Source organism: Psychrobacter sp. WY6 (assembly GCF_018448495.1).
GTDB lineage: Bacteria > Pseudomonadota > Gammaproteobacteria > Pseudomonadales > Moraxellaceae > Psychrobacter.
Genome location: NZ_CP049902.1, coordinates 2,768,227 through 2,883,569 on the forward strand (window position 1 = coordinate 2,768,227; position 115,343 = coordinate 2,883,569).

The following is a 115,343-nucleotide window of genomic DNA, read 5'->3' on the forward strand; positions in this document are numbered from 1 at the left end:
GCAAGACCATCAAAACAAGCAAGAAATCGCGATTGAATATGACGAATTGCTTTGTGCCGTTGGACGTCGTGCTCGCTTAGAAGGTTATGGTCTTGAAGATTTGGGCATCGAAACGGAGCGTACCATCGACACGGATGACTATCTAGAAACCCTCTACCCCAATATATACGCCGCAGGTGATGTCGTCGGCCCTTATCAATTTACTCATGTGGCTTCCCATCAGGCATGGTACGCTGCCGTAAACGGTTTATTTGGACATTTAAAGAAGTTTAAAGTAGATTATCGCGTGATTCCTTGGACGACCTTTATCGATCCAGAAGTCGCACGCGTGGGCTTAAATGAGCAAGAGGCTATTGAAAAGGCATCGACTTTGAAATTACCCGCTACGACTTTAAAGATTTAGATCGCGCGGTGACGGAAAGTGCCAATAATGGTTTTATCAAAGTCATTACCCCTAAAGGCAAAGATAAAATACTTGGCGTGACCATCGTCGCTGAACATGCTGGGGATTTAATGCCAGAATTTATACTAGCGATGAAACATGGCTTAGGACTGAATAAAATACTTGGCACTATCCATATGTATCCAACGTGGGCAGAGGCTAATAAATACGCGGCTGGTGAATGGAAACGTAATCATGCGCCCGAAACGGTATTAAACTGGCTTGAGAAATATCATACATGGCGGCGAGGTTAGGTGGGTTTTTATTCACTGCGCTAAAAACATATCATCATAACGGAAACTTAAATGTACGTTATCAAATCTCTGCCCGCTTTGACCACGTTAAAAAACCTAAGCCGCTATAGCGCCTATGCTATGGTGCTTAGCGTTTGCATTGGCATATCAGCAAGCACTGCCTCACCCACTACCGATGACCTTAATCAAACTTTATCATCTTGGCAGCAGATAGAAGCCCAAGGTAAAAACCAAGACGTTTACTTCTATGCATGGGGCGGTGACCCGCAAATAAATGCCTATCTACAGTGGGCCGCTGAAGAAGTGGATGACAAACATAATATTAATTTGGTTCATGTCAAATTGAGCGACACCAGTGAAGCCGTTAGTCGCGTACTCGCGGAAAAGTCTGCCAACAACAATGATAAAGGCAGCGTTGATCTCATCTGGATAAATGGCGCAAACTTTGCCACCATGAGTGAGAACTCATTATTACTGAAACAATGGGCGAACAAGCTGCCTAACTTTGCCTTGACCGATCCCAGAATAATCCTGCCGTTAACTTTGATTTTGGTGTGCCAACCAATGGTATGGAAGCGCCATGGGGACAAGCTTCACTAACCTTTTATTACGACAGTTTATCAACTGGCAAGCCGCCAACCACTTTAAATGAGCTGGTCAATTGGACAGCGCAAAACCCCGGGCGTTTTAGCTATCCAAAGCCACCTGACTTTTAGGCATGAGCTTTTTAAAATACGCTTTAGTCATGCTGCACGAAAAGCAAGATGGCAAAACAGGCGAAAATATCAAAGCACAGCTCAACCTGCCAGCCACTGAGCAAAATACAGATATTATATTAGCCCCTTTGTGGACGTTTTTAGATGATTTGCATCCAACTCTATGGCGTAAGGGTGAGCAATTTGTGCAAACGGGCGCGCACATGCGCCGTTTGGTCGATGATACCGAGCTTAGCTTAGCCTTTAGCTTTTCCGCGCCTGAAATTCCTGCGGCCGTGCAGCGTTATGACTTACCCCAGAGCATTCGTAGCTATGCCATGAGCGATGGCAGCTTAAGTAACACCCATTTTGTGGCGATTCCTTATAACGCCAGCCACCCACAAGCCGCGCAGCTAGTGTCAAACTTCTTGCTAAGCCCAGAAGCACAGGCTAGAAAGCAAACGCCTGCTATATGGGGTGATAAAACCGTACTCGTCCAATCGACGCTCGACCCTGAGCAACAAGCATTATTCAAGACTAACAGACCGCATCCGAGCGCCCTACCGGTTGACGCTATAAAACGTACCGTAAATGAACCACATCCGAGCTGGGTTGATGCCATTATGCAAGGCTGGCAGACACGTTATGGAGTCAGCCCATGAGTAAAGATTCTAATAATAAAACGGCTGATGCAAGCACTAGAACCATAGATCCTTATAAAACAGACCTATTTACGCACATTGTATCCTTGAGTCCGAAATTTTTACTGCTACTGTTGATATTACCCGTACTCGGTGGTTTACTCAGCGTGCTGTTACCTGCCTTTAGCTGGGTACCGGCACTTGAAAAAACGACCGTTAGTCTACAAGGCTTTAACGATCTTTGGCAGACGCCGGGTCTTATCCAAATGGTCGCATTAAGCATCGCTACTGGATTAATCAGCACGCTACTCGCTTTTGTCATGACCTTAATGATATTGGCGGCATTTTTTAATAGCGTTTGGCTGACTCGTATTGAGCGTTTACTGAGTCCAATCTTAGTCATTCCTCATGCAGCGGCAGCCATAGCCGTTGGCTTTTTAATTGCGCCTTCTGGTATGTTTTCACGCCTCATCTCACCATGGCTAAGCGGTTGGGAATTGGCACCAGCCGGTATGTTTCCCCATGACCCGTACGGCATTAGCATCATTTTGGGCTTAACCTTAAAAGAGCTGCCGTTTTTATTACTCATGGCGCTAGGCGCTTTGGCACAGCCTGAGCTTGGTAAAAAGCTACGTCAACAATATAAAGTCGCGCTAAATCTCGGCTATTACCCCATTACTGCCTTTTTTAAAGCCGTGCTCCCTATCCTCTATCCTTTTTTACGTTTGCCTATCTTAGCCGTGCTTGCCTACGCCAGTGCCAGTGTAGAGATGCCATTGATATTGGGTCCAAACACGCCGCCAACGCTGGCGGTTACTATCATGCAATGGTTTAACGATGTGGATTTAAACTTACGCATAAAAGCCTCGGCGGGCGCGTTATTACAATTGGCGTTGACGGGTGGCTTAATCGCCTTGTGGCTTGGTGCTGAGAGAATCATAAAAAATTGTTTTAATGGTACGTTGGTCAATGGCAAGCGCAGCTATGCCGATGCACTATGGCAAAAAATCACCGCAGCGTTGACCGCTGTGGTGATTGGCTTTATCTTGCTAGCGCTCATTGGGCTGGTAATGTGGTCAGTGGCTGGTTTTTGGCGTTTCCCAGCTGTATTGCCAGAGCAGTTAGTGTTATTACATTTTCAAAGCGCCTTTACGCAAATGGGTACGCCGCTATTTAATACCATTACAATCGGTATCGTGAGTACTATATTTGCCATTGTACTGACTTTATTGTGTTTAGAAGCTGAGCAATTAAGTAAAAAGCCACTTTCAAAATTTACCAGTTTAATTATCTATTTGCCGCTGTTAGTGCCGAGCATTGCTTTTTTATTTGGCTTAGTATGGCTACAGCAACTGGTGAATAATCAAACGGCGTTTTTTAATGTGGCTTTTACCCATCTACTTTTTGTGCTGCCCTATGTGTTTTTATCGCTTGCCAGTAGTTATCGGCGTCTAGACCCTCGTTTTGCTTATGTAGCCGCGAGCCTTGGTGCAACTCCTGCTAAAGTGTTTTTGCAGGTCAAATTACCACAACTGTTTGCGCCACTGTTAATTGCTATCGCCCTTGGTTTAGCCATTAGCTTTGGCCAATACTTGCCGACATTATTGGCAGGTGGCGGACGTATCGCCACCATCACCACAGAAGCCGTAACCCTCGCCAATGGTGCCAGTAGACGCACCAGTGCGGTGTATGCCATCATCCAAATGGCGCTACCATTAATTGGTTTTATATTGGCGTGGGTATTGCCCAAGTACTTCTTTAAAAGTGGTAAAAATAGCAGCTGTTAAAACGTTTTTTGAAATACATTCGTTTTGAAAAGCACTGACTTTAAATAGCACTGATTTTGAAAACAACTCACTATAAAAACGCAGATAAAGGGCTCTTGATGCAATCCTCTTTACAGATAAAAACTTGCAGTTTATCGACAAGGCGAGCTACTACTCAGCCTAGATGAGCAGATTGCTGGTGGTGAAATATTGACTGTCATGGGCCCATCTGGTAGTGGCAAATCAAGCTTATTGAACTGGCTGACAGGCACTTTACCAAATGGTTTTACCGCTATTGGTGAGGTCTGGTTAAATGATGAAAATGTAAGCCATCTGCCGACGCATCTGCGGCATATTGGGGTACTGTATCAAGATGCCCTACTGTTTTCGCATTTATCAGTCGCGGGTAATATTGCGTTTGCGATGCCTAAAAGTAATAAAAACAGCAATAAAACACAGCGCCGTGAAAAAATAGAACAAGCGCTGGCACAAGTGGGGCTAGCAGGCATGGGAGATCGCCATCCTGATAATTTATCGGGCGGACAACAAGCACGAGTGGCGCTACTGCGCACCTTGCTCAGCGCACCAAAAGCGATACTACTTGATGAGCCTTTTAGCAAGCTTGATACCCAACTTCGAGTAGATACGCGGCAACTGATGTTTGAGCAAATCCGCACTCATAAACTTCCCGCCATCATGGTCACGCACGATTATAGCGATGCTGAGGCCGCAAACGGTAAAGTTATTCATTTAGACCTGTAGTTTTAGGCTTATACTTTTAGACTTGTAGATCTAAATTCTAACATCAAAGCGAAATACAAAAGGCAAGCGCATGCTAGATAAATTTCTTACGCCCATGATTAAGCCGATACTAAGCCCTGTCGTCGTTGTCTTGCACAAACGCGGTATTACGGCTGATCAACTCACGGTGGCAGGCTTTTTAATCGGTATGTTAGCGGTGCCATTACTGGCGTTTGAGCTTTGGTATGGCGCACTGGCAGCCATTGCATTAAATCGTATTTTTGATGGTCTTGATGGCGCGCTAGCTCGTCATGCACAGCAAAGCTCAAGCGCAGGCGGCTACTTAGACATTACGCTCGACTTTTTATTTTATGCAGCAGTTCCGCTAGGCTTTATCTTGGCAAATCCTGAACAAAACGCCATTGCTGGCGCTTTATTACTCGCGACCTTTATTGGCACAGGCTCTAGCTTCTTAGCGTTTGCCATTGCTGCGGAAAAGTTTACACTGGATAAACCGCAGTTTAAATAAAAGCTTTTATTATTTAAACGGTTTGACGGAAGGCACCGAAACCATCGCACTGTTTGTCGCTTTTTGCCTGTGGCCACAGCACTTTGTATTACTTGCCAGCATTTTTGCCACAGCCTGCGCGATTACGATTTTTACCCGTATCCATGGCGGCTACCATACCCTTAAGCAGCTAGAAATAGATAAAAACAGTATATAAATAGACTAAGTTAAGAGGCAGCTAATGACTAACGAAGTATGGTGGCGGCTTGGGTTCTTTTTAAGCATTTTAGTGATTATGATGCTGATAGAATGGCGCATGCCTGCACGTCAAGCACCAATCAAAAGTAGCAAACGCTGGTTCGCTAACTTTGGCTTGGTTTTTATCTCGTCAGTTATTGCTCGTCTAGCGGTGCCTGTCGGTCTAACGGCTGTGGCGCTGTATAATCAGCAGCATGGGATTGGTCTATTTAATATCATCAATTTGCCAAGTATAGTCATCATACTAAGCTTGATATTGCTCGACATCATCATTTACTGGCAGCATCGATTATTTCACCGCGTACCTATGCTATGGCGTTTGCATAAAGTCCATCACGCTGATGCACATGTCGATGCCAGTACAGGGCTTAGATTTCATCCCATTGAAATCATTTTAAGCATTCTAGTAAAGCTCGTTGCCGTCAGCTTGTTGGGCGTTCCTGCCATCGCCGTATTGATATTTGAGATTGCGTTAAATGGCTTAGCAATATTTAACCATGCCAATATTCGCCTGCCACCTGCGCTTGAAAAACCGCTACGCTTAATATTCATGACCCAGATTTTGCACCGTATTCACCATAGCCAACGCGTCAGTGAGACCAACTCAAACTATGGCTTAGTATCATCTGGTGGGATTGGATTTTTGGTAGTTATAAGGGTAAAGCAAAGCAGTCTGATAATGAGCTAGATATTGGACTAAAAGAATACCCAGCAGCCAAACAAAATGCCTCGCTATGGGGATTGTTAACAATGCCATTTAGCAATAACTTGGTTAAGAAAAACAAATAACTGTCGTGATGTCGCCTAGCTTCGAATGTAAGTCAAAGTTACAAACAACTTGAGCATTCACTCAAATATTATTTGAACGATTGCTCAAAATGAATTATAGTGGCTGCAGTTGTTGAGCGACTCACGAAAATCTCACTTATAAAACTGAGTATTCACTCAACTATATAATAGGTTCTCAAGTCGTTTCTACACACTTACTTTTACAACAATTCACTAATAATTATCCGAAGGACTTTCACATGACTGAATTTACTCTACACGACAAAGACACAGCCCCAGCAGCAAGCAAAGACTTGCTTGATGTTTCTATCAAAGCGTTTGGCATGGTACCTAACCTACATGCCGTCATGGCTGAAGCACCTGGGCTATTAGAAGGCTATCAACGCCTGCATCAGTTGTTTTTAGACAGCAGTTTCGATGATGAGGAAGTCACGGTCGTATGGCAAACCATCAACGTCGAGCATGAGTGCCATTACTGTGTACCCGCTCATACTGGCATCGCCAAAAGCATGAAAGTAGATGACGCCATTACTGATGCATTACGTAATGAGACACCACTACCAACTGAAAAACTAGAAGCATTACGCGACTTTACGCTATCGGTCGTTCGTGATCGTGGTAATGTAAATGATGACGCAGTGCAAGCGTTCTTAGATGCAGGCTTTACTAAACGTCAGATTTTAGAAGTGGTTCTTGCAGCGGCTCAAAAAGTGATGAGCAACTACACCAACCATTTGGCCAACACGCCAATCGACAAGCCTTTCCAAAAGTTTGAATGGCATAAAGCTGTCTAATTATATAAGAACCAAATAAGGAGCCACCATGAGTAATTTAAAAAAGCCATTACGAATAGATATCGTGTCAGACGTGGTCTGCCCTTGGTGCGCTATCGGCTATTCAACTAGCCGAGGCATTAAAACAAACCAACACTCCACACGAGATTCACTGGCATCCATTTGAGTTAAATCCTAATACACACGCACGAAGGACGAAACTATCGTGAGCATATCATGGAGAAGTACGGTACGACTGCTGAGGACGTTCAAGAGAACCGAGCTAGAATGACAGAAGTAGGTGCTGAAGCTGGATTTAATTTTCAGTTTACCGATGACTTTCGTACTTACAATACTTTTAATGCGCATCAGTTGCTGCATTGGGCCGATCAACAAGGGCGTATGCACGAGCTAAAGCAAGCATTGTTGGTCGCACATTTCGTCGATAATCAAAATGTATCAGATCATAGTGTGCTTGCCGATGTTGCGGCCGATGTTGGACTGGATCGTAGCGAAGCACTAGCGGTCTTAAAAGATCAGCGATTTGCTGCAGCGGTAGAAAAAGAAAAGCAGCATTGGCAGCAACAAGGCATTCAAAGTGTGCCTTCTATGGTTTTCAATGAGCGTCATTTAATTAGCGGCGCACAAGGTATTGAAAATTATAAAAGCATTTTGCAGCAGTTAGCTGACATGCCAGACTAAACCATGAAGTCATGGTTTAGTCTTCAAAGCTGAGAGTTTTAGAAAAGCTAAGGGTTTTAGAGTTACTGTATAGCCCGAGACTATACAGTAACTCTAAAACCCTTTTTTCATACCAAAAATATCTTAGCAATCAGCCTTACTTAATCGGCAATAACCCTTTAGCAGTGCTTATTTGCAAATAGTCAACATGAACTACACGCCAACAGGCTTATCAATACGCAGCCCTTCTATAGAGAGTGCCATATCTTCAGCCAACGCTTGCACCGCTGCACTCTCGACATCACGCTGCGCAAAAGCACGCAATCCCATCACTTCAGCCTGCAAGCGACGACCTAACCTAGTCGGATCCAACTTACTATCAAGCTCACCCAGCCGCTGTGCTTCGGTAAAGTAATTTATAAAACGCAGCTCCATACCTGCCAGCAGCATTTCAACTTTTTGTAGCGCTGTCTGCTCACGAGCACCAAGCTCCAGTAAGCTTTTGACCAACATGCAAGCCTGACTCGGCAGCCCTTTATCACGAATACCGCCCAGCTGACGCACGAAAGCGGCTAACCCCAACAGCGGCGATTGATAAGCGCCCATTACCCGCTCAAGCTCACTCAAAACCTAGGCGAGCATAGTAGTCTAACGCTTCTTGAAATAATCCATCTTTACTGCCAAACGCAGATAAATGCTTCCTGGACGCATATCGAGCGCCTCTTCTATGTCTTTTAACGAAGTAGCATGAAAGCCTTTTTGCCAAAAAAGCTGTAGTAACGCGCGTTCTAAGGCATCCTGACGGTTATAAAGTGCGGTACGTGACATAGTTTTTCCATCTCAAAAGCGTAATCTCATATAAAAATAAGCACAGCGATAAAATTTGAATGATTGCTCAATTTTATATCGAATGGCATTCTTAGTCCAGTAAAGTTAATTTACAAAGCAAATATCTTATTTAGCCATTGGTAGCAATATTAATGGCTAAATAATATGAAAGCGCCCAACGTTTAATGACTCAACAGCACGTGCTTGCTTTTTTGATACGCAGACAAGCCGTCTACGCCCAGCTCACGACCGATACCGCTTTGCTTAAATCCGCCCAACCACCCTGATTCTGGCAGTACAATTTGCTGTTCATTGATCCAGATATGACCCGCTTGAATCTGTAGCGCCATCTCTACGGCCGCCGTTTCATCAGCGCTGACAATGCTCGCGGCCAAAGCAAACTGGCTATCATTGGCTAAAGCAATCGCCTCGGCATGGTCGGTAAACGTTTGACTCACTAGTATCGGCCCAAAAACCTCTTCTGTCCATAACTGACTGGTCACTAGAACATTGGTATAAATCGTCGGCATCGCAAAATACCCTTGCCGATTTAAGATCTCACCACCTGTGAGACAAGTCAGGTTTTCGGCAGCAGCAAGGTCGAAATATTTTTTTACTTGATTTAGTTGCTGCTCACTAACCAGTGGACCCATTTGCGTGTCAGTGTCAAAGCCATCACCAATTTGCAAACTTTCTGTCTTAACTTTTAATGTGTCGAACAACGACTGAGCAATGCTTTCATGAACGAGCAGTCTTGAGGTGGCTGAACAGATCTGACCGGCATTGGTAAATATGCCACCGATGATTAAATCACAAGCGTGGTCGATATCAGCATCTGCACATACGACGATGGCTGACTTACCGCCCAGCTCTAAACTGATATCCTTGATACCTTTTGCCGCTTGGCTCATTACCTTTTCACCAACGGTGTTGCTACCAGTAAAAGAAATTTTGTCGATTAATGGATGGCAGGTCATGGCAGCGCCCACTTCAGCTGCACCCGGTAAAATATTAACGACTCCTTTCGGTAGTTTAATAGCAGACAATATATTGCCCAACATCAACTCTGGCAATAATGTCACCTCGGAGGGCTTTAATAGTACCGTACAGCCTGCAGCCAATGCAGGGGCTAACTTCCAAGCAGTGGTCACCATTGGGAAATTCCATGGGACAATAAGGGCGCAAATACCAACAGGCGCATACGTTTTTAGCAAGCGTATGCCTGACTCGCTGGTGGATACCTCCGACCAAGTCGCTTGTTCTGTGATGAGATTGGCATAATAGCGATAGCAGGCAATGGCATCGCTCACGTCTATTTTTGCCTCTTCAATGGGCTTACCATTATTTAACACAGACAATCCCACCAATTTGTCAAACTGCTGCTCCATCTTCTCGGCAATGGCATTGAGATACGATGCACGCGTGCTTACGGTGGTTTGCGACCAAGATGGATACGCCGCAGCAGCCGCATTGACTGCCATTTCTACCTGTACCTTGGTACACAATCGAGTGGTAGCGATGATTGTTCCCGAATTTGAATCATATAAGTCATAACTTGAATCATGATTCGAATCATAGCTATCTGCGTCAGCAATATCGGTAGCAGGCGCTTCAATAGTCATCCATTCGCCATCTATATAGGCTGCATTTAACATCACTTCATCTTGAACCGTTTGTATGGCGCGTTCTCTCGTTAAAATGTTAGCATTCGTCATTTCCATGATGGTCAATCACCTTATATGGTTTGATATAATTGTTTTTATGCTTATTGTATTTATAAGTGTCTCTGTCAATCATTGGCTAAGTAATCGGTTTATCTAACTAAAGAATAAACCAATTATTTGGCACATTATCGTGATGCTAGAGGCTGGGTTGATATTGGCTACATGGCTAATAAAGTAAATGCGCCACGGAGGTAATCACCACCAAACTGATCAGAGTACGAAGAATAAAAATCATAAATAGCTCTAACACATTAAGCTTGATGTTTGATTTCAAAATCAGCGCGCCCACTTCAGACATGTAAATAATCTGAGTAATAGAACATGCACCAACGATGAATCTTGTCATCTCACTCTCAATACTTTTGCCGACCAAGGCTGGTAAATACATATCCGCAAAGCCCATAATCATCGCTGGAGCCGCCTCTGCTGCCTCTGGAATCTGTAACAAATCCAGCAATGGCACTAACGGTGTAGACAACCATTTAAACACAGGCGTATATTCGGCTAAGCCCAGACCAATCGTACCAATTGCGAAAATCACGGGGATTAGCCCAAAATAGATATCGAATAAATTCTTTACACTACGTTTGAACACTTGACCCAGACTTGGCATTGAGTGCGCGCGCGTCACAGCACGATTGACCGCCCATTGGTAGGTCGTGTACTGAGCAGGAATCCCTTCATCAAGCATGCTTTTGCCAGAATGATAGGTGTCAGGCTTTAAGGAGAGTGGCGGTATACGCGGCATAATAATCGCGGCGATAAAGCCTGTTAAAGCAATGGTCAGATAAAAATAAACAAAGTTATCGTCCACGCCGATGGTTTTGGCGACGACATAAGTAAAAGCGATCGAAGTCACCGAAAAAGTCGTCGCGATAATCGCCGCTTCACGCTGGCTATAGTAGCTTTTATCATACTCCTGCATGGTCACGAGTAAACCGATAGAAGCTGCGCCAAACCAAGAGGACATGGCATCTACCGCTGAGCATCCTGGCAACTTAAACAGCTTGACAAATATTTTGCTCGCCAGTGTGCCCAAAAACTCCATCAAACCAAAATCTGTCAAAAACGGTAACGATAAAATGGCGAAGAAAAACAAAGGAATCAAAATTGGAATCAAATCTTCGAAAATGACGCCGCCGGTATTACGATTAATAATAAACTCAGGGCCGACTTGCAGATAAATCATCCAGACAAACACCATCCCTAACAATCGGGCAGTGAGCCAAAACCAATCAACATCGAAGAGTTTTTTGACCATAGAGTCTTCATGCAGGTTGGGTTTTAACACCTTCACAGCCAATGCCCCAAGAAAGGATGTCGTCACGATTGCCATTGCCACATAAACGACAGAACCGCCCAACAAAGCTTGCAAAGCGTCCGTTAACACACCCAATAAAATCGTAACCTTTCCGTCCCATTGAAACGGAATAATAAATAGTGCAATGCCCAATGCTGAAAACAATAAAAACTTCCACATTGACGCACGCCACTGCTCTCCTTGCGGCGTTTCTGAATCGACAACATCATTTCCTAATATCGGTTGCTGCGACTTATCGAGATAATTCGTCATTTAATTCCTCCTTGATGGGCGACGATCGCCAATTTTTCCATTTTGCTGTCTGACCAATGCCTGGGTTCAGTGAATTGGTCGGATCTAATTTTTTATAAAAAGTATGTAGTGCAGGCTTTGCGGTATAGACATGACCCACGTTGTGTTCAGCAGGGTACTCTATACGACGTCGATCATAAAACGCCAATAGCTCATCCTTGAATTTTTTTGCATCCACTTCAGGGTATAACAGATAATCTTGATGCATGACATGGCAGAAAAAATGTCCCAAATAAAAGGTTTTACTGACTTGCTTTTGTAAGTTAATAGGTAGCACTTCATCCCAATCTACGGCATTCCTTGGTAAGGCAATGTCGGTAGATAATAGCTCGCCAAACGTTGTGTGGTTAAGATTGTGATAACGAAACATGGCAGCGGTTGCTGCACTGCGAAACACCAATAATGCTTGGGATTCTGCTGCTGTACAGAGATGTACGACGCCTTTATGTTGCTGCATATGGGACTGTAGAAATGCTTGAGCGGCGGCAATATGACCATGACTGCCGTTATCATCGCTATTATCATCGTACGTATTATTGCCATCCGCGACTTTAATGATTAAATGATAACGATAGGAACACGCCTGCTCAGCCAAAGAATTGGGTAATGACGGCGGCATGAAAATACCAGTCATTTGTAGCAGCCGATCTGGTAAAGTCTGAGGCAATCGCCATTTATTTAAATAATAGCCAATTTTAGCTTGTAGCCGATACAATCCACCTATCTTACCAGCAGGCAATTTTCGCATACTCAAACAAGTATCACGGCCATAGCGCATGGTAATATCGTTGTAATTTTTGTGCATATATTCTGCCAAAATAGGCAGGTTTAGCTCGCTTTTTAACCACTGTTGCCTGAGTGTGGTCAAAGTATCGGCGTCATTGGTCGAGATATAGAATGTTTGCTCTTGAGTCGGTTTGGCAAATGTCGCGACTCGAACCGCAAAGACGATGACTTTGCCTGCTGAACCCGAAGCTTCATATAATCCGTTAGGATCATTATTGAATCTGGCAGGCGTGTCTGCTTCGCAATCGCGAACTTTATGTTGATAATGGTGGTTTGTACAGGATTTACTGCTGATACTATTTGGATTTTTATTAAATGTGCCAGTTTGTAAGTTTCTAAGCATCTCTTCTGGATCCGCACCTAAATCAATGCCCAAGTGATTGATTAATTCAAACTCACCCATGGCATTACGTTTGGCAAATAGCGACATCTCGGTATACGCCGGACCACGCTGCACCAACATACCGCCAGAGCTGTTGCAAATACCGCCAATCACTGAAGCACCAACACAACTAGAGCCCAGCACTGAATGCGGCTCACGCCCTAATGGCGCAAGCTGAGACTCCAACTGCTGGAGGCTAGCCGCTGGCAAAGCAACTAGCTCTGCTGCGTCATTGAGCAGATGAACACCGCCCAATCGTTGCATAGAAATCACAACGACTGCTCGATCGTACTCTCCGTACGGTGTCGAGCCTCCGGTCAACCCTGTGTTAGCAGCCTGTGCAATAATAATCACATCAACCGCCGCACAGAGATTAATGACGCGCCATAGTGCCACAAGAGAGTCTGGTATCACAACTGCCGCGACAGCATCCGTGATAGAAGCAATAGCCCCTTGTGTATACGACTGCTGCTGGCTTGACTTGGTCAATACATTGGTCGCGCCAACAACGGCGGATAAATCCGTTAATAAGCTTGCCAGCGAGGTGCTCAAGCGACCAGACGAGCGGTTAGCATGTGGCATCATAGACGTTCTTCCTTGAGCGACCAGCCTTTATTATATTTGACGTATTAACATTAGCTAAAGCAGATGAACGTTTTACCCATTTCAATCAAAAAGTCATCGGCTTCATCAACTTCATAAATGAAAGGCTGCTTGCCGTTGATATCCTTTTGCAAGGCGTCTAGTAATTGCTGCTTATCGGTAATTCTGCGATAACCTGCACCAAATCCTGCTGCCAGCGGCTCAAAGTTTGGCGTCTTAATATTAACCCCGATTAGTGGCAATCCGCCCTCTTCCATATAACGACGAATCTCGCCATAGCCTTGATTGTTCCACAGCAGCACAATCAATGGCAGCTCAAGCTCGGCGGCGCAGATAAGTTCTGCAATCGTAAACTGAATACCGCCGTCGCCAATCAAGCTGACCACTGGACTGTTGGAACCAATCATGGCGCCAATGGCAGCAGGCAAACCATAACCTAACGTGCCAAATCCAGTCGATGAATTAAACCATCGACGCGTCGCCAATGCCTCAAAACCAAGATTGCCGCTATAGACAGGCTGCGTTGAATCACCAACGAAGATGACGTCTTTCACTTCATCTCGAATCAATTGAAGTAGCGCATTTTGACCCGCAAAGTCTGGTGTCATTCCTGCTAATAGTGCTTGTTTTGCCTCATTTACTCGTGATACCGCTTGATGATTTAACACCTGACCCTTTAAACGACTACATAGACCACTTACCGCCATTTGCGCATCGGACAATACCGCGATATCGGCTCTAAAAGGACGCTGTAATTGCTGGGCATCGCAGTCGATACGAATCAGCGTGCCATTGATTTTGAACTGGCCGAAGAAAGAACACATCATAATCAGTTTCACCCAGCTCAGTACCAATCGCCAACACCCAATCAGCCTCAGCAATAACGGCGCGACCTGCCTCTAATGACTGATTGCTACCCAAACTTAATGGGTGGCTAGGTGGCAGCAAACCTTTGGCATTGATGGTCAAAAACGTCGGTGCATCGATAATCTCTGCTAGAGTCTGCGCGTCATGATCGACATCGACGCAGCCACCACCATAAAGTATCACTGGATTTTTTGCCGCTTTTAGAGATTCAACGATCAAATCTAATTGCGCAGGATTGGGCAGCGGTCTCATTACTTGAGGTGACGTTAAACCATGTGCATCAGTCGAATTTTTTGCAAAGTTATTTAAATAAGGAGTTAAATCAGGGGCTTTGCGACATGACTGGCATCGGCGGTAATCACATCAATGGGCAGCTGGATATGCACTGGCCCTGGACGTGCGCCATTAAATAATGCAAACGCTTCAGCGATGACCTTGGGTAACGATTCAGGCTGCCAAATAGTTTTGCTCGTGAGCGCTACCTTGCTGACCATACCTTGCTGATCGTGCAATTCATGCAAGTGCCCTTCACCGCTGCCCGTATCTGCCACTTTATTAACACTAGAAATCACTAACATCGGGATGGAGTCAGCCAACGCCTGCGCCATGGCCGTCATGATATTCGTCATACCCGGACCTGTGATGAAAACACACGCCAACTTTGGCAGACGCGCGGTAATAGCCATCAGCCATAAACCCCGCACCTTGTTCATGACGCGGTGTCACGTGGCGAATGTTGGTGTTTGGCAGACCACGATATAGCTCGACCGTATGCACACCCGGAATACCAAATACGGTCTCTACCCCATAATACTCTAGCCACTGTACGAGCAGCTCACCACATGTCAGAGACGGCGTGGCGGGCGCTGAAGAAGATGTTTGAAGCGTTTGCGTCATGAGTTAATCATCCTAAAAAGTTCAATCGCGTTTAAATAAGTTGTTCAGTGTCAAAACCCAAGCTGCCCTTTAATCCATTATAAAAAGCAGCTTGATAAAAGCAGTTTGCGATTACAAATCATTCTTAATACACCGCCTTTACCTTATCGTCATAGCGCACACCCGGTAAGATACATAACATCTCAAACAGTAAGTTTGCCGCCAATACTGAGGTGTTACCAAAGGGGTCATAAGGAGGAGACACTTCTACTAAATCGCCACCCACCACATCAAGTCCGCGCATACCGCGAATGATTTCTATCGCTTGCGTTGAGGTCAAGCCACCGATTTCAGCAGTGCCCGTACCCGGTGCAAACGCAGGATCAATACCATCGATATCGAAACTTAAATAGACGGGGCCATCACCGAGCTTTTCGCGTACTTCTGCCATCAATGGCGTCAGAGACTTGTACCAGCATTCCTCGGCAGGGACAACACGAAAGCCTTGTTGGGTTGACCAATCAAACTCTTCGGCGCTATAGCCTGTACCACGTAAGCCAATCTGTACCACGCGGTTGCCATCGATTAAGTTCTCTTCGACAGCACGGCGGAACGGTGTACCATGAGCGATTTTTTCGCCAAACATCTCATCGTTGATATCTGCATGCGCATCGATATGCACCATGCCGACAGGGCCGTGTTTTTTGGCAAGCGCACGCAAGATAGGCAAGGCAATGGTATGATCGCCGCCCAAAGTCAATGGAATAGCACCATGATTCACGATTTTATCGGTATAGAATTTTTCGATGATATCAATACTTTTAAGAGATTAAAGGTATTGATAGGCACGTCGCCGATATCAGCAACTTGTAAAGACTCAAAAGGCGCTGCACGAGTGGCGACATTATAAGGACGAATCATGCGTGATTCATCACGAATTTGTCGTGGGCCCAATCTCGCACCACTACGGTTTGACGCACCGATATCTAAAGGCACACCCACAAACGCCACATCTAACCCTTCTGCATCGGCCTGAGTCGGCAAGCGCATCATAGAAGCAAAGCCGCCAAATCTTGGCATATCGTTGCCGCTTAATGGTTGATTGAATTTCATAAATCACATCCTGTTTCAGTTTGTTTAAAATAGGCAATTTTTTATATGCTTTGACAATACCTAAATATTTGAAGTCAGACCATGGTAAAATTTAGAAGTAAACTTCTGATTTTCGTAGTAATTTAGATTTAACCGTTATTATCAGAAGTTTGATATAAATTTGATGTTAGAAAAGTGATAAATAGAAGATGCATTTTGATGGACATCAGAGGTACTGAGGAATAATGACCGATGCTAGATGAATTGATAAAAATAGACATCAAAACCTTGCGTAGCTTTATGGCAATCGTAGATTAGAATGTCAGGGCGTGACAGCCGCACAGTCTCGCTTAAATGTGACGACCTCTGTCATTAGTGGTCATTTGACCCATTTAGAAGATCGCTTAGGCATGACGCTTTGTCATCGCGGACGCGCGGGTTTTAAGCTCACAGAAGATGGTGCAGCAGTATATGAAGCTTGCTTGAGTTTTTACCGAAGGGTTGCCAGTTTTCAGCATCAACTGCACTATATTCGCCAATTGGATTCGGTGCGTGGCGGTCATATCCGACTGTGTCTCATTGACCAGATGCCGACGTTTTTTTATGACGCCTTGCGCCAATGCTTGGCTGCTAGCTATCGTGCAATCCCCTTATTCACTTTCTATCGATGTGCAAAGCCCTGAAAGCATGCTAGAGAAGCTGCTAAGCAACGAGTGATATTGTGTGGGATATTTTTGGCAGTTTTCCACCACTACCACTTTTCAACCAGCGTTTATTAAAAAACAAGAGGTGTGTGTGGGCGCGAGCATCGATTGTTTTATGAATCAGAAGGGTTAACATTTGAGGATTTGGAACAAAACTATCCATGGATAAAACGAGGCTATATTACCGATTTGAGTATCAATCATGTCCGCCCAAAAACTTTGAGTGCCACCACTTATCACATGGAGGAAACTGCGCCAGCTCATTCTGGCGGGTCATCATGTTGGTTACTTGCCCATGATTTAGCCAAGCGTTATGAAGAAATGGGGCTGATGAAAATACTACTGCCCAATGAGGCCAGTTACGAGGTCAAGCATCATTGGGCTTATCGAGAAAACTTACACAAACAAGTCGCCGAATTCTTAAGTCAAATGACGCGTCTTTTGTGAATAATGACGGCAAATAGCTACATAGCTACCCTACTGTTAATCACTTTAGATGCTTTAAACCAATCGTTCTAAGCTTTCCTTTATCATCCACTTCTTTTATGACCAACGACCATTCGTCATTGATCGACCGTATCACCCGATACTGGCTTTATCTCTAAGCTATCATTGATATATTCAGCGACTGTTTGATCCCACATGCTTTTGGCGCTGTCTTCAGATTTGGATTTGAGTTTATCGACAAGCGACTCAGACGCCATAATACTGGTAAAAAACGGTAAATCTCCAAGCTTCACACTTGGGGATAGCAGCCAATCGCCATAAAAATCATCCATGGCTTTATGGTCAAGGGTCGTGTCATTGAAAATCTTAGCAATTTGGGTGGCGTGGTTCCCTGTCATCGCATACCACACCCTATCACCGCATTTGAGCTTGGTATTTTCATCAACAACGATAATATGCTGCCTGCGTACCAAGGCAAAGACACTTATTTCATTAGGGCTTATGCGCTTAGAGATGGCCATTGGATGACGATCAATCGCAAATGCCCCTGACTTTACTTCAAACTCATATAAAGTAATGCTTGCTTTGTCAGATACCCAAACCTCATGCTCTTCTGGGTCTTATTACTAGGAATACGCACTTTGAATAAATTTGCCATAAAAGGAATGGTTGTGCCTTGTAAAACCAAAGACAAAACCACCACGCCAAAAGCAATATCAAACAACATAAAGCGCCATCTATTCCCGCCATCACCGGTAATATGGCAAGCGTAATAGGAACCGCACCGCGCAAGCCAACCCAAGAAATAAAGCCAATTTCTCTATCTTTAAATTTAAAGGGTTTCACACTGATATAGACCGCAATAGGGCGAGCAATAAAATCATAAAAGCGGCAATCGCGACGGAGTAATACCAAACATCAATCACATGCGATGGCGTCACCAATAACCCTAGTACCACAAACAATACCGCTTGTGACAACCACGCAAAGCTATCCATCACCCGCATCACATGCTCAGTTGAGCGCACTTTATGGTTGCCAATTAGCACACCAGTGAGATAAATTGCCAGAAATCCGCTACCGCCAATCAGATTAGTCGCGGCAAAAACTGCCAGGCCCGCAGACATGATCAAAATGGCATACATACCCTCTGCCAAGTGTATTTTTGGTAATAGCCTTGCCAATAAATAACCAAACAGTAAGCCCATGCCCAAACCAAAGCCAAGCTGCTGTAATAACAACCCTAAAAAGCCCAGTATTGTCTGTCCAGCGGGATCAACATTTAAAGCGATTAATCCTGTCACCAGCAAAATAGCCAAAGGATCGTTCGCGCCCGATTCTAGCTCCAATGTGGCTTGCACACGATCGTTAAGTTTGACGCCGCCATTACGCAATAGCGAAAACACCGCTGCTGCATCGGTTGAACCAACAATGGCCGCCATCAACAAACCAAGACGCCAATCAACATCGAGTAGCCAAGTGACGAATATACCCAGTATTATTACCGTCGCAAGTACGCCCCAAGTGGCTAAGGTAATAGCAGGCTTGAGACCCACTCGAAATGACTTAAAAGACGTGCGTAGCCCACCATCCAACAAGATACAAGCAAGAGCCGCCTGCCCAACGAAATTAGCAAGCCCGTATTGGGCAAACTCGATACCTAAAATACCATCTTCGCCTGCCAACATCCCTACGATCAAAAACAACAGCAATAGCGGAACGCCCAAGCGCGCCGATAACGTACTTGCCATAATACTGGCGAAAATTAACAATGCCCCTACGAGATAGATGATATTTAAGGTATCCATTTTTTTTAAGCCCTATTTTTATAAATTGTAATGAATGGAGTTATCGCGATAATTTTAGTTTTAGTTTGCTACAGGTCACACCATAAAATCGCTCTTAAGAAAACATCTACGACCGAATCTATAAAAATTATCTGTAGAAATATGTACTGAATTTCATATATACCTTTGATAATTGCCTTTGACAGAGTTTACGTTTTTTTAACCACAACTAAGCCTGAATGTACTGCCATGTAGGACCAAAATCGCTGCGGCTATTGTCCAAGCGACAACGCCGAACAGTAATGCCTTATAATAAGCTGACGTAACGATGCTAAAAAACACCACAAAGGTATAAATAAGATGCGGTATGACACCGAGCATACTAAATATTAATGCGACTTTTAAATCAGCGGGGCTACGCTCAGTACCAACAATAAAGTGACTGATTAACGTAAATGTGGGGAACAGTGGCGCGAGTGCTGCCAAATAAAAAAATCTGGTTTGCGCGAATAATTGAATCGCCAATACCATTAGAGCACCAATAAGCATTTTTAACCAAATCACGACGGGGTCATCTCCTATGGAATGATAAGGGCTGGAAATAGCCCAATCCACCATGATACTAAAGTCTGCAAACCGACATAAGAGCAATAGCTGATTAATTAATCTATATGATAAAAAAGTGCAAAAAACCCCATCTAGCAATGGTGCTAAATGGGGCTATTCATTTTGATGAAGCGAGTTTTTTATTACTCACTCAATCGTTTTTGGCTTCAGTGCGGCACTGATATCGGCGAGTAGTGGCGGGATATCATGCTTATCAGCGATGACCTCCAACATAACCAACTTGTCTTTTACAGCTGCCGCTTGCGTAAGAGCCGCTTTTAACTCGCCTGCTGTTTCTGCTTTTAGCAGCAGACTATTATCATCGGTAGCACCAAAAGCTTTTGGCATCATCTGCCAGTTACACTTAGGAATGTCATTATAGCGCTGGTTTTCACCATGAATCGCCCGCTCCACGGTATAGCCATCATTATTAATCAGTACAATCACTGGATTGATATGCTCTTGAATCATCACCGCGATTTCTTGAATGGTCAATAATGCTGAGCCATCACCAATTAATAAAACACTGCGCTTGTTTGGCGATGCAATAGCCGCACCCAAACTTGCCGGTAGCGTATAACCAATCGAACCCCACATTGGTTGTCCATAACAAGTCACGCCTTCTGGTAAACGCACATCACTGATGCCAAAATACGCCGTTCCCTGTTCTGCAAACACCAAATTATTATGGTCTAGATGATCGGCAATGATATGCCATAGATCATCTTGAAGAATAGCCTCGCTGTCCTTACCCTGCTGCTCATGCGGCTTGACTTCTTTACAGAACTGCTTTGGCACAATATTAATATCTGAGGTCAAGACTTCATGTAGCGTTTTTAGGGCGTCTTTTAGGGCAATGGGCGCAAAGTTTTTGCCAGCAATGCTCGCGCGCTCATAATGCAAATCAACCACTGTACTTTCATCAATATCTTGGCTAAAACCTGCCGTCGTAGTATCGGTATATTGCACACCGATTTTTATTAAGCACTCACAGTTTTCGACTGCATCCTTGACCACGGGACGTGATGCCACGCCAGCATAAGTCCCTGCCCAGCGCTCACTATTTTCGTCAAGCAAAGTTTTGCCCCACGATAACGTCGTATAAGGAATATCTGTATCGGCAATCAATGCCTTAAGCTGATTTTGCAGCCCTAAACGATGCACCATCAAATCTGCCATCAGCGTCGTGGTTTTGTTTGGCAGAAACTCTATGAGCGCTTGTTTAAAATCTGCCAATGCTGCTTGACTGGTGATGTCTTCTTGGCTATCAACAAGCTTTGTAGTCGGCGGATAAATAGGTTGACGAGCAACGTCAGGCGATAGTAACAGATAGCCTGGACGATGTTTTTTAAGAATTAAGCGAATCACACGGTCGATTTCTGAGGCAGCATTTTCAGGGGTAAGCTGTGCTCGTGCTACCGTGACTGGCTCTACCATTTTAATAAAATGATTGAATACGCCATCACCAAGTGAGTGATGGATGCGGCGCTTTGAATCTTGTAGAGCCGTACTTGGCGCGCCCACGATATGTAGCACTGGTGCATACTCAGCAAAAGAGCCTGCGGTCGCGTTAATCGCTGACAATTCTCCCACCCCAAAGGTCGTCACCATCGCCGCAAAGCCGCGCTCACGCGCATAGCCGTCCGCTGCGTAACCTGCATTTAACTCGTTGGTGTTACCCACCCAGCGCAGCTTATCAGAGGCGATAATGTTGTCTAAAAACGTTAAGTTGAAATCACCAGGTACGCCAAATATCTCTGATGCGCCTGCTTCTGCGACACGATCAAACAAATAATCAGCGATGGTATATTGTTGACTCATAGTACTTATCCTTAAGCGTTATCTTTATAAATCATAAAAATGATTAATATGGTTAAAGTCATTATAAAACTGTATTCCAGCCTATTTATAGAAAGCAAAGCTTTTGGAATATAGATTACAACAATCTGTTATATCACAGATGAAGGCTAGGATAATATGCCAATTTACTATCTTTTACTTTTTTCATACTAACTGTTGACACGTTCAAAAAACTGCGTATAATACGCCTTCATCAACTGACGATAGTTAATTGATAATTAGCGGGAATAGCTCAGTGGTAGAGCATAACCTTGCCAAGGTTGGGGTCGAGAGTTCGAATCTCTTTTCCCGCTCCAAATACTTAAAAAGCCTCACTTAACAGTGAGGCTTTTTTTTGTCCAATTTTCGGGGCTTGTAGAAGATATTTTGAAAAATCTTTTCCAATCTAGTTAAGTTTAGCTACTCAATCAAAAAGCTCATTTTCAGTGCGGTGCCCATTTGGTGCCTAAACCGTGCCCTGCCCTGAAATTGCATATACGAATCTGACCACAACCTAGCTATTTTTAGTTCAAAAACCATCATGACACCTAACCTAGTGAATTTGGCACTATGCTGATTTTTGAACCCAACCTCAATTCAGCAAAAAACGTGTTTCTCAGATGCTTAGTTTTTGGAAATACGTTTCAAATTTATAGTATTTTTACTGGTCTTCACTTAAAAAGCGATGACTACAACCTAACAATAAAAAATTTATTAAGCCTCGTAAGCATCTTTTGGCTCTAGTAAACCTTTAGCTAGAAATTTCCTATCACCTATAGCGACAGTTAATTTACTCTTCTAAAGAGTCGTCCTCACCAAGTTCATCTGGAACGTATTTCAAAATATCCCCTGGCGTTACTTCTAATACATTACATAGCTTGCTCAAAGTATCGAACTCAATTCTAGTCGTATCATCGTTATAGATCCTATGCAGCGTCGATTTACTGATATCTGTCATTCTCACTAAATCTGCCACACGCAACCTTCTTTCTGCCAAAAGAACAGGTAAGTTACATGAAATCACAATAAATTCCTTATTGGTAAGTAAAAAGTACTTGCCAATGACTACTTTTCTGATAATATAGTACTCGTTGGCAACAACAAAGTGTTTATTAAAAACTATTTAACTGACTGGAGAACTATTATGTCACAGACTTATCTCACTACTCAAGAATTAGCCGATCGTATCAAATACGATGCACGTACTATCCGTAACCAACTTAAGGACACTGTTTTGATTGAGAATATTCATTACATACGCCCTTTTGGTGGTCGTAAGATTCTGTATGTATGGGAGCGTATCGAAGAGGATATGTGTAAGCCGGTGATGAGCGCTATTAACGGTATGGCACTTCAATAATAGAAGGAGGTTTATTATGGCTACTATACAAGGACGGTTTGGCAAACTAATTGCCGACTTCTACTACCTAGGTATACGTTGTCGAGAAAAGACTAGCTTGGAAGACAACCCAGCTAACAGAAAAAAATTAGCGACTGTTTTGAAAAAAATGGAAGCAGAAATAACCCTAGGCATCTTTGACTATGGCACCTACTTTCCGAAGAGTACGCGTTTAAAAGAGATGACAGCACTGGTTGATAGAGCGGAAGCTTGTATCAGTCGCAACCCTACCTTTAGGCAGTTTGTCGATATTTGGTATGAGGAGAAGAAGATTGAGTGGCGGCCGAGCTATCGGCAAAAGACGCAGATTATTTTGAGCAAGTACTTATTACCTGAGTTTGGTGGTAAAGCGGTACATGCGATAAAAAAACCAGACTTGCTGACCTTCCGTAGCTCCCTCGCCAAAGTTCGTTACGGTAAAGATAGTCAGTCAAGTCTGTCAGTAGCACGAATCAATCAGATCATGATACTTCTTCGTATGATACTAGAAGAAGCATCAGATCGCCATGAGTTTGAGATGCCTTATAAAAATATTAAGAACCTCAAGCAAGCGCGTCCTGATGTAAATCCTTTTACATTGAGTGAGGTGTGGCTGATATTAAAGCATGTCCGTGCTGATTATAGGCCCTACTACACCATCCGCTTCTTTACAGGGATGCGTACCAGTGAGATTGATGGGCTGAAGTGGGACTGCATTAACTTTGATCGGCGTGAGATCAGTATTCGCGGTGCATTAGTGAATGGGGAGATGGGTCCAACGAAGACGTTAGGCTCACAACGTGATATTGCGATGTCGCAGTTGGTCTATGACGCACTACAAGAGCAGAAGGCACGCACCTTTGGTAAGTCTGAGTTTGTGTTTTGCAACTTACAAGGTAATCCCATGGAGTACCGTAATGTGAACAGGCGGGTATGGAAACCCACCCTTGCCCTACTCGGCCTCAAACACCGGCGTGCTTATCAAACTCGACACACGGCAGCGACGCTTTGGCTCGCTGCTGGTGAGAATCCTGAGTGGATTGCTCGGCAGATGGGTCACAGTAGTACGGAGATGCTGTTTCGGGTGTATAGCCGCTATGTACCTGACATTACCCGTCAGGATGGCTCTGCGATGGATAATTTGCTACTAGCTAGCAAGGAGAAGCTGACCAGCGCATCGAATAGCTCTGAGGCTGAAGCACTCATCAGGAATAAACAGACTGACAAGGAGACGTCACAATGACAATCATCAATTATGAAGAGCTGTTTGCTGAACTTAAACCTGACGGTGCAATCAGTGAGGATGCGAATAAGATTGCTAATGCATTGATGCGTGAGTTTATATTTCATCGGGTCATAACCTCGCACGCTTCTTAGGAGTAAAGCACTGTTTTGCTAATGATATGGCGATGCGTGTGTGGGTTCAGAAGCGCTTGGAGGTGGATCTTGACTATGTTGATTGAGGATATGCGTTGTCAGCTTCAAAGCGAGCTTTATGAGCTACTACCGCACTCTGACTATGTCGGCTACTAAGGAGAATGTAATGAGTGTAAAACTTCAGCCGAATATGACGCAGAACGCACGAGATCTAAAAATCTGTGAGGATTACTGGGCATATGATAATCAAAGCGACTACGTTAAGCACGTAAAAGCGCTTTGTCAGACGTATGAGATTAGCCCTCAAGTACTATTCAAGACAATCGGTGAGTGTTTTGCTTATTTAGATGATGTGCTTTGTGAGTACTGCGGCTATGTGTGCCCTTTACAGATACCAGCAGACATTCCGTATATGCGCTCAAAAGAGCGTTGGTGCTGTGAGGTATGTGAGCATGCTGTGTGGCGCGAACCTAATCATAGATAAGTCGTTCAAATTTTAAAGCCAGACAGCTTAGGTTGTCTGGCTTTTTTGTGGGCAGCAGATCTTCTCTTAAATACAGCTTAAATTTAGTGTGCCACTACAACGTCGAGATGGTTTATTTTTTGGTCAAGATAGCCCAAGCTAAGACTTCTAAAAAAGGTAGAGGGTAGTATGAGCCCAGTTTAGGCTAAAAACTTGGCTTTAAAAGATAAATACAGGAAAAAGTTAGTTTAAAATTGACTGTAGTCCACTTTAACGAGTTTAGATTCCTGAACCTTTTTTAGTTTGAATGTCTTAGTCTTTTCATCCCAAATGTTGACATAATAGGTGATAAGTTGTTTACCGATGGTTTCGTTGACTTGCTCGCCTTCACAATTGCGGCTGATAAATAAGCGGCTATTGGGATAGAAAGCCAAACGCTCGTTGTCATCAAGTTCTGCGCCGTCTGCGAAGCATTCTGCGCCACTTTCATAAGGGGTTACACTATCCTCAGTTTCACCCAGTGGGATACCGTATACTTTGCCAGTACGTTTATCAATCATAGCCCCTGATACACAGCTTGTACCACAGCCCCAGGTTGTTACGATATAGTTACCCGCGAAGTTAATTTCACCATCTTTATGAGCTGCTTTCAGTCGAGTACGAAAAGAGCTCCAGTCACCTAATTTTAAGGGTGCTTGTTTAGCGTTATAGATTTTAGCAGGGTATTTTTCAAAGCTGTAACCAGCGATGGTTTCAGCATGAGAAGTAGAGATACAAGCCAAGGCAAAACAAAGATAAGCCGCAAGATTTTTCATAAGAATTCCTTTTTTAATAGCGGTCAGTACAGAAAACGGAAATTATAGTACGGTAATTACATTTGTTTAATTCTACATAAATTAAGTTAAATAATTTTTCTAAAATTACTTATTAAAATAATAACCTGATAAGGTTTGGTCAAGTCTTACAAGCTCTATATTGAGCTTAAATACAATCAAACTATAATTCAAAAGGATTTGGGGATAAAATCACCTAGACAGGTTTATCATGAGTTTTATTGCAACGCCGCTTGATTAAAATCTCCCAAGTTTGGTTCTAGGGACTTAATAGCATACCCCAGTTATCTTTTTTCAAATACAGGCTTAACAAGATCACCAAATAGTATTTGAATAATTAATTCTCATTGTTTACGCATTGATATAGATATGACTAGCTTTCAAAATGAGAAACAGACTTAGCACTACTTGTCGACGTACTTTCTATGGTATTTAAATTGCCAGCTATGCTAGCTTTAACGTTACTTGAATTGGTAGATGAGGGCGTGAGCCACAGCACCATGATCATGCCTAGTAGAACAAAAGTAACACCTACTAAACGGCCAGCATTTATCTCTTTCACCGGTAAATTCATAAGACCGTACTGGTCTAATATTAATGAAATAAGCATTTGACCTGCTATCACGCAAACAATAAAGCGAGTTGCGCCTAAGCGAGGGACTAGAATTAATGCGGATGTAATATAGATGACGCCAGCTATGCCACCAAACCAGACCCACATTGGTAATTGTCTGATTTCACTCAATATGGGCGTAGGGACACGCATAGAAAGAATGACAGGTATCGCTATAAGTACACTCACCAATAACGACACTACCGTTGCCCAAAGAGGATGTCCAAGAGCACGGCCTAGCTCAGCGTTACTTGCAGCTTGGAGAGGGACTAAAGCGCCAGCAACTAAGGCGATAAAGGCAAAAGAGATGCCAGTAAGCGATATATTCATACGTTTGCTCCAGATTTATTTAATTTTCTGGAATAATTATTTCATATTAAAAATTTGAATTGAAATTATTGTTTTTTTACTTCACTATTCGTTATATGAATAACTTAAGACGTATTGACCTTAATTTGCTCGTGACGTTGCACGCATTATTAGTAGAAAAGCACGTATCACGAGCCGCTCTCCGGTTACATAAAAGTCAGCCGGCAGTTAGCCACGCACTGGCCCATTTACGTACCCTATTTGATGACCCTCTATTGGTTCGACGTTCAGGAAAATTGGAATTGACTTCGCGAGCGAGCGAGTTAATCCTGCCGTTGACTGATGTTCTAGAGCAGCTCGGTGCGTTGATTGAGACCCCAGAATTTAATCCTCTCAGTGCGAAGCGAGTATTTCGTCTGGCTATGTCTGACTATGGCGCGCGTGTATTTATGCCGAGTTTGGTGCGCTCATTAAGAGTGCTTGCGCCTGGCATTGAGCTTGAGGTGAGTCAAGGAAGCCGCGAAGCGATGATGGCGGATGTGTTCGATGGTGAAACTGACATGGCTTTCGGTGTATTCCCAGATAAAGTGCCAGAAGCGCTTCGTATGCACACCTTGTTTGTTGAGTCTTTTGCTTGTTTAGCAGACAAAAAAACTTTGCCAGAGACTGGTATTCTCGATAAAGATAGTTGGTTAGCTCGACCGCATATCCTCGTTGCCATGCAATCAGGTGCTAATAATGAGATTGAACGTGCACTTAGTGGCGCAGGATTAAGTCGCGATGTTGTAATGACTTTGCCACATTGGGGAATTGCCAATCAATTAGTGGCTGGTACTGACCTGATTTTGACAGCGGCGCGGCGTAGCTTTGATATGACTGATAGCAACTCACAGGTTAAAATATTTGAACCGCCTTTTCCAATTGAATCATTCGATTTTAAATTACTATGGCATCAACGCCGTGAGGGTGATGCGGCGCATAACTGGCTGAGGCAATTAATTATTAGTCTGCTCAATTCAGAACTTAACGAAAGAAGTTAGCAGAGCCACCTAAAATAATGACTCAATCTAACAACGTATACTTATTAGCAATCATAGCCTGCTGATCATAAATGTGTTCATAGCGCTTTCTGACCTATGCTGTTAAATATGTAGAAAATAACATTAATATTTCGATGACTGTACATTCCACTTGATCAATTTAATGAGCTGATAATTGCTGAACTGATTTAATCAGTTCGGTACCTTAGTGAGGACTTGTATATTAGGCTGTAGGCTACTGATATCTTCCGTAAGGTATGGAATTACGGCTTACTTGTAATGCACATTAATTAAGCTTTTCGAGGATAAGTTCAATTGTTTTCGATTACCTACTATTTATCTCTACATAAAGATATTTTTTATATCTAAACAATAGGCAGGTTATTCTCAATTTTCTTTAATAATAAATTGAGAATAAGTAGCTCTTCCTCACTCATATCACTCATCAAGTCATTCTCCAATTGCACGTGTGATGCGACGGCTCTATCAATCAATTCAAGACCTTTTGGGGTTAGTTTGACTAATAAGCTTCGTTTGTCCTCTGGGTTATCAATGCGCTCAATAAGTTCCTTCTTTTCTAAATGCTGTAAGCGATTGGTCATCGTACCAGAACTCACCATCATGCTATCAAATAAAACGGTTGGGCTCATTAGATATGGGGTGCCTGTGCGTCGTAATGTCGCCAACACATCAAATTCCCAATGTGATATTTTATAATTTATCTTATAGTTAGCAGATAGCTTTCGCATTAATATTACTTCTAACCGCTTTATACGCCCTATGGTCTCCATTGCTAACAAGCTATCAGTAGCAAATCCTTGGTTTTGCCACTGACTAATAATCTTCTGTACTGCATCTTCTTGTGTACACCCTTCAGTTTGCATTGATTTACTCCTCGGTATGATCAGAATATTTATGATTTTGGAGATATTAAAACTTCTATTTCTACTGAAAATTCCTCATAAGCAGTAATAATAGCAATATTATTATCTTGACATCAAGATATATAATGATATTCTGATATCAAGGCCATTTTAGGCCGTTAGGATATTATATGACTAAATTTACAGAGCGAAATGGCTCTGCTTGTAAAAGTGTATGGCTAGTTCCTTTAACTTGTCTTCTAGTTGGAGGTGCGTTACTTGGTATCTCTACCAACGTTGCAAAATATGCGGGTGAAATAGGTTTGTCTCCGCTTGCCTTTTTATTGTGGTCAATTGCTGGTGCTGCCACAATCTTGTTAGTTATTGCGTTACTACTCCATGAACTTCCACCCCTCAATAAACGCAGCTTTGAATATTACTTTATCTCTGCTTTGGTCAGCGTTGCAGGCTCTAACTTACTTTTCTTTTCCGCTATTCCCCATGTCGGTGCCGGTTTTGTAGCCCTAATCATTTCCTTACCACCGCTTCTCACCTATCTTGGGGCACTAGCATTAGGGATGGAGCGATTTCAGACTGTTCGAGCTCTTGGGGTTGCAGCTGCACTTGCCGGTGCAGGTGTCCTAGCTGCCCGTAAATTTTCTGCACCAGATGCCAGTGTGTTTTGGATTTTGATAGCACTCTGTGGCCCTGTTTTGCTCGCTATTGGTAACCTCTATCGTACATTGCGTTGGCCGGAAGGAGCGTCTCCCAATGCGCTTGCTCCAGGCATGCTTATTGCGGCTGTAGTCTTACTTGGCGCAACAAGCCTCCTACCGAACTTCTCACTGACTGTTCCACTGGGAGGTTTCCTGCCACTTGGTTTAATTACCTTACAGGCCTTCATATTCGCCGGTCAGTTTCAATTAGTTTCTACTCAAAAACGGGTGGCCCGGTTTTTATTAAGCTTATTAGGATCTGTTGGAGCAATTGTAGGTGTCCCTGTCGCTGTTTTTTTACAAGGTGAATCTCCACCGGACGGGCTCATTCTAGGCGCCTCTTTGATTGCACTCGGTGTAGCACTTGTTACATGGGGTGGTATGAAAATGATGACACTATCGAAACAAAAACTTGAAGTGCCTGATAAGACCTGAATTTAAAAAGTTTGATTTCCTTTGTAAGTTTATTCAATAAGCTTGACCAACCTTAATCACACGATATAAATAACATTCTATTTAACAAAATTTAAAAGGATAAAATATGCCGCAATCCAATTCAGCCAACCTACAACAAGCCTTCACTAAACGTCGGTCCATTTATGCTTTAGGTGGCAACTTACCAGTAAAACCACAAGCAATTATTGATATTGCTGAGCGCACAATACTAAATACCCCTTCAGCCTTCAACTCACAGACGACACGTCTGGTAGTGTTGTTTGGTAAGCAGCATAAGCAGCTATGGGATATCACCGAAACCCATTTACGTAAGGCGGTTGGCAGTAACGACTTTTCAGGTAGTAAACAAAAAATGGATGTTTTTCGTGCGGCTGTGGGTACAGTTATGTTTTACGAAGATAAGGAGGTTATACAATCGTTGCAAGATAAGTTTGAGCTATATGCTGATAGATTTCCTATTTGGGCGCAGCAAACCTCAGCAATGCATCAATATGCTATGTGGCTAGAATTAAGTGCTTTAAATATTGGTGCAAATCTTCAGCATTATAATCCACTAATCAATAATGATATTGCATCAGCTTTTTCAATTCCTAAGCAGTGGGAACTGGTTGCTCAAATGCCATTTGGTAACATCGTTGAGCCAGCTGGCGAAAAAATCTATCAGTCAGCCAGTGAACGTATCAGAGTGTTTGGACTGTAGTAACAAGGCCTTAATGCTAATGTCAGTATGTTTGGACATCCTAAAGTCAGATTTTCTCGAATATATACAGTAGACAGAGCCATTAAATTTTACGATGTTTTAGATCTAAAGTGCTAGCGTATATTTGATTATTGCTTGGTACTACTGCAAAAGATAACCAATTAAAATCGTGATAATGCATCGACTCATAACTAAAAAAGACACATAACCAAGAGTGTGAGGTAGGAAATGAGTAAGTTTAGCTATAACCAATGGATATTAGCCATCATAACAATAATCGTAGGTCTTAATCTTAGGCCTATTATGGCCTCGATATCTCCGATCGTACCCGTTTTAGCAGATGCTATAGGAATCAATAATCAAACTGCTGGATTATTGACTACTTTGCCAGTTGCAATGATGGGCTGCTTTGCACTTTTAGGTCCCAGAATTCAATCTAGAGTAAGCGAGTATATAGGTATATTAGCTGGATTGTTGGCGATAGCACTTTCTTGTGGCTACCGATTTTTTGCTGACTCTACATTACTTCTACTACTGACTTCTCTCATTGGAGGTATTGGTATAGCAATCATCCAAACTCTAATGCCCGCCTATTTAAAAAGAATTGCGCCAGACAATGCTAGCGTTTTTATGGGGTTATTTACAACAGGTATTATGGCGGGGGCTGCAATATCAGCTGCTACAACCTCTCCTTTAGAAGGAGTATTTGGCTGGAATATCGCTTTATCGATTATGGCTATCCCTGCCATATTGGCAATTATACTGTTTTTCTCTGGTATGCCACATATCAAGAGCAGTAGAAACGGTTATTTACCTCTACCTATAAAATCTAAAAATGCATGGCTGTTAATGCTTTTTTTGGCATAGGAACAGGTGCATACACATTGGTTCTAGCTTGGTTGCCACTAAGTTACACCCAGCTTGGGTGGAGTAGAGATGCTTCTGGCGCTTTACTAAGTATTTTAACGGTAGCAGAAGTAGTTTCTGGCATCTTAATTTCTATATTTATCAAAAAATACACCGATCGCCGAAAGCCATTATTTGTCACTTTATCGCTCATATTAGTTGGTTTAATATTGCTTATCTATATCCCCTCAAAGCTTGCATTTTTAACCGTTATAATTTTAGGTTTAGGGATTGGTGCTATTTCCTTATCTTTTCTAGCGCTTGATTACGCCTCTAACGCCAAGCAAGCAGTGACTTTATTAGCTGCAAGGTGGGATACTTAATTGCTTCAGTATTCCGTTCATGGCAGGTGTTTGATTGATGCTTCAAGTGAGTTAACGGGAGCATGGATTGGAATGATTATGGGGTTTTACTGTTATTCACTATTTGTAATAAATTCTCTCCACAAGATTTTGTGGTTCGTATTAGGGCGTGTCTTCAATTCATCTTACAATGAACGATAGTACACGCCAGATAAAGCATTGACTTAAAATTACGAGCTAACTTTTCATAGCGAGTGGCGATACTACGAAAGTGTTTGAGCCTTGCGAACATATTCTCAACAAGATGGCGCAGTTTGTATAAGTAGCTATCAAATTCTGGATTAGGTGCTTTAGTATTGCTTCTTTTGGGAATTATAGGAATCATGTCATGCATGCAAGCTTTATCCCTGATCGCTTGTGAATCATAGCCTTTATCAGCGATGAAGTAATCTGCATGCCTAATCATGTCAATCAATTCACCTGCAACTTGACTGTCGTGGACGTCACCCCCAGTGATTTTAAAATGGAGCGGATATCCATCGGCATCACAGGATAGGTGTATCTTTGTAGTTGCGCCGCCACGGCTTCGCCCAATCGCTCGATCTTCACCACGCCGAGCTCCACTTGCATGCTGGTGACAGCGAACATAGCTTCCGTCTGTGAATACCCATTCCGTATCAGTTTCTTTTCGTAAGCTAAAAAAAATTCGCCCATAAGCCAGTTTTCGACCAGCGATTAAAGCGACTATAAGCTGTTTTCCAAGAACACAGTTCTTTAGGTATGTCACGCCAAGGCGCACCTGTGCGTACCTTCCACAGTATGGCTTCCATGACCTCTCGACTGTTTTGAGTTTGATAGCAGGCATGCTGTGTCATCGTTGATTGAAGTTGATCCCAAAGCGTATCTGTTAGTGCTGTTCTTGCCATGACTTGTACTTCTCGCAGCGTCTCAATAGATGCGGTATTGTAACTATTATTTATGGCTTAACCAATTGAAGACACGCCCTAGTATACTTTAAGATAAAAGTAGGAACTAAAAGAAAGGATATATTCTAATTATGGACACCAATTTATTTGAGCTATGCTCAAGGTATTATATCTAGCCAAACCTTCATAGTAATCATCTAACCAGTTGAATTTAAAAGGCACTACGGTCTTACCCGTTTGACCCCTGCTGTCAATCCCGTAGAACTAAACTTGGGAGATTTTAGTTACGCAGCCTGACGATAATAATCAAACCACACCTGTCTTGGCGATTTATAACCCAAACCCTTTTGAATTCTAGTCTGATTGTAGTACAGCTCGATGTATCTAATAATATCGTTGATCGCTGCAAATCTAGTCTTATAATCCTGATGATATACCAGCTCGTTCTTTAAAGTGCCCCAGAAGCTTTCTATGGGTGCATTGTCGAAGCAATTACCTTTAGCGCTCATTGAGCCTGTAAATTGATGCTGTTTAATGATCTTATGATACGCATGGCTACAGTATTGACTACCTCTGTCTGAATGCACAATTAATCCTTTATTAGGCCGTTTGTTTTTGATTGCCATACTTAGTGCTTTGCAAACTAAGTCAGCAGTCATGCGTTTGTTGATAGCGTAACCGACCAGCTCTTTGGTATAAATCTTTGACTCCTGCTAAGTACAGCCAGCCCTCATTTGTCCAGATATAAGTAATATCGCTCACCCAAGACTCATTAGGGCGCTTAGCATCAAACTGCTGATCCAGCACATTCGGATAAACTAGCTTGTTGTGATTAGAGTCGGTGGTCACTTTAAAGCGCTTATGACGACGACATTTAATGCCGTGTTGCTCTTTGATGCTTCTTACCATATACACTAATGTTATGGCCTTGCTCGCTTAGATGAGCATGCAGTCGATCTACGCCATAACATTCTTTCGTTTCACTGTGAGCCGCTTTAACCAGTAATTCAGACTGGTTGCGGTGTATCTGTTGGTCACTGATGTCACGACTAATCCAGTCGTAATAGCTTGAGGGCTTAACGCTCAATACACGGCACATAGTGGTGATGCTAAATATCTGCTGATTGGCTTTAATAAAGGCGTACTTCACTAACTGTGCTTGGCAAAGTACGCCGTCGCCTTTTTTAAGATCTCGCGCTCCTCTTCAGCCACTTTAAGCTGCCGCTTGAGCTGCTTTATTTCTTGAAGAGCACTCATAAGATCAGGATCATATTGCTCTGTGCCGACAAGCTTGCCTTGATTGGCTTTGTTATGCCAATTTGATAGCGTTTGCATGGCAATGCCAAGCTGCTTTGCAGTCGCTGAAATATTGCCGTTGTTGTCTGCTATCTTCTTGACAGCTTCGGCTTTAAATTCATCACTGTAGGTTCTTACTTTCTTGGTCATGGTAAACTCCAGTTAATACGCTTAGTTTACCAAGTTTAGTTGTACGGTTTCTTCAGCATAGCTCAAGGCGCATGATTCACTCAATCGCCTGATCCATTAATATTGTGTGATAACAATACTTTTAACTATGGTTCAAACTAGAACTTATAAGACAGCGACGCTTTTACTTCACGCTCATCACCTGGCATATTAGAGGTATTGAGTGAGCCGACGCGGACATAACGGTCTTTATTTAACAGGTTATAAACGTTTAATTGACCGGTATTGAGGTCTGTTTGATATCACTATCTAGATAGCTATAACCACCAGATACCTGCAACTTAGGCATAATGATAATCAGCCTCTCTATCAGAATAGCGAATACCGACACTTATGACACCAGCACTAGCCAGACGATGCTCAAAATCAGCAAACACATCATGGCTCTGACTGTTAAAGTCGTTCCACTTAGCCCCATAAAAATCATTATTAGGTAGGGAGATTAAAGATTTATCAGCAAAGGTAGGCAGACCATTATTGGGGGTGATTTGTCGATCTTACATCAAATAACCCAGACCAAATTTACTGGTATCATTCAATTGCTTATCAACACTGACGTAGGTCGTACCGTTTTGATTGTATTTACCACAGATGTCATCAACTACTGAATTGGAGCGCTGATTGTATTGCAGCACCGTGCGACCAATGAGACTGTCATCGGCGCTCAAGCTGCCCTGAAGACCAGCAGATACGCCATAGCATTCTGGATTGCTAATATTGGCTTTACCACGCTTTCGAACCAAATTCACCACACCGCCCACAATACTATATTGATCATATTCATAACCACGAGAGTAAATAGATGAGCGCCCATCATCATCTTTCAGAACTCGTAAACCGGTCGTGCGCTTAGCAATTTGGTCTAACGTATCAAGATTTAAGTCATCAATTTTTGCTTGGGTGATCAAACTGATAGACTGGGGAATATTTTCTAGATAATCTGTTATCTTGGTACCGACCGTCGCGACATTGGCATTATATAAGTCATTATCTTCACTTGGATCAATGGCATATAAAGGGTTCACGGTTACCACAATCGTATCTAAAGTGGTACTAGGCAATGCATCAGCACTATCTTCTGATTCAGCCGCTATCGCTGGTGACATAAAGAGTAAAGATAATATAGAATAGCACAGCGGTGACAGTCTAAAATGCGAGGATTGATTTGAGGTATTATGAACCACGTTAGTATTCCTTAAAGCCATAGTAGATAACCCATTGGGTTTGTTAATGGCATTAAAAACAGATAGCTATTAAATAAAAACAACTCTAACTTCATCTAGTGAAGTCAGAGCCTGCTCTTACCGGTTAGCACTCAACAACTAAAATCCTCTAGCATTATCACTAGTAGCGGTATAAAAGATATTGAAGGCACTATTAGCGCCAGTTTTGACAACTTTACCGTCTACCGTTGCACTGGCTTCGAAATTAACACCACCACCTGCACTTTCACCGCTAGCAATGTTCGGCAAGGTCAGTGAATGCACGACCACTTTCTTATTGGTAATGGGTGTCTCTGCTTTGGTTAATTTTGTACCCCGTGGTTTGACCACTTCGCCCTCTGCAACGACTTTCGTTAAATCATCATAAATAATATCGAAATCTAATAATTGTGCCTGATCAAGTTTTGCTTGTCCGTTGACAACAGGAATACCAACAAGAGACTTGCTGCCACGGTGAATCATGCGATTATCGATAACTTTACCATTATCTAGCTTTCTGGCTTCTACAGCGACTGAATTGGTTCGAGCCATCAACATCACTTTATAACCTGGTACCGCAACTTTACCTTTTCCATCAAAAATATCTGCGACCAATTCTGGTGCATTTTTCGCTTTTATTGATGACTACTCGAGCAGAGTTTTCAGAAACGGGATAGTCTTTGCCGTCAATCGTCAAATAACGACTATCGGCATAGTTGCTTTGCGTTTTCATGAGACCGTTGATCACAGAATGAGAGGTAGATACAGGCGTTACGCTCGATGGTGACATCGTATTTTGACATCCTATAACCCCTAAAGATAACAGCGCAATAGATAAAACTGAAAATTTAGATAATAGATTTTTGCTGAAACATGACTGAGTTGAACGTGACATAATTTAATCTCATAAGAAGGATTTTTGTGAAATGCAGAACTACTAGAAAAAAATTGTAATTGATAACGATTATCATATGCATTATTATTACGATAATGCAACTAGTTGTCAATCCTTATCAAGGATATAAAATACATTTGTTAATTCTCTTACAGTTTTCATATAAGCAATACTATGCTCAAGGCTTTTTGAATATGATAAAGGATAGGTATGTCAAAATTTCAGACAAAATTTGCAATTATAACGATAACCATAGCAGGAGTAATGATGTCACCAAGCTATGCTAAACCTGACTTGACCAAGACAGTAGATATGAGCTTATTGCATGCCAAAGATACCGGATATCGTTTCGTATATCATACCTTCATTAAACCTGCACCAGAACTACCCTCCTCTAGCGTAACAGATTCACAATTGAAAACGCTGAAAGCCTATGCAAAACCTCGTCATTATCAAGTATGGTTAGCTATTCCTGAGCAAACAACCGATCATCAACTCTCTAACAATTCTGTAAAAACTCCTAGTAAATTACTTTATATACTGGATGGTAATGCGGCTATTGATGATTTAGATACAGAAACGCTGCGCGCCTTATCCAAGTCTACGCCAAAAAAATCAGCGCCTGCTTTAGTCTTTATAGGTTACCAAACACCTTATCGCTTCGATGTCGATGCCCGCGCCTACGACTATACCCCACCATTATTAGCCAACACTATAGATAACAGTGCGTTTACAGAAGAAGGTAAAGAGCGATTAAATGGTGGTGCAGAGCATTTTTATGGGCTGATAGAAAAAGAAATTAAGCCGTGGGTATATGAGCAGCTAGGCGAAAAACCAAAGCAAGAGCGATTTGGGGACACTCTTACGGTGGTTTGTTTGTATTGTATAATTTGTTCAAGCACCCTGAAGCTTATCAGCAGTACTTCAGTGCTGATCCTTCGCTATGGTGGCAAGATGGAGAGATGATTAACTATTGGCAAGCGTATCAAAACCTTCCTAAAGCGCAACTTGCAGATATATCCAATAATAAACACAAACAAATACGACTCACTTTTAGTCACTCTGCAGAGCAAACCACTATCCCAGTAGTAGTGCCCACTCTGATGAGTAAAAAAGAATTCGCCAAGGAAATCTGTGACCACTTTGAGAAGAGTTGTAGTTATCAGTTTTACAATCAATCACACGGAGAAGTATTTACAACCTCTCTATTGGAGAGCTTAAAACGTTTCTAAGACTGACTTTTAATGGGAGTTTCCCAAAATTTGTGTAACTGCTTATAATCCACTAACCGGAGAATAAGCAATGACTACCCAATCTGACATTAAAAAACTGGCTGAGCTAATGGCTGGTAACATGAATAGCTTTGATGACATCCTTCATCGACACTGCCCTTGAAGCTGAGATGGAAGATCATCTTGGCTACCCCAAGCATGAAAAGGCAGATAAGCCCAATAAGCGTAATGGTCACACTAAAAAGACAGTCCGCAGTGACATCGGCGATCTTGAGGTCTCAACTCCAAGAGACCGTGATAGCAGCTTTGAGCCTGTGCTGGTCAGTAAGCATCAAAGTCGTATTACTGGTCTTGATAATAAAATCATATTTCACTACAGGCACAGTCTTGCGCTTCGGGCAACTGTCCCCCGGACACTTGCTTCTCCTCGCTCATACGCCAAAGGTCAAAGGTCAAACCACCACTCAGATCTTCGAAACCATTAAAGAGCTATACAATGTAGATATCTCAAATAGCTTAGTTTCAAGAGTCACTGACAACATCTTGGAGGACATCACTGCGTGGCAGAATAGACCACTTAACAGCATCTATCCTATTGTCTATCTAGACTGCATTGTCATTAAAGTACGTCAAGACAAGCAGATCATCAACAATGCTATTTACTTAGCTCTAGGCGTTAATCTTGACGGTAAAAAAGAGTTACTTGGTATGTGGCTGTCAGAGAACGAGGGCGCTAATTTCTGGGGGGCGTTCTCACTGAACTACAAAACCGTGGAGTACAAGACATCTTAATCGCCTGTGTCGATGATCTAAAGGGCTTCCCTGATGCCATTAACACCGTCTACCCCAAAGCACAGGGGCAGCTGTGTATCGTGCATATGGTGCGCTATTCAATGAATTTTGTACCCTGGACGGATAAAAAGGCCGTAGCGGCTGACTTAAAGGTCATCTATGGGCTGATACGCTTGAGATGGCAGAGGCCAACGTTGAGCATTTCGATGAGATATGGGGCAAAGAATACCCACATGTCATCAAGTCTTGGCGCAATAACTGGGAAGGCTTAACGGTATTGTTTAATTACCCTAAAGACATCAGAAAAGTCATATATACCACCAATACTATCGAGTCGCTAAACAGTGTGATTCGGGCAGCGGTGAATAAGCGTCAGGTGTCCCCGTCTGATCAAGCTGCTTTCAAAGTGGTGTACCTAGTAACCCAGCAGGCATCCAAAAAATGGTCGATGCCTATTCGTAACTGAACGTCTGCTCTTAATCGTTTTATGATTATGTTTGACGATCGTATCAGCAAGCATTTAATCTAAACGGCAGTTACACAGAATCTGGGATGGGCTCCTTTTAATAGAAAAACTGTAGGCTTATTTTTATTGATCTATAGCAGATATTTTAAGACCTATACTTTAAGACTCTTCAACTCCCTCCCATATCAATTGGAATGATACCTATTTCTTAAAAAATCATTACCTTAATAATTATGGTTTAGACCTCCTAGCGATGAGTGATTTTAAGATTGAGTATGTTCAAGATACATTTAGCACTCAGACCTTATCTACTAGATAAGAAAAACCTCGCTAGGTTACCCAAGCAAGGCGGGAGAGAAAGGTTGTTATGATATTTATGTTTATTATTATCTTATTTGTATTTAATAATAGCGGGATTGATTATATTGAAAGCCAACTCTGCTAAATAGCTCCTAGTTTTCATTACTATTCATTTACAAAGGCTATTTTGCTCAGCCCTGCTTGACTGGCTACCGCTAGTACCTGTGCCACCGTCTCATATCTACTTTCTTTATCTGCTCTTAATAGCACGGAAGGGTCTTTACCAGCTCCACTTTGCTGTTGTAGACGCACCCCTAGTTCTTCCATACTAATAGGATCGCTATCCCAGAAAATACCAGCATCTTTATCTATACTAATTTGGATTGCTTCAGGTGGCTGCTCATTGATTAGCGCACTGGTTTTGGGTAAATCGAGCGGTACTGTTGGATTCAAAACAGTCGCTGTCAATAAAAAGATAATCATCAATACCAACATGATATCAATCAGTGGAATGAGGTTCATCTCATTCATACTTTGGATGTTATCATCACTTAACTGAAATGCCATAATATTCTCTATCGTGTGTCAGTCTTATACAAAATCATAAACTTTTGCTTTAAAAAAGCCATCCAGCGCTGGCATTTACAACAACTTTATATAGTCAAGGAATTTTAGAAACGCTACAAGGCGACCGACCGCAGATAGTACACTGAGTACATTTAGGGCGGGCAACACCGTATCGGTTCAAAAGTGCTCTGACTATAAATAAAATCTAGCAATGCTACTGTTGGTAAGCCTCTTGTGTATCAGTATGAATACTACTATTGCTATGAGCACTCTTACTAAAAGTGACATTAGTGGTTATGCCTTGCTTTTCAGCTACATTATGAGGCTCCATTGAAGGTTGCATTGCTGCTAAATCAACAGACTGCGCCAATAAATCATGGGCTCTATCATTGGCATGGTACATTACCCGTCGATTGATACGTACGGCAAGGTTATAAACACCACTGCTGGAATTGCGACGGCAATACCGAGACCTGTCATAATGAGCGCCTCGCCAACTGGTCCTGCCACTTGTCCAAGTCCTGCTTGCCCACTGGTACCGATATTATGTAACGCGTGAAAAATACCCCACACTGTACCAAATAACCCAATAAATGGCGCGATCGCTGCAGTGGTACCTAAAATAGGTAGGCCGCGTTCGCTAGCAAAACGGTAACGCCCGATATGCTTTAATAATGCTTGCTCAATGACTAATCGATGCATAGCAGCATCAGAGTTAATCACAGCTGAACGCTTCATCTCAACCTGCTGACTCAAATCATCAGCAACACAGGCGGCCAATTTTCGGCTTTGTAATATACGAATAATACCAGTTACCCAAGAGAGCACCGATAAGACCAATAGCAAGAAAAACAAGCTTTTGGTCACCAAATCGCTGTATTGCCAGTAGCTTGTAAAATTCATATCAGACTCCTTAATATGTTATGCAATCATATGAGTTTTTTGCGAGTACCGCATATCCACTTATCATGAAAAATCATCAGTAATGATGCTCTAAAAATAATAGGCTCGTTAAATAACTAAATTTTATGGTGCTGCATAACTGATAGGTAAAGTTACATTACCCACCACTGGTACGCCATTTTTCGTAAAGGGTTTAAATTTACCAGAAAGTACTTGTTGTTGAGCATCCCTATCGAGTGCGGCGTTGCCAGAAGATTGCGCTAAGCTCACATTATCTATGCTGCCTTGCTTATTAACTTGTAGTACCAAGACAACTCTAAAGGTTTCCCCTGATCTAGCACCTCGTCTGGCACGAGCAGGAAAACTAAAACTCGGTGCTGATGCCCAGTTAGCGTTGGTCGCAGTGAAATTGACTGGTGTATTACTTGCAGCAGCAGCTTGTTGATTAGCTTTCTCACGAGTCGCGGCTTCAGCTTTTGCACGGGCGGCTTGTGCAGCTTTGGCATCGGATACGGCTTGCGCTTCACGATCTGCCTTTGCTTTGGTATCCGCTGCAGCCTGAGCCTCGCGCATAGCTTTAGCATGCGTTTGTTGATTAGCCTTTTCAGTCTGTGCTGCCAATATTTTACGTTCGTTATCGGCTGCTAAAGCGCTTGCTTGAGCTGCTGCGTCTGATTCTTGTGATTTTATTGGTTGTTTGATGACAGGCTTGCTCTCTACTATTTTTGTTGTCGTAGTATCTGGCTTAGTATCAACCTGAGGCTTTGGTTTCTCCTTCCTCACAACTGGTTGCACTGCTTTTTTTGGCTCTGGTTTTGCCTCAGGTACGCTAACAGATTGTGGTTTAGGCGCTTTAATAGGTTCGACTTCTGCGACTGCCATCACTGGCTCTGCAATTGTCGTAACTTCTGACACCAACTGTATTTCTATAGGCGGTGTTATTTCAAGTGGCTTAATAGTAATCACAGGGGTTTTGACCATCACCAATACGATTGCTGTCAGCAAATGTAATGCGACAACACAACCCATAACTGTGGATGTTAATTTAACTGATGGCATATTGAAACTTGTTGAACCCATAACAGCCTAATAATTTTATTAAACAAAATGTAATAGCAATGTTAATGCAAATGATAACTATTATCAATAAATTTAATAACTATCTTTTAAATATTTATTCCCGCTTACAAAGCACCCTCTCTCATCTTCATGTACTCAAGAAGAATTCTTCCTACCACTAAGTCACTACTGAAAATTCTCGCTAGAGCTAAATACCTCAGCCTATGAAGCTAAAATCAAAAATGATAATAATTCTCATTATCATTGATAAATACTGTTAACTACTTTATGATAATCGCTGTTTACTCTTTTGAACTTTAAAAAAGTTCAAGTAAGCATTAATCCTGAAGTAGTCAATAGCCTTAAAGACAAATTAAATGGCGAAGAGCGCCGTTATGAATACTGCTATGCAGCCTCTTTACTAACCATCCCATATTTTGCAGTCATTTGATTAATCAACTTTCTATAACTTGTAAATAATGAGTTACCTATGTTTACTAATTTACTCTCTATACCAGTGCCCGTATTCAAACGTCCTTTATTAACAACTATGATGGCAACATTAATAGCTACCGCCAGCTTGACAGGCTGTACCTCACCCGACTCTAGCGATTCTGAAACTGCAACGATTACAACAGAGAATGAAACGGCAGATACCGTATCGAATGCTACGAATAATGGCGAATCTACCACTAGTATAAAAATTGATACTGCAAAAGGTGAGATAAGCTTACCAGTTAATCCGTCACCCATTGCAGTATATGACATGACGTTAATGCAAGATTTAGCGGCTCTTGAAGTACCTATTCAAGGTATGCCAAGCAATATGTTGTTAGACAATCTGCAAGCAAAAAATCAACCGGAGCCAAAAGAAGTAGGTACATTGTTTGAACCGAATCTTGAAGCCTTGAATGCACTACAACCACAGGCAATATTGATTGGGAGTCGCACTGCTAAAAAATATGATGAATTAGCAAGTATTGCTCCTACTCTTGATATGAGTGTCGATACTGCCGATATTTATGAATCGAGCAAACGTCGCTTGTCTGACTTAGGCGCTTTATTCGGTAAAAGCGAGCAAGCGGCAAAACTACAAGGTGACATCGATGGTCTGTTAGCAGAAACCAAAGCTGCCACCAAAGATAAAGGTAAAGGCTTAGTGGTCATGGTCAATGGCAATAAAATGTCCGTATATGGTACTGAGTCACGCTATGGTTTTATTCATACCGTACTTAATATCCCAATAGCAGATAATCAAATTAAAGATGGTAATCACGGTCAGCCAATCTCGTTTGAATACATACAAAAAACCAATCCAGACTGGTTATTCGTCGTCGATCGCAGTGCCGCCATTGGTGAAGATGGTGCTGGTGCCAAAGCCGTATTGGACAATCCATTGGTCGCGCAAACCAACGCATGGAGTAAGAATCAAGTGGTTTACCTTAGCCCAGACTCATATCTTGCCTTTGGCGGTTATTATCAATGGATGCAGGATTTGACGACCATTAAAGAGGCTTTTGCTAACGCTAAATAAATGATGCGTTAAATAAGCAATATGCTAAACAAGCAATATGCTAAACAAGCAATATGCTAAACAAGCAACATGTTAAATAAGCGTCATTCGTTTTTAGGCAACTGTCATCACTGTCAGTTGCCAACCCTCACTTTAAGCCAGTAGCTGATATGCCATTATTTTCCTCTCGTGCGCAGACCAGCGTCAAAGCCCGCCCTACTTTACCAGCCGCATCAACGAGTTGGCAAAAAAGCGCAAGCCGTGGTCTAAGTTCTAAAAATCGCCGTGCTTCTATACCGCCGTGGTTAATCAACACGGGCAGCCTCATTATTATGGGGTCTTGTTTCGTAGCTTATCAGCCCTGATTGCCAGATTGATCAATCCTGATGATTTCGTCGTCGTGCAATCTGCCAGTTACGCACAATTCAATACAGTCAATCCTCAGCTGCTTGGTATCAGCATTGTTATCTGTGCCATTAGCGCACTGTTTATCTGGCGCTGGCGTTATCAATGTGACGTATTGATGCTTGGCAAATCACAAGCCATTAACCTCGGTATCAACTATCAACGCTTGGCATTTGGGCTATTAACGGTCATTGCGGTATTGGTCGCCACGGCAACCTCATTGGTCGGTCCAGTGACCTTCTTTGGGCTGTTGGTTTGTGCGCTAACCAATCGTATCGCTCGGCATATGTATCACAGCGAGCGTCTGATATTGGTCTGTTTGGTGGCGATGATTTGCTTGGTACTCGGTCAGACGATATTTGAGCAACTATTGGGCATGGCGGGTGTGCTATCGGTCGTCATTGAATTGGCTGGTGGCTTGGTATTCTTAATATTGATTTTTATGACTCAGCGTCGTTAATACCGCGCTGATTTAATAGTCATTGACCTAATAGCCAATCATCTAAAAATCATTGAAATATTGGTAAGAAAATCAGATCCTTTGTAAAAATAAGAATTATTATGATTAAACTCAATAACATCTCGCACCATATTGGCAAACAGCAAATTCTTCATAACATCACGTTGTCGTACAAGCGCACAAGTGATTGCTCTGATTGGCCCCAATGGGGCGGGTAAATCTACCTTATTTTCGGTGATGGCACGCTTGCAACCGTTACAGTCGGGACAAGTCAGTTTCGCTGTAGATAATGAGGAACGTGATATTGCTAGCTGTCATGCGCGAACTTTGTCCAAAACTGTTGCGATGCTTGGGCAAGATAACCACGTACAAGGGCGACTACGCGTGCATGAGCTGCTGATGTTTGGGCGCTACCCTTATCATCAAGGGCAACCAACGGCTGATGATCAGCAAAAAGTGCAAGAAATTATCGAACGTTTTGAGCTTGCGCCATTAGCCGAGCGTTTTTTATCGACACTATCAGGTGGTCAGCGTCAGCGAGTATTGATTGCGATGATTGTTTGCCAAGATACGCCTTACTTATTGCTCGATGAGCCGCTCAATAATTTAGATATGTATCATGCTGGTCGCCTGATGCGTGAGCTGCGCGAATTGAGTCATAGCCAGCAAAAAACCGTGGTCATTGTGCTGCACGATATCAATCAAGCTGCGCAGTTCGCCGATACCGTGGTCACTATGAAAGAGGGTCAGGTAATGGCTGTCGGTCAACCTGCAGAGGTCATCACCCAAACAACCATGAAGGATCTGTATAACGTCGATGTTACCGTACTCAATCATCAAAGTCGCCCAGTGATTGTCGATAGCTTATAACCTGCTGTCTAATAAATTAAAAAGATGAATCCATATAAGAAATGCTGTTCATAAAATATAGGTAATATTTTAATAGAAATGACTGTTAACTATTTTTTCAACCAAATTCAATTAAGAACTACAAGATGATGGCTATGTGTTATCTGTTTTAATGATTGTTTGTAAGATCATAAGTAAGATTGGTTGTACAAATCAAAAGGTCTGAACAATTAGTTCAGACCTTTTTGCGTCCTAAAGAAAATACTATATCTAAAGATTAGAAATCAAAACTAACATCAAACACATAAGCACGGCCTGGCTCATTAAAGGTTCGAGCACCCGCATTGGTACCCGTGCCTTCGCGCTTAATTTGCTTATCAAATAGGTTTTTGATCCCTGCTCCAACGGTAACACTGTCGGTTAGATTATAGCGAGTGCTGATATTTGCCAGCGCATAAGGCTTACGGTCTAACTTTAAGGTACTCAGTTCATCACCAGTAGTAACCGAAATTTCAGGTGCATCAATGGTGCCATAATAGCTGACGCCTAAGTCGGCATTCCAGCGAGAGGTAATGTCCCAGTTAACATTGGAATTTACAGTAAATTTAGGAATTAGCGATAGCGGCTCACCCGTATCTTTACGTTCTGAACGCAGATTTCCCGTAACGTTGGTGTACCAAGAGAGTGCGTCAGTCACTGGAACTGTGACAAAGCCTTCAAGACCTTCAATGATGGCTTCACCTTGGTTCTCCCACTGGAAGATAGAACGGTTAGTCGCCGAATCTACTGCTACGCTGGTCTACACCCGCACCAATACGGTTATCATAGGCATTATGATAATACGTCAAGCCCGCATTCAGCCCTGTGCCATCATCATAGGTAAAAGTCAGCTCTTTGTTCCAAGAAGTTTCATGCTCAAGATCAGGGTTGCCCAGCACTTGACAGCCCCGTTGATCTTCAGGCACCCAAGAAGGACAGCCATTACCCTTGGTGTAATAGATGTAGTTAGGATCTAATAAGTAGAGCTCAGGCGCCTTAAAAGCGCGACTAATGCCGGTTTTAACTGACCAGTTAGGGCTAAAATCCCACGTGGTATTGATACTTGGTGACCAATTACTCCCTGCTTCACTGTGATAATCAAAACGTAACCCTGGCGTTACATACCAGTCTGGAGTGATTTGGTAGTTATCTTCTACATAAGCACCGACGAGGTAAGCATCTGATTTTGGATCACGCTTAGCAGGGTCAGTTTCGACATCGCCGAAGTCAAAACCATCATCAAAGGTTAAGTCAGACACTAAAGGATTGGTCAGTTTTTCACCACGGAACTCAGCGCCTGCAGTCAACGTATGACGATCAAAGAATATATCCCACTCTGACTTGGCGTTTAGTGTGTCATAGGTCGCCTCGTTCCAGTTATAGTCCTCGCCTGCGGCTGGTGGTTTAATTTGACCTTCACCTCCACCAGCCGTGCCTTCAGCCAAACGCTCATTATTGGTACGGCTAAACTCTAAATAGCTATTGCTACGGGTATTGTCATAATCACCACGGTGCGTGATGGCAGCACCATAGCGTCGCATCTTATTGGTAGATTCTCCAGCTAAGGTTTCGACCAAATCATTATTGACATTTTGAAATTGTGAGTCGCCCGCCCAGCGATTATCCTGGGTACTATAGTTGACTTCAAAACCTACCGTGTTCATCGCATCCATAGCGTATTCAAAGAGCTGGCGGACATCTATATTCTCTACGCCTTCAACCCCAGCTGCAATAGAAGCGACTGGTCCGTCACGCCCATCTACAATTTGGGCGTCTTCGGCATTGATATAAGGGTCATCGCCTTCACTGTCGTGGTAACCAAGCGTAGTACGGAAGGACAGCTTGTCGCTTAAAGAACCAGCCATATTGATATTGGTGCGCCAGTCTTTACCTTCCAAGTCACTCTCTGGGGACTCGTAGTGACCAGTGACCGAAAATTCTTTTTTAGTAGGCGCTTTAGTAATGATGTTGACTACCCCGCCCATACTACCAGAACCATAGCGAGCCGCGGCTGGACCACGCAATACTTCGATTCGTTCAATAGCGCTCGGCGGCACCCATTGCGAGTCTCCACGGGTATCTTGCTCGCTAGCCCTACCAGGGCGAACGGCATTACGAGAAGTAACAGGACGGCCGTCGATTAAAATCAGCGTGTTATTCGGGCCCATACCACGTAGGTCAATCTGGCGCTGATTACCGCGCTGACCAGAAGTAGACGAGCCAGATAGGTTAACCCCAGGCATTTTGCGCACGATCTCTGCAATATCATTGGAAATAGAAGCTTTTTTGATAGCCTCTTCACTAATCACTGAAAGCCCAGCTGCTTGTTCAAGCTCCTCTCTTGCCGCCTTAACAACAATGGTATCTAGCTCAACAGAAGGCATTGTCTGCTGTTCATCAATTTCTTGCGCTGCTATTTGTGGTACGTTACGGCTATCTATCTCAGCTGCGAATGCAGTTGTACTCAAAATAGAAGCGATAGCAATGCCAAGCAAAGCTTTGCCAGTCGCTAAGCGTAACGGCTTTGGTAGGTAAAGAGCATTTATAGAAGCAGAAGAAATTGGTAATGTTGGCATAGATGAAAATCCTAGAAATATTTAGTGTTTACCAATACTTTGCAAATTTTCTGATAGAGCAGATTCGCTATAACATTATGGGTAAGCACTAGAAAAGCATGCAAAAGTGGTTATTTTTTAATGTTATAACAACAGAATAAATGAAGCATTGATATCGATAAGACCTTGAAAATAGAGCACGCAAAGAACTGATCGATGCTTATTAATAAAGAGTGCACACTTTAGCAACATTATAAAAATAATGCAAATACTAATGATAATAGTTATCATTAGTATTTGCATTATTTTTATGTATACTAAGTCAGTTAACCACTACACCTATCTTCATATCATGTAGCTAAAGTTTCCCAAATTGAGGTCTACGGATTTGACGGGATAGGTCACTTGTCGCGCCTCTTCTATATTTCTAAAACGCGTATTTCTTAAATAATAAGTGGGGATTTTTTTTCTAATTTTCTAGAGTTATAGTCATATTTAGGGCGTGTCCTCAATTCAATCGATAGTTATCTAAATGGGTTAAAAATGGCTAAACTTTGCCAAACGGCGTCAAATAGCTTCTTAATATCTCGATATTATCTGCGCTATTTTCCTTGTTTGACTGCAATTTATCTCATTTTTATCGCCATTTTTAAAATGAGGACATGCCCTAGTATTCGTAAGTTTACATCGCATCTACATAATTAAGAGTAATAAGCGTTCTGTTGAAATATATAACGCTAAAATCAACCAGACTAAGGTGCTTGATTTTTTAGGTATGAAAATTTTTAGGCATGAAAAAGCCAAGACAAGCTTGGCTATTCTCATATATCATAAAGTCACTTGGTTAGCATAAGTTTATCTTGATAATTTTTACTACATAAATTACCGCTTTAACGATCAAACCCAACCCGCTTCCAAAAGCTGCTCAGTATTACTTATTTTGAATTCATGATATAAATTAAAAAATACTGCGGGGTCTTCAATGTTATCGAGCAACTCGCGTTTATTGAGCGCTACAAACATTGCCAGTGCATAAGCCGCACAATGGATAGACTTTTTAGGATTAAACTCACGATCCGTAAAGGCTTGATACTGCATAACTTCTTCATGCAAATGCGGGTTTTGCTTTAAGGCATTCACATAGAGCCAGTCATAAAATGTGGTTAATGGCTCTACGCTCCACTCCATGCCAAAATAATTATAGCCAATCAGTTCACCCGAGGTTATTAAGCGCTCGTCCTTTCTGGCTTGTCTTGGCGGCGCACTTAACAAGTCAGTATAGGGACCACCATCCTCAAAAACCATACTGCTTTGAAAGGCATTTTCGACACTGTACTGCTGCCCATCTTGTTCATTTGTTAGCTTCAAGCTCAATGGACTCAGCGGAAAACTCAATTTATTGCCAGACTTGCTCGATAGCTCAAGGACATGACTAAAGCCATACTTTTTGCGAATGACTTGATGCATATCATTGATGGATTTTTTCTTTTGGCGACTGGCAAATCCCACATGCCGCTCAAACCTAACCATGTCTGTTTTTACCAGATTATCACTGTTGGTTCTCGGCATAAATACGGGTCTGTGTTCTACAATATCTTGTCTTTGATCCACAGAATTCTGTGTTTGTTGCATAGCAATGTGCCTTATATCAATAGTCTTTTATAGCTGATCTTATATAAATATTCTTTTACAACGGCTCTCATAAAAACTGACGTTAAAACGTGTTGTCCTGACATCAATTTTACGGATAGCTACCTACTCAGCCGCATCTAATAACTTGTTAAGCGCCTCTACCATGGCATCATCTATGATACTGTCTTCCACATAGCTTATTACTTCGTCTATGGTGGTCAAATCCATTTCCCGAATACCCAAACTGGCTAGCTGCTCATTGATCGAGTCTAAACTGTCATTATCTTCAGTGTCGTCTAATAGATTTTCTTCAAATCTTCCTCTAACGAACCAGTACATTTTTTCTAGCACGGTTTCTTTTTTGGTTAAAGTAGAATAACCGTCACCATAAATAAACAAGTTGAAATGATAAGGTATCTCTACCTCATTAATGAAAAAAGTGCGCTTACATTCTAGTGTATAGGCTTGAATGTCTTTGTCTTCAGTGGCTTGGTCATCTTTATTGTTTTCATCACTGTCTTCATCGTATTCAATTGCTTCCTCTATCAATCCACCTAATATTTGATAGTCGCCCACTTTGACCTTATGGTTGTAAATGATAGCGGACTCTGCGATTGCGTCAAAAATAATGGCACTGACGTCTAACGTATGATTGTCAATATCATAAAAACTCTTTAGCGCGGGTAAAAACTCGGTCAGCTTTTCTTCAGGTACTGGTATCAAAAACTGCTGCTCATATATTTTAATCATGTCTTCAGGCGCATAAGTGTTGGCAGTATCGGTCTCGTTTCTACCAGTTGGTTGCAAAGGTGCAAAATTATACGGATTAGTATCGGTCATTTGGGACGGCCTTTTTATTTGGGTATGCTGTGTTAAATGTTAATGCTACCAATTGATGAGTGATGTATCACATCTTACTCACACTGCGGTAGATCATACGCGATGCTATCAACCATCTCATGACGCTGTTCAATGATAAGTTGATAACCGTTAATCACGCCATTATACGGCAAGTGACCGTTATATTCTGCATAATGCGCAGCCAGACATTGTTGAATCACCAACTCACGCTTTGCCGCATTCATTTTGGCAATATTTTGCGGTAAATACGCAACAGCCTTACTGCTAGCCACGCCGCGCGACATCCAATTTGCCCCGCCGCTCCACTTAAAATCAATCTTGGCTTGCAAGCTGTATTTCGGTAGCGGATAAGGATAATGCGCCAAGTCATATTGAATTTGAGCAATATCCTCTGCAAAGGTGTCGTACTTTATATCGAGCACGGATAATAGTGCTTTTAAGAATTCATGAGCAGTGAAATATGTATCAATCTCTGTCGCATTAAGTCCTAGTATGTCGCTAGACAATACATGACGCAAACGATCACAGGCGGATATGATGTGTTTTGGCGGATAACCCATGGCTTGGACAATATCTTGCGAACGTCGTTCACATTTCTCTATTTGGCTAACCGCCTCTTTTGCCAAAAGATGCCGCGGCGTATAACGATGAGTATATTTGGAAGGCGTGAGATTTTGGCTATTGATATGAGACATCAGTGACTCCTGAACTCCGACAATAAGAACAAGCCCAAATAGGCAAGTCAAATCAGGCATGGATAGCCTTGTCGGAGTACAGGCTCATGCGCTTTACCAGAGTGGTTTTATATCGTGCTGGAAGTTGCAATGTTTGCTAAGTGATTTTTGAAAAACTTGGCAAACCGTTAAACCCACGATAGTTTTTTAGTTCTTTATAATAGTAATTAATAAGGCCTTACTGCAAGGCTGATGGTATTTAATCTTCACCATGATATGTCGCGTCATCCATCCAGACAATGGGGTCTTCGCACAGATGAACCAAGTGATACCAAATATCTTCGCTACGGGCGATACGGTGATGACCACGCTCAAAATACTCTACTTCCCAGCTATCAGGTAAGTTGACGAGCGTGCGTCTGGCGACGGCTACATCTAAGCATTCATCATCAACCTCAACCATGACTCTTACCATCTCAGTATTCGAGGTCGGAAATGACAGTTTCATATCAGCCACGTCTTGTATGCGATCGACTAAAACCTCATTGGGATAAATGCAAGGCGCTATTAATAGCACACGCAAATTGTATTTGTGGGCGAAATGATTGGCAAACCAGCCACCAAGTGAGTGCCCTGCCAAGACGACTCGCGGATACTGCTTCATTTTTTCTAAAATTAACGCCTCATAAATATCGAAAATCTCGTTGAAATTTTCTCGATAATTGACGGTTTGGCAGGTTTTGGGCTTACGGCTAATACAAGTATATTTGGTGGTTTCATTGCTTGAATCAAGACCGTGAAAGAATAGTAAAAACGTGTCATTATTTTCAATAGGAAACATCATAGTGCTCTCCTTTTAAGGCTTATTTTTATTTATTAGCATTACTTTTATGATTCAACCATAGACCATAAATGCGCTCAGCGACATCCATAGGAATCCTCGTATATCCAGCACCAAATGACACGTCATAGACCGCAGTCATCATCGCGAGAACCTCATCGGCGCTATCGGCATCACCTTGAATCAGACGATTAGCAATCTGCTCCGCCTCACTGCTGTACTCATCCCAAGTATCATTGTAATAACATCCCACAATACCAAAGTCATAACGATAGATCATATCGGTGATAGACCTCATCAAGCTTGCACTCGCGTGGTCATAATGTTCCGCCCATTGCTGGTATAACTGCTGACGTATGGGCAATACGCAAGGCAAAATAGGACGATCTTTAGGATCATTTCGTTTGTCTGCACTCACAACAGATAAGGGTTTGGCGCCACCTTCCCATAGCAAGGGACAAGACGAAAACATGCCTTTTTCGCACACATTCAAACGCCATATTCCCCACATCTCCTTGCTAGCACGACTCATGGTATAGACAATAATCTGATTGAGATAATCACTATCATAGATGATATGTTGACGATCAATTCTCACGCCTTGCTTTGGCAAGACATCGGTATAAGTGAGGGATATGTCACGTTCACTTGGTTCGGCAGCAACCACTACCTCAGAGCAATCTGGATCTCTCTTCATCAGCTCATAGGGAGCAACAAAGCTCAATGTCTCATCGCTATTCACAAAGTAGATATCATCTTCATAGTTATTGATAGACTCGTTATGCAGATAAAACAACGGTATCTTTGGTTTAGTTTGTACCTTATCTTGAATGGATTTAGGCAGTTTTGATCCACTTGACCAATTTAAATTATCGATACGTTTTTGCTCAAAAGTGTTGGTTATATTTGTCATAATATTGTCCTTATTTTTTAATTTATTTTGAATATCAGTAGCTTGTAGTAGTTTTAATTTTTTTTGATTCTCAGAGCAAATTTAAGTCAGCCGAGCTTGTCCGCCGCTTTTAGAGCAACGTTAAAAAGTAAAGTGAGTGAATGATAGTTTTTTAATGATTAACTAGGGCATGTTCTCATTTTGAAAATGGTGATAAGAATGAGATAGAGGTTAACCAAACAAGGAAAATAGCGTAGATAACATCGAGATATCCACCAGATACTTGATATCGTTTGCAAGCTTTTGCCATTTTTAACCTAGTTAGGCGCTTTCGTTCAGATTGAGGTCATGCCCTAGACTTATTTTGACAATAAGAAGTCTGTTAGCCTCACTTTTATTATGGCTATGATTTATTAGTAGCTTGGATTTAGTTGATTATAAGAATAATGAGTGATACAAGTCAGAGTTTTTGATATTTAACAGCAATAGCAGATTTATAAGGTGAAGCGTTGCGCCTCGAGGGTTCACTCTACATTGCTTTGTTTTCTGACTACATAACCTCCTCACTCAATAACTAATATAAAAATTGAAGAAAATGAAGCGCCTAATTAAAGCATACGACAACTGTTGTCGCCCTGCTGTATCGTGTATTTACGTTAGCAATATGCGTTGGATCGAACCATCTATAGCTTTATGGACGACCATTTCAACAGTCCCTATTCACAGCTTAAGATCACTTATTTAGCGCAATCGCTGCCGACTTTAACCAAGCAGCAGCCTTCCCTAATGGGCGCTGCTTATGCCAAATAAGCTCCAATGCCACTGGCCAATATGATCGTCAAAATCCAATATAGGTGCGACTAAATAACCATTCTCCAAGGCGCTTGCGACCACGTGTTCAGGCACGAATGCCCAGCCTAAATTGCGCTGTACCAGCTCAACAATGACCCACTGGCTCTCGACCCACCAGACATCAGATGCTATTCGCAACCGTGCTTTTTCTTCGCTATGATTGCGTGTTGCCACCATCAATTGCCGATAGCGTTTCAACTCCTCCCACCCCACTGGCTGACGAGCTAGCTCATGGTTCGGCGCGCACACCATTTTCATCGACACCCAACCAAGCCCATGAAAATTCAGCGCTGAAGGTAGTATCTCTTGACGCCACATAATGCCTAAATCGGCGCGATCTTCTAACACCAAGCGGCTGACATCTTCCATCAGCGGAAACAATAGTTCCAGCTCCACACTAGGAAATCGGCGCGAAAACTCTTCCATCAATCCGCCCAACGTTGCTTCGGGATACAGCTCATCAACCGCCAGTACCAATCGGCTCTCTACTCCTTCGCCCAGACTTTTAGCCACCCCGCGAAAATGTTCACAACGCTCTAATATCACTCGCGCCTCTACCAGTAAGCGCTCTCCAGCTGGCGTTAGGACTGGATAGCGGCCACTGCGGACAAATAAGCTGTTGTCCAAATCAATTTCTAAATTTGACACCGCCGTGCTAATAGCAGACTGCGCCTTGCCTAGATAACGGGCGGCGGCTGAGAAAGAACCGGTCTCTACCGTGGCGACAAAGGCTTGCAATTGCTCTAATGAAAGGCTCATCTATCTAAAAATCCTATAGGTTCTAACTTGGTTATAATAGTTTAACAGATATAATAGGCGCGAAAATAACTGATTCAACTAGGAAGCTTCATGCGCACCGTGAAAGATCGTATTCGTCATACTTTGGGTTTTGAGATAATAGGTTTAATTATATTTGTACCGTTGGCAAGCTGGTTATTTGGCTTTGATATTCAGTCGATAGGTCTTATCGCCGTGGCTGCTTCGATTATCGCGACGTTGTGGAACTATTTTTATAACCTGTTATTTGACCACAGCATGCTGAAGCTACGCGGCAATGTACATAAGACGGTTCCACTACGGATGTTGCATGCCTTTTTATTTGAAGGTGGTTTGCTGTTATTATTCCTACCAATAATTGCGTGGCACTTAGGCATCAGCCTTTGGCAAGCCTTTCTCATGGATATTACAATGGCTACTTTCTACTTGGTACATGCTTTTGTTTATAACTGGATTTATGACAATGTGTTTCCTATTCCAGCAAACCATCTGCTATCTCAACGTAATGATGTGGTCGCCTAATAGCAATATGGCGTGCTAAAGATTTATAGTCAATCTTATATAAATCAGATACGGTGTCAGGCTCGCTTAGTCTACTATTTGTAGTACTTTCGCTTGCCTTCCTTGTATCCAAATTATATTGAACCGACTATATCAACATAAAAACAACTTGGTATTTGAATGGTTACTGGCGCTTGTATCGCTATCATTGCTTTGTAATAATGCCTGCATCTGCTAGTGTCTCATGTCATCAGTTATTGGAGCAGCGAGCACAATAATTTTGAGATAAATGTCTCTATATAATAATTGAAGCAATAAAGGACTTTATATGAAAAATATGACCAAGGTAATGATGGTAAGCGTTTTAGCAGTGGGAACATTGGCAGCAGGTTGTCAAACCACATCTACGCCAAGTGCACCCGTTACCCAGCCTATTACCTCGGATGCCTTGCAAGCCTATCATTGGCAACTCGTGGATGCCAAAAACACCAAGGGCGAAACCATTACTCCATTATTCTTTAATCCAACCGAACCATTAACCCTCGATTTTATGACGGCGAATGGAAGCAACATCGTTACTTTGATGAATACTTGTAATAATATGAGTGCTGAGTATAAGGTAGCAAATGGCGAGGTAACCTTGGGTCCAGTAAGAAGCACAAGAATGGCTTGCCCTGCCCCACAAGCCAGCTTTGATAGCGCCGCACTAGCAACCGTAAATGGTAAATATAGCATGAGCAAAAATGCCAATAACGTGCCTGTCTTGACCATTACCAATGCAAACCAAATAGCGAACTTTAAAGCGGTTGCCAAATAATCATTGCCGTATAGAGTGCTAAACGAGCCACTCAACAAAAAAGCCTCACTTATTAATAGTGAGGCTTTTTTTTGTCTATATTTATCGTCTGGATACTGAATTTAGGCTTAGTGCAGAACTAAATTCTCAGTAAATAATCCGATTCTTTAGAAAATATAAGGTGCCCATAATAAATACGGGATTAATGAGCATGCGATGAAAAGTTAAAAAATACTACTTAAACCTATTGCAAACCAGATGACCAGCTCACGAGCTGGCGCATCATCCAACGCTTGGGGGATTTGGACATACGTCATAACGCAGTCATTCAGATCCGTCAGCATATGCAACAGTAAGCCCAAACCTATGACTCTATATGGCTTAGGCAGCACTAACATAGCCACATATACTGCCATTGCATAATAACTGTGCAGCGGGTGAAAGTTAATACTACAGCGATTGGGCGAGAAGATAGGCGTTGCTAGCAGATGATCCAAATCAACCAACATAGTGGCGAGCAGTATCAGATAAACCCTTTTATAATCATTGCGGAAAAACACATAGGCAACTATTAAAGGCATGCCGAAGTGAAAAAAGTAGTGAATTAAGGTTTGCGTCATTGACCTTTTGCCTGTCTCATCGTGACCGTTCGTTTTCTAAGTTTATTCTATTTGAAAAACAGTGCCTTGGATTCAACCGTGTTCGAACAGACCTCATGTGCCAACGCAACAAATGCCTTGGTCGCCGCACTCTGATACGCGCCTTTTCGTTGTAGTAATACCGCTGTACGCTGGAGCAAAGACGGCGCTAAGGTAATCGCCACCAGCTCATCATAATTATGAGCGATGTTGGAAGGTAATAAGGTGGTCAGTTGGGTATGGCGAACCATTTCGATCACTGCGCTTAGCGAGTTTGCCTCCATCAGTACGTTTGGCGCAATGTCATGCTGGCGACAATAATGCTCAATCTGTTCGCGCGTGGCAAATTCGCGGCTCGCTCAGCAATACCAGCGACTGCGCGTTAGCGTTGGCAAATCAATCGCCGCTTGCTTGGCAAGAGGGTGATGTTTACTAACAACCAGTGCAAGCGTCTCTATCAGCAAGGTTTGTGTATCGATATCGGCAGACTGTACATCTTCAAAAGCAATACCCACATCAAACTCATCATCGAGTAGTTTGCTTTTCCATCTGCTCCTGTGACATCTCCTTCACGCTTAGCGTGAGGCTCGGATAACGAGTATGAAACGCTTTGATTAAAGGTCCAAGCAAATACGTGGTAAAGGTAGGCGTAATCGCAATCCGCAACGCAGCGACTGAGATCCTGCACGTCGTGGATGGCGCGCCGTCCTTCCTCCAAATCCTGCAAGGCTCTATGGGCATAGCGCGCATAGACGTCACCGGCATCGGTCAATGTGACACGGCGACCAGAGCGATCAAATAAAGTCGCGCCTAGACCCTCCTCCAACTTTTAATCTGCTGTGATAACGCTGGCTGTGACACGTATAAAGACGCTGCTGCTTGGGTAAAGCTTTGGTACTCTGCACTGCCAAAAAATACTTAATGTGCCGAAGAATCATGGTCATCTCGTGTGGATAAGGATTGATCAAGGTTTGGTCATAAGCAATTTTATCAACATAATATACCAGTATTTTACCTTATAACGATAGCGGCGTATCTTCCTTTCATCAACTACACAGAGGCCAACGCGATGAAAGGTATTATTGAAGGTTTTCTAAAATTTCACAGTGACGCTATCCTAAGCGCGCCGATTATTCAAAAATTTGGCGACCAAACAAAACCCGCGCACGCTGTTATTTCTTGTTCAGACAGCGCTTAGTGCCCGAGCTTGTTACTCAACACGAACCCGGTGGTCTGTTTGTGATTCGCAATGCGGGTAATATCGTCCCATCTTATGGTCCTGAGCCTGGCGGTGTATCGGCGTCAGTTGAGTACGCTATTACCGCTTTAAAAGTCACGGATGTGGTCATTTGCGGGCACTCAGACTGCGGCGCGATGACTGCAATTGCCAACTGCACCTGCATGGATCATATGCCAGCGGTAGGCAGCTGGCTACGCTACGCTGACTCAGCACGGGTGGTCAATGAAGCCCATAAACATGCCAGTGATAGCGAGCGAGTCGCCTCTATGGTTCGTGAAAATGTCATCGCCCAAATCGAAAATATCAAAACCCATCCGTCTATACGTTTGGCGCTAAGTGAAAATCGTTTGGCACTACATGGCTGGGTTTACGATATCGAGTCCGGTGACATCGATGCCTTAGATGGCGTGACCAATGAATTTGTCTCATTGGCCACGCACACTGAGGTTCGCGCTTATCCGATATCGCCACTGGCAGTCGCCGTTTAGCGTTACATAACTGTCATTATCAATGACTATGCATAATCAGAAAATCAATTAACCCAAGTGATTCATAAGCATCATTAACCCAATAACGACTACCAACCTCAAAAGGTATTATTATGATTCAGTCTCAAGTAAGCAACACCGCACGTCAAACATTAACGGACACCATCATTGCTGCCAAAGCGGCAAAGAACCTATCATTCGAGCAAATCGCTTCAGGAACAGGCTTGAGTGATGTCTTTGTCACTGCCGCTTTGCTAGGTCAGCATCCGCTACCTGCTGATGCCGCCCAAAAAGTTGGTGAAACTTTAGGACTTGATGAGGACGCCATCGCGTTACTACGATGCATTCCATCACGAGGCAGCGTTGGTAGTGAGATTCCTACTGACCCGACAATCTACCGTTTTTATGAGATGATGCAGGTATATGGCACCACGCTAAAAGCCTTGGTTCATGAGCAATTTGGTGATGGTATCATCAGTGCCATTAATTTCAAAATGGATATCAAAAAAGTAGCTGACCCAGAAGGTGGTGATCGCGCAGTGATCACTCTAGATGGTAAGTTCCTACCGTTCAAACCTTTTTAAATGATGCTTTAAATAGCAGTTTAATCAGCGGTTTGTAAAAGTAGTACTTATTGAAAAAGTCGACGTTCGGCATATAGTGACGTCGGCTTTTTTGGCGACTCAGGCGGTGATTTTTTGGTACTGCCTTTCTTAATACGGATTTTATATTATTCATGAGTACCGATCATATCTCCTCCACGGCGCCTTCGTCGATACTGACCTTGTTGTCTCCTATGCTGGTGATTGCTGGGTTGGCGATAACGCTGCGCCCAACGATCACTTCTACTGGTCCGTTGCTGACAGAAATTCGCCTAAGCACAGCGATAGGTTTACAAGCCGCCTCTTTATTGGTGGTGCTGCCGATGCTGTGTATGGGTATATTTCCGCTACTGTTGCCTTGGATTGGGCGACGATTTAGTGAAAGCGCGTGGATCACAGGCGGACTGTTTGCAATTGCCTTCGCGGGTTTATGGCGCTTGTGGTTAGATACTGGAGGTACGCTGATAGCCAGTGCCTTAGTAGGCGGTACGGGTATCGCCATCGTGCAAGCAATGGCACCTGGTGTGGTCAAGCGTTGGTATCCTGCACGCGTACCACTTGCTATGGGCGTTTACTCTGCCGCACTGATGACTGGTGGCGGGGTTGCCGCTATCTTGAGTCCAGTGGTCGCTCAACATTACGGCAGTTGGCAATCCGGTTTGGGTATCTGGCTGGTAGTGCCAGTTTTTGCCCTCGTGCTGTGGTGGCGGCGCCCCTCCGAGCAGATGGAAAATCGAGACGACGGGGTAAAAATCAACTTTTTTGGCAATCGCCGTGCTTGGCTGCTGGCAAGTTATTTTGGTCTGGCAAACGCTGGATATGCTTGTATGATTGCATGGTTGCCAAGCTATGCGCAGACTTTGGGCTGGAGCGCGCAAAGTAGTGGCGAGCTGATCGGTATCATGACGATTTTTCAGGTCATTGGTGCGCTGGTTATTCCAATGTTGTCCGCCCATCGTCTCGACCGCCGACCTTGGTTGTTTTTTGCCGTAGGCATACAAATCGCTGGATTTATAGGTTTGATTACCATGCCGACAGCTTTGCTCATCTTGTGGATTGCCTTGATTGGCTGTGGTCTTGGTGCCTGCTTTTCATTGACATTGACCGTCGCGTTAGATCATTTGTCAAAACCCAAACTCGCTGGGGCACTAGCAGCATTTGTCCAAGGCATCGGCTTTATTATTACCGCCATCGCGCCTTATGTCGCAGGTGTGCTTCGCGAGTCGACTGGCAGTTTTCAGGCGGTTTGGTGGATGCTATTGATCAGCCTTATCGGTATGCTGTTTGTCACCATCAAGTTTGCCCCAGCAAGTTATCATCAGGCAATTAACTTGTCTAAGCTTTGATTCAGGCGTATTGAGTCACGTCATGCAATATTCAAAACAACCTCAAGGATTAACTATAAAAGGACTGATTATGAAAAAACTCGTTATCTATGCCGCGCTTGCAACCTCGCTGTTGTCCATCTCCGCGTGTGCCAACACCTCACAGTATCAAGTACAAGTGATCAAACCAAACATAATAACCCAAGGAGCAGAGATGGCAACCATTCCATTATTGACTGGCGAGATGGCACAAAACATGGTGAATGCCGCCGCATTAGAAGCCAAAAAAACAATTTGATGGTATCTGTGACCGTCGTTGACGCCTCTGGACAAACCTTAGCAGTGCTCAGAGATCACCGCGCAGGCGTGCATACCGTGCGTGCCAGTTACAAAAAAGCCTATACCGCAAACTCACAAAAAAGAGAAACGGCGGTCATCGCCAAAGGCATCAAAGACGGCACGATTCCTGAAGACCTACGCTATCTGGATGAAAACATCCTTATCTTAGATGGCGGCGTGCCCATTTATATCGATGGTATCGTAGTTGGTGGTATCGGGGTGGGCGGCGCACATGGTAGCGAAGATGTACACATCGCCAAAGCAGGTCTAAAAGCATTAGAGCAGCAGTAGAGCGCGCTAAAATTTTAAGATAAATATTCCACATATTAGGCTGTTCAACAATCGATAAGCCTGCCTGTTCTTATGTTTATCGTTACTTCTATAAAATAAGAAGGAGAGAAACCATGTAATGATTTCTCTCCTTCTAAAATGCGCCATTAAAGTAGTCCATGCAGATGCCTCAATTAAATTGAGGACATACTCTAGATCAATGCCGCTAGATCCGTGAGCTGCTCAAGCACAATATCTGGTGAATATTTTTCCAGTTGCACATGGGTTTGAGCACCAGTCAGCACCCCAACACATAGACCACAATGGGCATTTTTGCCTTCTTCGATATCGATGCCGCTGTCCCCTGCTTTCAATACCTGTTGCGAATGCTCAATCCCAAACTTTTCCATAGCAAGGGTAATCATATCTGGCGCAGGACGACCATTATGCACATCATCCGCTGTAATCAAAGCGTCAATATCACGACCCACTGACCATCCTAAAAGAGTCAATATCTTATTGGCAGTCTGAATATCGTAGCCCGTATTTAGCACGACTTTTCTACCTGACTGCTTTAACTGAGTGAAAAAATCTAGCATGCCATCGAAGGTTGCTACCGTGTCCTTGGTATAGGCTGATGCCAACGCTGATTTAAAGGTATTAAAGGCAGCATCCGTCCATTTTTCACTATCAGCGGTCGCGGTATTGTCATTTTTGCATACTTCATTGAGTATATCGCTAATGGCTAAATGAGCCCTTACAGAAATAGCTGGCGAATCGATCATTTACATTTTCAGACGGAACAAACTAACCGTGAGCGTCATTGATTGGAGGCGGTAAATTGTATCAAGAGCTTTTACTCTCATTGAATATCGGTATAAATAATGGTTATTGGTGATTAATTATTGCGACTGATGATGGTCATGCTGTAGTGGTAAAATGGCCATGCAATGTTTCTCTTGAATAGTTGTTACGCTTCCTGAGCCAATTTTCTCAGCTTGTGACGCAGTATTTTTCCGACAGTTGATTTGGGTAACTCGTCTATGAATTCGATATGACGCGGGCATTTATAGGCGGCCAAATTTGCTTGGCACAGCGCTCTAATATCATCCTCATTTAAGCTATCATCAGATTTTACAACATAGGCTTTGACCGACTGACCCTGCAACTTATCATCGATACCCACCACTGAACATTCGGCAACCTTAGGGTGCTCCTCAATGATGTTTTCTACTTCGTTAGGATAAACGTTGAAACCACTGACGATAATCATGTCTTTTTTACGGTCATATATCTTAATAGCACCCTGCTCGTTCATAGACGCAATATCACCTGTTTTTAAGTAACCATCAGCGGTAAAAAACGTCGTATTGTCAATATTATGATAATGAGTAATGACGTTGTCACCTTTGATACACATCTCACCAACTTCATTTATGGCGAGAATATTTTCATCATCATCACGGATACTGATATCGACACTAGGCAGTGGCAGCCCTACATTGCCACTATATTCAGTGCCATTAAATGGATTAGCGGTACCCACGCCTAGCGTCTCAGACATACCCCAGCCTTCGAGGATAGGCAGACCTGTGACTTCACGCCAGCGCTTAGCAGTTTCAGGGGTCGCTGCCATACCACCGACTAGGGTTAACTTGCATGCGGAAAAATCCAGCTCCTTAAATTTGGGATTCATCAGCAGGGCTTGGAACAAAGTATTGACACCAGGCAATAGATGAAAAGGACGCTTGCGCAATATCTTGATAAACCCTTCAATATCACGTGGATTGGTAACCAGTGTGAGATGCTGACCCACACTCAACCCAACTATTGAGCAGATAAACGCATAAATATGATACAGCGGTAAAGCGACAATGGTATTTATTTGAGTACTATCAGACATGGCGTCATAGACTGGCTTGAACCATTCGACAAACTGGTAAGTGGCGGTCACAACATTTTGATTGGTAATCAAAATACCTTTGGCAACGCCTGTCGTACCGCCAGTATATTGCAGCATTAATAAGTCGTCCGCTTGAATGGTAGGACGAGAATAACTTAATTTTTTGGCGCGTTTTAAAACCGCTTTATAGCGAGTCACGGTATAACGAGAATTGGATTTCAACTGATAACGGGGAATGGCTTTTTTGACATATTTGGCAGCGATATTAACAAGCGCACCTTTCACTACTCCTAACATATCGCCAATCTTGCTGATGACCACGGTTTTGACAGGCGTGTCTTTGATAATTTTCTCTAACGTTTTGCAAAATGGTTCTAATATAAATAATACAGCAGTATCTGAATCAGCCAATTGATGCCTCAATTCACGAGGACTATACAGTGGATTGATGAGCGTTGTGACCATACCAGCGCGAATTATCCCTATGACAATAGGCAGGTACTGGTTGACATTGGGCATCATGATGCCTATGACCGAACCCTTTGCTAGACCCAGACTTTGAATCCAAGCCGCAATAGCCAATGACAGGCTATCCACTTGCCCATAAGTATAAGTAACACCCATGTTGGTGATAAATTCATGGCTGGCATATTCTGTTAATTTGTCATCAAACATGTCAATCAATGTATTATGTGGCGGCGCTATCTGTGCATTTATCCCTTTAGGATAATGCTGCGTCCAAAACTGATCCATAACTTACCTTCCTTGGTAATCAACTTATGAAAAACTCAATGGCTTTGAAGCATTTCTCATAAAAAACATAACTACTGAACCTGCTGCCATCCTGACGTTGCATCATACTCATCTTGATGGGCAAATAAGGGATGTGCTTTTGCTTCACTGAGGCTAAGCACAGGGGTGACACAGACATCAACAGACGCAAAAACTTGCTGCCAATGCTCAAGCGTTTGACTGGCAAATTTATCGCTTATCGCCTTAGCCGCCGCTTGGCTTTCAGAGGTATTTGGCATAACCCCAAGTTGCCAATGGCTATTTTTGAGCGCAGACAAATCCAATGCCTCACACAAGCCCTGCCAGAATTTCAGCTCTAGCGAACCAACGGCCATATAGCGCGCGTCCGAAGTTTTGTATAGGCGATAACAAGGTAATAATCCACCCAAAAAATCATGATGCGGTGCTGGTTGTTGCCCTGAGAAACTTTTCACTAGCGCTCCCGTTGCCTTTGGCATGACCATATGCTGGTACAAGCTGTGCGTCATACTAACGGCAACATGACGACCTTTGCCCGTCCGCTGGGCGGCGAATACAGCAGCAAGCAGTGCAATCACAGCGGTATCACTGCCGCCTGCCAAATCTGCAAATTGAACGTTAGGCATTGCCTGCTCGCCATCCGCCGTCTTTAATTGGTCTAAAACACCGCTCATCGCCATAAAGTTAATATCATGACCGGCTTTATCAGCCCAGTCATGATTAATATCAATTTTCGAATCGCTAGATGCCAAACCGTAACCAGTAATCGATACCATGACCAATTTTGGATTAATCGCATGCAGCGTTGTAGCATCTAGTCCCATGCCTTTTAGGACGCCAGGGCGAAAGCTATCCAACATAACATCAGCATCTTTGAGGTGCGCTTTGATAGCAGCAATACCTTGAGGATCAAGAAAGTCGTGTTTCTCGGTGGTTTTGCCATGATTTAGTGCTTTAAACAATTCGCCAAAGGCTCTGGCAGGATCACCATTTTTAGGTTCAATCTTAATGATTTCTGCGCCCAAATCTGCAAGCAAACGCGTCGCAAAGGGTCCCGGTAAATTACGAGTCAAATCAATGACGCGCAGCCCTTGTAAGCAATCTGCCATTAAATCTATCATTGAACCAGTGCTCGTATTAATCGCAGAATCAAGCATAGAATTAACCATCAGCTCAGTCATCAGCAAACACCTCACCTTTATCTGCCATGTCTAGCAGAATTTGTGCTGGCTCAAAACGCTCACCGTATTGAGTCACGAGTTCACGGCTACGGGTGATGAACGCCTCTAACCCCATCGCATTAATAAACTGTAGCGTACCGCCTTGATGCGGCGCAAAGCCCCAACCAAAAATGGAGCCGATATTGGTATCAGCGACAGAGCGCACGACGTTTTCTTGATAACATTTAGCAGATTCGTTGGCTTGGATAAACATCAAACGATCGATTAAATCTTGCTGTGATGGCTGCTCTGCTTTTGCTGGGTATAAATCCATCAGCTCAGGCCACAAGTATTTGTCACCATTATCGGCATACTCATAAAAGCCTTTACCATTTTTTTTGCCCTCGCGATTGTGTTCTTTGACCAGCGTTTTCAGTATCTCGTACGAGGGACGAACAGCAATGGGTTTACCTTCAGCCTTCATATCCAGCTGCTGCTGTTCGCTCACATGCAACGCCAAACTTAATGACACCTCATCTTGCAATGCCAGTGGCGGCATGGGCATGCCCGTTTTCATGCCAGCAACTTCGATGCTGCGCGGATGGACGCCCTCGCCTAACATCGCAACCCCTTCTGACACGTAAGTGCCAAATACCCGTGAGGTGTAAAACCCCCGACTGTCATTAACGACGATAGGTGTTTTACCGATTTGTAGCACATAATCAAAGGCTTTTGCTAAAGTGGCGTCATCCGTTTGCTCGCCCATGATAATCTCAACCAACGGCATCTTATCGACTGGCGAGAAGAAATGCAGCCCGATAAATTGATTGGGTCGGGTGCTGGCTTTTGCCAATCCAGTGATAGGAAGTGTCGAAGTATTAGATGCATAGACAGCCGTGTTAGGAATCACCGCCTCAGATTGCTGAGTACACTTGGCTTTAATCTCACGATTTTCAAACACCGCTTCGATAATCAGATCACATTCTGCCAAATCCTCATAAAACACTGTTGGCTTGATGCGATTGAGTAACGCTTGCTTTTTCTCTTCAGTGGAGCGTTTACGGCTAATGGCTTTGTCCAAAATGGTGGCAGAATATGATTTGCCTTTTTCAGCGCCTGCCATTTCAGTGTCGAGGAGTACAACGTCGATCCCCGCCTTTGCGGTGACATAAGCAATGCCCGCACCCATCATGCCTGCACCTAAAATACCAACTTTTTTGGTTTTATAGCGCTCAAAACCATCAGGACGAGATTGACCTTTTTTAATACTATTCAGCTGAGTCCATAGCGTATTAATCATATTTCTAGATTCAGCAGACAGCACACAAGCGGCGAAGTAACGCGACTCAAGCTCAAGTCCCGTATCGATATCCACTAAGCAGCCCTCGAAAACGCAAGACATGATGTGAGTAATGGCTGGATAATTGCCGTGTGACTTTTGGTTGGCCATGGCAGGCGCGATAGAAAATATCGGCACAATACTAGGATGCTTACTATCACCGCCGGGAATTTTAAAACCTTTTTTATCCCATGGTTGCTGGGCACTGGGATTGGCGTTAATCCAGTCTTTCGCCTGCTTGAACATATCTGCTTTGTCAGTAGCAACAGCATCAATCAAACCCATGTCTTTAGCAGCAGCTGGACGCAGCTCTTTACCTTGGGTCATCAGCTCGAGTGCTGATTGAATGCCAACCAATCGAGGTAAACGCTGAGTACCTCCTCCGCCCCGGTAGCAAGCCCAATTTGACTTCAGGTAGACCCAGTTCGGTTTTAGGCGAATCAATCGCGATACGATAATGACAGGCCAATGCCAACTCCAAACCACCGCCAAGTGCCGTTCCAGTCATAGCAGCAACGACAGGTTTACCAGATTTCTCTAGTTTGCGTAAGCTAGCTTTCAGGTCTTCGACCAGCTCAAAGGCTTGTTCAGCAGTTTTAATATTAGCCAACTGATCAATATCAGCACCGACCACAAAGGTCTCTTTGCCAGAGGTTAAAATCAAACCTTTGGCGGACGCATCGTTAATAAAGTTGTCAGTCATCACTGCAAAACTATCGGTGAAACCGTCGCCGATGACATTCATTTTGCGACTACTTTGGTCAATCGTAACGGTGATAATGCCATTATCAGATTCGGCAGAAAAGTGGTTCAATGCATTGATGGCGTCTACGCTGTTTATGCTCATTTCAAGTCCTTTTTATTTATTCTATGTCGATATCAGTCACTAGAAACTAATGACAATCACTAAAATCTATTAGCACTATCAGCACTACACGCGCTCAATGATAGTGGCGATGCCCATACCGCCGCCCACACACAGCGTAATCATCGCGGTTTTTAGATCGCGACGTTCTAACTCGTCAAGCACAGTCGTCATGAGCATCGCGCCCGTGGCGCCAAGTGGATGACCCATAGCAATAGCGCCGCCATTGACGTTGACGATATCAAGAGAGAGTCCGAAGTCATCGGCAGTATTTAACGGAACGGCAGCAAAGGCTTCATTGATTTCCCATAGATCTATATCTGAAGCTTGCATGCCCGCTTTTTTGAGCGCTTTTTGGCAGGCAGGCGTTGGCCCTGTCAGCATAATGGCAGGTTCTGAGCCAATGACTGAGGCCATGGTGATTTTGGCGCGTGGTTTTAGACCTGCTTTTTGACCAGCAGCAGCACTACCCACTAAGCAAATTGCGGCACACGATGCCTGATGAATTGCCCGCATGATGTACGTGATTCACTTTTTCAATGGTGGTATATCTGTCCAAGATAACGCTATCAAAGCCCATCTTGCCCGGCATAATAAAGGAGGGATTGAGACCAGCTAAGGTTTCGACATTGGTGTTAGGACGAATGGTTTCGTCTTTATCCAATAATGTCATGCCATTGATATCGGTGACGGGAACGACCGATTTGTCATAATAGCCCTGCTCCCAAGCATACGCAGCGCGGCGATGCGACTCGGTAGCAAACGCATCGACATCGGTGCGACTAAAGCCTTTTAGCGTCGCTATAGTGTCTGCACCAACGCCTTGCGGGACAAAATGCGTCGCTTCATTAACCCGTGGATCCATATACCATGCCCCGCCGTCAGAGCCCATCGGTACGCGGCTCATCGATTCTACGCCGCCTGCAACCACATGTCCTCCATACCTGACATGATTTTGGCAGCGGCCAGATTGATAGACTCCAGACCTGAGGCACAAAATCGAGATAAAGTGACACCCGCCACACTTTGCGCCCAGCCAGCATCAATGACGGCTATACGGGCAATATCAGAACCCTGCTCACCAACGGGCGTCACGCAACCAAGCACCACATCATCGACCAAACTGGTATCCAAATGATGGCGCTGTTGCATTTCCTTTAATAAGGTACGGGCAAGCCAAATTGGTGACGCCTGATACAAGGAGCCATCCTTTTTGCCTTTACCACGTGGGGTACGGATAGCATCATAAATGTAAGCAGTCTCAGTCATAAAAATCCCTTTTTCTTTTTTGAATAAATAACCATGATGGATGATGGCAATATAATCTATTTCTTAGAATCAGAAGTAGAACCAAAAAGCAAATCAGCCGCTTACATAAAGCGTGACGCCAGCTCTTTCATGATTTCATTGGTGCCGCCGTAGATTTTTTGTACTCGCGCATCAGCATATAGGCGAGCAATCGGGTATTCTGTCATGTAGCCATAACCGCCAAACAGCTGGACGCATTCGTCTATCACATCACACTGCTTTTGCGTCACCCAGTATTTAATCAAAGATGCCTGCGGTACGGTTAATTTGCCCTCTAACATGGCATCGACAGCGGCATCACACATCGTGCTGGCAGCGAGATAATCAGCGTAGCATTCTGCCATTTTGAAGCGCGTATTTTGAAACTTCCAAATAGGCTTACCAAAGGCTTCCCGACCTTTGACATAATCTAGGGTCAAATTAATCGCGAGCTTCATCGCACCAACGCCCGTTAAGGCAATAATTAAACGCTCACGTGGCAGCTCTTGCATCATTTGAATAAAACCCATGCCCTCTACTGTGCCAAGCAAATTCTTTTGCGGCACACGTACATTGCTGAAAATAACTCCGAAGTATCTTGTGAGGTCAGACCAATCTTATCGAGATTACGACCACGCTCAAACCCTTCTACTTTGTCCGTTTCTACCACGATAAGCGAAACACCTTGCGCCCCTTTTTCACGATCGGTTTTGCAGGCGAGCAAAATCAGGTTGGCATGCTGACCATTGGTAATAAAGGTTTTTGAACCATTGATAATGTAATCATCGCCATCTTTTACCGCATAGGTTTTGATGTTCTGCAAGTCTGAGCCTGTACCCGGTTCGGTCATAGCAATCGCAGCCACATACTCACCCGTCGCCATCTTAGGTAGCCATTCTTTTTTCTGCGCTTCCGTACCATGACTCAAGATATAAGGCGCGACAATACCTGAATGCACCATGCCGCCGAATCCGGATTGATTAGCCTCAGCTTGCGCATAAAGAAGCGCCGCTTCATGACCAAAGTCACCGCCGCCGCCGCCATATTCTTCTGGTATCGATGCACATAAGAATCCCATCGCGCCAGCCTCTTCCCACGCAGCGCGGTCAATCATGCCGTTTTTACGCCACTGCTCGTCCTTTGGCTCCCACGATTGAAACATTTTAAGCGCGCTGTCATGCACCATCTGGTGCTCTTCGGTCATCCAGTTCGGGGTGAATTTTTCAATACTCATATTGTCTGTCCTTGACGATGGGAAGTTGATAATGGCTAGGGCGTGTCCTCAATTCAAACGAGGACACGCCCTAATATAAAATACTATTGAGTGTAAACATATTACTTATGGTAATTTTAATTACCGTTATATACAATCTTAGTATTCTTTATATTTAATATCATGCAAGACTTATACTAGGACAGTAAAAGACAATGCGCAACCTATTAACAAACAATAGTTTATATTACCTATTTCAACTCTAGCTTATCAAGCCGATAAATAAGACGCTGTAGCACAGTATAAAAATTCTCACCGCACAGGAATCATCAAGCATGCAATCTACGAGTCAGATATCTAGTATGAATACAGCCCGAGCTTTGGCACCCTTATCCGATATGCGCCCTGCTACTTTAGAAAAAATTGAAAAAGCCGTTCGTAAAGTGTTTGCAGGTTTTGACTCTAATGAGGTGACCATGGCACAAATTGCAAAGTCTGCCAATGTCTCACTACAGACGCTGTATAAATATTTTGGTGAAGCAAACACTTTTATACCATCATGGATATTGTATTGAAGGTTGGCAGCGCGCATCATGGATCATTTGCGGCTTGATAGCGTGCAAGATAGGCTACGCAAGACATTATGGGTTTGTTTTGACTTTGTAGATTCACATCCCGATGCGGTCATGGTGCTGTCTTCGGGTATCGGCATCGCGTATACGTAACATTGCGATTTATGAAAATAAAGAGCTGATTGGGGCATTTTTGAATGTGTGGGAAGATGGTCAAAAACGTGGCGTACTAAATGACACCGTGCCCCTTTATATACTTTTTGATGTGTTTATGGGATTCATTAGTCGCCTTGGCTTGATGCACATTATTCGTCAGACCGATACACCCATTAATGCAGAGTTTGATGCGTTATTCGTGATTTTATGGCGAGCCATATCAAAGCCTGACATATAATCAGTTTGATATACAATCACTTGTACGATATTATGAAATATTCATACCAGCCAATTTTCAATTTCATCATTAAAGATCACAACGAAAAAAGCCTCACTTTGTAGTGAGGCTTTACTTAATGCTTAAAAACTAATGCTTAAAAATCAACATTCCTTAGATTTTTTTAGCTTATATTCTTCTACTCTATCAACCATTTCATAATCTTGTTCACTCATCTGTTGATAGCCATTGCTCACACTACCATAGCATGAATTTTTATTATCATGCTGAGCGTGCACAGCAGCATCTTTGATCTGGGCAATGTCTTCTGCAAACGGCGTATGAGGGATATCCAGCACAGAAAATAGCGTGGCTAAAAATTCATCAGCGGTAAAATATTTATCCATATAGCTGCCATCAAGCCCAAGGTATTTGTTTGATAATACGTGACGCAGGCGCTCACAAGCAGGCATAGTGTGTTTCAAAGGATAGCCCATGGCTTTGACAATATCTTGCGAACGCAGCTCAAGCGTCGCTATCTGATTGATCGCATACTGGGCGAGAAAGACGTGGGTGGTAATGACGGGTATATTTGGATTGGTTAGCAATGTGGCTCATGATATTGAACACCTTAGACTCCTGTAACTCCGACGAAAAAGGGTGAAATACGCCCAAATAGGCAAATAAAATCAGGCACAAATGAGGATGTCGGAGTACAGGCTCATGCGCTTTACCAGAATTATTTTATATCGTGCTGGAAGTTGCAAGGTTTGTACGCCACCATTTATAACGATAATGGCTGGCAATGACAAAACTGTTAAACCCACGATAATGACTTAAAGATGATAGCATATCAGATAATAAAATAAATACTGATATTAATATGCTTTGGTAATCACACGATTGTTACGGTCTCTTTATCGCCGTTAAAGTCTGAATACCTTTATATTTAAAAACGGTAGAAAAAATCAGACGATGACTCAGCAAAGCTATCTAATTATTTTTAGACATTGTCCTGCATGATATAAAGTCAGTCCTAGCTCAGTAAAGCCAGATTTCATCCCGCCAAAAGAAACTTTTGCCTCTTCTAAGGTCTTAAATGGTAAGGGAATACTGTCTCTATTACCCGTCATTATATAGTCTGCGAAGCACTTACCCATTAGCGTGCCTGTGGTAATGCCGCGACCATTATAAGCCGTTGCTGTCAGCAAGCCCTCGTCGGGCTCCATGACTCGAAAAATATGATCTTGCGTGAAGCCAAAACTACCAGTCCACTCATACTGCCACTTAAATGCTGGCAAATCTGGATAATAGCTCTTTTGCACCGCATTGGCCCATGATTGATAAAAGGATTTTGGTTTAAGCTGTGTACCACCCACCGTTCCCAATAATAGGCGATCGTCGTCATCACGGCGAAAGCTAGACAAGGCCAAGCGTGTATCCCATGCCCCTGTTTTGTAAGGTAAGATACGATCTGCCGCCTCGCCGCTAAGCGGCTCAGATGCAATCTGATAGTAATAAACCAAATAAAAGGTCTTTTTAATTTCTGTCCATTCGCCTTCGGTATAAGCGTTGGTTGCAATAATGACGCGCTCGGACTTGACGCGCGCTTTAGAAGTCCTTGCATACCAATCGCCATCTACCTTTTCTAAGGCTTCAACAGCGGAATGCTCATAAATAGTGACACCAAGACTGGTTGCTACTTTTGCGAGTCCTCTAACATAAGCCAGTGGGTTTATCGTACCAGCCCGATGATCTAGTAATGCTTTATTGATACTTTTGGTACCGCAATATTCATGGCATTTGCTGCCGGTTAGTACTTCAACGTTCGCGCCGCGGCGGATAAGTTGCTCGTATCTAATATCGACATCGACTTCACCTTTGGCGTTATGTGCCATGTGGATATTACCGGCTTGAGTGGCTTGGGCGTCGATATTATAACGTTTGATTAAGTCGAATACTAAGCTTGGCGCTTGTCCGAGGACTTCAGTTAGACGCTCACCTGCCGCTTCACCTAGCGCAATATTCAAATCATCAGGGCGCGCCCAAGTACCTGCATTGACGAGCCCTACGCTTTTACCGGAGCCGCCACTGCCTATCGTATGACTCTCAAGCAAAATAACCTTGACGCCTTTTTCTGCCAAATGAATCGCCGCAGATAATCCTGTATAACCGCCGCCTATGATACAAATAGTCGCTTCAGTATCGCTATTCATCTGGCTGTAGGTATCAATAATAGGTGCAGTCGTATTCCACAAACATTGCTCTTGCAACATCTCATATTCCTTCTAAATTACACGTTGTCTATAGTGGAGAGCGTGCTTGTGTCGTTATTAACAATAGGTTCTTCACGGGGAATAAATTTGTCTAAGAATACCCATAACAAACCAAATAGCGGTGATAACCAACAGGCAAAGGCGAATGGTGCATAAGTAAGGGTTGCAATACCTAATGTTGCCGCGACGAAACTACCGCCCATGTTCCAAGGAATAAGTGGAGATAACAGGGTTCCGGTATCTTCAATAGAGCGTGTGAGTGTCGTGCGTTTGTAGCCCATTTCTTGATATTTGTCTTTTAATAAACGGCCTGGCAATACCAGTGTGGTATAGACGTCACCGATGAGCGTACCGACACCAAGCGTGCTGGCATAAGTGGTCATTACTAAACCAAATCTCGATTTCACCATCTTATTAATTTTTGCCATGATGGCTTTTAGCGTACCGTAATGCTCAATTGAGCCGACGAATGCTAAAGCAAAGATGGTCAAAGTCACGACCCACGTCATTGACATAATGCCGCCTTTAGACAGCAGTTGATCCACGACAGCAAAGCCCGTTTCACTGACAAAGCCATTTTGTAAGACCGTAAAAATGTCATGCACACCCACGCCTTGCATAAAAAACGCAACCAATCCTGCAACCACCACACCTGATAATACCGTTGGAATAGCAGGCATTTTCATTACCGCTGCGATGACAACGACAACAGCCGGTAATAACGTAATAATACTGAGGTTATAATTGGCCGCTAGCGAAGTTTGAATTTCTTTAATTGAGGTTAAATCGACATTTTCTGCGCCGTAACCCATACCAATCCACGCATAGATAATCAATGCAGTTACCATGGCAGGTACCGTGGTGGGCAACATACCGCGGATGTGCTCCCAAAGATCAACACCAGCCGCTGCTGGCGTTAAGTTGGTGGTGTCAGATAATGGAGACATTTTGTCACCGAAAAAAGCGCCAGAAACAATAGCACCGCCCGTTAGTGACGGCGGAATACCCAATCCTAGCCCAATACCCATCATGGCAAGACCGACCGTACCAACCGTGCCCCACGAAGTGCCTGTAGCGACAGAAATAATGGCACAGATGATACAGACAGAGACTAGGAATGATGAAGGAGAGAAAACGCTAAAACCATAGTAAAATCGTGGGAACCGTACCAGCGATAATCCAAGCGCCGATGAGCATACCAACGCCCATCAAGATAATCATGGCCGGTAGACCAATTTTGACAACCTTTAAAAAGCGTTGTTCCATGCCATCCCAGTCACGGCCACGCAGCTTCATAAACAAGCCAGTGATTAAAATACCGCAAGCTAAGGGAATGTGAGGGGTAAAATCTTTGAATACGAAAAACTGCACCATCAGAATAATGGCAGTCAACACCAGAGGTGCAATATCTATAAAAAACTAGAAGACGGACCGTAGCCATCTTTAGCTTCGTCATAAGGTTTATCATCCATCATAAGACACCTACCTTCCTTAGTAGTGGATACTGCTGTCATAGATATAACAGTAGTAGAAACAACCAATCCATGGCTGCTGATAATGCTGAAAAAAGTGCGAAAAGGTTACGGCAAAGGGTGTAAAAAGCCTGTTTTGAAATCATGAATAGTTATTCATCACTTCCGCAGGCTTTCATACTAAAACAATAAATACTTAATAATTGGCGACCAAAATAGCGAATAATTGGCTTGCTAAATAAGCGCTGAGCCTACTTAACAAGCATCACGTCACGTCATATTGTTATTAGCCAAAGTTGATGCCTTGCGCTAGTGGTAGCTCGGTTGAATAGTTGACTGTATTGGTCTGACGGCGCATATAAGCTTTCCATGCGTCTGAACCTGATTCACGACCACCGCCGGTTTCTTTTTCGCCGCCAAATGCGCCGCCAATCTCAGCGCCACTGGTGCCGATGTTGACGTTGGCGATACCGCAATCACTGCCGCGGTCGCTGAGGAAAGTTTCAGCTTCACGTAAGTCATTGGTAAAGATACAAGATGACAGCCCTTGTGGCACATCGTTTTGCATCGCTAGCGCATCGTCAAATTCTTTATAAGGCATGACGTATAAAATCGGCGCAAACGTCTCACTACGTGCCACGTCATTTTGCTCATCAAGCTCAACAATCGCCGGAATCACATAATAAGCATCGGGGAATTTATCCATCAGAACTCGGTCGCCGCCTGTGACTTTACCGCCAGTATTGCGAGCCTTTTCTAACGCCGCTTGCATGTTATTAAAGCTGTCTTCATCAATCAGTGGACCGACCAAATTACCTTCAAGCGGATGACCGATGCTCACCGTCTCGTAAGCAGACTTAACGCGCGGTAAGATATCGTCTTTGACCGACTCATGAACGAACAGACGGCGTAAGGTGGTGCAGCGCTGACCTGCCGTTCCTACTGCTGAGAATAGAATGCCACGTAGCGCCAAATCCAAATCGGCGGTGGGTGCCAAAATCATGGCGTTATTACCGCCAAGCTCAAGCAAGCATTTACCAAAACGCTCAGCGACTTTGGGTCCTACTTCTCGGCCCATGCGCGTACTGCCGGTGGCACTGACTAAAGCGATGTCTTTATTTTCAACCAGCGCATTACCGATATCGGTTTTGCCCAATATGATTTGCGATAAATGTGCTGGTGCTTCACCAAATTTTGCCAAGGCTTTTTCAAATAACGCTTGGCAAGCTAAGGCGACGAGCGGGGTTTTTCTGAAGGTTTCCAGATGACAGGGTTGCCACAGACGATGGCCAGTGCCGTATTCCAAGACCAAACGGCGACTGGGAAGTTAAAGGCAGAGATGACGCCGATGACACCAAGTGGATGCCATGTCTCACGCATGTGGTGACCCGGGCGTTCTGAGGCGATGGTTAGACCATAAAGCTGACGTGATACGCCCACGGCAAAGTCACAGATATCAATCATTTCTTGGACTTCGCCAAGGCCTTCTTCTTTAATTTTTCCGGCTTCTAATGATACTAAGATACCTAGGTCTTCTTTGTGCTCACGCAGGACTTCACCCAACAGACGAATCAACTCACCACGTTTAGGGGCAGGAACGACACGCCATTCTTGAAAGGCTTGTTTGGCATTTTGAATTTTAGTATCGACGTCAGCCACTGTATCTAACGTGACTTTACCGATGACTGAGCCATCAATTGGGGTGGTGACTTCAAAGTCGCCATTTTGATAGTGTGCTTCTTCTACGCCCATTGCAGACATATATTGCTTAATCATAATCAATCCCTTGCATATTGGTATAATGGTTTACTACGTCCTTGACTGACTTATAAAATTACCCTGCTACCTACTAAGTTGCAAAATAATAAATTTCTTGCAGGCATTCCTTTTTGGAATGACGTGCTAATAAGTCGGCTATAAGCTGGCTATTTTTAGCCTAAATCTTACTAAACACTGACACTAGACAGGCACTGCTCAAGGCTTTGCGCCTGCATCGCTTCATACAATGCCATTTCATCATAAATGGCTGCCCCCAAATCACGCTCAAAATTTTGTTGGCTTGAGTAACCGTCATATTGGCTTGGCTGCGCCTCTTGCAGATTTGATTGAAAGATACCGGCGGCACTGACGGGCAAAAATCCTCATAAACGATGGGTTCAATGCGAAGCACCTCGTCATTAATCAGAGCAGTCAGCTTCGCATTAGGCAGTTTATTCAAATCATCGCGTGTTAAGATCGCGGCCAACAACGCTTGACCGTCCTCAGAATCAAGGGTGCTATCCGTCAACTGGTAATAAAAATACGCTAGCTCCTCTTCGTGTAGAGTTTGATAATCATCAGGAAAAGCGGTAAATACTTCGGCTAAAATTTGATTGTATTGAGCCGCATTGTCCTCATTTGGGGTAACACCAAGCTGGCGACGAGCTGCGGCCAATAATTCATCATAAAGCGCGCGGCCCTTTTGCGTTAACGCCACACCGCGTTGCTCAATCTCTCCAAAGCGCGCGGTATGATGTCCTTGCTCATACTCTTCAGGGCTAGCGTCTGAGTTATTAGCAACTTTAAAGCCAACCGCTTCTTGTAGCGCTTTAAAACTGGTTTGCCTTAATAATATAGGACACGCTCTACGCGGTGGCCCTTCGATGATGGCTTTTGAAGGTATGCCGCGGGCTTGCATGCCTTGTTGTACGGCATCAATATCCAAGGTTCGAGGCGTTAAATGATTGATATGTGGACCCTTAAAGCCCACCACATCAGCGACCAGCGGATGCTGATTTAATAGACGCTGATAGAGCGCTTTTGCCACCGGCGTTTTATCATGCCAGCGAAATGTCTCTAGCGCTTCTTGGACAAACTGCTCTGCTTGCTCAGTGGTCAAGCCACCTTGCACCTCAAAAATCCCAATAAGCTCAATAACCCCAGTAGTGAAGATCTGACGCTGCGACAATGTGGCCGTGGCTTCTTGTCGTAAAGTTTCATTAGCAATCAAATCTAAACGCAATAACGAGGTAAATACGCGAAAGGGGCTTTTTATGCATGCATGCGAGTCAAGCGCGCGAAAGGCAGTTGAATGTACGGGCACACCAGCAGGCGCTAAATCATAATAGCCGACAGGGTGCATACCCATCACGGCAAAAAGTCTACGCATCATGCTCAGCTCTGCTGCGGTACCCAGTCGAATCGCCCCGTGCCGCTCCATGCTTAGACGCTCAATCTCTCCCGTATGCAGCAGTTGTGATTTAATATCGGGATGTGTGGTTAATACCTCGGCATTCACATCACTGACCAAATCAACCAAGTCTCCGTATAGCGGCACCTCGTTCTGATACATGGCTGACATCGCCATAGAAAAATGATGACGGATATCATCGCTGCAGATAAAATCCTTATCTGGACTGACGCTAGTATTGTTCACAAATAAACATCCTTGTAATAGGGTTAAGAAATTTTTAAGTAATCGATATTTGGTTTTGAGCATTTGCTTATGACGATGCGCTATCTATCCTAAGCACTCCTAAACATTAAGCGGCAGGCAATCCATCAGGAAGCGCGATGAGCACCTCTTTTAGAATATCTAGCCCTTCTTTTAGGGTGTCAGGTTCTATGGTTAGTGGCGGCAATAACCGAATGATATGGCGATATTGGCCACTTGGCATAAGCAATAGACCACGCTCACGTGCTTTGGTTAATACTTGCGCCATCACACTCAGATGCACATCATGCTCAGGATGACGCAGCTCAATACCGCGCATCGCACCGATACCCGTAAGACCAAATAACCAAGGCGAGATACCTTCTTGCTGCCATTGGCTGATGGTCGTCTCAATCGTCTGGGCATAATGCTTGGCTGACTGCCAAACGTCATTAGCTTGCATGATATCGAGCGTGGCATTGGCAGCGGCGCAAGCAACTGGGTTACCAGAATAAGTACCGCCCAAACTGCCTTTAGGCAAACCATTGACCACACTAGCCTTGCCGATGACTGCACCTAATGGCAAGCCGCCCGCGATACTCTTGCCAAGTAAAATAAGATCAGGCTCAACTTCTAAATGGGTAAAAGCAAACGGTGTACCAGTACGGCCGTAGCCAGATTGGATTTCGTCCATGATAAGTAACATGCCATGCTCATCACAAAACTGGCGCAGATACTGCGCAAAGGTGGGCGACATCAATTGAAAACCGCCTTCCCCTTGTACAGGTTCGACGATGATGGCACCGATATTGTCGATATCGGTTTCTACCATAAATAAACGCTGGAGCGCGTCAATCGCTTGCTGATCGCTCACGTCGTTATCTGGGCTAGGAAAAGGAATGTGATAAACGCTACCTGCCAAGGGTCCGAGCCCGCGCTTATAAGGCGCAACTTTACCGTTTAGATTGACAGCAGCCAATGTGCGCCCATGAAATCCACCATCAAAAGCGATAACCCCAGTGCGACCCGTTTTAAGGCGTGCTATCTTGATGGCGTTTTCGGTTGCTTCTGCGCCGCAGTTGGTGAGCATCCCTGCCAGCTCGCCGCTAATAGGCACAAGCTCACACAATCGCGGCATAAAGCTTTGATACGGCTGATGCGCTGCCGCATTGTAGGCATAGTGAATCAGCGCCTGGGCTTGCTGGATGATGGCGTCAACGATGTGAGGGTGGCAGTGACCAAAGTTTAAAACACCAATTCCGCCGACAAAATCGATATAGCTTTGGTCATTGTCGTCCCAAACTCTGGCGTTTTTGCCTTTGACGAGCGTGAGCGGATGCACCATCGTAAAGGCATCGGTCACGTTATAAAGCTTGTCCATGATGAATCTCTATCTCTTCCTTGAGTTAGACTCATTTCAACAAAACATCATTCCGGCAGCAAACGAATAATAGTTGTGGTGGCATTCCTTTTTGTCATTACCAGTAAATTAGCTCCCTAAACGAATCCTTTAAAAACAAAAAAACTGCGTATCAAGGCAGTTTTTTTGTTTAGCTTGTTAAATTCTTACGGCAGATAACTTTGTAGAATAAAATAATAAAATATAAATTATAAAGCAAGCCCTAACGCTTTTTCACGCTGATCTGAGATTGTTAAATAATCCGTAATCCATTCTAAAACTGCTTTTACCTTATGCGATTGTCCCGAAGAAACAGGATAAGTCACATAATAGCTGCCGCGACCCTTTGCCGCATAATCCCACGCCATCACTAAAGCGCCTGATTGTAGCTCAGGCTCGACCAAACGTAACGGCACCAAAGCAATGCCATAACCCAGTAAGGCGGCAGAAATGCAGGCATGAAAAGTCTCAAAACGTGGACCTACAAAGGTGCCATCAACGCTGATATCTTGTTGCTTAAAGTACTCATACCACGCACTTAAGCGTGAACTTATTTGCAATAACACATAGTCATCCAAACAATCAGTACTCAGTGTTTTATCTCGCAAATACTGCGGCTGACAGACCGCAACGCAATATTCATCGAACAATTTTATGGCCTCCATATTGCCCCACATGCCATCGCCATATAAAAAAGCAATATCAACATTTTGGTCTTCAGAAAAAAACGGCCCCACCAGCTCTTTAATATCCAAGTTAATAAGGGAATATTCTTGACAAAAGCCACTGAGTGCTGGAATCAACCAACGGGCACAAAATGTCGGATGCGAGACGATTTTTAGCAGCTCAGTATTACTGCTATGCGACATCAAATTGGTGGTCGCCACCTCAATATGTTTTAAAATCTCTAATACTTCAAGATAATATGACTTGCCAGCAGGGGTCAATGAAATCCGGTGCGGCGTCCTATAAAACAAAGACAGGTTTAGCATCTCCTCCAACTGCGCCACTTGCTTACTTATGGCGCTTTGGGTCATGTGCATCTCTTGCGCGGCATTGGTAAAACTCAAATGACGAGCAGCGGTCTCAAAACATTGCAGCGCCGTCGTTGAAGGATATCGTCTAAAGGCTAATGGTTTATTGGTGTCTGTTTTCATAGATTTTTTTCTTTTATCCCATATTAGGGCGTGTCCTTAATTCACTCGATAGTCATCTAAATGGGTTAAAAATGGCTAAATCTTGCCAAACATCGTCAAATAGCTTGTTAATATCTCGATATTATCTACGCTATTTTTCTTGTTTGACGGCAATTTATCTCATTTTTATCGCCATTTTTGAAATGAAGACACGCCCTAGTAAAATATCAATGATTATTTAAAATCACGTTATCAGGCATTCCTAGCCTATGGCGTCATCATACCTATATTCAAGCGTAAATAGCGATACCTCACTATAATCACTGTGTAACTGACACTGATGTCATTATCGGATTACTTAACCATTCAACCAATTATTCGGTTGCTAATTTTAAAGACTCTCCTACAAAAAACACCGTCGATTCCTGATAAAATAGCAAGGTCTGATGATAGGCTCTGACATACCGCAACCGATTTGCTATCTTGCCCTCCTCTTTTTCATCATTACGACCTATGCCGCCGTTATTCTTAAACTCATGAATTATTTTTCAGCTAATTTGCACTATTAGCGCCTTCTTTATTTGTATTGGATCATATGAAACATAACCTTGAGGTGAGCGCAAATGCTCGCCGAACTCAGTATTTCCAAGTATTCTTAATGGGCGTCAGCGCCTTTATTATGAATACCACCGAATTTGTCCCCGTTGCCCTATTAAGTGACATTGCCCAAGATTTTTCCATCACTACAGCAGAAACTGGCTGGATGTTGACGCTGTATGCGTGGATTGTCGCGGCGATGTCATTGCCATTGATGCTACTTACCAGCCGTTTTGAGCGTAAAAGCTTACTCTTGGGCTTGTTTGTGGTTTTTATTGCCAGCCATGTGTTGTCAGTATTTGCTTGGAGCTTTGATGTATTGCTGATTAGCCGAGTGGGTATTGCGCTATCACACGCGATATTTTGGTCAATCACCGCGGCGATTGCGATACGCGTAGCACCAGAAGGCAAAAAAGCACTGGCACTTAGTGTGCTTGCGACCGGCACTTCATTGGCGATGGTACTTGGCGTGCCATTAGGGCGCTTGGTCGGTCAATGGTTTGGCTGGCGGGCAACATTTGGTGGTATTGGCGTGATTGCTTTCATCGTATTTATTCTACAAGCAAGGCTATTGCCAACGCTACCAAGTATGTTTGAAGGCTCGTTTAGAAAGATTCCAGAATTGCTTAGAAACCCCTTATTGGTCTGTTTGTATCTACTCATTTTACTGGTCTTTACCGCCCACTATACCGCTTATTCTTATATCGAACCTTTTATGCGTCAAGTCGGCGCTATCAGTGAAAACGCCGCAACTGTTGTCTTGCTATTGTTTGGGGTGGCAGGAATTGCGGGCAGTGTGATATTCAGCCGCTGGGGCGATCGTTTTAATACCAGATTGATGCTGATATCGATCATATTAATGCTGCTATCTATGCTGGTGCTATTGTTTGCCGTGACCTCTATCTGGGCACTAAGTTTCATTGCATTACTGTGGGGCGCCGCGCTGATGCTGCTGATTATCTCTATGCAAGCCAAAGTCATCATGGTTGATGTCACAGCCCAAGACATGCTGATGTCAATGTTCTCAGGGATTATTAACTTAGGCATTGGCGCCGGTGCGCTGTTTGGTGGTTATGCAGTGACGCATATTTCCATATCGAGTGTGGGCTATGTTGGCGCGGCTATCGCCAGTGTGGCACTGCTCTTGATGTTATTTATGATAAAGCGCTTTCCCGAGTTAAGTAGAAGACTTGGTTAAGCAAAAGACTTGGATAGCTAAAGACCTAATAGTAAATAAGACTATAAAAATGCCAGCCTCTTAAATGGGCTGGCATCTGGCTTTCTCGTTCATTTAAAAATAGGAAATAAGCCACCCATTAGAAATCCACCTTACCGCGCAACACTTTTGTTTTACCGCGCTGGGTTTTGATCCACCCGTTTGCGCTTAGCATTTCTGCTAGGTTTAGTTGGCTTTCTGGTTTGATTGACATAAGTGGCTTTTATAATAAAGCTTTGCAGCCGCTCAAAGGCATCTATCTTATTGCGCTCTTGCGTACGAAACTGCTGCGCTTTGAGCACAAACACGCCTTCTTTGGTGATTCGGCTGTCTTTACTGTCTAATAAACGCTGCTTATGCACATCACTCAGGCTTGAGGCATGGATATCAAAACGCAAATGAATCGCAGACGAGACTTTATTGACGTTTTGCCCGCCTGCCCCTTGCGCGCGTATGGCGCTAATATCTACTTCACTGTCATTCAGGCTAATGGTATTACTAATAAAAATCATAGAGCTCTTTTTAAATCATAAATAAGTATGATGAATAATAAACCATTATTTGCTTCCCTGCTACTTCGTCAATAACTAATCTAATAGCTGAAGACTACGCTCAATCACTGGCGCGTCTACCATTTGACCATCTATCTCAAACACTGCCTGCCCGCTTCGCTCATATTCTTCGACCACACGCTTAGCAAATGATAGCTCACTCTCTGTCGGCTTAAGGGCGTGCTGCACAACAGCCACTTGTTTGGGATGAATACACAGCATTCCTAACATACCCATTTGTGACCATAGTTGCACTCGGGCATTTAGCCCTACTTCATCATTGAAATCAGGATAAACGGTATCTATGGGCGCTGCTAGCTCATGTACTTTAGAGGTCAACACCAACTGATAGCGGATTTGATTGGCGATGACATCCGCAGCAGGCGTACCTACTTGTACCCGCAAATCATTGCACAAATCTAGAAAACCATAACTGAATCCGACCAAGCCTGACACTTTAGCCATCGCATCAATGTTATACAACCCAACCGCACTTTCTATGAGTGCAATAATAGGTAAGCCAGTACCTTGATAGGCTTGATCAACATCTGATGCTTGTTCAGCCTTGGCCAGTACGATTCCTGCAAGATTAGGCATCTGCTGGCAAAGCGCGATATCTTTTATAAATGCCTCACTGCCTGCTCTATTAATACGTAGCCAAATCGGCTGATAACTTGCACTGTCATGATATTGTTGCAATGCTTTGCGGGCGTCTGCTTTATCTTCTGGTGCAACGGCATCTTCTAAATCGACAATGACCGCATCTGCGCCACTAGCAAAGGCTTTCGCTACTCTGTCGATGCGAGTCGCTGGCACGAATAGCCATGTTTTATTTTTAGAGATTATATTTATTTTATGATTGGTCACTGAATCCATGCGTAACTCCCATATTATTCAAGTAGCTGTTAATACCTTTATTATGCCATTGCACAGCCTATTTTTACTTTAAATTAATAATCTATCAATGCAATGACACTAAGAAAATTTAGACACTCGATCAAAAATAAAATCAAAAAAAACCGCATGGAAATAAATCTCATGCAGCTCTTCATAGTAAATTGTTCTTGAACTTGTATTATAAGTCTTCTGACTGGCTGGCTACCTAAGCCAACATACCACCATCGACAACGATAGTCGCCCCCGTAGTATAACTTGAGGCATCAGACACCAGATATAATACCGTGCCAGCCATCTCATCAGGATTCGCAACACGTCCTAGTGGAATAGCATGTAGCGCCATTTTTAACACTTTATCATTGGTGGTTAAGGCCGAGGCAAACTTGGTATCAGTTAGACCTGGCAGTAAAGCATTGACGCGGATATTAAGTGGGCCACACTCTTTGGCGAAAGCTTTAGTCATACTAATGACCGCCGCTTTGGTGATCGAGTAGATACCTTGCTTGTCGCCTGCAACCAAGCCATTGACCGATGCGGTATTTAAAATCACGCCGCCGCCCTGCTCGCGCATCATTTTGCCAGCTGCCGTCGACATAAAGAAGTAACCACGAATGTTTACCTCAACCGTCTTATCGAAAGCGGCTAAATCCGTATCTAAGATATGGCCGTGTAGTATGGGTTGGCTGCGGCGTTATTGACCAAGATATCGATTTGACCAAACTCGCTTTTGATATGCTCAAAAATTGCTGCAATCTGCTCCATGTCTCCCACATGACAAGCAAAGGCACTGGCTTTATGACCGTCAGCTTTGATGCTATCAGCCACTGCTTGGCAAGCATCGATTTTGCGGCTAGAGACAATCACGTGCGCGCCTCTTGATGCCAATAAACGAGCAATAGATTCGCCAATACCGCGGCTTGCGCCAGTAACCAAAGCGACCTTACCGGTTAAATCAAATAAATCTTTCATCATGATTCCTTATATTTTTATCAACTTTATATTTTCTATCATTCTTGAGCGCTGAATTCATGTATCTAGAACATGTATCTAAAACAGGCGTCTAAAATTGGATAACTAAACGCAGATAATCGCTGTCATGTCTAACAGCGATTATCGAGCACTAATAAATTGCATAATGAGCGCTCAACAGTCGCAGTTACGCTAGCATACCACCATCTAAGGTAAAGGCATGACCGTTCATAAAACTGCTTTCATCACTAGCCAGCCAAGCAATCGCGCCTGACACTTCATCAACTTCACCCAAACGCCGCATTGGGCTGGCTTTGATGGTTGCTTGCTGGACACGCTCGTTCATATTTGCCATGGTATTTCGTACCATTGGCGTATCAATAAAACTTGGACATACTGCATTAAAGCGAATATTGACACGGGCATATTCATGAGCAGCAGATTTGGTCAGCCCCATGACGCCATGCTTGGCAGCGCTATAAGCTGTCAGCAGTGGTGCTGAACGCAAACCAGCAATGGAGGCTACATTAATCACATGACCGCCGCCATTGGGCGCCATACAAGTAACAGCAGCGCGCATACAATGCCAGACGCCTTTTAGATTAACGGCGATATTACGATCAAAATCATCATCGCTTAGCTCATGCATCGGTGCCGGTTTATGGTCGATACCCGCATTATTTATCACCACATCAAGGCCGCCAAGCGTCTCTACTGCGAAGTCAAACAAAGCACGTACTTCATCACCACTGGTCACGTCTACTTTTTTGAAGACGATACTGTTGCCAGCGTCTTGACCTTGCTTAGCAACCGCAGCACCCATCTCTTCTGCTAAATCGCCTATGACGACTTTCGCACCGCGACTTGCCAGTAATAGCGCGCTAGCCGCACCGATGCCAGAGGCGCCGCCCGTGATTAAAATTCGTTTACCAGCCACATTACTAGCTACATCTGATGCAATTCCGTTTGTATTCAGTGTCATGATCTATCCCTCTACCTTAAGTACCAGTTTGCCGAAGTTTTCACCTTTGAAGAGCATCATCAAAGTATCAGGGAACGTCTCGATGCCCTCAACAATATGATCTTTCACTTTCATCTCACCTGACTGAATCCAGCCAGCGATATCTTTCATGGCGACTGGATATTCTTTGATATTATCAAATACCACAATGCCTTCCATACGAGCACGATTGACCAATAATGATAAATAGTTCGATGGGCCTTTGACTTCTGTGGTGTTGTTATATTGACTAATAGCTCCGCAAATAACGATACGCGCATGCAGATTTATTTGTGTGAGCACGTCATTTAAAATATCGCCGCCTACGTTGTCAAAGAATACATCAACCCCATTTTGACAAGCTTGCTTTAAGCCTTTTTTGACATCTTCATTTTTATAATCTACAGCGGCATCAAAGCCCAGCTCATCGACTAAGAATTTGCATTTCTCAGCACCGCCTGCAATACCAACGACGCGGCAGCCTTTGATCTTGGCAATTTGACCAACCAAGCTACCAACGGCACCAGCAGCGCCAGAGACAACCACAGTCTCGCCGGCTTTTGGCTGACCTGTTTTTAACAGACCGAAATACCCTGTCATACCCGGCATACCGAGTACGCCCAAGTAATAAGACAATGGTGCCAGTTTTGGATCAACTTTATACAGATTAGCACCATCACTGACGGCATAAGACTGCACGCCATCATGACCTGCTACATAGTCACCAACGGCAAACTTCTTATGCTTGCTTTCTATCACTTCGCCCACAGTACCGGCGCGCATGACATCACCAATCTGTACTGGTGCGATATAAGATTTGGCATCGTTGAGCCAGCCACGCATCGCCGGATCGATAGAGATGTATTCAACTTTAATCAGTAACTGACCATCGGTGATAGTCGGAATTTCTGTCTCGGTATAATCCCAAGTCTCGGCACTAGGCTCGCCAACAGGTCTTGCTTTTAAGCGCCATTGTTATTCATTTTTGTCATGTCTCTTTCCTTAGAGTTGTCTTTAGAACCATTCTGTTTGCATATCAGTGCAAACAGAGTTGGTGTTGGTTAATAATTCGATGTCGCGTTTAACTAATGGTAATTCCCAATCAATGAAGTATTTGGCCGCTTGTATCTTGCCTTTATAAAAATTCTGTTGCTCAGCATCTTGCGTGGTACTTAATAGCTGTTCAGCTTTACTCGCTTGACGAATCCAAATCCAGCTCAGCACAATTGAGGCAAAGATATTCATCAGTGCTTGCGCGTTGCCCGTTAATGTCACGGCTTCTTCAGTTTGTAAAACTTTGCTGAGATGCACCAATACTTCATGCAGGTGACCCATGTAAGGCATCAGCTTACCTGCAAGCTGGGCGCTCTCAGGTGTAGTGATACTTTCCAAATCTTGTGTGATTTCACGTTTGAGGATTTGAATACCCAGACCACCTTTTTGCCACAACTTACGAAATGACAAATCCAATGCCTGCACGCCATTCGTGCCTTCATGAATAGGATTTAGACGATTGTCACGCCAGAACTGCTCAGCCTGATACTCACGCGTATAGCCTGCACCGCCCAATACTTGGATACCTAAATCATTGGCTTTTGGCCCATACTCAGATGGCCATGCTTTTAGTACTGGCGTGAGCAGGTCTAATAATTCTGTCAGCTCATTCTTTAGCGTTTCGTCTTCACAAGTGTTGATACGGTCAATCAAGTTTGAGCCGTATAGGCATAATGAGATGCCGCCTTCAGAGTAGGCTTTTTGCGCCAGTAGCATGCGCTTTACGTCACCATGATTAATGATAGCTGTTGCCGCATCTTCAGGTTTGTTGTTTGGAGCGATTCTGCCTTGCGTTCTGTCTTTGGCATAATCAAGTGAGTACTGATAACCACGATATCCCACCATCGATGCGCCAAAACCAACAGCGATGCGTGCCTCGTTCATCATTTTGAACATATAGCGCAGGCCAAAATGCTCTTCACCGATCAGATAACCATAACACTCGCCTTCGTCACCGAAGCTCAATGCCGTCGACGTCGTGCCTCTATAGCCCAGTTTATGAATGAGTCCTGTTAAATGTACGTCGTTGCGCTCGCCGACAGATGCATCTTCGTTTAAGCGATACTTGGGCACAGCAAATAAGGAGATACCTTTGACGCCACCTGGACCACCTGGCACTTTGGCCAACACTAAATGGACGATATTATCAGACAATTCGTGATCGCCGCCTGAGATATAAATTTTGCTGCCTTTGACGCGGTAAGAGCCATCATCTTGTTTTACTGCAGTGGTTTTGATGTCAGCAAGTGATGAACCTGCATGTGGCTCTGTCAATGCCATCGTTCCAGTGAATTCACCTGTCAGCATGCGCGGCATAAAGGCAGCTTTAATCTCATCACAGCAAAGTGTGAAATCACATTAATTGCAGCAGTGGTCAAAAATGGATAAGCAGTGGTTGAAGGATTAGCGGCCATAAAATAACCTGCCACAGCTGTCATTACCGTTTCAGGCAGCTGCATACCGCCGTCTTCAAAACTATAGCGACCTGCGATAAACCCTGACTCGCGGAATGCATCAAAAGCGACTTTTACATCACTTATCATGCTGACTTTTTTGCCATCAAACTGTGGCTCGTTCTTGTCTGCTACGTGGTTGTGCGGCAAAAATAACTGGGTCGCAATTTTATTGGCCGTATCCAATACTGCATCGAATGTTTCGCGGCTATGCTCTGCAAACTTGGCATGCTTGGTTAAATTTTCAGTGCCCAATACATCATATAATTGGAACGGTAACTCAAAGTCATTGATTAGCGTATCTGCTGCCATAGTATTCTCGTTAACTGATTAAATTTGGTTATCAATCGATATTAATCTAATTTAACGCCTTACCGTATTGTCATTTATGACATAATTATGGTCAAATACGACATAAATAGCGTTTATATTTCGAGAATTCATATAAAAAATTGATATTTTTGGTCAGAAAATTAAATTTTGCTCAGCACCGCGAAAGGAGAATAGGCATCTATGCCTTATTTCAAACCCTTTAAAGTCATCATCATTGGATTCGATGGTGTGCTCGGCAGCGCATTGACAGGCGCATTAGATTTATTCTCATTTACGGGTGTCAGTTGGCAACGATTTTTAGATGAGCCAGTAGAGCCAAGATTCAACGTTCAGATAGCAAGCGTTGGTGGCGTAGATATCAGATGTAGCAACCGCTTAATCATGCAAGCGCATTGCGATATTCAGGACGTGGCCGAGTGCGACTTGCTATTGATTCCGACGATTGGTGATTCAATCGATAAGGTACTGAGCCGAAATGCAGGGTTAATACCCCATCTAACGCGGTTGGCAGACACCAAATCAGATATAGCCAGCAACTGTAGCGGTGCTTTCTTTTTGGCAAAGGCAGGATTATTAGATAATAGAATCGCTACCACACACTGGGGTTACGCCAGTAAATTCAAAGCGGACTTTCCACTCGTTGACTTACAAGAAAATCAGTTTGTCACTCACTCAAAAAGCAAATCAGACAGCCAATCCGGTAATATTTTTGTGCGGCAGGTGGCAGCGCCTTTTATGACTTAGGACTGTTATTGATAGAGCGTTACTGCGGACGTGAGATTTCTACTCAAGTAGCCAAAACCCAAATTATAGATAGCAAGAGAGGCAATCAAAACAGCTATACCAATGTGACCTTGCATAAGCCGCATTCAGACCAACTAATCAAGCAAGTACAAGAATTCATTGAGGAAAATTTTTATCAGACTATTCAGGTAAGCGGGTTGGCTGCCATGGTCAATATCACCCCACGGACGTTAAACAGACGCTTTCAGTCTTGCGTCGCGATGCGCCCGATTGAGTATATTCAGGCCGTCAGAATTGAGCAGGCAAAACGCCTGCTAGAGTTAGGCAATGTGACCATAAAATCGCTTGCCGAACAAGTGGGCTATGATGATATTTCATCGTTCACACGCCTATTCAAACGTGCAACAGAGCTAACCCCCAAAGAGTATCAGGATAAGTTTTCGCGGTTAGCGATTTAGTCATAGCAATGCATAGTAGTTAGAGATTAGTGCTTAATGTTTAACGTTTAAGCAGTTTGCCATAACCCTTCTACTTGGATAGCATCAGCCTTGATGGTTGGGTAATCGCTAAATGCCAACTGATAGCCACCAGCTGTATTGGAACTAATTTGACACTTTGTGCCTAGTGGAAAGCTGTGTTTTTGTCCAATATGACCAAAACGCATGCCGCTATAAATCGGTAATCTTGTCAGCTGATGCAATTGACGAATCACCGTAGCCACATCATAACGCTTGTCATAACTGTCCTCACCTGCACCTGACAATGCCCCAAATACAATCGCTTGCTGACCTTTAAACGCACCAGCCAAATACAAATCATAACATGCGCTCGATACGATAAGGTTGCTCACCCACGTCTTCTAAGAATACAATACCGCCATCCATGCGCGGCAAATACTCACTACCTGCCAGCGCTGACACCACGCTTAGATTACCACCCCAAATCGTGCCCGTTATTGCTTTGGGCTCAGCACTTGTTAGAATACTGGGTAAATTGGGACTGGTTAAAGACGCGTCTGATATATCAATAACCAGATTGGGATTGGTTAGTGCTTCAACAAACTGTCGACAGCTGACTTGATCAGGGACAGTTTTTCCAAATTCACTATAGAGCATCGGTGCTGCAAGCGAACTCATATCACCTTCTGCCAATAGCGCACACTGAATAGCAGTCACATCACTAAAGCCCGCCAGTATCGTGCCGCGCTCCTGCATAATACGTCCTAGCGTCAACCAATCAATCATCGGTAATATGCGCATTGCACCATAGCCGCCGCGCACGCCGAGTAACAATTTTGGGGCAGCTATTGCACCAGTAGCGAGGTTTTGCAGGTCACTCGCTCGCTGCGAATCCGTACCAGCAAAACGCAGATACTGCCGATTGGTAATCGTAGGATTATTGACGTTAAAACCCGCACAGGCCATACGCTCCAATGCCAATTGATTGCGGTCATCGCTACCCCCAACATTGGAGCTGGCAAACAGCCGCGTCTCAATCGTTGGCGTAATACAGCGTGTTTGCGTGAGTGACGGCTGTGATGATGAACGCTCATCCAATAACGCGGTTGGCAGATCATCCTTGGTAAGTTGCATACTATGATTTTTCTCAATGGCATCGGAGGCCAGCGACTGAGTCATATTTTGGGTTATTAATAACCCTGCCCCTGCGCTGAGACCTACTCGACGTAAAAACTGGCGACGATTCAAGCCGGCTGCCGCTTCAATCGCTGTATGCTCATTGTTGTTTCTATCATCTGTTAATAACTGACTCTTGAAAACCATCTCTCTCTGCCACCTTATCATTTTTATTTTGATATACTTTTGCATCATATTTATTTTTGCAGTCTACTTGCTTAAACCACACAGCAGCATATTGTAAACGCTTTTTTGGCTATGATAGTTGCCCAACCCTTGCCACTATTTAATTTTTCGCCATGATAGCCATGAGACATACCAAAAACCTAGCCCTATTGGCACATTCCGCGACTTTGTTGTAGTATGAGAATACCGATTTCGGTTAAATAAGGATAATAATAATGGCTGAGAAAACGACTGATAAACAGAAAAAAGAGGACATATTGGATACTGATTTAGAGTACCTCATCAACGAAGAAGAAAAACTGCAAGAAAAGCTAAAAGACAGTAGCCATCTTGAGCGTTTTGCCAAAGATTTGATGCTATTCATGAGCTTGATTAAAGACTATTATCAAGGAAACTATCGCGATATTCCTTACAAGACCATTTCAGCAGGTGTGGTTGGACTGCTCTATACTCTCAACCCAATCGATATCATTCCAGATTTCATACCCTTTATCGGTCATATTGACGATGCGCTAGTCCTCACCTTTTGCTTGAAGTTGGTCGAAAAAGATTTGAAAAATATCAAACTTGGAAGAAAAACAAACCGCTACTGACTTAAAGAAAAACAGGTAACTTTGTACAAGCTATCATCCTGAAATGATCATTATAAAAAATAATCGTTATAAAAAACCACGACTGACAATCAATGTATCAGCCGTGGCTTTTTTATTCATTAATAGCAATTATTTATGTGAAGTTAATTTGGAACATCATAACGCGCTTTTTCTGGATTGAGACCGAACGAATAGACAAAGGTTGCAACGAGGCTATTGATAATAATAAACGGCAAATCGATAGCAGCATGCCCAAGCGCATAGCGACCAATCAGCCACGAAACAATCAGCATAATAATAAAGAAACCGCCTAAGTACGCCAAAATTGCAGGATGCTTTAAATTATAAGTGCTTAGGTTCAGGCTTCTTATCAAGTACATAGGTTCTGATTGCCCAACCAGCTGCATAAGAAAATCCGCCCAATACCACGTAACTAAAAAAATTCATATTGCTTAACTCTAATGACATATGGTTTATAGCAAAACACTGTTTAAAATAACACTATCGATCATAAATTATGTTTATGAGCCGTGCTTGCTTAAAGGCTCTCATTAACATTATCAATCACAATATTAGCATGTGGATTGGCTAAAATATCGGTATTAACATCATCACACTCGACATGATAGATGGTATTGGCACCGCGATAAATATAGGATAAGTATTCACTATCTAAGAGTGGATCGATATTGGCATAGGCAGGCTTCACATGAGCCAATACCAGCACGCGATCAGGACGACCAATCACTGCATCGACATTGTCAGGATCAATAGAGAAAAACTGCGGGATTTCGCTATTTTCAATCACTTCTAGCGGCTCAGCGTCATCCCAAACGCGCTTCGCACTTGCCGGCTCTTTCATCTGCATCACCCACGAGCCATCCTGTTGACTGATTTTTATTTGGGCAGGCTCGTCATGACTAACCGTGTAACAACCTTCAAAAACCGATAAGTCTGTCGCCGCTTCGACCATTCCAGTATCAGCTTGAATGTTGCTATCGTTGCAAGCACTTAAAAATAGCGCGCTGCTCACCGCTATGCCGACTGGTAAGCACATCAGCCTTTTATAAAAAATGTTTGAGCGTAAGGACATAATAGAGTTATCCTGCATTCATGCATTAAACTTTTATGAAAAATTGTCTTTAAAAAAACTACCTTTAAACAGTGATGACGACAATCTTGCTATTAGCATTATTTTTTAGGGCGTGTTTTCATCAACTATTGGCACTGTCGAATGATTTGCGCTACTAATTGACGCCTGAAAACCGCTGTTTTTTCTGCTGCGTAGTCAATACCGTTTGATACTGTGTCGCAACACAGCTCATTTTAACAGAAAATAGCAAGGTTACTATTATGATCTGTGCTTTTGGCGACTTTGTGCATTACGATTGCCCACATCAACGATAGATTTGTTATACTCATTCCCAAAATATAACGGAAGCGCTGGTGTAAAAACAACGCGAGCAAAATCCCTCCAACCCTCCCTATCTTTATCAATTTTTAGGTCAATAATTTTTTATGTCAGACAATCGCACCTCAGCGCAGCCATTCAACACCAGTAACGCGATGAATCCGTTGGCCGCCAAATCAAACACCACCGTCGCCTATACGGATGGTGCCTGTAAAGGCAATCCGGGCGCTGGTGGCTGGGGCGCACATCTCATTTTTAGTGATGGACGTACACAAGATTTGTACGGCGGGGATAAAGAGACGACCAATAATCGCATGGAGTTGATGGGCGCGATACAAGCATTGACCCATAGTCCGCATGAGCACAATCTCGAGATTTGGACAGACTCAAGCTATGTCAAAAAAGGCATCACCGAATGGATAGAGGGTTGGAAAAAAAGAGGCTGGAAAACGGCAAGTAAAAAAACCGTCGCCAATCAAGACCTTTGGCAACAATTAGACAAGCTATGCCAGCAGCGCGATGTTGACTGGCATTGGGTAAAAGGTCACGCAGGACATGCGGGTAATGAAAAGCGGATGAGCTGGCAAACTTGGGCGTGACATCCAGCAGTGAAGAATTATCGAGCATAGAACCGCAAGACACGGCTAAAAAAAAAGGGCAAATAATGCCTATACAGCACAAATGCTGCTCACAATGACTGGCTAAGTTTAGATCCACTGGGTCTGGATATGACAGATGATGAGCTTGACGAAGATGTCATAGACACTGATAACGATACAAACCCTGCCGATGATATGATGAGTAAAGATGCTGTAATAGAAGCCGATCGCTATCAGCATAATGCTAGCAAACCAATGAGTAAAATAGAGATGCCGGAAACCCAAACGTCTATGACTGATGCGACGATAAATCATGTGCCTGCTAGCGTTACTGGCATAGAAGAAGCTGATACACCAAAATTCGACGGCGACACCAGCCGTGCCAATCCGTATTTCATACCGCTGCTACCCAAACCTATCCATCGTCATGAGTCTGATCGCCAGCTCATTATGGATACTGAAACCACAGGTCTTGATCCGTTAAAAGGCGACCGTATTATCGAAGTCGGTATCGTGGAGATGATCGGGCGTAAATTTACGGGTGAAAAGCTCCACGTTTATATCAATCCACAGCGCGGCATGGATGATGAAGTCATTCGTATCCATGGTATTTCTGAGGCATTTTTGACCGACAAACCTACCTTCGATCAAGTTGCTCAGTCGCTCTATGATTTTATGGACGGCGCAGAAATCATCGCTCATAACGCCACCTTTGATATGAACTTCTTAAACATGGAGTTTGCCAAAGTTGGTATGAACGACTTTGCTGAGCGCGTACAAGTGACTGACTCGCTGGTCATGGCAAAGCAGCAATATCCTGGGCAAAAAAACACCTAGATGCTTTAGTGCGTCGCCTAAATGTGGGGAAGCAAGATCGTACTTTTCACGGCGCCTTACTTGATTCAGAGATTTTAGCAGAAGTTTATCTGGCGATGACAGGTGGGCAGGTTACACTCGCCATCGAAGAAGACACGCAAACAGATGGCGGGCAGACAGCCCACGCCAGTTTTGCCCATTTAGCGTCTTTGTTGCTAGACTCATCTACGGATGAAAATACCAACCAAGAGTGGTATGCCGCGCTCGCAGAAGCGTATCCTGAGCTAAAAGCCAATATGTAGTCGCCGTATAAGCTGATGATATCAATCTTTGAGCAATAACATTTGTATAATATAGGCTTGATTATTGTTATATTAAGCGTTAAAACATCACCAGCAAGTGCTTTTTCGATCATCATTTAAACCATCGCCATTCTCATCAGTACATTATGGAAAAACACCTATGAACCAGTCTGCGCAAATGAAGTTAACGGCCCCAACGCTTAGTGTTACTGATTTCAATCTACCATCGCTACATTTGTTGCATGATGAGATCATCGTAACCTTAAAAGATACTGAGATTCATCTGAGTGAATTTAATGATGATAATAGTCAAGCCCCTTTATTATTAGATTCTATCACTGTGCTAAAGCAGCTGTCTTGCATCTTTGAGCTGATATCTTTGGTTGGTGCAGAGGCTTTGAATACCGCTATTGTCAATGGTTTACAGCGCCTCTATGATAATGGTGATAATAACGATACCAGCTTGATTATGGACTTATCAGAAGCCATTATGACACTGGATCGCTATATCGAGTTTGTACTTTTGACAGAGTCGGTAGAGCCAACCTTGTTACTGCCTGTTATCAATAAACTCAATGCTCACGGGCAAGAAACCCCTATCACAGCAGACTATTTTGCAGCCTTTGGTAGCAGTAGTGTCATCATTGCCAACCCTGAACAAAACTTCCAACCACTTGACGAGCTTAACCTAGACACTGAACTACTAACTTATGCTTATCGTAGTGGTCTTGGAGTCGCTCTGCTCAATCAAGATGGCAACGTTAGCCCAGACGATCAGCAGAAACTTGACGCCATGAGTGCAGCGTGTGCTTTGATAGCATCGAACACAGCAGTCTATTTTGGCAAGCGGCCACCGCAGCTGTCACTGACATTGCCACGATATTACCGCTAAATCTGAGTCAAAAACACACACTGATTTATTTAGAGCAGCAATTCCAAAGCTACTTGCCTGTGATGGACAAACGGTTTGCTGATTTGGTCAGTTTTGCTTGCCAGCGTGACAGTGATGCGGCGCAACGACTGCGTGAGCAATACGCCAGCAACCACTTGGAAAGCGCGCAACTTGAGCAAATGAAACGTTTCTTATTCGGTCCTAATCGCGCGCTTACCGATACGCTGAACACCATCATTCAGACCCAAATTAATACCATCAAAGAAAATGTGGATAGCTACGCACGTGGTGATTCATGAACCCTGTCGATATGCAAACCACACAGATTATCGAAGAGCTAACAGAATTGAGCTCAGCGTTACGCTTGCTTGGTTTATCAAATGCAGCCAATAGTCTCAGCGTAGCAGCAGAAGCTGTTAGTCATTGGCAAACGCCCTCGCCTGATGATTTCGATCACTTGCTGTTGGCATTAATGCATGAGGAAAACGCCACCATTGCAATGGCAGAAATGCACACACCAGGGGCCATCTATTTGCCACTGAATAACCCGCATATCTCTTTACATCAGCTCAATACGGCTAATGATACTTTGATACAAGAAAGTCGTTCCGCTATTGCCAGTGCAGAACAAGCCATTAACGATTATTTGGCTGAGCCAGAGCGTGATATGCTCAATATCCAGAACATACCTGAGATGATGCGCCAAGTGGCAGGGGCTGTGCGCTTCTTACAGCTGCCAACACCTGCCAGCGCTCAGTCAATTGGCCAATTATCTTCAGCAACGTATCGAAGGTGGACAACGTATTGAAGACAATACGCTTGCCTGTATCGCTGATGTCATTATGGCCGTCGATCATCATCTAGATGGTTTTGAGCACAATCGTCCGGTCAGCAAACAAGCATTAGATGTGGGACAGCAGAGCTTGAGTCATTTACTGGCAGCCTAATTTCTATCACGCTTAAGCACTAAAATGATATTTAAATGGCGGCTCTGCTGCCATAGTCGATCCCATATAGTCTGGATACAAGTAAGATGCGCTTAGCACTACAAATAGTAGTGCTAAGCGAGCCTGACTGACACCGTATCTGATGAATGATATAGGATTGACTTTACTTCAATTAAAAAAAGTCTGTATCAACACTGATGCGTACTGACCTTAACCGGTTTGGAATTTTACCTATGACCAGCGCTTTTGTATTTAGTGATGATACTGTTTTATGCCGCCAGCTACCTGGATGGTGGCCGGTGCAGCTTGAATTACCCCATCCGCTACACATTCAGACGAGGAGACCCAGCTTGCTTATCAAGTTGGTCATGTCACGCTACTCGAAAGCCTAGCACCGCGTCACTGGTCGCCTGATGTCAAGCATACTAGCGCGAGTGTAGACGCTCTGAAGTATGCCGATATTTTAGAAAGTTCCGATACTCTAGAAGGTACCGATACTCTAGAAAGTGCCGACAGTTCGATTGATACTCCCCACACCTTTACTGCGCAAGCGGCTAGCGCCATTACTTATGACTATGCAATTGCACATCACATGGTATTGCCCATCATCGCTGAGGGCAGTGGTAATGCGTTTGTTCCTTACCGCCAGCTGATTACTCAGTTGCCAGTGGCTTTGTCCGATCAGCTTAGCCAAGCGATACAGTTATTGCGCTGGCAAACAGATACACAGTTTTGTAGTCGCTGTGCTGCCCCAACCATTCATGCCAAACGAGATGAGCGTGCGATGGTCTGTCCAGTGTGCCGATTGCGCCAATACCCACGTGTACAACCCTGTGTCATTACGGCTATCACTCGACCGAATCCGCAAACTGGTGAAATGCAGATTTTGCTAGCCCATCATCATCGTTATGGACAGCAAAAAACAGCACCTCATTTATTACAGTCGCCACAACCGTTACTATACGGTTTGATTGCAGGCTTTGTAGAAGTGGGTGAAAGCCTAGAACACGCGGTAGTGCGTGAAGTGGCAGAAGAGGTGAATATCAGCCTATCAGATATTCGTTACGTCAGCAGTCAGCCATGGCCATTTCCGTCTAATTTAATGCTAGGCTTTCGTGCTTCTTACGCAGCTGGCGAAATTGTTATCCAAGAAGATGAGCTGTCGCACGCCGATTTTTTTGATCTATCAAATTTGCCCAAAATACCCTCAAAAGGTAGCATTGCTTACGAGCTGATCGCACAAATTGCCAATGAGCAAGGTATTTTGCTTTAATTTATAATATCAATGCAGCATTTATCAATATCGTTATTATCCTATTATTTAATGTCAGCGCTCAGAGCACACTTAGCACTTAGCACTTAGCACTTAGCACTTAGCACTGATATTAAGGTTTTAAAGCATATGCAAAGCACCACTAGTAAAAACAGCACCCACATCCGTCTCACCAATTTGCCAATCTTGTTCGACACTTTGGGTATAGAGCGTTTACCTGCGGACATACAAGCGAAAATCTCATATATTGATGCTTGTCTACCGCAAACACAATGTGGACTTTGCGAGCACCCAGACGGCTGCTTGCCCTATGCCGCCGCTATCGTGCTTGACAATGAGCCATACAATAAATGTGTACCCGGTGGTCAACCCGTTACCAATGCCATTGCTCAAATCATTAATATAGATAGTCATGAAGCGATACTTAGCGCTGCGCCTTCTCAGTGGCCAATAGATGCGACCTCTGAACGTCCGACTGAGGTACGTGCGGTGATCCGTGAAGATGACTGTATCGGCTGCACCAAATGTATACCTGCCTGCCCAGTCGATGCTATTGTCGGTACTGGTAAGCACATGCATACTATCTTTACGGATTTATGCACCGGCTGCGAGCTTTGCATCGCTCCTTGTCCAGTCGACTGCATCGATTTGGTCACTGTTGAACGGGAGCTGTCTAGCTCTGAACGTACCACAGAGCAAGAAGATTTAAGACAGCGCTATCATACTCATTTAAGACGCGTCACCGAACAGCTGGCTGATAGTAGCAATAGTAGACCTGTGGTCAGCATGGTTGAAGCAAAACTGAACAATGCCGCTAGTCAATCGTTGAATATTAGCGAAGCGCAGGCAAAAAACACCATTGCCGCAGCGAAGCTTCGTAGTAAAATTAAAAAGCTAGAAAAGCAGCTAAGTGTCCGTCCAAATGAGAGCAAACAAGTAGAGCTTGATGCTTTGCAAGTGGAGTTAAGTCAGCTTTAATAGCGTAATTATCATTTGTTAGACAGTCTACCCAACATCGCTAAAATAAATTTATTCCGATATCTTGTATCAGTTATTAACTATCAATAGTCAAAAATAGTAAGAATACTATGAGTAAAACCGTCAAACATAAAACTGCCGATACCCCGCCATCGAGACGAATGCCCAATCGTGACGTGCGTCCATTTTTTGAAAAGCTGGCAGCGACGATTGATGAACCAGTTACGGAATTGAATTATAAGAGTTTTGAGCTGCTGATCGGGTCATCTGTCTGCGCAGGCGACGGATGTGAGCGTCAATATTGCCACCAAGCAATTATATCCCGTAGCAAATACACCTGAAGCAATCTTGGCATTGGGTGAAGACGGTCTAAAATCTTATATCAAAAATATTGGCTATATAATGCCAAAGCCAAAAATGTCATCAAAACTTGTAGAGATTTGATTGAGAAATTTAATAGCACCGTCCCTGATAACCGCAAAGACTTAGAGTCTCTCGCTGGTGTTGGTCGTAAAACCGCTAATGTGGTGTTAAATACCGCTTTTGGTCAGCCAACCATGGCGGTCGACACTCATATCTTTCGGGTAGGTAATCGTACGGGGCTGGCTACTGGCAAGAACGTCTTGATCGTTGAAAATAAGTTGGTCGAGCGTATCCCAGATGACTTCATCGTGGATGCACATCATTATCTTATCTTACACGGGCGCTATACTGCCAAGCTCGTACACCCAAATGCGGGGGCGTGTCCTGTTTATGACGAATGTATGTTTAAAGACAAAGCCAAGTTTTTGGAGCTATAATTTTTAGAACGATCGCTTTTAGAACGATAACTGCTCTAGGGGTGTCCTCAATTCAATCGATTACTTTCTAAATGGGCTAAAAATAGCTAAATTTTGCCAAACATCGTCAAATAGCTTCTTAATATCTCGATATTATGTGCGCTACTTTCCTTGTTTGACGGCAATTTATCTCATTTTTATCACCATTTTTAAAATGAGGACACGCCCTAGTTATAAAAGGTTTAATTGATCTACTTTATATGAATAAAACATGAATAGCGTGGTTAAAAAAGCAGTAGACGCCCACTTACTTGTGTAAACATTATTTAAAAATTAGGAAGCCAGATGCAGACACTGACCGCGCTATTATTCGATGATTTTGAGACTTTGGATCTATTTGGACCTATCGAGATGTTTGGCTGCTTACCTGAGCATTATCGTCTGCAATTTGCCTCCTTAAACGGCGGCATTATTCATAGTAAGCATGGCGTTGCGATGCAGACAGTCGCTGTTAGCGAGTTAGCGCATCAGACTGATATCTTGTTGATGGTTGGCGGCATGGGTACTCGCCAGCAAATCAATCACCGACCATTTTTGCAGACGTTAACAACCTTGGTTGACCATGCTGATTGGGTACTTAGCATTTGTACGGGTAGCGCATTGTTGGCTAAGGCAGGCGTCTTAGATGACAAGCGCGCAACGTCTAATAAACTGTCATGGCAATGGGTGATAGCGCAATCTGACAAAGTCCATTGGGCCGAGCAAGCACGCTGGGTTGTTGATGGCAAATTTTATACGTCCTCAGGTGTCAGTGCAGGTATGGACATGGCGCTTGGCTTTATCGCCGATAGACATGACATCCATACAGCGCGCCAGATCGCTCACTATACTGAATATCGCTGGCAAGAAAATAGCGAAATTGATGACTTTTACCATGGTTAATCCATGCCTAGTTACTTCTTAGTAGTATCCATCGCTAGAGTTTTACCTCGATACACGGTAAAATGTGCATTTTTTTATTCGTTTCGCCTTTTATTTTTATATACATTTAATAATGACTGAGTTCGTAGAATACAGTCCCTGCAATTAAGCGATCCCATTATGCGTGAATACAACTTATTTACCTCAGAATCTGTGAGCGAAGGTCATCCTGATAAAATGGCTGACCAAATATCAGATGCCATCCTTGACGCCATCTTACGTGAAGATTTGCATGCACGCGTGGCATGCGAAACCTTTTAAAACAGGTGCTGTGATACTAGCAGGGTGAAGTCACCACGACGGCAATATCGATGTTGAGCGTATCGGCGTGATACTGTAAACGGTATTGGTTACCACCACTCAGACTTAGGCTTTGATGGCGAACATGCGCGGTCATCAACATGCTCGGCAAACAATCTCCTGAAATCGCTCAAGGTGTCGATCGTAGCGACCCTGAAGAGCAAGGCGCAGGTGACCAAGGTCTTATGTTTGGCTATGCCAGTAACGAAACTGATGTCTTGATGCCAGCCCCTATCGAATTTGCTCATCGCTTGATGGAACGCCAATCTGAGCTGCGCCGCGCAGGCGAGTTGCCGTGGTTACGTCCAGATGCCAAAGCACAAGTGACCTTAAGATATGATGGTAGCAAGCCTGTTGCCATTGATGCCGTAGTGCTATCAACGCAACACGATCCAAGTATCTCGCAAAAAGATCTGCAAGAAGCCATAATGGAATCTATCATCAAACAAGTATTGCCTGCTGAATTATTGCATGCTGGCACGCGCTATCATATTAACCCAACGGGTAAGTTTGTGATTGGCGGGCCTGTAGGTGATGCTGGATTGACAGGTCGTAAAATTATTGTTGATACGTATGGCGGTATGGCGCGTCATGGCGGCGGTGCATTCAGTGGTAAAGATCCATCAAAAGTAGATCGCAGTGCTGCGTACGCCGTGCGTTATGTGGCTAAGAACATCGTTGCGGCAGGACTTGCTGAGCGCTGTGAAATACAGGTTAGTTATGCCATTGGTGTCGCTGAACCAACCTATCTCTGTCAATACCTTTGGTACGAATAAAATCAGCAATGATGAAATCATCCGTCTGATTCGCACCCATTTTGACCTGCGCCCTTATGGCATTACCCGTATGCTAAACTTATTGCAGCCAATGTATCAGCAAACGGCGACTTTTGGTCATTTTGGTCGTCCTGGCTCTGAAACTGCCTTTACGTGGGAAAAAACAGACAAAGCTGAGATTTTAAAAGCAGACGCTGGTTTGTAAAAATATAACGTTGCACCACCTACAAACCCTCTTTATAAATTTAACATTACCGATACTTATTAGGAGTCGCTTATGTCTCAAGACAATATGCAAGACAGTAACATTCAGAAAGCAATGTTGACGCTAACATTGAGATTACCCCTGAAATGCAAGCATTTTACCAACGTGCTGATGCCATTATTGGTATCGCAAACAGTCAGTTGGGTTCTGAAGCGCATTCAGGACAAGTAGGTGCATCACTACTTTATGCCGCAGCACGTTATAGCGCATCTGTCGCCTCTATCGGCTTTGTCAAAGGCGATGACTTTGCCAAAGAAAAAGATGATATCGTTGAATTTTATGTCAAACAGTATCGCCAAATGCTGAGTGACAACCTGACTGATTATGCGCAGAACTTTGATAAATATGTTCAGCTTAATCAAGATGACAAAGCAGCCAAATAGCTCTATCGCCTTTAGCTGGCACTTATAAAACGGCTAATATAGTCAGTTCAATTTAAAAGTAGTACAAGGCAACCGAGTGTAGATGTATATTTAATACCTCGAGCGAGGTTAACGCAGTAATATTTTTATAGTGGAATGACTATAGTGATGCTCAAACCCAAGCTTAATCATAGGCTTGGGTTTTTTATTAATCATGATTTGGTAGATGACTGCTGATAAATAGGCTACTATCAATTAAAACCACCTTGTTCATCACATGGTTGCAACCAGCTATCGATAACAGGGACTTACCGAACACTATTTATAAGGACATATGATTATGAACCACTTATTCAAATCATGGCGATCATGCCTGTCGTTATTAGGGTTATCAGTCACTCTTGCCTTAGCTGGCTGTAATAACATCCAAAGCATCGATACGCCTGACACCGCCCCTATTCATACCACTGGGCACAGCCAACAGAACAGCGATAACCCTTTCATTAAGTGCCCACCTTACAACCCTGAGCAAACGATGTGCACCGCGCAATACGATCCTGTGTGTGTCAAAGTAAAAACCAGCTCAGGATTTAGTTATCGCACTGCGGGCAACTCATGTTCGGCATGTGGCACAACGGCAGCAGTAGGTTATGTTAAAGGACAGTGCTCATAACCTTGCTTTATAACTTTGTGTAATACTTTATATCAAACTAAAAAAGACAATTAAATCATATAAAAAAGCACCCGCTTAATCATAGGCGGGTGCTTTTTTATTATTTTTCAGATTAATAAAATTTAATCAGGTTTTTCAAGATCAGGTGGGCCTGTCAGCAAATCTTCATCACGAAATTCATTGGCTGAATTATGCTCTGCTGACTCTTCGGTGACAAACCATTGCTGGTTGCGATACAGTATCAAACGATCTCGACTCAAGCCGCGTAATAATGAGTACATCATAACGACTATCACAATCGCAAAAGGGAAACCTGACACAATTGAAGCCGCTTGTAGCGCACTCAAGCCACCTGCTGCTAATAGTACGGCAGCGATAACACCCTCTGTACCTGCCCAAAATAGGCGCTGAATTTTCGGTGGATTGGCATCGCCACCTGAGGTCAACATATCAATCACAAAACTGGCAGAATCCGATGACGTGACAAACCAAAGCACAATCATCACTACGATAAGCAAGTTCAAAGCTGACGTAAATGGATAAGATTCCATCAGTTTAAAGATGGCACTGCCAGTATCTGCTTGGACAGCCTCAATCAAGCCAGGACTAATGAGACTGGGATCAGCGGCTGCCATTAATTCCATATTAACGGCTGAACCACCGAAAGCGGTGAACCATAAGAACAAGATGGTGATAGGAATTAATAACACCCCTAAGATAAACTCACGAATGGTTCGACCACGAGAGATACGAGCCACGAACACACCAACGAAAGGCGACCAGCTTATCCACCATGCCCAATAGAAAATCGTCCATGATGCTTGCCAGTTTTCTTGACCATCATACGATTCTGTCCAAAGACCTAATGGCACAATTTGATGTAAATAATTGCCAATATTTTCTACAAAGCTATTAAAGATAAACTGGGTCGGGCCTAAAATAATCACAAAACTGAGCAATATCACAGTAAATAATATATTGGTATCACTTAAGCGCTTAATCCCCTTATCTAGCCCCATAAATAGAGACAGACCTGCCAACATAGTGATTAAGGCAATCAAAATAATTTGCACTGTAATATTATTGGGTATGCCAAATAACGTCTCAAGACCTGAGTTAATTTGCAATACCCCAAGACCTAAAGTGGTCACTACTCCAAACATCGTACCGAATACCGCTAAATCTACCGTATGACCCCAGCCACCATAAATCTTTTTGCCCAAGATAGGATATAGTGTCGAACGGATGGCCAGCGGTAAGCCCACTCGGTAATGGAAATAAGCCAATGACAACGCGACCATGCCATAGAGTGCCCACACATGTAAACCATAGTGCAAAAACGAGATATTCATCGCTTGCTTGGCGGCAGCCACTGTTTCAGCTTCTCCTAGCGGCGGCGCCATAAAATGATACAAGGGTTCAGCCGTACCCCAGTAAAGCAGGCCAATACCGATACCCGCGGAAAATAGCATGCCAATCCAAGAGACTATATTATACTCTGGTTTTTCATTTTGATGACCAAGCCTGATATCGCCATCATAACGACTAAATCATGTAAAATCCATCACCAACGTTAAGTTGACCACCACAATAAGAACCAGCCAAAACGCAAAGACACGAATGCTTGGCATGACCAAATAACAATTGCTTGCTCATTAAAAAGAGCACCAAAAATAATGAACACAAGAATTAATAACGCTGAAGTTAAAAACACAGGTTTACTTACCCGTGGAAAAGGGCCTAAGCGGCCAACTTTACTGATCCATTAGTCATCTCAATTTTTGAAGGGCTCACCTTAACATAACTGCACAACTATCAAATCGAATCAGACACTTTATAACCTTGCTATTGGTCAACAAATAAAAAATCCTAAGATAACGATGCATCTTAGGATTTCAAATCACAATTGTTATATTGTGTTTTACGTAAAAAAGAAGAAGCTAACTGCCTGATTCATTTCATAAAAACAGTATTAAAGCTGATATATATAATCTGCTAATCACCTTTCACGATTTTAGGTGGTCCTTTTAATAAGTGCTCATCAGCAAACTCATTGGCTGAATTATGATCTGCGGATTCTTCGGTAATAAAATGCTGCTGAGCGCGATACAGTATCAAACGATCTCGGCTTAAGCCACGAAGTAACGCATACATCATCGCAAATACTACTAAAACAAAGGGTAATCCTGCAACGATAGCCGCTGCTTGTAATGCACTTAGTCCACCAGCAGCAAGCAAAACAGCAGCAATGATACCTTCCGTACTTGCCCAGAATAAACGCTGGATTTTTGGTGGGTTGGTATCACCACCTGCGGTCAACATATCAATCACAAAGCTTGCTGAATCGGATGAAGTCACAAACCAAAGGACAATCATAACGACAATCATTAAAGTGACTGGTTGTGCCAATGGATAAAATTCAACCAATTTAAAAATTGCACTACCAAAATCCGTTTGCACGGCTTCTACCAATCCTGGACTGGCCATAGCGGGATCAAGCGCCGCTAAAAGCTCCATATGGATAGCAACGCCACCGAAAGTGGTGAACCAAAAGAACAAAATCAGCATGGGAATCAATAAAACACCCAATATAAACTCACGAATGGTACGACCACGACTGATACGCGCGATAAATACGCCAACAAACGGCGCCCAACTTACCCACCATGCCCAATAAAATATCGTCCATGATGACTGCCAATTTTCTTGACCTTCATACGATTCACCCCACAGACCTAGCGGTACAACTACCGAAAGATAATTGCCAACATTTTCAAGATAGCTATCAAAGATAAAAAGCGTCGGCCCTAAGATGACCATAAACCCGAGTAAGATTGCCGTCAGTCCGATATTAATATCGCTCAAGCGCTTAATACCCTTGTCTAAACCCATCATGACGGAAAAAGCAGCTAAAATAGTAACGAAAACAATCAGACCGATCTGTATCGTTAGATTATTAGGAACACCAAATAATCGCTCAAGTCCTGAATTAATTTGCATAACGCCAAGACCAAGCGACGTTACCACACCAAACATCGTACCAAATACCGCTAAGATATCAACGGCATGTCCCCACGAGCCATAGATTTTTTTCCCCAATAGAGGATAAAGCGTTGAGCGAATCGATAACGGCAAGCCACGGCGAAAGTGAAAATAAGCCAAAGACAATGCAACAATCGCGTATAGCGCCCATGCATGTAAGCCCCAATGCAAGAATGTAAAATTTATGGCTTGCTTGGCGGCTTCTATCGTTTCCGCTTCTCCGAGTGGTGGTGCCATAAAGTGATACAAGGGCTCAGCTGTCCCCCAATACACCAATCCTATACCAATACCAGCAGAGAACAACATCCCTATCCATGAGAACAAACTGTACTGTGGCGTCTCAGTTTGTGCACCTAGACGAATATCGCCATAACGGCTCATCGCGAGATAAATACAAAGCAACAATGCTAAATTTACTAAAATAATAAATAACCAGCCGAACTTATCTGTAATAAAGTTCTGCAAAAAGCTAAATAACACACCAGCGGTTTCAGTAAAGAAAGCACCAAAGATAATAAATCCAACGATAAGTAGCGCTGAAGTAATAAACACAGGTTTACTTACCCGTGGAAAAGGGCCTAACCTGCCAACTTTTACATGATCCATTTGTTTGTTAGCCTTAGTTTTTTAGGAAGAATACCTTAACAAGATACCTCTCAACTATCAAATCTAATTAGCTATTTACGTTTTTCTTATTGACAGAAATAGAGCAAAACCATTTAGTAGCCTAACCTACAATAGTGAAAACGCTTGGAAAGTTGAAGAGCAATAGCTATTAATCACTACTGTGGAGTCAATTGTAATAATCCACTATTATCGCCGTCTTCTAACACCCAAACTTGTCCATCTACATTTAACACACTACGAATACGCTCGCCCATATCATAACGATAGCGCTCAGTCGCGCGGCTATTTTCATCAAAATCGACGACTATCAGCGCTTTAGAGGATAAGCCACTAATGAGCGCATTACCTTGCCACGCTGGGAAATCATTATATTGTCCAGCATTATAAATACTCATCGAAGACGGTGATATCACTGGCGTCCAACTAATTTTAGGCGGCGTAAACTCAGGGCGCGTCTCATGGTCAGGAATATCCGTGCCTGTATAGTTACGCCCATTTGATACGATTGGCCAACCGTAGTTATAACCTTTTTCAATGAGATTGAACTCATCACCGCCCCGTGGTCCCATCTCATGCGCCCAAAGCCTACCTTTTTCATCGAAAGCCATACCCAATACATTACGATGACCGATTGTCCAAAACTGCGCGGCAATGTCATTGCTATTATCTACAAAAGGGTTATCTGCTGGCACTGAGCCATCAAGATTTAACCTAATAATTTTGCCCAAATTGACGCTCATATCCTGTGCTGGCGTTTTTTCTTGGCGCTCGCCTGAACTGATATATAAAATTTTCCGTCAGGCGAGAACAGCAAGCGATGACTATAATGCCCCTGCCCTTTTACTTTCGGTGTTTGCTCCCAAATGGGCGTAAAATCCTGCAAATGTGGCGTGGCTGTATCCAATCCTATCAATGTCGCTTTGATAACTTTAGCACCAAACTTATTATTATCAGTGTCATTCCCTGCTTCAACGTAGCTCATATAGACATGATTAGAAGTAGCAAAATCTGGTGCAAGAACGATATCGCCAAGACCACCTTGCCCACCATAAGCCACTTTCGGTATACCACTGATGGTTGTCTTGGCACCTGTTGCCGTATCAACAATGAATAACTCGCCTGTCTTTTGGGTGACAAGTAATTTAGGGGGTTCATTATTAACGGTAGGTAATGCTGTCATTGCCCAAGGCTCATCAAACGTAGCAATTTTCTTGGTGATAAAGGCGGGTTTTTCGGTACTTGCTAGCGACTCACTAGCAGAGGCTTGTCCTTCTCTATAGTCTGTCAGGTCTTCATGGGTATTGACGGCAGTTTGATTGGAGCAAGCAGGAGCACTAAACAGCAGTGCGCTGATCATTATCGGTAACATTAATGGCGTGCTTAGGTGCTGCATACTGATGATCGTCATTTTGTCGTCTCCGTAACTGTTGATGTCTTATTCCTATTGCTTAGTTTTTAGTGCTTAGTTTATTTATAACATAGTCAAAGCACTCAAACCGTAAATAATAATAGCGCACAAAAAAACCCCTTACCTGCCTGTAGAAAAAATAGGCAAGTAAGAGGTTGGTTTTAAACCACGGTCAGTTAGAGTTAGATATTAATTCATGCTACGTTTCTCAAACACCAACTTATCATCTGCGCCGACATCGACTTTGATGATATCTCCTGCGCCAAAATCACCAGCCAATAGCTTCAATGACAATGGGTTTTCAATCTCCTGTTGGATCGCACGTTTTAGTGGGCGTGCGCCATAGACAGGATCATAACCAATCGCAACCAGTTTGTTCATCGCATCAGCTGATAACTCAATATCCATCTCACGCTCATGCAAGCGCTGACGTAAGCGATCCAACTGAATCGCAGCAATACCTGACATCTGCGACATACCGAGGCGGATGGAATACCAAATCTCGTCGATACGGTTTGACAAACTCTGGGCGGAAATGCTGCCCACTGATTCCATCACCTCAGCTTTGATGTCTTCGTAACTTTCACCGACCATCTCTTGGATTTTATGCGAACCCAAGTTACTGGTCATAATGATGACGTTGTTTTTGAAGTCCACCAGCGACCCTGTGAGTCCGTTAAGCGACCATCGTCCAATACTTGTAGCAAGATATTGAACACATCAGGGTGCGCTTTTTCAACTTCATCAAACAAAATCACACTATAAGGCTTACGGCGTACCGCTTCCGTTAATGCACCACCTTCTTCGTAGCCCACATAACCTGGAGGCGCACCCACCAAACGACTGACACTGTGCTTCTCCATATACTCACTCATGTCGATACGAACAATCGCATCCTCACTATCGAATAAGAAGTTCGCTAGTGACTTGGTCAATTCAGTCTTACCGACACCCGTTGGTCCTAAGAATAAGAACGAACCTGAAGGGCGATTCGGATCAGACAAACCAGCACGGCTACGGCGTACCGCATTGGCTACCGCTTCGACTGCTTCATCTTGACCGATGACGCGTTCATGGAGCTTTTCTTCCATCGCTATCATCTTGTCACGCTCGCCTTGCATCATTTTACTCACAGGAATACCTGTTGCTGCCGCTACGACTTCGGCAATTTCATTATCCGTGACTTTGTTACGTAGTAGTTTTACACCACTACCTTCGCCTGTCTGCTCTTTTGTTCTGCCAAGTCAGACTCAGTAATGCGGCGCTCAAGCTGCGGAATCGTTTCATACTGCAGCTTACTCATGGTCTCGTAATCACCTTCACGACTGGCTTTATCATAAGCAATACGCGCTTTATCCAGCTCGTCTTTTAGCTGCTGACTGCCTTTGACCAAGGCTTTTTCTGCTTGCCAAATCTCGTTAAGGTCAGCGTACTCTTTTTCTAGCTCTTCAATTTGTGCATCAAGCACTTTACGCTCGGCTTGCGCACCAGCGTCTTCTTCATTTTTGAGCACTTCGCGCTGCATTTTCAACTGAATCAAGCGACTATCAAGCTTACCTAAGGCTTCAGGCTTGCTGTCCATCTCCATACGTAAACGACTTGCCGCTTCATCAATTAAGTCAATCGCTTTATCTGGCAGTTTGCGATCGGTAATATAACGATGGCTCATCCGCGCAGCAGCAATAATCGCGCTGTCTTGGATATCAACACCGTGATGCAGCTCATAACGCTCTTTTAGACCACGCAAAATCGCAATGGTGTCTTCGACCGTTGGCTCATCGACCAGTACCTTTTGAAAACGACGCTCAAGCGCCGCATCTTTTTCGATATATTGGCGATATTCATCGAGAGTTGTCGCACCGACACAGTGTAGCTCACCACGCGCAAGCGCAGGTTTTAGCATATTACCAGCATCCATCGCGCCATCGGCTTTACCAGCACCTACTAAAGTATGCAATTCATCGATAAATAAGATGACATTGCCTTCTTGCTTTGATAAATCGCTGAGTACCGCTTTGAGTCGCTCTTCAAACTCACCACGGAATTTTGCACCGCAATCAATGAGCCCAAATCTAACGACAACACTTCTTTGCGGCGTAGTCCTTCTGGCACGTCACCATTGATGATTTTTTGTGCCAAACCTTCAATGATAGCCGTTTTACCAACACCTGGTTCACCAATCAATACTGGGTTATTTTTGGTACGACGCGACAGTACTTGAATGGTACGACGAATCTCTTCATCGCGACCAATCACAGGGTCAAGCTTACCAAGTTCCGCCTGCTCAGTTAAGTTAATGGTATATTTATTCAGCGCATCACGCTGATCTTCAGCATTTTGATTATTCACGGTATCATCACCTCGCAATTGCTCAATGACAGTTTTTAATTTACTCGCTGTTACGCCCGCACTCTCAAATATCTTTTTGGTTTCGCCTTGCTCAGCGAGCGCCAACATCACCCATTCAGTGGCGATAAAATCATCGCCTTCTTTTTGTGCTTGGCGGTCTGCCAAGTTCAAAATTTTAACCGAATTTGGGTTTAAATTTACATCACCGGTTGGCTCACTAATCGTTGCTTGATTGTCGAGCGCTTTTGCCACACCATTCTTTAGCGCAGGGATAGACGCGCCTGCTTGTTGGCAGATAGATAAATTAGACTCATCCTGTAGCAATACTGCAAGCAGATGCACAGGATCAATACCTGTATGGTCACGTCCCAATGCTAGGCTCTGTGCTTCTTGAATGGCTGATTGTAGTTTCTGGGTAAATTTTTCGAACCTCATAATTGTATCCTTTTATAATTAGTATTATCAGTCAGTGGATGCAACATAAAATACCGAACGCGCAGCATTTAAACATAGCGCTTATCGTCAATTTTATCGTGCTTCAATCACCGTTAGTTGTTATATATAGGGTATAACATACAAGATTTCAACCTACTTGTGCAAGTTGTCAATCAATTTCTATGACTTATTAGTAAATACTGAAAAATAGTAAGATTTTATATAGGTAAAAACCTTACCCATAGCAATGATATTATCACAAACTATCAATAGGCACACTAAGAGAGTATTTCAAGAGGATAAATAAAAAAACAACTAAAAGAGAGGCTTGCTCAACAATGAAAGGCAAGCAAGAGACAGCGATAGCAGAGATTTTAATGCGCTGTAACTGCTAGAAATGTACTACACGATAGTCAGCATTAACATAACGCTCATTCTACAATTTCTATCGATGTGCCAACATTAACTGCCGCCATAATCTCATCCATCTCATTATCAGTGACGGCAATGCAACCATCGGTCCAATCACGTTGTTGGTTAATCCACGCTAGATGACCGAAGCCGTTCATCTGCCCATGAATCATAATATCGCCACCAGGATGGACGCCGCGTGATCGTGCCCGAGCTTTGTCCGCAGCATTGGGGTAGCTTATATGGATGGAGCGATGGGCAATAGAGTTCTCATTCTTATAATCTAAGATGTACGCCCCCACGGGTGTGCGCTCATCGCCTTGCTGCTGTTTATGACCAACCGGACTATCCCCTAGCGCAATACGATAGGATTTAATCACTTTATCACCACTCAATAGCTGCAAAATACGGTCGGATTTATCGACAAAAACTTTATCGATAACCACCGTACTAGAAATAGGCTGACCATTATTGCCTGTACTTTTTGCATCCGAGGAGGCTGTTTTGACATACCCTATCGCACTGGTGCTCATAATGGTGGTCAGTCCCAGTCCTATCACGACAAACAATCGACGCGGCTTTTTGCTGAAATGTAGAGAAAACAATGACATAGGCTTTAATAACTCCGTTTAGCGTTAAAGAGTGAAATAGCAACATACCACGCTATTAACTTACCAAAGCACTATGCCAGTTTTTGTGAAAATTTCATGGATAACATTAGGGCGTGTCCTCAATTCAATCGTTTACTTTCTAAATGGCCTAAAAATAGCTAGATTTTGCCAAACATCGTCAAATAGCTTATTAATATCTCGATATTATTTGCGCTACTTTCCTTGTTTGATAGCAATTTATCTCATTTTTATCACCATTTTTAAAATGAGGACACGCCCTAGGATCTTTTGAACATAAAAACTTCATTAATGCCATTACACCATACGAATCGCGCCATCTAAGCGAATGACTTCTCCATTGAGATAGGCATTATCAATGATATGCATGACCAACTTGGCAAACTCATTGGGATTGCCCAGACGCTTAGGATAAGGTACGCCTGCCTCTAGTTGTTCGCGCGCTTTTTCAGGGATAGTCTCCATCATCGGTGTGGCAAAGACGCCCGGCGCGATAGTCATCACGCGAATACCATGACGTGCCAGCTCACGTGCTAGCGGTAAAGTGAGACCGACGACACCTGCTTTTGACGATGAATAGCTCGCTTGCCCTACTTGTCCATCAAAAGCTGCGATAGAAGCCGTATTAATAATGACGCCATTATCAGCGTTCTTCTCTATAGGGCTGTCTGCGGTATTGGCATTTGCTACACGCTTTGCAATACTGGCTGCGACCAAACGCGCGACATTAAAGGAACCGACAAGATTAATATTGACGCCGCGACTAAAAGCATCGAGATCTGCTGGGTTATTATCACGGTCCAGCAGCTTTTGTACCACAGCGATGCCCGCACAGTTGATAGACCCTTGCAAACCGCCAAATTCTTTTTCAGCCGTATCCACAGCCGCTTGCACCTCATCACCACTGGTCACATCACAGCGTGTAAAACGCGCATTGTCACCTAGCTCGTCTACCAGTGCTTGCCCTGCTGATTCATTAAGATCTGCGATGACGACGTTACCGCCTTGCTTGACAATAGCACGAACCACTGCCTCTCCCAAACCTGATGCACCGCCTGTGACCAAAAAGCTCCGTTGTTCAATGTGCATAATTATTCCTTTTATTAATGTTTTTACTGTTATTTTTATCAGTCATCGATTTTTATCTTAACCTGACAATATGAGTGCATTGCTTCATTAAGCCGCAGATAAACTGCGCAGCAAAAAGCGCTGAATTTTACCACTTGGGGTTTTGGGCAACTCTTTTACAAACTCAACTTCGCGCGGATAAGCGTGAGTTGATAGACGTCTGCGGACTAAGTCTTGAATTTCTTTGGCAATCTCGTCCGTACCTTCGATACCGTCTTTTAGCACCACATACGACTTAATGGTATGACCACGCACTTCGTCTGGCACTCCAACTGCCGCTGACTCTGCAACTGCCTCATGCTCCAGCACTGTGTTTTCAACATCGGTTGGTCCAACTCGGTAACCTGCGGTAATGATAATGTCGTCATCACGCCCTGAAAACCAATAGCTGCCATCACTGTGACGCTCAACCACGTCGCCTGTTAAATAGTAATCATCAGCGAAAGCGTCTTTTTCGTTCCAGCTATAACCGCGGAAATAAAACGCGGGCGATTGACTGACCACTACGGCAAGCTGTCCTTGTTCGCCATCAGAATATTCATGTCATCATCTAACACTACCAATGTGTGCCCCGGTAGCGCCATGCCCATCGAGCCAACCGGACATTTATGTGCTAATGCATGGTGCTCACAGCAAGTCATGCCAGTTTCTGTTTGCCCATACTGATCGCAGACTTTACAGTTTAAATAGGTTTCAACCCAATTGACCACTTCGGTATTTAAGGTCTCGCCTGCTGAATTGGCACAGCGCAGTGATAATTTAGCCTCACTATCGTTATTATTGTCATTGTGAGCAGCTTCAAACACGCCACTCGATTTCATCATACGAAACGCTGTCGGTGAGGACGCCAAATTACTAATCTTATGACGGACCATAAAATCGCGAGTATTTTGTGCATCAAAGCCCGCTTCATTAAAATACGTTGTTACCCCTAATAACAAAGGTCCTGTAATCGCATAATAAAGACCGTATGCCCAGCCTGGATCTGCCATGTTCCAGTAATTATCATCTGCTCGCAAGTCAATCGCATAGCGCATGTAGAGATAAAACGCTGAGAGCGCACTTAGCGGCACACTAACGCCTTTTGATTTACCAACCGTACCCGAGGTAAACATTTGCAGAAAGGGTGCATCAGTATCTAATGAAACCGCGTCTACCGTTTGCGACTGCGTTGCGACCTTTTCAGCGTAGTTATCATCACCCCAGCTTTGCGCATCTACCTTGCTACCAACCAGCACCATTTTGGTTTGCTTGGCTAAGTCGTCAAACTTGCCACGATTTTCTTGATTGGTAAAAACCACTTTGGTATTGGCTTTGTCCATCCGATACTTAATCGAATCATAGCCAAAGGCGGTAAATAACGGTTGATAAACCGCACCGATCCGCCAAGTCGCGAGTACAATGGTGAGCAGCTCAGGAGTGCGAGGTAGCATGGTTGCCACTTGGTCACCAATTTGCACGCCATAAGACAACAATAAATTGGCGACTTGTGCGCTTGCCTTATCAAGCTCAGCAGCAAGCTCATGTGCGTTACATTGCCCGACGTATCTTCATGCACCAGTGCAATATTATCACCGCGACCATCACGCACATGACGACCGCAACACGCCATATAAGCATTCAAGCGATCCTCTAAATGCTCGCCAAATATCTCTGTTAATAGCACGTTCATATCAAAGTTATGATAGTAATCGCTGTAGCTCATTGGCGGGTGTGCAGTATGATTTGAAGTGGTATTTATAACTGATAGGTCTGTAGAAGAGGTGTTCATAAGCTAATCCTTTAGCAATAACAGGTAACGGGCGAAATAAGATAATTGTCAGCAGAAAAATAGTCATATCCTAGCAACTGTTTTTTCTGCTTGTTCGCACATGTCAATGTGCATAAACTCTATTAGTAACGCATTTTAATATTTATTTCAATACATAACGTATCATTTTTATAATTCAATCACAAACTCTTGATGGAACTTCATTTCAAAGCACTCAGCAGCCACTTAAAAATCCCAGCAGCGCCTTTTCTTCACAACTTTGATGCTGTTTAGTATGTCCACCGCGCGCTTGTTTATAAGGTTCAAAGAACTGCCCCGCCAAAAAGCGCTCTATAATAATAGGATTAATATAAGAAGATCGACACACCGTTGGCGTATTTCCCAGCTCATCAGCGACACTTTTTACCATATCGGTGACCAGCTGCTGACGTTCTTTGCTTTCAGCCTCACTGGATAAAATTGCTTTGCCCTGAGCGCTTTGTAGCTCATCATGCAGGTAACTGGCAGCAAGGACACTGGCCATCCAAGTACGAAAGTCCTTTGCGCTATATAAATTACCGCTATACATCTCACTGTCATGACTATGACCGCTAGTATGCATGCGTAGATAGTCATTGATATCGCTACTGTCGACGACTTGCTTGTGACCATTGTCATCCAAATATTTAAAAATCTGATAACCAGGTAACTCAGAACATGCCTGTACAATCTCAATCAAACGCTCATCTTGCAATTCAATATGATGCTCTTTGGCACTTTTACCGACGAAATCAAACGCCAAACCATTATCGATTTCACTGACGTGCTTGCTGCGTAACGTACTAAGGCCATAGCTCTTATTGAGCTTAGCATAGCGGCTATTACCGATACGAATTAGGGTCGTTTCTAATAACTTGACCACTGCCGATAAGACATTTTCACGGGATAATGATTTGGCTTTCAAGTCCTTTTCGACTTGTGCACGTAGATTCGGCAATGCTCTAGCGAAGCCTATCATGGCATCGAACTTGGCTTGGTCACGTACGCGATCCCACTCAGGGTGATACAGATACTGTTTTCGTGCTTTGTCATCACGCCCCGTCGATTGCAAGTGCCCTTTATCATCTTGGCATATCCAAACCTCCGACCACATCGGCGGTATCACTAGCGCATCAAAACGCTGTCGCAAGGCTTTGTGCTTTGACCGTTTTGCCTGTGGCATCTTTATAAGTAAACCCGCGCCCCCAACGCCTACGCGTAAACCCAAGCTCATCATCACTGACATAGCGCAGATTAGCAAGGCGAGCGAGTTTTTCATAATCATGGCGTATGTCATGCGTGGTTGTTTGGTCATTTAGCGTCGCCATAATACATACTCGATTGATAAAATAGTCGTTTTAGCATAATGAATTACGATTATTTTTGCTGTTTATTTGCCAAGAGCAAAGTGTAATCAATGTGTAAAAAAACACGCTAAAAAAGGTTCTAAATAATGAGCTTTTAAGCCATAATTTGACAACAATAACAATTTAATTTGAATAAAACACAATGAAAAATACTTCTATAAAGATAGCAGCATTATCTAAAGACGATTACGAATTTTGGTTACCTTTGTGGCAAAACTATCTACAATTTTATGAGACCAGTTTGCCATCAAGTACCATCCAAAACACGTGGCACAGTTTGCTCGATAGTAACGTGCCGATTTATGGTTTTGGTGCTTGGCAGGACGACAAGTTAGTAGGTATCACCCATGTGGTGCTACACCCCAA

105 protein-coding genes, 1 tRNA gene and 22 pseudogenes (2 of these 128 only partly in view) are annotated in these 115,343 nt (G+C 43.4%); 57 read left to right on the forward strand and 71 right to left on the reverse strand.

The window, feature by feature from the left end; translation table 11 throughout:
• From G7Y90_RS13785 to G7Y90_RS13830, 10 genes are all read left to right on the forward strand, one after another.
• Nucleotides 1-403, forward strand: the 3' end of a protein-coding gene (locus tag G7Y90_RS13785; RefSeq protein WP_250162656.1) for a dihydrolipoyl dehydrogenase family protein. Its footprint begins 773 nt before the window's first position; 403 of the gene's 1,176 nt are visible here — the last part of the coding sequence; its start codon lies off the left edge, out of view; its stop codon occupies nucleotides 401-403.
• A gap of 8 nt (nucleotides 404-411) precedes the next feature.
• Nucleotides 412-696, forward strand: coding sequence for an oxidoreductase dimerization domain-containing protein (locus G7Y90_RS13790; protein WP_250162657.1), 285 nt, complete (start codon nucleotides 412-414; stop codon nucleotides 694-696).
• A 51-nt stretch (nucleotides 697-747) separates the two neighbouring features.
• Nucleotides 748-1,296: a type 2 periplasmic-binding domain-containing protein gene (locus G7Y90_RS13795; RefSeq protein WP_250162658.1), complete on the forward strand. Its 549-nt coding sequence runs from the start codon at nucleotides 748-750 to the stop codon at nucleotides 1,294-1,296.
• A 145-nt stretch (nucleotides 1,297-1,441) separates the two neighbouring features.
• On the forward strand, nucleotides 1,442-2,053 hold the full coding sequence (locus tag G7Y90_RS13800; RefSeq protein ID WP_250162659.1) for an ABC transporter substrate-binding protein: 612 nt from the start codon (nucleotides 1,442-1,444) through the stop codon (nucleotides 2,051-2,053).
• Nucleotides 2,050-3,819 (forward strand): ABC transporter permease, encoded by a 1,770-nt coding sequence (locus G7Y90_RS13805; protein WP_250162660.1) that lies wholly within the window; start codon nucleotides 2,050-2,052, stop codon nucleotides 3,817-3,819. The genes G7Y90_RS13800 and G7Y90_RS13805 overlap by 4 nt, the downstream gene beginning before the upstream one ends.
• 198 nt (nucleotides 3,820-4,017) lie before the next feature.
• Nucleotides 4,018-4,560 carry an ATP-binding cassette domain-containing protein gene (locus G7Y90_RS13810; protein ID WP_250162661.1) on the forward strand — a complete coding sequence of 181 codons (543 nt, stop codon included), beginning with the start codon at nucleotides 4,018-4,020 and terminating at the stop codon, nucleotides 4,558-4,560.
• Nucleotides 4,561-4,630: 70 nt separating this feature from the next.
• Nucleotides 4,631-5,068: a CDP-alcohol phosphatidyltransferase family protein gene (locus G7Y90_RS13815; protein ID WP_250162662.1), complete on the forward strand. Its 438-nt coding sequence runs from the start codon at nucleotides 4,631-4,633 to the stop codon at nucleotides 5,066-5,068.
• A 220-nt stretch (nucleotides 5,069-5,288) separates the two neighbouring features.
• Nucleotides 5,289-5,993 carry a sterol desaturase family protein gene (locus tag G7Y90_RS13820; RefSeq protein WP_250162663.1) on the forward strand — a complete coding sequence of 235 codons (705 nt, stop codon included), beginning with the start codon at nucleotides 5,289-5,291 and terminating at the stop codon, nucleotides 5,991-5,993.
• 340 nt (nucleotides 5,994-6,333) lie between these two features.
• The gene (locus tag G7Y90_RS13825; protein WP_193008792.1) at nucleotides 6,334-6,888 is read left to right on the forward strand and encodes a carboxymuconolactone decarboxylase family protein; all 555 of its coding nucleotides are present in this window, start codon (nucleotides 6,334-6,336) and stop codon (nucleotides 6,886-6,888) included.
• A 216-nt stretch (nucleotides 6,889-7,104) separates the two neighbouring features.
• Nucleotides 7,105-7,569, forward strand: a complete 465-nt coding sequence (locus G7Y90_RS13830) for a DsbA family oxidoreductase (protein WP_349773359.1) — start codon at nucleotides 7,105-7,107, stop codon at nucleotides 7,567-7,569.
• A gap of 192 nt (nucleotides 7,570-7,761) precedes the next feature.
• On the opposite strand, the gene G7Y90_RS13835 is transcribed toward G7Y90_RS13830, so the two are convergent.
• The 10 genes and pseudogenes from G7Y90_RS13835 to speB all read right to left on the reverse strand — a co-directional run bounded on the left by G7Y90_RS13835 (nucleotide 7,762) and on the right by speB (nucleotide 16,339).
• The gene (locus G7Y90_RS13835; RefSeq protein WP_250162664.1) at nucleotides 7,762-8,175 is read right to left on the reverse strand and encodes a hypothetical protein; all 414 of its coding nucleotides are present in this window, start codon (nucleotides 8,173-8,175) and stop codon (nucleotides 7,762-7,764) included.
• Nucleotides 8,176-8,196: 21 nt separating this feature from the next.
• On the reverse strand, nucleotides 8,197-8,376 hold the full coding sequence (locus G7Y90_RS13840) for a TetR family transcriptional regulator (protein ID WP_250162665.1): 180 nt from the start codon (nucleotides 8,374-8,376) through the stop codon (nucleotides 8,197-8,199).
• Nucleotides 8,377-8,558: 182 nt separating this feature from the next.
• Nucleotides 8,559-10,097 (reverse strand): aldehyde dehydrogenase family protein, encoded by a 1,539-nt coding sequence (locus G7Y90_RS13845; protein ID WP_250162666.1) that lies wholly within the window; start codon nucleotides 10,095-10,097, stop codon nucleotides 8,559-8,561.
• A 169-nt stretch (nucleotides 10,098-10,266) separates the two neighbouring features.
• Nucleotides 10,267-11,673, reverse strand: coding sequence for a YjiH family protein (locus tag G7Y90_RS13850; RefSeq protein ID WP_250162667.1), 1,407 nt, complete (start codon nucleotides 11,671-11,673; stop codon nucleotides 10,267-10,269).
• A complete protein-coding gene (gene dld, locus G7Y90_RS13855) occupies nucleotides 11,654-13,465 on the reverse strand; it encodes a D-lactate dehydrogenase (RefSeq protein ID WP_193008788.1) in 1,812 nt (603 codons plus the stop codon). Before dld ends, G7Y90_RS13850 begins: the two co-directional genes overlap by 20 nt.
• A gap of 50 nt (nucleotides 13,466-13,515) precedes the next feature.
• Nucleotides 13,516-14,310, reverse strand: a complete 795-nt coding sequence (locus G7Y90_RS13860; protein ID WP_250162668.1) for a thiamine pyrophosphate-dependent enzyme — start codon at nucleotides 14,308-14,310, stop codon at nucleotides 13,516-13,518.
• The gene (locus G7Y90_RS13865) at nucleotides 14,222-14,602 is read right to left on the reverse strand and encodes a hypothetical protein (protein ID WP_250162669.1); all 381 of its coding nucleotides are present in this window, start codon (nucleotides 14,600-14,602) and stop codon (nucleotides 14,222-14,224) included. The genes G7Y90_RS13860 and G7Y90_RS13865 overlap by 89 nt, the downstream gene beginning before the upstream one ends.
• Nucleotides 14,603-14,667: 65 nt before the next feature.
• Nucleotides 14,668-14,979: a thiamine pyrophosphate-binding protein gene (locus G7Y90_RS13870; protein WP_250162670.1), complete on the reverse strand. Its 312-nt coding sequence runs from the start codon at nucleotides 14,977-14,979 to the stop codon at nucleotides 14,668-14,670.
• Entirely contained in the window at nucleotides 14,939-15,247 is a 309-nt protein-coding gene (locus tag G7Y90_RS13875) for a thiamine pyrophosphate-binding protein (RefSeq protein ID WP_250162671.1), read from the reverse strand. The genes G7Y90_RS13870 and G7Y90_RS13875 overlap by 41 nt, the downstream gene beginning before the upstream one ends.
• Before the next feature lie 124 nt (nucleotides 15,248-15,371).
• Nucleotides 15,372-16,339, reverse strand: a pseudogene (speB, locus tag G7Y90_RS13880) (agmatinase).
• A gap of 308 nt (nucleotides 16,340-16,647) precedes the next feature.
• Between speB and G7Y90_RS13885 the strand changes: the two are divergent.
• Together G7Y90_RS13885 and G7Y90_RS13890 are read left to right on the forward strand one after the other, a co-directional pair.
• The gene (locus G7Y90_RS13885) at nucleotides 16,648-17,001 is read left to right on the forward strand and encodes a LysR family transcriptional regulator (protein ID WP_250162672.1); all 354 of its coding nucleotides are present in this window, start codon (nucleotides 16,648-16,650) and stop codon (nucleotides 16,999-17,001) included.
• Between the two features lie 108 nt (nucleotides 17,002-17,109).
• Complete coding sequence (locus G7Y90_RS13890) at nucleotides 17,110-17,469, forward strand: hypothetical protein (RefSeq protein ID WP_250162673.1); 360 nt, start codon at nucleotides 17,110-17,112, stop codon at nucleotides 17,467-17,469.
• 40 nt (nucleotides 17,470-17,509) lie between these two features.
• Here G7Y90_RS13890 and G7Y90_RS13895 read toward each other — a convergent pair.
• The 3 genes and pseudogenes from G7Y90_RS13895 to G7Y90_RS13905 all read right to left on the reverse strand — a co-directional run bounded on the left by G7Y90_RS13895 (nucleotide 17,510) and on the right by G7Y90_RS13905 (nucleotide 21,683).
• Nucleotides 17,510-19,277 (reverse strand): annotated as a pseudogene (locus tag G7Y90_RS13895) (potassium/proton antiporter).
• 198 nt (nucleotides 19,278-19,475) lie between these two features.
• Complete coding sequence (locus G7Y90_RS13900) at nucleotides 19,476-19,820, reverse strand: GlpM family protein (RefSeq protein ID WP_250162674.1); 345 nt, start codon at nucleotides 19,818-19,820, stop codon at nucleotides 19,476-19,478.
• A 189-nt stretch (nucleotides 19,821-20,009) separates the two neighbouring features.
• Complete coding sequence (locus G7Y90_RS13905) at nucleotides 20,010-21,683, reverse strand: alpha-keto acid decarboxylase family protein (protein ID WP_250162675.1); 1,674 nt, start codon at nucleotides 21,681-21,683, stop codon at nucleotides 20,010-20,012.
• A gap of 260 nt (nucleotides 21,684-21,943) precedes the next feature.
• Here G7Y90_RS13905 and G7Y90_RS13910 point away from each other — a divergent pair.
• Nucleotides 21,944-22,018, forward strand: a tRNA-Gly gene (locus G7Y90_RS13910).
• A gap of 473 nt (nucleotides 22,019-22,491) precedes the next feature.
• Here the strand turns inward: G7Y90_RS13910 and G7Y90_RS13915 are convergent.
• On the reverse strand, nucleotides 22,492-22,725 hold the full coding sequence (locus tag G7Y90_RS13915; RefSeq protein WP_193009007.1) for a helix-turn-helix domain-containing protein: 234 nt from the start codon (nucleotides 22,723-22,725) through the stop codon (nucleotides 22,492-22,494).
• Nucleotides 22,726-22,845: 120 nt separating this feature from the next.
• Here G7Y90_RS13915 and G7Y90_RS13920 point away from each other — a divergent pair, with 120 nt between their 5' ends.
• From G7Y90_RS13920 to G7Y90_RS13935, 4 genes are all read left to right on the forward strand, one after another.
• Nucleotides 22,846-23,061 carry a hypothetical protein gene (locus G7Y90_RS13920; protein WP_021815097.1) on the forward strand — a complete coding sequence of 72 codons (216 nt, stop codon included), beginning with the start codon at nucleotides 22,846-22,848 and terminating at the stop codon, nucleotides 23,059-23,061.
• A 16-nt stretch (nucleotides 23,062-23,077) separates the two neighbouring features.
• Nucleotides 23,078-24,322, forward strand: coding sequence for a tyrosine-type recombinase/integrase (locus G7Y90_RS13925; RefSeq protein WP_250162676.1), 1,245 nt, complete (start codon nucleotides 23,078-23,080; stop codon nucleotides 24,320-24,322).
• A complete protein-coding gene (locus G7Y90_RS13930) occupies nucleotides 24,319-24,456 on the forward strand; it encodes a hypothetical protein (protein WP_250162677.1) in 138 nt (45 codons plus the stop codon). The genes G7Y90_RS13925 and G7Y90_RS13930 overlap by 4 nt, the downstream gene beginning before the upstream one ends.
• Before the next feature lie 166 nt (nucleotides 24,457-24,622).
• Nucleotides 24,623-24,940 (forward strand): hypothetical protein, encoded by a 318-nt coding sequence (locus G7Y90_RS13935; RefSeq protein ID WP_250162678.1) that lies wholly within the window; start codon nucleotides 24,623-24,625, stop codon nucleotides 24,938-24,940.
• Nucleotides 24,941-25,167: 227 nt separating this feature from the next.
• On the opposite strand, the gene G7Y90_RS13940 is transcribed toward G7Y90_RS13935, so the two are convergent.
• Nucleotides 25,168-25,734 (reverse strand): hypothetical protein, encoded by a 567-nt coding sequence (locus G7Y90_RS13940; RefSeq protein WP_250162679.1) that lies wholly within the window; start codon nucleotides 25,732-25,734, stop codon nucleotides 25,168-25,170.
• A gap of 391 nt (nucleotides 25,735-26,125) precedes the next feature.
• Nucleotides 26,126-26,695: a DMT family transporter gene (locus tag G7Y90_RS13945; RefSeq protein WP_193217025.1), complete on the reverse strand. Its 570-nt coding sequence runs from the start codon at nucleotides 26,693-26,695 to the stop codon at nucleotides 26,126-26,128.
• Between the two features lie 95 nt (nucleotides 26,696-26,790).
• On the opposite strand from G7Y90_RS13945, the pseudogene G7Y90_RS19255 reads away from it, so the two are divergent.
• Both G7Y90_RS19255 and G7Y90_RS13950 read left to right on the forward strand, forming a co-directional pair.
• Nucleotides 26,791-26,976: pseudogene (locus tag G7Y90_RS19255) on the forward strand (LysR family transcriptional regulator); the annotation flags it as partial.
• On the forward strand, nucleotides 26,977-27,714 hold the full coding sequence (locus G7Y90_RS13950) for a LysR substrate-binding domain-containing protein (RefSeq protein ID WP_250162680.1): 738 nt from the start codon (nucleotides 26,977-26,979) through the stop codon (nucleotides 27,712-27,714).
• Nucleotides 27,715-28,079: 365 nt separating this feature from the next.
• Here the strand turns inward: G7Y90_RS13950 and G7Y90_RS13955 are convergent, their stop codons facing one another.
• Nucleotides 28,080-28,598, reverse strand: coding sequence for a MarR family winged helix-turn-helix transcriptional regulator (locus tag G7Y90_RS13955; RefSeq protein WP_193008865.1), 519 nt, complete (start codon nucleotides 28,596-28,598; stop codon nucleotides 28,080-28,082).
• Nucleotides 28,599-28,768: 170 nt separating this feature from the next.
• Between G7Y90_RS13955 and G7Y90_RS13960 the strand changes: the two genes are divergently transcribed.
• From G7Y90_RS13960 to G7Y90_RS13975, 4 genes are all read left to right on the forward strand, one after another.
• Nucleotides 28,769-29,728, forward strand: a complete 960-nt coding sequence (locus G7Y90_RS13960; protein ID WP_250162681.1) for a DMT family transporter — start codon at nucleotides 28,769-28,771, stop codon at nucleotides 29,726-29,728.
• A 106-nt stretch (nucleotides 29,729-29,834) separates the two neighbouring features.
• The gene (locus tag G7Y90_RS13965) at nucleotides 29,835-30,449 is read left to right on the forward strand and encodes a nitroreductase family protein (protein WP_193008863.1); all 615 of its coding nucleotides are present in this window, start codon (nucleotides 29,835-29,837) and stop codon (nucleotides 30,447-30,449) included.
• 228 nt (nucleotides 30,450-30,677) lie between these two features.
• Nucleotides 30,678-31,316: an MFS transporter gene (locus G7Y90_RS13970; RefSeq protein ID WP_250162682.1), complete on the forward strand. Its 639-nt coding sequence runs from the start codon at nucleotides 30,678-30,680 to the stop codon at nucleotides 31,314-31,316.
• On the forward strand, nucleotides 31,289-31,678 hold the full coding sequence (locus G7Y90_RS13975; RefSeq protein ID WP_250162683.1) for an MFS transporter: 390 nt from the start codon (nucleotides 31,289-31,291) through the stop codon (nucleotides 31,676-31,678). Before G7Y90_RS13970 ends, G7Y90_RS13975 begins: the two co-directional genes overlap by 28 nt.
• A gap of 154 nt (nucleotides 31,679-31,832) precedes the next feature.
• On the opposite strand, the gene G7Y90_RS13980 is transcribed toward G7Y90_RS13975, so the two are convergent.
• The 5 genes and pseudogenes from G7Y90_RS13980 to G7Y90_RS14000 form a co-directional block, all read right to left on the reverse strand.
• Nucleotides 31,833-32,583, reverse strand: a protein-coding gene (locus G7Y90_RS13980; RefSeq protein WP_226951658.1) for an IS5 family transposase whose coding sequence is annotated in 2 segments (ribosomal slippage) — nucleotides 31,833-32,364 and nucleotides 32,363-32,583 — 753 coding nt in all. Because the reading frame shifts where the segments join, the coding sequence is not laid out codon by codon here.
• A 284-nt stretch (nucleotides 32,584-32,867) separates the two neighbouring features.
• Nucleotides 32,868-34,029 (reverse strand): annotated as a pseudogene (locus G7Y90_RS13985) (IS3 family transposase).
• Between the two features lie 536 nt (nucleotides 34,030-34,565).
• Nucleotides 34,566-35,252, reverse strand: a complete 687-nt coding sequence (locus tag G7Y90_RS13990; RefSeq protein ID WP_193007653.1) for a hypothetical protein — start codon at nucleotides 35,250-35,252, stop codon at nucleotides 34,566-34,568.
• Nucleotides 35,253-35,390: 138 nt separating this feature from the next.
• Nucleotides 35,391-35,885, reverse strand: a complete 495-nt coding sequence (locus G7Y90_RS13995; protein WP_250162684.1) for a nucleoside/nucleotide kinase family protein — start codon at nucleotides 35,883-35,885, stop codon at nucleotides 35,391-35,393.
• Nucleotides 35,866-36,060, reverse strand: coding sequence for a hypothetical protein (locus G7Y90_RS14000; RefSeq protein WP_250162685.1), 195 nt, complete (start codon nucleotides 36,058-36,060; stop codon nucleotides 35,866-35,868). The genes G7Y90_RS13995 and G7Y90_RS14000 overlap by 20 nt, the downstream gene beginning before the upstream one ends.
• Nucleotides 36,061-36,375: 315 nt before the next feature.
• Between G7Y90_RS14000 and G7Y90_RS14005 the strand changes: the two genes are divergently transcribed.
• The 3 genes and pseudogenes from G7Y90_RS14005 to G7Y90_RS14010 all read left to right on the forward strand — a co-directional run bounded on the left by G7Y90_RS14005 (nucleotide 36,376) and on the right by G7Y90_RS14010 (nucleotide 38,718).
• Nucleotides 36,376-37,131, forward strand: a complete 756-nt coding sequence (locus tag G7Y90_RS14005) for an alpha/beta hydrolase (protein WP_250162686.1) — start codon at nucleotides 36,376-36,378, stop codon at nucleotides 37,129-37,131.
• On the forward strand, nucleotides 37,047-37,397 hold the full coding sequence (locus tag G7Y90_RS19260; protein ID WP_502937363.1) for an alpha/beta hydrolase: 351 nt from the start codon (nucleotides 37,047-37,049) through the stop codon (nucleotides 37,395-37,397). The genes G7Y90_RS14005 and G7Y90_RS19260 overlap by 85 nt, the downstream gene beginning before the upstream one ends.
• Before the next feature lie 70 nt (nucleotides 37,398-37,467).
• A pseudogene (locus G7Y90_RS14010) lies at nucleotides 37,468-38,718 on the forward strand (IS256 family transposase).
• Nucleotides 38,719-39,120: 402 nt separating this feature from the next.
• Here G7Y90_RS14010 and G7Y90_RS14015 read toward each other — a convergent pair.
• The 4 genes from G7Y90_RS14015 to G7Y90_RS14030 form a co-directional block, all read right to left on the reverse strand.
• The gene (locus G7Y90_RS14015) at nucleotides 39,121-39,522 is read right to left on the reverse strand and encodes an ExbD/TolR family protein (RefSeq protein WP_193007647.1); all 402 of its coding nucleotides are present in this window, start codon (nucleotides 39,520-39,522) and stop codon (nucleotides 39,121-39,123) included.
• A gap of 214 nt (nucleotides 39,523-39,736) precedes the next feature.
• On the reverse strand, nucleotides 39,737-39,925 hold the full coding sequence (locus G7Y90_RS19265) for a hypothetical protein (RefSeq protein ID WP_250164038.1): 189 nt from the start codon (nucleotides 39,923-39,925) through the stop codon (nucleotides 39,737-39,739).
• Nucleotides 39,925-40,425 carry a MotA/TolQ/ExbB proton channel family protein gene (locus tag G7Y90_RS14025; protein WP_502937364.1) on the reverse strand — a complete coding sequence of 167 codons (501 nt, stop codon included), beginning with the start codon at nucleotides 40,423-40,425 and terminating at the stop codon, nucleotides 39,925-39,927. Before G7Y90_RS14025 ends, G7Y90_RS19265 begins: the two co-directional genes overlap by 1 nt.
• Nucleotides 40,426-40,548: 123 nt before the next feature.
• Entirely contained in the window at nucleotides 40,549-41,454 is a 906-nt protein-coding gene (locus tag G7Y90_RS14030) for an energy transducer TonB (RefSeq protein WP_250162687.1), read from the reverse strand.
• Between the two features lie 520 nt (nucleotides 41,455-41,974).
• On the opposite strand from G7Y90_RS14030, the gene G7Y90_RS14035 reads away from it, so the two are divergent.
• The 4 genes from G7Y90_RS14035 to G7Y90_RS14050 all read left to right on the forward strand — a co-directional run bounded on the left by G7Y90_RS14035 (nucleotide 41,975) and on the right by G7Y90_RS14050 (nucleotide 44,732).
• Nucleotides 41,975-43,018, forward strand: a complete 1,044-nt coding sequence (locus G7Y90_RS14035) for a siderophore ABC transporter substrate-binding protein (RefSeq protein WP_250162688.1) — start codon at nucleotides 41,975-41,977, stop codon at nucleotides 43,016-43,018.
• Nucleotides 43,019-43,167: 149 nt separating this feature from the next.
• Nucleotides 43,168-43,362, forward strand: coding sequence for a hypothetical protein (locus G7Y90_RS14040; protein WP_193007660.1), 195 nt, complete (start codon nucleotides 43,168-43,170; stop codon nucleotides 43,360-43,362).
• Complete coding sequence (locus tag G7Y90_RS14045) at nucleotides 43,338-43,862, forward strand: iron chelate uptake ABC transporter family permease subunit (RefSeq protein ID WP_226951667.1); 525 nt, start codon at nucleotides 43,338-43,340, stop codon at nucleotides 43,860-43,862. The genes G7Y90_RS14040 and G7Y90_RS14045 overlap by 25 nt, the downstream gene beginning before the upstream one ends.
• A 183-nt stretch (nucleotides 43,863-44,045) precedes the next feature.
• A complete protein-coding gene (locus tag G7Y90_RS14050; RefSeq protein WP_250162689.1) occupies nucleotides 44,046-44,732 on the forward strand; it encodes an ATP-binding cassette domain-containing protein in 687 nt (228 codons plus the stop codon).
• Nucleotides 44,733-44,988: 256 nt separating this feature from the next.
• Here the strand turns inward: G7Y90_RS14050 and G7Y90_RS18085 are convergent, their stop codons facing one another.
• The 8 genes from G7Y90_RS18085 to G7Y90_RS14085 form a co-directional block, all read right to left on the reverse strand.
• Nucleotides 44,989-45,474, reverse strand: coding sequence for a TonB-dependent receptor domain-containing protein (locus tag G7Y90_RS18085; protein WP_349773436.1), 486 nt, complete (start codon nucleotides 45,472-45,474; stop codon nucleotides 44,989-44,991).
• Nucleotides 45,475-45,481: 7 nt separating this feature from the next.
• Nucleotides 45,482-47,326: a FepA family TonB-dependent siderophore receptor gene (locus G7Y90_RS14055; RefSeq protein ID WP_284143747.1), complete on the reverse strand. Its 1,845-nt coding sequence runs from the start codon at nucleotides 47,324-47,326 to the stop codon at nucleotides 45,482-45,484.
• An 876-nt stretch (nucleotides 47,327-48,202) separates the two neighbouring features.
• Nucleotides 48,203-48,937, reverse strand: a complete 735-nt coding sequence (locus tag G7Y90_RS14060; protein WP_226950270.1) for a DarT1-associated NADAR antitoxin family protein — start codon at nucleotides 48,935-48,937, stop codon at nucleotides 48,203-48,205.
• Between the two features lie 123 nt (nucleotides 48,938-49,060).
• Nucleotides 49,061-49,777 carry a hypothetical protein gene (locus tag G7Y90_RS14065; protein ID WP_193009142.1) on the reverse strand — a complete coding sequence of 239 codons (717 nt, stop codon included), beginning with the start codon at nucleotides 49,775-49,777 and terminating at the stop codon, nucleotides 49,061-49,063.
• Between the two features lie 74 nt (nucleotides 49,778-49,851).
• Nucleotides 49,852-50,493: a hypothetical protein gene (locus tag G7Y90_RS14070; protein WP_193837048.1), complete on the reverse strand. Its 642-nt coding sequence runs from the start codon at nucleotides 50,491-50,493 to the stop codon at nucleotides 49,852-49,854.
• Nucleotides 50,494-50,731: 238 nt separating this feature from the next.
• Nucleotides 50,732-51,316: a YqiA/YcfP family alpha/beta fold hydrolase gene (locus tag G7Y90_RS14075; protein WP_193837047.1), complete on the reverse strand. Its 585-nt coding sequence runs from the start codon at nucleotides 51,314-51,316 to the stop codon at nucleotides 50,732-50,734.
• 25 nt (nucleotides 51,317-51,341) lie between these two features.
• Complete coding sequence (locus G7Y90_RS14080; RefSeq protein ID WP_250162690.1) at nucleotides 51,342-52,226, reverse strand: hypothetical protein; 885 nt, start codon at nucleotides 52,224-52,226, stop codon at nucleotides 51,342-51,344.
• A gap of 762 nt (nucleotides 52,227-52,988) precedes the next feature.
• Nucleotides 52,989-53,816 (reverse strand): LysR family transcriptional regulator, encoded by an 828-nt coding sequence (locus G7Y90_RS14085; protein WP_250162691.1) that lies wholly within the window; start codon nucleotides 53,814-53,816, stop codon nucleotides 52,989-52,991.
• Between the two features lie 90 nt (nucleotides 53,817-53,906).
• On the opposite strand from G7Y90_RS14085, the gene G7Y90_RS14090 reads away from it, so the two are divergent.
• Entirely contained in the window at nucleotides 53,907-54,356 is a 450-nt protein-coding gene (locus G7Y90_RS14090) for a PACE efflux transporter (RefSeq protein ID WP_045445595.1), read from the forward strand.
• Between the two features lie 307 nt (nucleotides 54,357-54,663).
• Complete coding sequence (locus G7Y90_RS14095) at nucleotides 54,664-55,152, forward strand: META domain-containing protein (protein ID WP_250162692.1); 489 nt, start codon at nucleotides 54,664-54,666, stop codon at nucleotides 55,150-55,152.
• Between the two features lie 203 nt (nucleotides 55,153-55,355).
• Here the strand turns inward: G7Y90_RS14095 and G7Y90_RS14100 are convergent, their stop codons facing one another.
• The 4 genes and pseudogenes from G7Y90_RS14100 to G7Y90_RS14110 form a co-directional block, all read right to left on the reverse strand.
• Nucleotides 55,356-55,751: a DUF6122 family protein gene (locus G7Y90_RS14100; protein ID WP_250162693.1), complete on the reverse strand. Its 396-nt coding sequence runs from the start codon at nucleotides 55,749-55,751 to the stop codon at nucleotides 55,356-55,358.
• 47 nt (nucleotides 55,752-55,798) lie between these two features.
• Nucleotides 55,799-56,284 (reverse strand): annotated as a pseudogene (locus G7Y90_RS14105) (LysR substrate-binding domain-containing protein).
• 10 nt (nucleotides 56,285-56,294) lie between these two features.
• On the reverse strand, nucleotides 56,295-56,534 hold the full coding sequence (locus G7Y90_RS18630; RefSeq protein WP_502937438.1) for a LysR substrate-binding domain-containing protein: 240 nt from the start codon (nucleotides 56,532-56,534) through the stop codon (nucleotides 56,295-56,297).
• 52 nt (nucleotides 56,535-56,586) lie between these two features.
• Nucleotides 56,587-56,630 (reverse strand): annotated as a pseudogene (locus G7Y90_RS14110) (hypothetical protein); the annotation flags it as partial.
• Nucleotides 56,631-56,966: 336 nt separating this feature from the next.
• On the opposite strand from G7Y90_RS14110, the gene G7Y90_RS14115 reads away from it, so the two are divergent.
• From G7Y90_RS14115 to G7Y90_RS14135, 5 genes are all read left to right on the forward strand, one after another.
• Nucleotides 56,967-57,497 carry a carbonic anhydrase gene (locus tag G7Y90_RS14115; protein ID WP_284143748.1) on the forward strand — a complete coding sequence of 177 codons (531 nt, stop codon included), beginning with the start codon at nucleotides 56,967-56,969 and terminating at the stop codon, nucleotides 57,495-57,497.
• Nucleotides 57,498-57,610: 113 nt separating this feature from the next.
• On the forward strand, nucleotides 57,611-58,081 hold the full coding sequence (gene cynS, locus G7Y90_RS14120) for a cyanase (RefSeq protein WP_193009134.1): 471 nt from the start codon (nucleotides 57,611-57,613) through the stop codon (nucleotides 58,079-58,081).
• 152 nt (nucleotides 58,082-58,233) lie between these two features.
• Nucleotides 58,234-59,445: a CynX/NimT family MFS transporter gene (locus G7Y90_RS14125; RefSeq protein WP_250162694.1), complete on the forward strand. Its 1,212-nt coding sequence runs from the start codon at nucleotides 58,234-58,236 to the stop codon at nucleotides 59,443-59,445.
• 70 nt (nucleotides 59,446-59,515) lie between these two features.
• Nucleotides 59,516-59,722, forward strand: coding sequence for a hypothetical protein (locus G7Y90_RS14130; RefSeq protein ID WP_250162695.1), 207 nt, complete (start codon nucleotides 59,516-59,518; stop codon nucleotides 59,720-59,722).
• Nucleotides 59,723-59,730: 8 nt separating this feature from the next.
• Nucleotides 59,731-60,054, forward strand: a complete 324-nt coding sequence (locus G7Y90_RS14135) for a GlcG/HbpS family heme-binding protein (protein WP_250162696.1) — start codon at nucleotides 59,731-59,733, stop codon at nucleotides 60,052-60,054.
• A gap of 191 nt (nucleotides 60,055-60,245) precedes the next feature.
• Here the strand turns inward: G7Y90_RS14135 and G7Y90_RS14140 are convergent, their stop codons facing one another.
• From G7Y90_RS14140 to G7Y90_RS19270, 6 genes and pseudogenes are all read right to left on the reverse strand, one after another.
• Complete coding sequence (locus G7Y90_RS14140; protein WP_193009132.1) at nucleotides 60,246-60,818, reverse strand: HAD family hydrolase; 573 nt, start codon at nucleotides 60,816-60,818, stop codon at nucleotides 60,246-60,248.
• Between the two features lie 185 nt (nucleotides 60,819-61,003).
• On the reverse strand, nucleotides 61,004-62,689 hold the full coding sequence (locus G7Y90_RS14145; RefSeq protein ID WP_193009131.1) for an AMP-binding protein: 1,686 nt from the start codon (nucleotides 62,687-62,689) through the stop codon (nucleotides 61,004-61,006).
• A 71-nt stretch (nucleotides 62,690-62,760) separates the two neighbouring features.
• Entirely contained in the window at nucleotides 62,761-63,828 is a 1,068-nt protein-coding gene (locus G7Y90_RS14150; protein WP_250164007.1) for a CaiB/BaiF CoA transferase family protein, read from the reverse strand.
• Nucleotides 63,829-63,880: 52 nt separating this feature from the next.
• Nucleotides 63,881-66,053 (reverse strand): annotated as a pseudogene (locus G7Y90_RS14155) (3-hydroxyacyl-CoA dehydrogenase NAD-binding domain-containing protein).
• Nucleotides 66,054-66,137: 84 nt separating this feature from the next.
• Nucleotides 66,138-67,340 (reverse strand): annotated as a pseudogene (locus G7Y90_RS14165) (acetyl-CoA C-acetyltransferase).
• A gap of 101 nt (nucleotides 67,341-67,441) precedes the next feature.
• Nucleotides 67,442-68,592: pseudogene (locus tag G7Y90_RS19270) on the reverse strand (acyl-CoA dehydrogenase family protein).
• 341 nt (nucleotides 68,593-68,933) lie between these two features.
• On the opposite strand from G7Y90_RS19270, the gene G7Y90_RS14180 reads away from it, so the two are divergent.
• The 3 genes from G7Y90_RS14180 to G7Y90_RS14185 are packed head-to-tail and all read left to right on the forward strand — an operon-like array spanning nucleotide 68,934 to nucleotide 69,537.
• Nucleotides 68,934-69,146 carry a TetR/AcrR family transcriptional regulator gene (locus G7Y90_RS14180; protein WP_250162701.1) on the forward strand — a complete coding sequence of 71 codons (213 nt, stop codon included), beginning with the start codon at nucleotides 68,934-68,936 and terminating at the stop codon, nucleotides 69,144-69,146.
• Nucleotides 69,147-69,164: 18 nt separating this feature from the next.
• On the forward strand, nucleotides 69,165-69,296 hold the full coding sequence (locus G7Y90_RS18090; RefSeq protein WP_284143749.1) for a hypothetical protein: 132 nt from the start codon (nucleotides 69,165-69,167) through the stop codon (nucleotides 69,294-69,296).
• A 40-nt stretch (nucleotides 69,297-69,336) separates the two neighbouring features.
• Complete coding sequence (locus G7Y90_RS14185) at nucleotides 69,337-69,537, forward strand: hypothetical protein (protein ID WP_250162702.1); 201 nt, start codon at nucleotides 69,337-69,339, stop codon at nucleotides 69,535-69,537.
• A gap of 143 nt (nucleotides 69,538-69,680) precedes the next feature.
• On the opposite strand, the gene G7Y90_RS14190 is transcribed toward G7Y90_RS14185, so the two are convergent.
• The 8 genes and pseudogenes from G7Y90_RS14190 to G7Y90_RS14230 form a co-directional block, all read right to left on the reverse strand.
• On the reverse strand, nucleotides 69,681-70,124 hold the full coding sequence (locus tag G7Y90_RS14190; protein ID WP_250162703.1) for a hypothetical protein: 444 nt from the start codon (nucleotides 70,122-70,124) through the stop codon (nucleotides 69,681-69,683).
• 381 nt (nucleotides 70,125-70,505) lie between these two features.
• The gene (gene amaA, locus G7Y90_RS14195; RefSeq protein WP_250162704.1) at nucleotides 70,506-71,792 is read right to left on the reverse strand and encodes an L-pipecolate oxidase; all 1,287 of its coding nucleotides are present in this window, start codon (nucleotides 71,790-71,792) and stop codon (nucleotides 70,506-70,508) included.
• Between the two features lie 17 nt (nucleotides 71,793-71,809).
• Nucleotides 71,810-72,994, reverse strand: a complete 1,185-nt coding sequence (nhaC, locus tag G7Y90_RS14200) for a Na+/H+ antiporter NhaC (protein ID WP_250162705.1) — start codon at nucleotides 72,992-72,994, stop codon at nucleotides 71,810-71,812.
• Nucleotides 72,930-73,184, reverse strand: a complete 255-nt coding sequence (locus G7Y90_RS14205; protein ID WP_250162706.1) for a hypothetical protein — start codon at nucleotides 73,182-73,184, stop codon at nucleotides 72,930-72,932. The genes nhaC and G7Y90_RS14205 overlap by 65 nt, the downstream gene beginning before the upstream one ends.
• Nucleotides 73,185-73,550: 366 nt before the next feature.
• Nucleotides 73,551-75,040: pseudogene (amaB, locus tag G7Y90_RS14210) on the reverse strand (L-piperidine-6-carboxylate dehydrogenase).
• 160 nt (nucleotides 75,041-75,200) lie between these two features.
• Nucleotides 75,201-76,679, reverse strand: coding sequence for a 2-oxoadipate dioxygenase/decarboxylase HglS (gene hglS / locus G7Y90_RS14220; RefSeq protein WP_250162709.1), 1,479 nt, complete (start codon nucleotides 76,677-76,679; stop codon nucleotides 75,201-75,203).
• A 106-nt stretch (nucleotides 76,680-76,785) separates the two neighbouring features.
• Nucleotides 76,786-78,057: a 2-aminoadipate transaminase gene (locus tag G7Y90_RS14225; RefSeq protein ID WP_193009203.1), complete on the reverse strand. Its 1,272-nt coding sequence runs from the start codon at nucleotides 78,055-78,057 to the stop codon at nucleotides 76,786-76,788.
• A gap of 227 nt (nucleotides 78,058-78,284) precedes the next feature.
• Nucleotides 78,285-79,232 (reverse strand): LysR substrate-binding domain-containing protein, encoded by a 948-nt coding sequence (locus G7Y90_RS14230; protein ID WP_193009204.1) that lies wholly within the window; start codon nucleotides 79,230-79,232, stop codon nucleotides 78,285-78,287.
• Between the two features lie 574 nt (nucleotides 79,233-79,806).
• Between G7Y90_RS14230 and G7Y90_RS14235 the strand changes: the two genes are divergently transcribed.
• Nucleotides 79,807-81,006, forward strand: coding sequence for a sugar transporter (locus G7Y90_RS14235; RefSeq protein WP_193009205.1), 1,200 nt, complete (start codon nucleotides 79,807-79,809; stop codon nucleotides 81,004-81,006).
• A 152-nt stretch (nucleotides 81,007-81,158) separates the two neighbouring features.
• Here G7Y90_RS14235 and arfB read toward each other — a convergent pair whose 3' ends face one another.
• The 7 genes and pseudogenes from arfB to G7Y90_RS14270 all read right to left on the reverse strand — a co-directional run bounded on the left by arfB (nucleotide 81,159) and on the right by G7Y90_RS14270 (nucleotide 87,260).
• Nucleotides 81,159-81,536 carry an alternative ribosome rescue aminoacyl-tRNA hydrolase ArfB gene (gene arfB, locus G7Y90_RS14240; protein ID WP_250162710.1) on the reverse strand — a complete coding sequence of 126 codons (378 nt, stop codon included), beginning with the start codon at nucleotides 81,534-81,536 and terminating at the stop codon, nucleotides 81,159-81,161.
• A gap of 75 nt (nucleotides 81,537-81,611) precedes the next feature.
• A complete protein-coding gene (locus G7Y90_RS14245) occupies nucleotides 81,612-82,451 on the reverse strand; it encodes an HpcH/HpaI aldolase/citrate lyase family protein (protein ID WP_193009207.1) in 840 nt (279 codons plus the stop codon).
• Between the two features lie 226 nt (nucleotides 82,452-82,677).
• Nucleotides 82,678-83,444, reverse strand: a pseudogene (locus G7Y90_RS14250) (SDR family oxidoreductase).
• Nucleotides 83,445-83,628: 184 nt separating this feature from the next.
• Nucleotides 83,629-84,423, reverse strand: a complete 795-nt coding sequence (locus G7Y90_RS14255; RefSeq protein WP_250162711.1) for an SDR family NAD(P)-dependent oxidoreductase — start codon at nucleotides 84,421-84,423, stop codon at nucleotides 83,629-83,631.
• 3 nt (nucleotides 84,424-84,426) lie between these two features.
• Nucleotides 84,427-85,050, reverse strand: coding sequence for an NADP-dependent oxidoreductase (locus G7Y90_RS14260; RefSeq protein WP_349773437.1), 624 nt, complete (start codon nucleotides 85,048-85,050; stop codon nucleotides 84,427-84,429).
• A 105-nt stretch (nucleotides 85,051-85,155) separates the two neighbouring features.
• Nucleotides 85,156-85,356 (reverse strand): annotated as a pseudogene (locus tag G7Y90_RS14265) (NADP-dependent oxidoreductase); the annotation flags it as partial.
• 99 nt (nucleotides 85,357-85,455) lie between these two features.
• Nucleotides 85,456-87,260: pseudogene (locus G7Y90_RS14270) on the reverse strand (acyl-CoA dehydrogenase family protein).
• Between the two features lie 201 nt (nucleotides 87,261-87,461).
• Here G7Y90_RS14270 and G7Y90_RS14275 point away from each other — a divergent pair.
• Both G7Y90_RS14275 and G7Y90_RS14280 read left to right on the forward strand, forming a co-directional pair.
• Nucleotides 87,462-88,025, forward strand: coding sequence for a DJ-1/PfpI family protein (locus G7Y90_RS14275; RefSeq protein WP_250162712.1), 564 nt, complete (start codon nucleotides 87,462-87,464; stop codon nucleotides 88,023-88,025).
• A gap of 8 nt (nucleotides 88,026-88,033) precedes the next feature.
• On the forward strand, nucleotides 88,034-88,483 hold the full coding sequence (locus G7Y90_RS14280) for a helix-turn-helix domain-containing protein (protein ID WP_250162713.1): 450 nt from the start codon (nucleotides 88,034-88,036) through the stop codon (nucleotides 88,481-88,483).
• A 47-nt stretch (nucleotides 88,484-88,530) separates the two neighbouring features.
• Here G7Y90_RS14280 and G7Y90_RS14285 read toward each other — a convergent pair.
• A pseudogene (locus G7Y90_RS14285) lies at nucleotides 88,531-89,854 on the reverse strand (LD-carboxypeptidase).
• A 206-nt stretch (nucleotides 89,855-90,060) separates the two neighbouring features.
• On the opposite strand from G7Y90_RS14285, the gene G7Y90_RS14290 reads away from it, so the two are divergent.
• Nucleotides 90,061-90,438, forward strand: coding sequence for a YkvA family protein (locus tag G7Y90_RS14290; RefSeq protein WP_250162714.1), 378 nt, complete (start codon nucleotides 90,061-90,063; stop codon nucleotides 90,436-90,438).
• Between the two features lie 143 nt (nucleotides 90,439-90,581).
• On the opposite strand, the gene G7Y90_RS14295 is transcribed toward G7Y90_RS14290, so the two are convergent.
• Nucleotides 90,582-90,845 carry a hypothetical protein gene (locus G7Y90_RS14295; protein ID WP_250162715.1) on the reverse strand — a complete coding sequence of 88 codons (264 nt, stop codon included), beginning with the start codon at nucleotides 90,843-90,845 and terminating at the stop codon, nucleotides 90,582-90,584.
• Between the two features lie 131 nt (nucleotides 90,846-90,976).
• The gene (locus G7Y90_RS14300) at nucleotides 90,977-91,531 is read right to left on the reverse strand and encodes a hypothetical protein (protein ID WP_193009214.1); all 555 of its coding nucleotides are present in this window, start codon (nucleotides 91,529-91,531) and stop codon (nucleotides 90,977-90,979) included.
• Between the two features lie 425 nt (nucleotides 91,532-91,956).
• On the opposite strand from G7Y90_RS14300, the pseudogene dnaQ reads away from it, so the two are divergent.
• The 12 genes and pseudogenes from dnaQ (at nucleotide 91,957) to G7Y90_RS14360 (ending at nucleotide 101,792) form a co-directional block, all read left to right on the forward strand.
• Nucleotides 91,957-93,566 (forward strand): annotated as a pseudogene (gene dnaQ, locus G7Y90_RS14305) (DNA polymerase III subunit epsilon).
• 160 nt (nucleotides 93,567-93,726) lie between these two features.
• A complete protein-coding gene (locus G7Y90_RS14310; RefSeq protein WP_250162716.1) occupies nucleotides 93,727-94,458 on the forward strand; it encodes a hypothetical protein in 732 nt (243 codons plus the stop codon).
• 59 nt (nucleotides 94,459-94,517) lie between these two features.
• Entirely contained in the window at nucleotides 94,518-94,757 is a 240-nt protein-coding gene (locus G7Y90_RS14315; RefSeq protein WP_250162717.1) for a hypothetical protein, read from the forward strand.
• Nucleotides 94,754-95,266, forward strand: a complete 513-nt coding sequence (locus tag G7Y90_RS14320; RefSeq protein ID WP_250162718.1) for a hypothetical protein — start codon at nucleotides 94,754-94,756, stop codon at nucleotides 95,264-95,266. Before G7Y90_RS14315 ends, G7Y90_RS14320 begins: the two co-directional genes overlap by 4 nt.
• Nucleotides 95,220-95,405 (forward strand): hypothetical protein, encoded by a 186-nt coding sequence (locus G7Y90_RS14325; RefSeq protein WP_250162719.1) that lies wholly within the window; start codon nucleotides 95,220-95,222, stop codon nucleotides 95,403-95,405. Before G7Y90_RS14320 ends, G7Y90_RS14325 begins: the two co-directional genes overlap by 47 nt.
• Before the next feature lie 520 nt (nucleotides 95,406-95,925).
• Nucleotides 95,926-96,678 (forward strand): NAD(+) diphosphatase, encoded by a 753-nt coding sequence (nudC, locus tag G7Y90_RS14330; protein WP_502937439.1) that lies wholly within the window; start codon nucleotides 95,926-95,928, stop codon nucleotides 96,676-96,678.
• A gap of 129 nt (nucleotides 96,679-96,807) precedes the next feature.
• Complete coding sequence (locus G7Y90_RS14335) at nucleotides 96,808-97,656, forward strand: RnfABCDGE type electron transport complex subunit B (RefSeq protein WP_250162720.1); 849 nt, start codon at nucleotides 96,808-96,810, stop codon at nucleotides 97,654-97,656.
• Nucleotides 97,657-97,817: 161 nt separating this feature from the next.
• Nucleotides 97,818-98,456: pseudogene (gene nth / locus G7Y90_RS14340) on the forward strand (endonuclease III).
• 324 nt (nucleotides 98,457-98,780) lie between these two features.
• Nucleotides 98,781-99,377, forward strand: coding sequence for a DJ-1/PfpI family protein (locus tag G7Y90_RS14345; RefSeq protein ID WP_201560713.1), 597 nt, complete (start codon nucleotides 98,781-98,783; stop codon nucleotides 99,375-99,377).
• A 159-nt stretch (nucleotides 99,378-99,536) separates the two neighbouring features.
• Nucleotides 99,537-100,697 (forward strand): annotated as a pseudogene (gene metK / locus G7Y90_RS14350) (methionine adenosyltransferase).
• Nucleotides 100,698-100,843: 146 nt separating this feature from the next.
• On the forward strand, nucleotides 100,844-101,140 hold the full coding sequence (locus tag G7Y90_RS14355) for a DUF3144 domain-containing protein (protein WP_201604621.1): 297 nt from the start codon (nucleotides 100,844-100,846) through the stop codon (nucleotides 101,138-101,140).
• Between the two features lie 319 nt (nucleotides 101,141-101,459).
• Nucleotides 101,460-101,792 (forward strand): hypothetical protein, encoded by a 333-nt coding sequence (locus tag G7Y90_RS14360; protein WP_201560712.1) that lies wholly within the window; start codon nucleotides 101,460-101,462, stop codon nucleotides 101,790-101,792.
• 122 nt (nucleotides 101,793-101,914) lie between these two features.
• On the opposite strand, the pseudogene G7Y90_RS14365 reads toward G7Y90_RS14360, so the two are convergent.
• From G7Y90_RS14365 to G7Y90_RS14410, 9 genes and pseudogenes are all read right to left on the reverse strand, one after another.
• Nucleotides 101,915-103,554 (reverse strand): annotated as a pseudogene (locus tag G7Y90_RS14365) (BCCT family transporter).
• Between the two features lie 233 nt (nucleotides 103,555-103,787).
• A complete protein-coding gene (locus tag G7Y90_RS14370) occupies nucleotides 103,788-105,440 on the reverse strand; it encodes a BCCT family transporter (protein ID WP_045445529.1) in 1,653 nt (550 codons plus the stop codon).
• A 176-nt stretch (nucleotides 105,441-105,616) separates the two neighbouring features.
• Nucleotides 105,617-106,830, reverse strand: a pseudogene (locus G7Y90_RS19275) (PQQ-dependent sugar dehydrogenase).
• Between the two features lie 228 nt (nucleotides 106,831-107,058).
• Nucleotides 107,059-109,653: pseudogene (gene clpB / locus G7Y90_RS14385) on the reverse strand (ATP-dependent chaperone ClpB).
• A 431-nt stretch (nucleotides 109,654-110,084) separates the two neighbouring features.
• Nucleotides 110,085-110,675 (reverse strand): L,D-transpeptidase family protein, encoded by a 591-nt coding sequence (locus tag G7Y90_RS14390; RefSeq protein WP_250162723.1) that lies wholly within the window; start codon nucleotides 110,673-110,675, stop codon nucleotides 110,085-110,087.
• A 315-nt stretch (nucleotides 110,676-110,990) separates the two neighbouring features.
• A complete protein-coding gene (locus G7Y90_RS14395) occupies nucleotides 110,991-111,782 on the reverse strand; it encodes an SDR family NAD(P)-dependent oxidoreductase (protein ID WP_250162724.1) in 792 nt (263 codons plus the stop codon).
• 87 nt (nucleotides 111,783-111,869) lie between these two features.
• A pseudogene (locus G7Y90_RS14400) lies at nucleotides 111,870-113,592 on the reverse strand (AMP-binding protein).
• A gap of 214 nt (nucleotides 113,593-113,806) precedes the next feature.
• On the reverse strand, nucleotides 113,807-114,760 hold the full coding sequence (locus G7Y90_RS14405; RefSeq protein ID WP_250162725.1) for a DNA topoisomerase IB: 954 nt from the start codon (nucleotides 114,758-114,760) through the stop codon (nucleotides 113,807-113,809).
• Nucleotides 114,744-114,938: a hypothetical protein gene (locus G7Y90_RS14410; RefSeq protein ID WP_250162726.1), complete on the reverse strand. Its 195-nt coding sequence runs from the start codon at nucleotides 114,936-114,938 to the stop codon at nucleotides 114,744-114,746. Before G7Y90_RS14410 ends, G7Y90_RS14405 begins: the two co-directional genes overlap by 17 nt.
• 181 nt (nucleotides 114,939-115,119) lie before the next feature.
• Between G7Y90_RS14410 and G7Y90_RS14415 the strand changes: the two genes are divergently transcribed.
• On the forward strand, nucleotides 115,120-115,343 hold the beginning of the coding sequence (locus G7Y90_RS14415; RefSeq protein WP_250162727.1) for a GNAT family N-acetyltransferase. The gene runs 259 nt beyond the window's last position; the window shows 224 of its 483 coding nt (coding positions 1-224); the start codon lies at nucleotides 115,120-115,122; its stop codon lies beyond the right edge, outside the window.

Excerpts from the sequence above, each read along its gene's own strand:
- G7Y90_RS13975 (WP_250162683.1), top strand. The coding sequence starts at position 31,289 with ATGGCTGTTAATGCTTTTTTTGGCATAGGAACAGGTGCATACACATTG.
- G7Y90_RS14345 (WP_201560713.1), top strand. The coding sequence starts at position 98,781 with ATGCAGACACTGACCGCGCTATTATTCGATGATTTTGAGACTTTGGAT.
- G7Y90_RS13850 (WP_250162667.1), bottom strand. The coding sequence starts at position 11,673 with ATGACGAATTATCTCGATAAGTCGCAGCAACCGATATTAGGAAATGAT.
- G7Y90_RS13905 (WP_250162675.1), bottom strand. The coding sequence starts at position 21,683 with ATGAGTCAACAATATACCATCGCTGATTATTTGTTTGATCGTGTCGCA.
- G7Y90_RS13920 (WP_021815097.1), top strand. The coding sequence starts at position 22,846 with ATGTCACAGACTTATCTCACTACTCAAGAATTAGCCGATCGTATCAAA.
- G7Y90_RS14090 (WP_045445595.1), top strand. The coding sequence starts at position 53,907 with ATGCGCACCGTGAAAGATCGTATTCGTCATACTTTGGGTTTTGAGATA.
- G7Y90_RS13825 (WP_193008792.1), top strand. The coding sequence starts at position 6,334 with ATGACTGAATTTACTCTACACGACAAAGACACAGCCCCAGCAGCAAGC.
- G7Y90_RS13820 (WP_250162663.1), top strand. The coding sequence starts at position 5,289 with ATGACTAACGAAGTATGGTGGCGGCTTGGGTTCTTTTTAAGCATTTTA.
- G7Y90_RS13925 (WP_250162676.1), top strand. The coding sequence starts at position 23,078 with ATGGCTACTATACAAGGACGGTTTGGCAAACTAATTGCCGACTTCTAC.
- G7Y90_RS18090 (WP_284143749.1), top strand. The coding sequence starts at position 69,165 with ATGGATCATTTGCGGCTTGATAGCGTGCAAGATAGGCTACGCAAGACA.
- G7Y90_RS14065 (WP_193009142.1), bottom strand. The coding sequence starts at position 49,777 with ATGACCGATACTAATCCGTATAATTTTGCACCTTTGCAACCAACTGGT.
- G7Y90_RS13860 (WP_250162668.1), bottom strand. The coding sequence starts at position 14,310 with ATGATGTGTTCTTTCTTCGGCCAGTTCAAAATCAATGGCACGCTGATT.
- G7Y90_RS13815 (WP_250162662.1), top strand. The coding sequence starts at position 4,631 with ATGCTAGATAAATTTCTTACGCCCATGATTAAGCCGATACTAAGCCCT.
- G7Y90_RS14030 (WP_250162687.1), bottom strand. The coding sequence starts at position 41,454 with ATGGGTTGTGTTGTCGCATTACATTTGCTGACAGCAATCGTATTGGTG.
- G7Y90_RS14080 (WP_250162690.1), bottom strand. The coding sequence starts at position 52,226 with ATGACAAATATAACCAACACTTTTGAGCAAAAACGTATCGATAATTTA.
- G7Y90_RS14230 (WP_193009204.1), bottom strand. The coding sequence starts at position 79,232 with ATGAAAACAGACACCAATAAACCATTAGCCTTTAGACGATATCCTTCA.
- G7Y90_RS14070 (WP_193837048.1), bottom strand. The coding sequence starts at position 50,493 with ATGTCTCATATCAATAGCCAAAATCTCACGCCTTCCAAATATACTCAT.
- G7Y90_RS14180 (WP_250162701.1), top strand. The coding sequence starts at position 68,934 with ATGAATACAGCCCGAGCTTTGGCACCCTTATCCGATATGCGCCCTGCT.
- G7Y90_RS14000 (WP_250162685.1), bottom strand. The coding sequence starts at position 36,060 with ATGTCACCATCGAGCGTAACGCCTGTATCTACCTCTCATTCTGTGATC.
- G7Y90_RS14085 (WP_250162691.1), bottom strand. The coding sequence starts at position 53,816 with ATGAGCCTTTCATTAGAGCAATTGCAAGCCTTTGTCGCCACGGTAGAG.
- G7Y90_RS14150 (WP_250164007.1), bottom strand. The coding sequence starts at position 63,828 with ATGATAGATTTAATGGCAGATTGCTTACAAGGGCTGCGCGTCATTGAT.
- G7Y90_RS14235 (WP_193009205.1), top strand. The coding sequence starts at position 79,807 with ATGAAACATAACCTTGAGGTGAGCGCAAATGCTCGCCGAACTCAGTAT.
- G7Y90_RS13800 (WP_250162659.1), top strand. The coding sequence starts at position 1,442 with ATGCTGCACGAAAAGCAAGATGGCAAAACAGGCGAAAATATCAAAGCA.
- G7Y90_RS13935 (WP_250162678.1), top strand. The coding sequence starts at position 24,623 with ATGAGTGTAAAACTTCAGCCGAATATGACGCAGAACGCACGAGATCTA.
- G7Y90_RS13940 (WP_250162679.1), bottom strand. The coding sequence starts at position 25,734 with ATGAAAAATCTTGCGGCTTATCTTTGTTTTGCCTTGGCTTGTATCTCT.
- G7Y90_RS14275 (WP_250162712.1), top strand. The coding sequence starts at position 87,462 with ATGCCTTATTTCAAACCCTTTAAAGTCATCATCATTGGATTCGATGGT.
- G7Y90_RS14355 (WP_201604621.1), top strand. The coding sequence starts at position 100,844 with ATGCAAGCATTTTACCAACGTGCTGATGCCATTATTGGTATCGCAAAC.
- G7Y90_RS14255 (WP_250162711.1), bottom strand. The coding sequence starts at position 84,423 with ATGACACTGAATACAAACGGAATTGCATCAGATGTAGCTAGTAATGTG.
- G7Y90_RS14370 (WP_045445529.1), bottom strand. The coding sequence starts at position 105,440 with ATGGATCATGTAAAAGTTGGCAGGTTAGGCCCTTTTCCACGGGTAAGT.
- G7Y90_RS13930 (WP_250162677.1), top strand. The coding sequence starts at position 24,319 with ATGACAATCATCAATTATGAAGAGCTGTTTGCTGAACTTAAACCTGAC.
- G7Y90_RS14260 (WP_349773437.1), bottom strand. The coding sequence starts at position 85,050 with ATGCCGGGTATGACAGGGTATTTCGGTCTGTTAAAAACAGGTCAGCCA.
- G7Y90_RS14130 (WP_250162695.1), top strand. The coding sequence starts at position 59,516 with ATGAAAAAACTCGTTATCTATGCCGCGCTTGCAACCTCGCTGTTGTCC.
- arfB (WP_250162710.1), bottom strand. The coding sequence starts at position 81,536 with ATGATTTTTATTAGTAATACCATTAGCCTGAATGACAGTGAAGTAGAT.
- G7Y90_RS13795 (WP_250162658.1), top strand. The coding sequence starts at position 748 with ATGTACGTTATCAAATCTCTGCCCGCTTTGACCACGTTAAAAAACCTA.
- G7Y90_RS13965 (WP_193008863.1), top strand. The coding sequence starts at position 29,835 with ATGCCGCAATCCAATTCAGCCAACCTACAACAAGCCTTCACTAAACGT.
- G7Y90_RS14015 (WP_193007647.1), bottom strand. The coding sequence starts at position 39,522 with ATGGCATTTCAGTTAAGTGATGATAACATCCAAAGTATGAATGAGATG.
- G7Y90_RS13960 (WP_250162681.1), top strand. The coding sequence starts at position 28,769 with ATGACTAAATTTACAGAGCGAAATGGCTCTGCTTGTAAAAGTGTATGG.
- G7Y90_RS14290 (WP_250162714.1), top strand. The coding sequence starts at position 90,061 with ATGGCTGAGAAAACGACTGATAAACAGAAAAAAGAGGACATATTGGAT.
- G7Y90_RS14310 (WP_250162716.1), top strand. The coding sequence starts at position 93,727 with ATGAACCAGTCTGCGCAAATGAAGTTAACGGCCCCAACGCTTAGTGTT.
- G7Y90_RS14025 (WP_502937364.1), bottom strand. The coding sequence starts at position 40,425 with ATGAATTTTACAAGCTACTGGCAATACAGCGATTTGGTGACCAAAAGC.
- G7Y90_RS14055 (WP_284143747.1), bottom strand. The coding sequence starts at position 47,326 with ATGCCAACATTACCAATTTCTTCTGCTTCTATAAATGCTCTTTACCTA.
- G7Y90_RS13810 (WP_250162661.1), top strand. The coding sequence starts at position 4,018 with ATGGGCCCATCTGGTAGTGGCAAATCAAGCTTATTGAACTGGCTGACA.
- G7Y90_RS13845 (WP_250162666.1), bottom strand. The coding sequence starts at position 10,097 with ATGGAAATGACGAATGCTAACATTTTAACGAGAGAACGCGCCATACAA.
- G7Y90_RS14245 (WP_193009207.1), bottom strand. The coding sequence starts at position 82,451 with ATGGATTCAGTGACCAATCATAAAATAAATATAATCTCTAAAAATAAA.
- G7Y90_RS14060 (WP_226950270.1), bottom strand. The coding sequence starts at position 48,937 with ATGCAACAAACACAGAATTCTGTGGATCAAAGACAAGATATTGTAGAA.
- G7Y90_RS19265 (WP_250164038.1), bottom strand. The coding sequence starts at position 39,925 with ATGTACCATGCCAATGATAGAGCCCATGATTTATTGGCGCAGTCTGTT.
- G7Y90_RS14035 (WP_250162688.1), top strand. The coding sequence starts at position 41,975 with ATGTTTACTAATTTACTCTCTATACCAGTGCCCGTATTCAAACGTCCT.
- G7Y90_RS13830 (WP_349773359.1), top strand. The coding sequence starts at position 7,105 with ATGGAGAAGTACGGTACGACTGCTGAGGACGTTCAAGAGAACCGAGCT.
- dld (WP_193008788.1), bottom strand. The coding sequence starts at position 13,465 with ATGATGCCACATGCTAACCGCTCGTCTGGTCGCTTGAGCACCTCGCTG.
- G7Y90_RS14320 (WP_250162718.1), top strand. The coding sequence starts at position 94,754 with ATGAACCCTGTCGATATGCAAACCACACAGATTATCGAAGAGCTAACA.
- G7Y90_RS13805 (WP_250162660.1), top strand. The coding sequence starts at position 2,050 with ATGAGTAAAGATTCTAATAATAAAACGGCTGATGCAAGCACTAGAACC.
- G7Y90_RS14125 (WP_250162694.1), top strand. The coding sequence starts at position 58,234 with ATGAGTACCGATCATATCTCCTCCACGGCGCCTTCGTCGATACTGACC.
- G7Y90_RS14410 (WP_250162726.1), bottom strand. The coding sequence starts at position 114,938 with ATGGCGACGCTAAATGACCAAACAACCACGCATGACATACGCCATGAT.
- G7Y90_RS14360 (WP_201560712.1), top strand. The coding sequence starts at position 101,460 with ATGAACCACTTATTCAAATCATGGCGATCATGCCTGTCGTTATTAGGG.
- G7Y90_RS13955 (WP_193008865.1), bottom strand. The coding sequence starts at position 28,598 with ATGCAAACTGAAGGGTGTACACAAGAAGATGCAGTACAGAAGATTATT.
- G7Y90_RS14145 (WP_193009131.1), bottom strand. The coding sequence starts at position 62,689 with ATGGATCAGTTTTGGACGCAGCATTATCCTAAAGGGATAAATGCACAG.
- G7Y90_RS14225 (WP_193009203.1), bottom strand. The coding sequence starts at position 78,057 with ATGGACAAGCTTTATAACGTGACCGATGCCTTTACGATGGTGCATCCG.
- G7Y90_RS14140 (WP_193009132.1), bottom strand. The coding sequence starts at position 60,818 with ATGATCGATTCGCCAGCTATTTCTGTAAGGGCTCATTTAGCCATTAGC.
- G7Y90_RS14390 (WP_250162723.1), bottom strand. The coding sequence starts at position 110,675 with ATGTCATTGTTTTCTCTACATTTCAGCAAAAAGCCGCGTCGATTGTTT.
- G7Y90_RS13970 (WP_250162682.1), top strand. The coding sequence starts at position 30,678 with ATGAGTAAGTTTAGCTATAACCAATGGATATTAGCCATCATAACAATA.
- G7Y90_RS14335 (WP_250162720.1), top strand. The coding sequence starts at position 96,808 with ATGCAAAGCACCACTAGTAAAAACAGCACCCACATCCGTCTCACCAAT.
- G7Y90_RS13865 (WP_250162669.1), bottom strand. The coding sequence starts at position 14,602 with ATGAGACCGCTGCCCAATCCTGCGCAATTAGATTTGATCGTTGAATCT.
- G7Y90_RS14300 (WP_193009214.1), bottom strand. The coding sequence starts at position 91,531 with ATGTCCTTACGCTCAAACATTTTTTATAAAAGGCTGATGTGCTTACCA.
- G7Y90_RS14395 (WP_250162724.1), bottom strand. The coding sequence starts at position 111,782 with ATGCACATTGAACAACGGAGCTTTTTGGTCACAGGCGGTGCATCAGGT.
- G7Y90_RS18630 (WP_502937438.1), bottom strand. The coding sequence starts at position 56,534 with ATGCCGGTGACGTCTATGCGCGCTATGCCCATAGAGCCTTGCAGGATT.
- G7Y90_RS13945 (WP_193217025.1), bottom strand. The coding sequence starts at position 26,695 with ATGAATATATCGCTTACTGGCATCTCTTTTGCCTTTATCGCCTTAGTT.
- cynS (WP_193009134.1), top strand. The coding sequence starts at position 57,611 with ATGATTCAGTCTCAAGTAAGCAACACCGCACGTCAAACATTAACGGAC.
- G7Y90_RS14100 (WP_250162693.1), bottom strand. The coding sequence starts at position 55,751 with ATGACGCAAACCTTAATTCACTACTTTTTTCACTTCGGCATGCCTTTA.
- G7Y90_RS14075 (WP_193837047.1), bottom strand. The coding sequence starts at position 51,316 with ATGATGTTTCCTATTGAAAATAATGACACGTTTTTACTATTCTTTCAC.
- G7Y90_RS13840 (WP_250162665.1), bottom strand. The coding sequence starts at position 8,376 with ATGTCACGTACCGCACTTTATAACCGTCAGGATGCCTTAGAACGCGCG.
- G7Y90_RS13870 (WP_250162670.1), bottom strand. The coding sequence starts at position 14,979 with ATGACGAATATCATGACGGCCATGGCGCAGGCGTTGGCTGACTCCATC.
- G7Y90_RS14005 (WP_250162686.1), top strand. The coding sequence starts at position 36,376 with ATGTCAAAATTTCAGACAAAATTTGCAATTATAACGATAACCATAGCA.
- G7Y90_RS14040 (WP_193007660.1), top strand. The coding sequence starts at position 43,168 with ATGCCATTATTTTCCTCTCGTGCGCAGACCAGCGTCAAAGCCCGCCCT.
- G7Y90_RS14095 (WP_250162692.1), top strand. The coding sequence starts at position 54,664 with ATGAAAAATATGACCAAGGTAATGATGGTAAGCGTTTTAGCAGTGGGA.
- G7Y90_RS14295 (WP_250162715.1), bottom strand. The coding sequence starts at position 90,845 with ATGCAGCTGGTTGGGCAATCAGAACCTATGTACTTGATAAGAAGCCTG.
- amaA (WP_250162704.1), bottom strand. The coding sequence starts at position 71,792 with ATGTTGCAAGAGCAATGTTTGTGGAATACGACTGCACCTATTATTGAT.
- G7Y90_RS13875 (WP_250162671.1), bottom strand. The coding sequence starts at position 15,247 with ATGACGCAAACGCTTCAAACATCTTCTTCAGCGCCCGCCACGCCGTCT.